The organism is Streptomyces sp. NPDC031132, assembly GCF_055570595.1.
The window spans coordinates 251,642-363,274 of the sequence record NZ_JBVIGX010000004.1; the positions used below are offsets into that span (position 1 = coordinate 251,642).

Below are 111,633 nucleotides of genomic sequence, written 5' to 3' on the forward strand. Positions count from 1 at the left end.
CGTACCCCCCCCCCCCCCCCCCCCCCCCCCCCCCCCCCCCCCCCCCCCCCCCCCTCTCCTCCCCCCCCCCCCCCCCCCCCCCCCCCCCCCCCCCCCCCCCCCAGGGCCAGGTCCCGCAGGGCCTTGGCCACCACGGCCTCGGGCTCCAGCCACACCGCCTCGCGCAGGGCGCTCACGTCCATCCCGGCCCGCGCCTGGAACTCGGTGCGGGTGAATCCCGGGACCACCGCGAGCACCCGGACCCCGTACGGCGCCATGTCCACCCGCAGGGACTCGCTGAACGCGGTGACCCAGGCCTTGGCGGCCCCGTACGTCCCGGTCGGCAGCAGTCCGGCCACCGAGGAGACGTTCACCACCGCGCCCCGGCGGCGCTCGCGCAGCCGCGGCAGCACGGCGTGGGTGAGCCGCAGCGGGACCTTCACCAGCAGGTCGAGCATCCGCTCCTCGTCCTCGACCGGGCTGTACGGGAACGGCGCGGGGAGCCCGAAGCCCGCGTTGTTGACCAGGATGTCCACGGGCCGGTCCCGGTCGGCGAGCCGCTCGGCGACGGCCGTGCAGTCCGCGTCGTCCAGCAGATCGGCGGCCAGCACCTCGCTGTCCGTGCCGAACTCCCGGCCGAGCTCCCGGGCCACGGCTTCGAGACGGTCCTTGTCGCGCGCGACCAGGACGAGGTCGCAGCCCTTGGCCGCGAAGCCGCGGGCGAAGGCGGCGCCGAGTCCGGCACTGGCCCCGGTGATCAGAACGGTGGTCAAGAGAACGTCACTTCCTACGGTTGTTCAGGGTCCAGGTGCTGAGGCCCTCAGGTCCTACACGGCGTTCGGGCGTTCCGGGGTGAAGTCCGTGGTCGCCGGCGAGCCGTAGGCCTGGGCCACGTCGACCAGGAACCGGGCCTCGTCGTCCAGGTCGCCGCCCTCGGCGGAGGTCTGCATCGCGGCCGGCAGCTCCCAGGCCGCGTCCTCCCCCGGCTGTCCGGTCCGTCCGGCGAGCTTCGCCTGCCGCGCCTCCTTCAGTACGCAGGCCAGCGCGGCCGCGGTGCGCCGCTGCTCGGGGATCCCGTGCCCGGTGACATGGCTGCGGGCGAGCTCGGGGACGCCCGGGGCGACGTACTCGCCGAGGATCAGGATCGCGTCGCGGGTCTCGATCACCTTGCGGTACACCAGCAGGTTGCGCGGGACCGGCGGCCACAGCAGCTCCACGACCCGGCCGGCCCGCGGCTTGGTGAGGGCGACGTGCGGGACGGCCTGGACCAGGTCGTGCCACAGCGGCCACAGCCGCCAGGCGGTGGCGATGTCGGCGCCCGTGCGGCGCAGGACGAACAGGGTCGGCACGAGGATCGCGGCGGCGCGCAGCAGCCCGTGCAGGTTCATCATCAGCGGCAGGGCGGGCATCGCCCAGGTGCTGCCGAACAGGGCCTTGAGGAGGTACACGAACCAGAACAGCCCGGCGAGCGCGGTGCCGAGGCCGAACAGCCGCAGCCCGGCGGCGAGGCCCCTGCTCTCGCTGCGGCGGCTGTAGCGCCAGCAGAGGGAGACGCAGGTGATGTTGGCGAGCAGGTGCGCGGAGATCAGGAACAGCCAGTACGCCAGGGAGGGCACCGGATCGCCCTGCGGCGGGATGGTGTGCGTGCCGTGCGCGGGCGCGACGGTGTCCAGCACCACGAGGACGGTCAGCCAGGCCGCCGTGCCCGTCCAGGCGGCGAGTTGGAGGACCCGGCCGCGGGTGGCGGCGGCGACGAAGTAGAGCACGGTGCCCGCGGAGAGCACGCCGATGAGGTTGCGGACGAGGCCGACGGTGTGCGCGTAGTGCGGGTCGCGCATCGCGTACGTGACGACGTCCGGGAGGTTCAGGGTCATCGCCGCGGCGGCGGTGGCGACGGCGAGCCACAGGCCGCGCTGCTGCGGGGAGCGCAGGGCGGCAGGGGCGCGCAGCAGGACCGCGATCCAGAGGCAGACGACGCCGGGTACGGCGAGCCAGTCGCCGACGGCGGTGAGTTCAGCGGCGCCCACGGTCCCCCCGCCCGTAGCCCATGGCGGATTCCAGCCAGGCGAGGGTGCCGCGGGGTGCGGCGGCGGACTGCGGGCAGGGGCCCGTCGTTCGGATGCGGATCATGCTGGCGAGCATTTCCGCCTCCCGCTCCTGGCTGGTGGTGTAGTTGGTGCGGCCGAGGACGACCGGGGCCTGCCCGTCGGTGTCCTCGGCCTCCAGGGAGTGGTGGCCGAACAGGATGTGCCCGAGCTCGTGGAGCACGATGTGCTCGCGGTGGAGCGGGGTGGTCTGGGCCTCGTAGAAGACGTAGTCGACGGTGGCGGTGCCCACCCACAGCCCGCAGACCCCGGATTCCGCCGCTTCCTTGGGAAGCGGGTGCAGGCGGATGGGGCGGCCCCGCTGCTCGGCGATCCGGTTGCACAGCCCTTCGAGGGAGAACGGGTGCGTCAGATCCAGATGGCCGAGAATCTTCTCGCACCGTTTACGGAGGCTGGGTTGCGAGTGGGGCATGTGATCCCTCTTCGGACCCTTTCGCGGGCAGCGTCGGTAGGCGTGCGTGGGCGTGGGCATGGCGTCCTGTGCCTTCAAGGCGGCCTCGGGGAGTGGGGTCCTGAGGGAGAAACCGGAAGCCTGTTCACCAGTCGACGAACGGGCGTTCCACCATGCGTACAGATCTTGTACGGGAGTTCGCAAGGCAGCTCCCCCGATGGGGTGCCTATTCGGCCATCCTGGAACCCGGCGGGCGACGCCGTGCGCGGAGCACCAGGCGGCCGTAGCCCAGGGCCAGCAGGACCGCCGGCACCAGCAGGGCCAGGGGAAGGAGGCTCCACTGCCCGAAGCCCGTGGCGAACAGGGCGACGGCGATGACGCCGAACACGAGCGCCGCGACGGCGGTGACGCCCAGGTTGGACAGGTTCCGCTCGCGCGGACGGGCCAGTTCGGCTTCCACGTGGCGGCGTGCCGCGTCGAGGGCGGCTCGGCGGACGCGCTCGTTCTCCAGCAGCCGACGCCAGTTCTCGGGACCGACGCCCTCCAGGTGCGGGGGCATGGGGTGTTCGTCGGACCACGCGGATGCCGGTGCCGACGCCCGGCCGGGTTCGCCTGGATCGTACGAAGACATCGCAAGCCTCCCTTACTTGAGTGCGTAGGAGGCGGCGAGGATGCGGGCGAGCGATTCCATGAGCGTCACGTGCGGATCGATGAAATCCGCGAAGCGGGGTGCGTCGACCGAGAGTACGCCTATCTCCTGGGTGCCGTGAATGACGGGGACGGCGATGACCGCTTCGTATCCGGTGCCTTCGGGGATGAGGTAGGACCGCGTCACCTGGTCGCCGTCGATCCTGAAGGTCTTGCCGCCGCCGCCGAGGATCTCGTTCTTCATGTGCGCGGCGCCGACCGGGTCGATGACGTTCCTGGGCGGCCGGTAGCCGGGGTAGCTGGCCTCCAGCGTGAAACCGCCCGTGGCGGCGTCGTACAGGTAGAAACTGCACCGCGCGCGGGGGAGGTAGCTCGGCCCCAGCGGCGGAGCCGTGAGGTCGACCGCTCCGGCCAGGACCTCATCGAGGACGTCCTTGCGCAGGGCGTCCAGGTCGGAGACCGTCTGCGAGGGCAGCGCGGCCGGGAGCGGGGCCGCGTCCGCGTACGACTCCGCCAGCGCCTTGATCTTCTCGCTCAACGGGCGCAGCGTCGTCGTGTACAGCTGCGCCATCCCCGCCTCCGCCCGGACGGCCCGGTCCTCGGCCCGCTTCTTGCCCTTCTCCACCAGGCGCTTCTCGAAGTGGGTGATCAGGACGACGCCGAAGGCGGAGACGCCGGCTATGAGGGCCCACTGCCGCTTGTCGGCCCCTTGGGCCCCGTCCGCCCACACGGAGACGACGGCGACGGCCACACCGAGGACGGCGGAGAAGAGCAGGAACAGGTAGTGGACGCCCCGGTCGGCCAGCCATTGCTTCATCCGTCCGTGCCACTCCCTGCTCGCGGAAGGTCTGGGATCGCAGAATCCCATATTTCCCGTGCCGTGGCTCGGAGTTGACGATCTGCTGGAAGTCGACCCCGCGGCTCCCCCGACCACTGCCGGTGGAGCCGCGGATCCGCGCCGGCCTATCGCTTGCGGCGGTCGTCCGGGGCGCCGGTGAGGCCGGCACGGCGGAGGGCGTCCGCCATCGCGCTGTTGGCCGGCGCCGGGGAGCCGCTGCCGCCCTGGCCGCCCTGGCGCTGGCCGCCCTGGCCGCCGCCCTGGCGCTGGCCTCCCTGGCGCTGGCCCCCGCCCTGGCCCCCGCCCTGGCCGCCTCCGCGCTGCTGCGGGGGACGGCCGCCGCCGCGCCGGTCCTGGCGTTCCTGGCGGTCCTCGCGCTGCCGGGGTGCGCCCGCCGAGCGGTCGGCCTCGTCCTCAAGCCGCAGGGTCAGGGAGATCCGCTTGCGCGGGACGTCCACGTCCATGACCTTCACGCGGACGATGTCGCCCGGCTTGACCACGTCCCGCGGGTCCTTGACGAAGTTCTTCGACAGCGCCGAGACGTGCGCCAGCCCGTCCTGGTGGACGCCGATGTCGATGAACGCGCCGAAGGCCGCGACATTGGTGACCACGCCCTCCAGGATCATCCCGGGCGCCAGGTCGCCGATCTTCTCGACGCCCTCCTTGAAGGTGGCCGTCTTGAAGGCGGGCCGCGGGTCGCGGCCCGGCTTCTCCAGCTCGCGCAGGATGTCCGTCACGGTCGGCAGGCCGAAGGATTCGGTGACGAACTGCTCCGGCCGCAGCGAGCGCAGTACGCCGGTGTTGCCGATCAGGGCCGCCACCTCGCTGCCGGCCGTCTTGGCCATGCCCCGGACCAGCGGGTACGACTCGGGGTGCACGCTGGAGAAGTCCAGCGGGTCGTCCCCGCCGCGGATCCGCAGGAAGCCCGCGCACTGCTCGTACGCCTTCGGGCCGAGCCGGGCCACGTCCTTGAGCGCCTTGCGGCTGCGGAACGGGCCGTTGGCGTCGCGGTGGGCCACGATGTTCTCGGCGAGTCCGCCGCTGATGCCCGACACCCGCGAGAGCAGGGGCGCGGAGGCGGTGTTGACGTCCACGCCGACGCCGTTCACACAGTCCTCCACCACCGCGTCGAGCGAGCGCGAGAGCTTCGTCTCGGAGAGGTCGTGCTGGTACTGGCCGACTCCGATCGACTTGGGGTCGATCTTGACGAGCTCGGCGAGCGGGTCCTGGAGGCGGCGGGCGATGGAGACCGCGCCGCGCAGCGACACGTCCATGTCCGGGAGTTCCTGCGAGGCGAAGGCGGAGGCCGAGTACACGGAGGCGCCGGCCTCGGACACCATCACCTTGGTGAGCTTCAGCTCGGGGTGGCGCGTGATCAGGTCCCCGGCGAGCTTGTCGGTCTCGCGCGAGGCGGTGCCGTTGCCGATGGCGACCAGCTCGACCGCGTGCTCCTTCGCGAGGCGGGCCAGCTTGGCGAGGGACTCGTCCCACTTGTTGGCGGGGACGTGCGGGTAGATCACGTCCGTGGCCACGACCTTGCCGGTGGCGTCCACGACGGCGACCTTCACGCCGGTGCGGAAGCCCGGGTCGAGACCGAGGGTCGCCCGGGTGCCGGCCGGGGCGGCGAGCAGCAGGTCGCGCAGGTTGGCGGCGAAGACCCGTACGGCCTCGTCCTCGGCGGCCTGGCGCAGCCGCATCCGCAGGTCGATGCCGAGGTGCACCTGGATCTTCGTACGCCAGGCCCAGCGGACGGTGTCGCCGAGCCACTTGTCGCCGGGCCGGCCGCGGTCGTTCACCCCGAAGCGGCGGGCGATCATGCCCTCGTACGTGGAGGGCCCAGGAGCCTCCGAAGGCTCCTCGGGCTCCAGGTTGAGGTCGAGGACGTCCTCCTTCTCGCCGCGCAGCATGGCGAGGACGCGGTGCGAGGGCAGCGCGGTGAAGGGTTCGGCGAAGTCGAAGTAGTCGGCGAACTTGGCGCCCGCCTCCTCCTTGCCCTCGCGGACCTTCGCGGCGAGCCGGCCGCGGCCCCACATGCGCTCGCGCAGCTCGCCGATCAGGTCGGCGTCCTCGGCGAACCGCTCGGTGAGGATGGCGCGGGCGCCCTCCAGGGCGGCGGCCGGGTCCGCGACGCCCTTGTCGGCGTCCACGAACGCGGCCGCGGCGGCGACCGGATCCACCGACGGGTCGGCCAGCAGGCTCTCGGCGAGCGGCTCCAGGCCGGCTTCGCGGGCGATCTGCGCCTTGGTGCGCCGCTTGGGCTTGAACGGGAGGTAGATGTCCTCCAGCCGCGCCTTGGTGTCGGCCGCGTTGATCCGGGCCTCCAGCTCGGCGTCGAGCTTGCCCTGCTCCCGTACGGAGTCCAGGATCGCCGCGCGCCGGTCCTCGAGCTCGCGCAGATACCGCAGCCGCTCCTCGAGGGTGCGCAGCTGGGCGTCGTCGAGCATCTCGGTCGCTTCCTTGCGGTAGCGCGCGATGAACGGCACGGTGGAGCCGCCGTCGAGCAGCTCGACGGCGGCCTTGACCTGCCGCTCCCGTACGCCGAGCTCCTCGGCGATCCTGCCTTCGATGGACATCGTCACGATCGGGTCCCGCCTGCCTTCGTTTGCACTGGAAGGCTGCCAATTGTGGCAGGTGGCGGTGACGGGGGCCGGGAGACCCGCGCCCGGGCCTTGGCCCCGCTTCCTCAGGCCTTGCCGAAGGCGTCGGCGGGGAAGGCGCCGGCGGCGAAGGCCTTCATGACGAATCCGCCGCCGAGTTCGGCGAGCCGGGCCAGGCCGTCGGCGCCGAGGTGCTCGTACGGGGCTGCGTCGAGGCGGTCGGTGTCGGTCTCGAGGCGCTCGCGCACGGCCTTGCCCTCCTCGGTGAGCTCGCCGTCGGCGTCGAGGATCCCGCGCTCGCGCAGCCGGTCGGCGGCGGCGTCGAGGTCGGACTGCTCCCAGCCGCGGATCGCCTTGATCCACTTCGGGGTCATGCCGCGGCCGGTGGCGGTGTGGCTGACCAGGGCCTCCAGCGGGTCCAGCCCGGCGAGGAGCAGGGCGGCGAGGTGGCCGTCGCCGCGGTGCTCGCGCAGCAGGGTGGTGGCGTGCCACAGGCGCAGGTGCGGCTCCTCGGGTACGGGGAGGTCGGCGTGGGCCGCGTAGAGGGTCCGGGCGTGCCGGCTGCAGCCCTCGGTGGCGCGCAGGGCGAGGTCGGCGGCCTCGGCGAGCTCCGGGGACTCGACGGTCTCGTCGCCGAGCAGCCGGCGCAGGGTGCCGTCGGCGGCGCGCAGCCGGGCGTCGAGGGCCTGCGCGGGGGTGATCGTGTCCCAGACGGCGGGCAGGTGCCGGGCGACGAAGTCGTGGCGGTAGTTGTAGAAGGTGGCGGTGACCGTCCCGGCGCCGACGGCGCCCATGGCGGCGGACCGCGAGGCGAGGTTCACGGCGGACCGCTCGGTGACACCGAGGGCGGCGAACTCCTTGCCCAGGTCGGGCGAGAAGTAGATGGTCGCGTGCAGCGGGTTGATCGCTGCATGCCAACAGTTGCGGGCGGCGCGCGCAGGAATCGTCATGCCGCTCAGGTTACCGACCGCTCAGTATGCCGGGTAGTCCGGGTCGCTCGCCGGACCGTGAAGGAAACGTGTGCTTGGCGCCGGCCCCTTGGCCGGTATGCGGTTGCCCTGCTTAAGATCGAGCCGGTGCCAACGGGGAGGCGTGGACATGCCAGGAGATAACGGTCAAGTGTCGGACCTGCAGGTCGGCATGCGGTTGAACCACGTGCCGGCCGATCCGAGCGGGCCGACGGGGCCGACCGGCCCGATGGGGCCCTTCGCCCCGGGCGGGTCCCCGGACTTCGCTTCGACGCCGGCCCAGAAGAAGGCCGCCGCGAACACGATCGAGAACGAGCTGGAGCCGAACACCAAGAGCGCCGCGGAGCACGCGGACGCCGACACCGGCAGCGCCCAGAAGGGCTTCGAGGGCTGGGAGACGGCCGCCGGCCTGAAGAAGGTGGCGGAGACCTGGGACCAGCAGGTGAAGAACCTGATGGGCCGTCTGTCAGCGGAGAAGACCGCACTGCGCGGCGCGTCGGGGTACTTCGCGAGCAACGACACCGGCATCGGCAACCAGTTCCTGTCGACGCAGTCGAAGCTGAACGGCATCTCGCCGAACGGCAACTAGGCCGTCCAGCCGAACGCCATCGGACGGCTCGTGACGGCACGTGACGGCCCGCAGGGAAGCTGCCCTGCGGGCCGTCGGCGGTTCCGGGCAAGGGCGCGGGCCGGCCGGCGCGACCGCGGCCGCACTCACTTTCTGGCCTTTCTTCGGCACTTCGCCACCCCGGGAGTTGGCGGTCCGCGCACCCGGATCGGGCTCTTCGGGGACGGTGGGCCCCGGCTGCGCCGCAGCCCGGGCCCGGTGCGGCCGCCGGACCGTGACGGCCGAATGGCGATCGTGTGACAGCAGGGGCCATGGACATGACGTGGGGGGTCAGGCGTGAATACGGTCGAACGACAAGGCCTTGATCGGAACTGACTCCCTACCCATTGGAGCTCTTCGTGCACCGCAAAGTCATCGCCCCGAGCGTGCTCGCCGCTTCCCTCCTGCTGGTGATCCCGGCGTCGGCGGCGAGTTCGGTCCAAGGGGCCCCGGGTATCGGTGATCCCTACTACCCGGCCAGCGGCAACAGCGGATACGACGTGTCCCACTACGACCTGCGCCTGCAGTACCAGCCGAAGACGGACCTGTTGGAGGGCACGGCCACCCTGCTGACCACCGCCCGGCAGGACCTCTCCCGCTTCAACCTGGACTTCGGCCTGAAGGTCAGCGAGATCCGGGTCAACGGCGCCAAGGCGAAGTTCGCCACGTCCGGGGACCACGAGCTGGAGGTGACCCCCGCCCAGCCGCTGCAGAAGGACAAGCCGGCGAGCGTCGTCGTCAAGTACGCCGGAAAGCCCTCGGAGTTCAAGATCGACGGCTGGTCGGCCTGGGCGCGCACCCCGGACGGCGGCGTCGCGGCGCAGGAGCCCGACTCGGCCGTCTGGTGGTTCCCGAGCAACGACCACCCGCTCGACAAGGCCACCTTCGACATCTCGGTCAACGTCCCCGACGGCACCCAGGCCATCAGCAACGGCGTGCTCCAGTCGCAGAGTTCCCGGCTCGGCTGGACCCGGTACAACTGGCGCTCGAACAAGCCGCAGGCCACGTACCTCGCCACCCTCGCCATCGGCAAGTTCGACGTCACCACCGACAAGACGGCGAGCGGGCTGCCCATCCTCAACGCGTACAGCAAGGACCTCGGCGACAACGCGGGCGCGGCCCGCGCGAGCGTGGAGCGGACCGGCGAGGTCGCCGAGTGGCTGGAGGGGGTCTTCGGGCCGTACCCCTTCAACGCGCTCGGCGGCTACGTGCCCAACGTGCCGTCGAGCTTCGCCCTGGAGACGCAGACCCGGCCGTTCTACAGCCCGAAGCAGTTCTCGAACGGCGCCAACGTCTCGGTGGTCGTGCACGAGCTGGCCCACCAGTGGTACGGCGACAGCGTGTCCGTCGACGGCTGGAAGGACATCTGGATCAACGAGGGCTTCGCCCGCTACAGCCAGTGGCTGTGGTCGGAGAAGGAGGGCGAGGGCACCGCGCAGGAGCTCGCCGACTGGGCGTACGGGCTGCGCGCGGCGGACGACCCGTTCTGGCAGGTCAAGCCGGGCGACCCGGGCCCGGACAACCAGTTCCACGGGGCCGTCTACGACCGCGGCGCGATCGCCCTGCAGGCGCTGCGCAACGAGATCGGCGACGAGAAGTTCTTCCGGATCCTCAAGGGCTGGCCGACCGAGCGGGCCTACGGCAACGCCAAGGTCGGGGACTTCGTCCGGTACGCGGAGAAGGTGTCGGACAAGCCGCTGGCCCAGCTGTTCGAGACCTGGCTGTACACCCCGGGCAAGCCGGCGTTCGCCCCGCCGGCCGCCGCGGCCCCGGGTGCGGCCTCGCCGGGCGCCCGGTCGCTCAAGGCCCCCGCCGCGAAGCCGGTGGAGCCGAAGTCGTGGAAGAAGATCGCCGAGACGAACACGATCCACGAGCACTGAGCGCGGCAGCACGTACGAGGACCCGCGCGCCGGCGCCCGTCAGGGGGTGCCGGCGCGCCACCGCTCCCGCGCCGCCCGCGCGATCGGCAGGTACCGCAGCCGTTCCGGCAGCAGCGGTACGAGGAGCCGTACGGCCGTGCTGAACCGCCGGAGCCTGCGCTCCTGGGCCGGGCTCCACTCCAGCCCGATGGCGGCGCGGGCGTCGGGCGGCATGTACCCGACGGTGACGAAGGCCCGGAAGTGCAGGAACGCCTTCCGGAGCACCGGCCAGGTGAGCCGCAGCAGCAGCCGCACCGGCAGGGAGCCGCCCGCGGGCCGGGGCAGCGGTACGTCCGTGGCGACCAGCTCGCGGGCGACCTTGGTCGGCTCGATCTCCTCCGCCAGCATCCGGCGGTAGTAGACCCAGTACTCCTCGATGCTCTGCGGCATGTCCCGGTCACGTACGCCGAGGATCCGGCCCACCTGGAGCCACTCCCGGTACAGCTGCCGCTCCTGGGCGGGGGTGAAGCGGCGCAGCAGGTGGCGCCCCGCGTAGAGGTAGATCGGGAAGCCTGTGGCGTGCACCCAGGAGTAGCAGGCGGGGTCGAGGGAGTGGTAGCGCCGGCCCCGGGTGTCGATGCCCTGGATCTCCTTGTGCAGGCGGCGCACCCGGCGGCCCTCTTCTGCGGCCTCCTCCCCGCCGTACACCCACAGCTGGACGGAGCGCAGCGAGCGCTCGCCGCGCCCCCAGGGGTCGGTGCGGAAGACCGAGTGCTCGTCGACGCCGGCCCCGATCGCGGGGTGGGCGACCTGCATCGTGAAGGCGGCGGGCAGCATCAGCAGGGCCCGGATGTCGCCGGAGATGGTCCAGAGCACCCCGCCGGGCGCCGGCGGCTCGGGATCGGGGCGGCGCGCGGTCGTCGGTCCGGCAGATCCCGCCGGTCCCGTCGGTCCGGGTGCGGGAAGCCCTGTTTCTCTCATGGTTCCAGTATGCGAGTGCCAGACGTCGGCTCCCGGACAGAAAGTCTTGTCACGGGTGTTACCCAGAGGTAACCGCGGCTGCTTGGATGACGGAGTCGATCTCCCCCTGCAGGAATGATGGAGACCTCATGCTGCACACCAAGCTCGGTCGCAACCGTGCCGCCGCCACGGCCGTTGCGGCGATCGCCGCCGGCGCGCTGGCCGCCACCAGCGCGCCGGCCGCCTCGGCCGCGGAGAGCGCCGCGGCCCCGCGGCTCAGCGTCCTGACGTACAACGTGTTCCTGATGAGCAAGAACCTCTACCCCAACTGGGGTCAGGACCACCGCGCTTCGGAGATCCCCAAGGCGTCCTTCTTCCAGGGCCACGACGTGGTCGTCCTCCAGGAGGCCTTCGACAACGGCGCCTCGGACGCCCTGAAGTCCAACGCCTCGGCGCAGTACCCCTACCAGACCCCGGTCGTCGGCCGCAGCAAGAGCGGCTGGGACGCCACGGGCGGCGCCTACTCCTCCACCACTCCCGAGGACGGCGGCGTCACGGTCCTGAGCAAGTGGCCGATCGTCCGCAAGGAGCAGGTCGTCTACAAGGACGCCTGCGGCGCCGACTGGTGGTCCAACAAGGGCTTCGCCTACGTCGTGCTGAACGTCAACGGCACCAAGGTCCACGTGGTCGGCACCCACGCGCAGTCCACCGACCCGGGCTGCGGCGCGGGCGAGGCGGCGGACATGCGCGCCCGCCAGTTCAAGGTGATGGACGCCTTCCTGGACGGCAAGAACATCCCGGCGAACGAGCAGGTCATCGTCGCGGGCGACATGAACGTCGACTCCCGCACCCCCGAGTTCGCGTCGATGCTCGCCCATGCCGACCTGGCGGACTCCGACTCGCGCACGGGTCACCCGTACTCCTTCGACACCGCGCTGAACTCCATCGCGAACTACCGCTACCCGACCGACCCGCGCGAGGACCTGGACTACGTCCTCTACCGCAAGGGCAACGCCCGCCCGGCGGGCTGGGAGAACAACGTGGTCAAGGAGCAGTCGGCGCCCTGGACCGTCTCCAGCTGGGGCACCTCGTACACCTACACCAACCTCTCCGACCACTACCCGCTGATCGGCCGCTAGTCAGCGCTCCCGCGGATGCCCCCGCGCGACGGGCATCCGCGGGGGCGCCCCCGTACGCAGCTCAGCCGCCGTCCGCCCCGTCCTTCATGCGCTGCCATTGCGCCGCGTACTCCTGGAAGATCGCCCGCAGGTGGTGGCCGATCTTGAGGTAGTCCAGGTCGTCGAGGTTGGCCAGCGAGACGCGGACCGACCACTGCGGTCCGTCGAAGCCGCCGCCGTTCAGGAGCACCACCGAGGTCTGTTCCGCGAGGCGGAACAGCGGGTCGACCGGCTCGTAGTTCTTCTCCAGGAAGTCCGCGAAGTCCTTGCCGTGGACGCGTTCCGCCTCGGCCAGCAGGTCGAGTTCGACGTAGTAGCCGGCCCGCCTGTCGTCGTCGGAGATCTTCATCTGCGCGCCCTCCAGCAGGAGGCCGAGGCGCCGCTGGACGATCCCGCGGATGCGTTCCTTGTACGCCTGGCCCTCGTCCAGCAGGTCGAACAGCGAGAAGAGCACCATCAGCGCCTGCTGCGGCGGGGAGAGTCCCGCCGTGTGGTTGAGGGCCACCGAGCGGGAGTCCGCGACCATCCGGTCGATGAAGCGGATCCGCTCCGGCTCCAGGCTGAGGGAGCCGTACCGCCGGGCGAGCCGGTCCTTCTGCTCCTGCGGGAGCTCCGCGATCATCTCGTCGATGACGTTGTCGTCGTGCAGGCCGATGACGCCGAGCCGCCAGCCGGTCGCCCCGTAGTGCTTGGAGTACGAGTACACCAGCAGTGTGTTGCGCGGGAGTTCGGCGGCGAGCGAGCGGAACCCGGGCACGAAGGTGCCGTACACATCGTCTGTGACGATCAGCAGGCGCGGGTTGGCGGTGGCCACGATCTCCTTGATCTGCTGCGCCACCCGGTCGCTCAGCGCCAGGGACGGCGGGTTGCTCGGGTTGACCAGGCAGACGAGCTTGACGTCCGGGTCGGCGAGCTTGGCGACCTCCTCCGGTGGATAGCGCCACTGGCGCACGCCCGTCTCTGCGAACAGGTTCGCGCTGACGTCGACCAGCTCGAACTCGAAGGTGTCGAGCCCGGGGATCTCGATGTACGGGGTGAACACCGGGGTCATCAGGGCGATCTTGTCGCCCTTGTGGAGGATCCCGTTCTGCACGAGCGAGTCGAAGATGTAGCACACGGCGGCCGTGCCGCCCTCGGTCGCGAACAGCGACAGGCGGTCCACGGCCGGCCGGTCACCGAAGATCTCGAAGTCGAGGTAGCCGCGGACGACCTGCTCGGCGTGGACCAGCATCCGGTCCGGCACCGGGTAGTTGTCGCCGGTCACGGCGTCGGTCAGCTCGTGCACGAAGGCGTCCCGGTCGAACCCCCACCGCGACAGGGCGTACGCCACGCACGCGGCCAGCAGTTCGGTGCCGGGCAGGTCCGGGTGGCGGCGGATCCAGGCGTCGAAGCGCTTGCCGATCCCCTGCCGCTCGGGCATCCCGCCGAGGTCGTCCGCGGTCCACACGCGCCGGGACTCTTCCAGGGCGAAGTGGCCGAGGGCGTGGAAGGCCTCGCGGGGGCCGGTGGCGATCCAGTTCGGATTGCCGCGGCCCGCGTTGAGCATGGCGCGGGCCGCGGTGCCCTTCTGGCCTGGCTCGTCGGCCTGGGCCGCCTGGGCGAGCTGGATGAACCTGTCCTTCAGCTCGAACGGGCTGAGCTGCGCGAGGGCCTGGATCTCCTCGCGGCTGAAACGGGGCTCCGGCATCCTCCCACCCTCGTCCGGTGGGCGGTCGTGCGCCCACCGGACAGGGCCATCCGGGCTAGGCCGTCCAGACCGCCCCGGGTGAGCCCTCGTACGGGCCCTCGTGCGCGTCCGCGTACGGCTCCTCGTACAGCCCGTCGATCAGGGCGCCGTACTTCTCCCGCACCACCCGGCGGCGCAGCTTCAGCGACGGGGTGAGCTCCCCGGAGTCGGGGCCCCACTCCTCGGTCAGCAGCCGGTAGCGCTTGATCTGCTCCGTCCGGTTGAGCCGGGCGTTGGCCGCCGCGACCGCCCGGGCGATCTCCTCCCGGACGGCCGGGTGCGCCGCGAGATCGGCGAGCGAACCGGCCTCGATGCCGCGGGCCGCCGCCCACGCCGGGGCCAGCTCCCCGTCCAGCACCAGCAGGGCGACGAGGTAGGAGCGGCCGTCGCCGTGCACCAGGGCCTGGCCGATCAGCGGATGCTCCTTGACGGTGTTCTCCACCAGGGCCGGCGAGACGTTCTTGCCGTTCGAGGTGATGATGAGTTCCTTCTTGCGGTCGGTCAGCCAGAGGAACCCCTCCTCGTCGAGGCGGCCGATGTCCCCGGTCGGGAACCAGCCCTCGGCGTCGTGCGCGCTCTCGACCGACCCGTCGGGCCGCAGGTAGCCGCCGAAGACGGTCCCGCCCCGCGTGTGGATCTCCCCGTCCTCGGCGAGCCGCAGCTCGAGCCCCTCGATCGGGCGTCCCACCGAGCCCAGCCGGAATCCGTCCGGGCTGTTGACCGTGCACACGCCCGAGGTCTCGGTGAGCCCCCAGGCGTCCATGATGGTGATCCCCCAGCCCGCCCAGAACCGCACCACGTCGATCGGCATCGGCGCGGTGGCGCTGGCCGTCCACTGGAGCCGGTCCAGCCCGGCCAGGCCCAGCAGGGGGTCCAGCACCTGCTCCTTGGCCCGGGCGTACGAGGCCTCGAGCGCGGCCGGGACCGCCTCGCCGCGCTCCCGGTGGCCGGCCCGGGCGCGGGCCAGGTCGTTCGCGGCCTCGATGGCGTCCCGCTGCACGGCCGGAAGCTGCGCGAGCACGGCCCGTACGGACGCGGCGAGCTTCTCCCACACCCGGGGCACGCCGAAGAACTGCACCGGGTGCAGCTCGCGGACCGCGCTCCCCACGGCGGCGGGGTCGGCGACGAGCCGGACGTGGGCCGCCCGCAGCAGCGGCAGGTAGATGCCGAGGATCCGCTCGGCGATGTGCGCGAACGGCAGGTAGCAGATGTGCTCGGCGTGCTCGGGCAGATCCACGCGCCGGTCGAGGCGGACGGACTGGAGCATGATGTTGCGGTGGGTCAGCCGGACGCCCTTGGGGTCGCCGGTGGTGCCGGAGGTGTAGACGACGGTCAGCGGGTCCTCGGGGCGGGCCTCCTGCCAGGCCTTCTCGAAGGCGTCGGGGCGGTGCGTACGGGCGCCGCTCGCGTGCAGGGAGCCGTACGTACGGTGCGTACCCGCATCGGCGGCCTCGGCCACGACCAGCCGCTCCAGGGGCACCTGCCCGTCGGCGAGCAGCGGTTCCCACCGGGCCAGCTCGCGGGCGCCCTCGATGACGGCGACCCGGGCCCGGCTGTGGCGGGCGATGTGGGCGATCTGCTCGGGCGCGGAGGTCCCGTACACGGTGACGGGGACGGCGCCGAGGTGGACGAGGGCGAGATCGCTGAGCCAGTGCTCGGGGCGGTTGCCCATCATGATCAGGACGTGTTCGCCCCGTTCGATGCCGAGGGCGGCGTATCCGGAGGCGAGGACGGCGACCTTGCGGCGGACCTCGGTCCAGCTGAGGGTCGTCCAGCCGTCGCCCTCGCGCCACGAGAGGGCGGGGAGGTCCCCGAACTCGGCGGCGTTGCGCGCCAGCAGCGCGGGGAGGGTGAGCTCTTCGGGTCGTCCGGGCAGTCGCAGTTTCGTGGTCATGGGCAGCTCCTGGCCGTTTCACATCGTTGGTGCGACAGCAATACTGTTGAACCCAAGCTGTGGAGCAGAGAGCGAGGCGCAGACGATGGCCGACCAGGCACCCGAGCCGATGCTCACAGTCGACGAGCTGGCGGCCAGGGCGGGCGTCACCGTGCGCACCGTTCGTTTCTACAGCACGCGCGGGCTTTTGCCTCCTCCCGTGATCGGCCCTCGTCGGGTGGGGCACTACGGGCCGGAGCACCTGTCGCGGCTGGCGCTCATCGAGGAACTGCAGCACCAGGGCATGACCTTGTCCGCCATCGAGCGCTATCTGGACGCGCTGCCCGACGACCTGAGCGCGCACGACCTGGCCATCCACCGCGCGATGGTGTCCAGTTGGGCGCCGGACGCGCCCCAGGAGGTCTCGCGGGAGGAGCTGGAGAAGCGGGCCGGGCGCACCCTGACGGACACGGAGATCCGGCGGCTGACGGCGATGAACGTGCTGGCGCCGGCCCCGGAGGGCTTCCGGGTCGATGTGGGGCTGCTGCGGCTGGGGGTCGCGCTGCTCGACGTGCCCATCGCGCACGAGACGATCCTGGTGGCGCGCAAGGTGCTGCTGGAGCACGCGCGGACGGCGGCGCACCAGCTGACGGCGCTGTTCCGGGACGAGGTGTGGGGGCCGTTCACGGAGGGCGAGAGCGATCCGGAGCGGGTGGAGTCGATGAAGGCGTTGTCGGCGCACATGCAGCCGATGGTGGTGCAGGCGCTGGTGACCGCGTTCCAGCGGTCGCTGAAGGAGGAACTGCGGGCGGCCTTCGACTCCGGCGAGCAGCCCCGCGCGTAGTGCGCCCGGACGGGACCGGGCCACGCCGAGCGGGGCCGGTCCGTTCTGGGTACGGTGAAAGGGACGTTCCGTGCCGGGCCGGTCCACCCGTGGGCAGTTCACGATCACCTTCGTGAGGGAGCTCGATTCCCATGGACCTGAACACCATCACCGAAGTCGTCCGGCGGCCGGCCGACCAGCCGGGTTCCGACTGGCGCCCCGGGGATGCCTGGCTCGCGGGCGGTACCTGGCTGTACTCCGCGGAGCAGCCCGACCTGCGCCGCCTGATCGACCTGACGTCGCTGCCCTGGGACCCCCTGGTGCCGAGCGACGCGGGCCTGGAGATCGGTGCCACGTGCACCATCCGCGACCTGTACGGCTTCGCACCGCCGGACGAATGGACCGCGGGCACCCTCATACCGACGGCCTGCGAGGCGTTCCTGTCCTCGTTCAAGGTCTGGAACGCGGCGACCGTCGGCGGAAACATCTGCATGTCACTGCCGGCCGGCCCGATGATCACGCTCACGGTCGCACTGGAGGCCCGGTACGAGTTGTGGGCCCCCGACGGGTCCGTGCGCACCGTCGACGCCCTCGACTTCGTGACCGGGAACAACCGCAACGTCCTCGCGCCCGGGGAGGTGCTGCGCCGGATCGACGTTCCGGCACACGCCCTGAGCAAACGGCCCGCGCACCGCCGCTTCACCCTGACGCACCTCGGTCGTTCGACCGTGTTCCTCATCGGCACGCACACGCCCGGCAGGAGCGATCTGCTGCTCACCGTCACCGCGGGCACCACGCGGCCGGTGCGGTTCGCCTTCGACACCATGCCCGATGCCCTCACCCTGCGGCAGAGCATCGACGCCATCCCCGCCGACGTGTGGTTCGCCGACCCCAACGGGACACCCGACCACCGTCGCCACCTGACACGGCACTTCGCCGAAGAGATCCGCGGCGAACTTCTCGCGGGGGGCCCGGCATGACGTACCTCGTGAACGGACGGAGCTTCGACTCCGAACCGGAACCCGGCCAGTGCCTGCGCACCTTCCTGCGCGCGCTCGGCCACTTCGGCGTCAAGAAGGGGTGCGACGCGGGCGACTGCGGTGCGTGCACCGTATGGCTGGACGGCACTCCGGTGCACAGCTGCATCACCCCGGCCTTCCGCGCGGACGGCCACGAGGTGACCACGATCGAGGGCCTCGGATCGCCCGGCGACCTGCATCCCGTACAACGCCGGTTCCGGGACGCCCCCGGCTTCCAGTGCGGTTTCTGCACCGCAGGGATGATCATGACGTCGGCGACCTTCACGGAGGAGCAGAAGGCGGACCTGCCCCGGGCGCTGAAGGGCAACCTCTGCCGCTGCACCGGCTATCGGGGGATCGAGGACGCGGTCAAGGGCGTCGCCCACGTGCAGACGGCCGCTCCGGGCAAGGCCGTCGGGACGAGCGTCGGCGCGCCCGCGGCCGAGGACGTGGTGACCGGTCGCGCCGAGTTCACGATGGACACCCGCATGGAGGGAATGCTGCACCTCAAGGTGCTGCACTCGCCCCACGCCCACGCCCGGATCGTCTCGATCGACAAGACCGCCGCGCTCGCGGTCCCCGGCGTGCAACGCGTCTACACCTGGCAGGACGTACCGCGCAAACGGTTCACCACGGCGATCCACACCGACCACCTCGTCGATCCGGACGACACCTACATCCTCGACGACACCGTCCGCTTCGTCGGACAGCGCGTCGCCGTCGTCCTCGCCGACACGGTCGGGGCGGCGGAGGAGGGCTGCCGCAAGCTGGACGTCGCGTACGAGGTGCTGCCCGCGGTCTTCGACCCCGAGGAGGCCATGGCCGACGGGGCGCCCCAACTGCACGACTCGGTGGACCCGTTCGTCCGGGACTCCGTCCACAACCTCCTGGTCGAGCTCCACTCGCACATCGGGGACGTCGATGCGGGGTTCGCGGCGGCCGACGTGATCCACGAGGGCACCTACTTCTCACCGCGCGTGCAGCACGCGCACCTGGAGACCCACGGCTCGATCGCCTGGATGGAGGACGGCCGGCTGAACGTGCGCACCAGTTCGCAGTCGCCGTCGATCGCGAAGGTCAAGCTGGCCTACCTGTTCGCGCTGCGCCCGGACCAGCTCCGCGTGTTCTGCAAGCGCGTCGGCGGCGGTTTCGGCGGCAAGCAGGAGGTCATCTCCGAGGACCTGGTCGCCCTCGCCACCCTGGACACCGGGCGGCCCTCCTGTTTCGAGTTCACGCGCGAGGAGGAGTTCACCACGGCCTCGCCCCGGCACCCGATGAAGCTGACGGTCAAGCTCGGGGCGAAGAACGACGGCACGCTCACGGCGTTCCAGGTCCGCAACGTGTCCGACACGGGCGCCTACGGCAACCACGGCGGGGAGACCCTGTACGCGGGCGGCTCCGCCGTCATGCTCTACCGCTGCCCCAACAAGAAGTACGACGCCTTCTCCGTCTACACGAACACCGTGCCGAGCGGAGCCCTGCGCGGGTACGGCATGACCCAGCCGGCCTTCGCCGTGGAATGCGCGATGGACGAACTGGCCATCGCCCTGCACATGGATCCGCTCGAGCTGCGCCGCCGCAACATCGTGCGCCCCGGCGATCCGCTCGTCGGGATGCACGACGGCCCCGACGACGTGATGTTCAACGAGGACGGGCTCGCCAAGTGCATCGACCTCGTGGCCGGCGAGCTCGCCCGGACGGCCGACCAGCCCTCCCCCGGCCCCGGGTGGCTCGTGGGGACCGGCGTGGCGAGTTCCATGCACGAGACCGCGCCCCCGACCGAGCACATCTCCGAGGCCTGGCTCACGCTCGGCGACGACCTCGTCTACGAACTCGCCGTCGGCACGGTCGAGTTCGGCGAGGGCACGTCGACCGCGCACGTCCAGATCGCAGCCGCCCAGCTGGGTACCACACCGTCGCGGATCCGCCTGGTGCAGTCGGACACGGACCGTACGGGATTCGACACCGGCGCCTTCGCGAGCGCGGGACTCTTCGTGGCGGGCAACGCCGTCCTGCGGGCGGCCAACGCCGTGCGCGACCGCATCCTGGAGTTCGCCGCCGCGGAAACAGGCGTCCACGTCGTGATGTGCTCGATGGACGACGAGTACGTCATGTGCGGGGACGACCGCGTGCCCCTGGCCGATCTCGTCGCCGTGGCCCGGGAACGCGGCATCCGGTTCACCGCCGCCCGCAAGGCCTACGGTTCGCCGCGCAGCGTCACCTCCAACACCCACGGGTTCCGCATCGCCGTCCACCGGGTGACGGGTGAGATCCGCATCCTCTACAGCGTCCACGCGGCCGACGCCGGCGTGCTGATCAACCCCGAGCAGGTCCGCGGCCAGGTGGAAGGGGGTGTCGCCCAGGGCATCGGATTCGCCCTGACGGAGAACCTCCGCATCGACGCGGACGGGGTCGTGGTCAACCCGAACCTGCGCAACTACCGGATCCCCGCGTACGCCGACGTCCCGCGCACCGACCTGCTCCTGGTGAGCTCCGCCGACTCCGTCGGGGCCATGCACTCGAAGGGGATGGCGGAGTGCTGCATCAACCCGGTGGCGCCCGCGCTGGCGAACGCGCTCCGCGATGCCACGGGCGTCCGCTACCGCGAGCTGCCCCTCACTCCGGAGCGGATCTACAGCCGGCTGGGTGAGAGCCAGTCGGCCCGGTCGGGCCCGAGACGATGACCACCGGACAGCAGGCGGAGGCCTCGGCCACGGTCATCATCGGCCACAGGGTCCGGCCCGGCATGGAGGAGGAGTACGAGAAGTGGCAGGAAGGCGTCAACACCGCCGCATCCCGGTACGCCGGGCACCTGGGCGCCGAGGTGAACCCGCCGACGGACCTGCAGCCCGACTGGGTCGTCGTCTACCAGTTCGACTCGGTGGCCAATCTGCAGGCGTGGATCAACGGCGCGACCCGCCAGCGGCTCCTCGAGGTCGGCGAGAAGTTCTTCGACGGCCCCGGGACCCAGCAGGTGATCAGCGGCGGCACCCAGCCCACGGACCCGCTCGTCACGGTGGTGGTGACCCACCGGGTCCACCCGCACCACGTCGACGACTTCCTCCGGTGGCAGCGCGCCATCGGCGAGGAGGAGACCAAGTTCCCGGGCTTCCGCGGCACGGAGATCTTCCGCCCGATCGAAGGTCTTCAGGACGAATGGACCACGCTCTACCGGTACGACAGCGCCGAACACCTCGATGCCTGGCTGACGTCGGAGGAGCGGCGGCGGATGCTCGCGGAGGGGGAGAAGTTCAGCGACTTCAAACTGACCACGATCGAGAACTCGTTCGGCAGCTGGTTCGCGTTCGAGGAGAACGGCAGGGAGGTGCCGCCGCCATCGGAAACGAAGACCGCCATTGCGGTCTGGGTGGGCCTCTACCCGACCGTCGTGCTGCTGGCGCTCGCCCTGTCCCCGCTGAATTTGCCGATCTGGCTCGGGCTGCTCGTGGGCAACCTGCTGTCGAGCGTGGCCATGAGCTTCTTGACGATGCCCTACTACGTGAACCGGCTGCTGAAGCGGTGGCTGTGGCCCGCACCGGACGCACCGCCGCTGCGGACCAACCTCGTCGGCCTCGGCATCGTCGCGGCGGCGCTCGGTTTCTGGGCCGTCGTCTTCTACCTCGTGACGCGGGTGTTCTGGACCCTGCCGTGAACCGCTGCCGCGGCGGGTCCTGCCGCGGCGGGCAAGCCCGGCCGGGAAGGCGGGCCGGGAAGGAACCGGCCCGCCTTCCGCGTCACCGCGCTAGTCGGTGTACGTCTCTGCGCGCTCGGCCTTCGCGACGAGCGAGGCCGGCGGGGTGAAGCGCTCGCCGTACTGGGCGGCCAGCTCGCGGGAGCGGGCCACGAAGCCCGGCAGGCCGCCCTCGTAGCCGTTGATGTACTGGATCACGCCGCCCGTCCAGGCCGGGAAGCCGATGCCCATGATGGAGCCGATGTTGGCGTCGGCGATCGAGGTGAGCACGCCCTCGTCGAGGCAGCGGACGGTGTCCAGGGCCTCGGAGAAGAGCATCCGCTCCTTCATGTCGATGAACGGGATGTCCGCGTCCGGCTTGGCGAAGTGCTCACGCAGGCCCGGCCAGATGCCGGCGCGCTTGCCGCTCTCGTCGTAGTCGTAGAAGCCGGCCCCGCCGCTGCGGCCGGGGCGGCCGAACTCGTCGACCATGCGGTCGATGACCGTGTCCGCGGGGTGCGCGGTCCACGTGCGGCCGTCGGCCTCGAAGGCCTTGCGGGTCTCGTTGCGGATCTTGCGCGGGAGGGTGAGCGTGAGCTCGTCCATCAGGGAGAGCACCTTGGCCGGGTACCCGGCCTGGGCGGCGGCCTGCTCGACGGAGGCGGGCTCCACGCCCTCGCCGACCATCGCGACGCCCTCGTTGATGAACTGGCCGATGACGCGCGAGGTGAAGAAGCCGCGCGAGTCGTTGACCACGATCGGGGTCTTGTTGATCTGCCGTACGAGGTCGAAGGCGCGGGCGATCGCCTCGTCGCCGGTGCGCTCGCCCTTGATGATCTCCACGAGCGGCATCTTGTCGACGGGCGAGAAGAAGTGCAGTCCGATGAAGTCGACGGGGCGCGAAACCCCTTCCGCGAGACCCGTGATGGGCAGCGTCGAGGTGTTGGAGCAGAGCAGCGCGTCGGGGGCGATGACGTCCTGGATCTCCTGGAACACCTTGTGCTTGAGGGAGGTGTCCTCGAAGACCGCCTCGATGACGGCGTCGCAGCCCGCCAGGTCGGCCGCCTCGGCGGTCGGGGTGATCCGGGCGAGCAGCTCGGCGCGCTGGGCCTCGGTGCTGCGGCCGCGGGAGACTGCCTTGTCGAGCAGCTTCTCGGAGTACGCCTTGCCCTTCGCGGCGGCCTCGGCGGTGACGTCCTTCAGCACCACGTCGATGCCCGCGCGGGCACAGGAGTACGCGATGCCCGCGCCCATCATGCCGGCGCCGAGGACGGCGACCTTGCTGACCTTGCGGGGCGCGATGCCCTGCGGGCGGCTGCGGCCGGCGTTGACGGCCTGGAGGTCGAAGAAGAACGCCTGGATCATGTTCTTGGCGGTCTGTCCGGTGACCAGCTCGGTGAAGTAGCGGGCCTCGATGGTCAGCGCGGTCTCGAAGTCCACCTGGGCGCCCTCGACGGCGCAGGCCAGGATGTTGCGCGGGGCCGGGTACGGGGCCCCGTTCAGCTGCTTCTTGAGGTTCGCGGGGAACGCCGGGAGGTTGGCGGCGAAGCGCGGGTTGGACGGCGTACCGCCCGGGATCTTGTAGCCGGGCACGTCCCACGGCTGCTTCGACTCGGGGTTCGCGTCGATGAAGGCGCGGGCCTTGGCCAGCATCTCCTCGGGGGTGGCGGCCAGTTCGTGCACGAGGCCGTTGTCCAGGGCGCGCTGCGGGTTGTACTGGGTGCCCTGGAGCAGGACCTTGAGCAGCGCGTCGGCGATGCCCATGAGGCGCACCGTACGGGTGACGCCGCCGCCGGCCGGGAGCAGGCCGAGGGTCACCTCGGGCAGGCCGATCTTGGAGCCGGGGACGTCGAGGGCCACGCGGTGGTGGGAGGCGAGGCAGATCTCGTATCCGCCGCCGAGGGCCGCGCCGTTGATGGCGGCGACGACGGGCTTGCCGAGGGTCTCGATGCGGCGCAGCGAGCGCTTGATCTCGGTGCCGGTGTCGAAGGCGAGCTGCGCGTGCTCGGGGCGCAGCCCGATCATGTCCTTGAGGTCGCCGCCGGCGAAGAAGGTCTTCTTGGCGGAGGTGTAGATGATGCCGCGGATGGAGTCCTTCTCGGCCTCGGCGCGGTCGGCGATCGCCGCGATGGAGTCCTTGAAGGCCTGGTTCATCGTGTTGGCGGACTGGTTCGGGTCGTCGAGGGTCAGGGTGACGACGCCGGTCTCGTCCTGTTCCCAGCGGATCGTGGTGGATGCGCTCATTTTCTCGCTACTTCCGTGTCAGAGAGGAGGTCTGGGGGTTACAGGACGGTGTTCAGAGCCGCTCGACGACGGTCGCGACACCCATGCCGCCGCCGACGCAGAGGGTGACGAGTCCGTAGCGCTTGTCCTGGCGCTCCAGTTCGTCGATGACGGTGCCGAGCAGCATGGCGCCGGTGGCGCCGAGCGGGTGGCCGAGCGCGATGGCGCCGCCGTTGACGTTGACCTTGTCGAGGGAGACGCCCATGTCCTTGACGAAACGCAGCACGACGCCGGCGAAGGCCTCGTTCATCTCGATCAGGTCGATGTCGTCGATGGTCAGGCCGGCCTTGGCGAGGGCCTTGCGGGTGGCCGGGGCGGGGCCGGTGAGCATGATGGTGGGCTCGGAGCCGGAGACGGCCGCCGAGACGATCCGGGCGCGGGGCGCCAGGCCGTTGCGTTCGCCCGCCTCGCGGGTGCCGATGGCCACGAGCGAGGCGCCGTCGACGATGCCGGAGGAGTTGCCCGCGTGGTGGACGTGGTCGATCTTCTCGACCCAGTGGTACTTCTGCAGGGCGACGGCGTCGAAGCCGCCGAGGTCGCCGATGTCCGCGAAGGACGGCTTGAGCTTGGCGAGGGTGTCGGCCGTGGTGCCCGGGCGGACGAACTCCTCGTGCTCCAGGACGACCAGGCCGTTGCGGTCGGTCACCGGGACGACGGACTTCGCGAAGCGGCCCTCCTTGATGGCGGTGGTCGCGCGCTCCTGGGAGAGGGCGGCGTACTCGTCCACGTCGCGCCGCGAGAAGCCCTCGATGGTGGCGATGAGGTCGGCGCCGATGCCCTGCGGGACGAAGCCGGTGTCCCAGTTGGTCATCGGGTCGTTGAACCAGGCTCCGCCGTCGGAGGCCATCGGTACGCGGGACATGGACTCCACGCCGCCGGCGAGGACCAGGTCCTCCCAGCCGGAGCGGACCTTGGCGGCGGCCATGTTCACGGCCTCCAGGCCGGAGGCGCAGAAGCGGTTCTCCTGTACGCCGGCCACCGTGTCCGGGAGTCCCGCGGCGATGGCCGCGATCCGGGCGATGTCGGAGCCCTGGTCGCCGACCGGGCCGACGACGCCGAGGACGATGTCGTCGATGGTGGCGGGGTCCAGGCCGGGGTTGCGCTCGCGCAGGGCGTGGATGAGGCCGACGACCAGGTCGATCGGCTTGGTGCCGTGCAGGGCGCCGTTGGCCTTGCCGCGGCCGCGCGGAGTGCGGATCGCGTCGTATACGTACGCTTCGGTGCTCACTGGTCAAGCCTTTCGAAGGATTACGGGGGGGGAGGTCGGTGGAGAAGGAGGTCAGCCGAGGAGGGAGCGGCCGATGATCTCTTTCATGATCTCGGTCGTGCCGCCGTAGATGGTCTGGATGCGGCCGTCGATGAAGGCCCGTGCGACCCGGTATTCGCTCATGTAGCCGTATCCGCCGTGCAGTTGCAGGCAGCGGTCGGCAACCCGCTTCTGGAGCTCGGTCGCCCACCACTTGGCCATCGAGGCGTGGACGTGGTCCAGCTCGCCGTTGGAGTGGTCGACTATGCAGCGGTCCAGGAAGGTGCGGGTGACGGCGCACTCGGTGGCCATCTCCGCGATCTCGAAGCGGATGTGCTGGAGCTTGGAGAGCGGCCGCCCGAAGGCCTCGCGCTCCTTCACGTACGCGGTGGTGATCTCCAGCAGGTACTCGGCGGCGGCGATGCCGGCCATCGCGATGCCCATCCGCTCCTGCGCGAGGTTGGTCATCAGGTGGACGAACGCGCCGTTCAGCTCGCCGAGCAGGTTCTCCTTGGGGACGCGTACGTCGTGGAAGAACAGCTCGGCGGTGTCCTGCGCCTTCTGGCCGATCTTGTCGAGGTTGCGGCCGCGCTCGAAGCCCTCCGTGCCGCGCTCGACCACCAGCAGCGAGAGCCCGTGCGCCCCGCCCTCGGGGGTCGTCTTGGCGACCACGACCACCAGGTCGGCCAGGATGCCGTTGGAGATGAAGGTCTTCGAGCCGTTGAGCACCCAGTGGTCGCCGCGGTCCTCGGCGGTGGTCCGGATCCCCTGGAGGTCGGAGCCCGCGCCCGGTTCGGTCATCGCGATCGCCGTGATCGTCTCGCCGGAGCAGAAACCGGGCAGCCAGCGCCGCTTCTGCTCCTCGGTGGCGAGCGAGGTCAGGTACGGGCCGATGATGTCGTTGTGCAGGCCGATCGCGAGCCCGGCCGCCCCGGCCCGGGTGAACTCCTCGGCGATCACGGCGGCGTAGCGGAAGTCGGTGTTCCCGCCGCCCCCGTACTCCTCCGGGACGGCCAGGCCCAGCAGGCCCTGCCGGCCGGCGGCGCGCCAGGCCTCACGGCTGACGATGCCGTCCTTCTCCCACTGCTCGTAGTGCGGCAGCACCTCCTTGGTGAGGAAGGTGCGGACCGTTTCGCGGAACGCCTCGTGGTCGGCGTCGAAGATGCGGCGTTGCATCGGGGCCCCCTAGAGCCAGCTCTTGACGGTTTCGATCAGCCGGGCCGGCTCGGCACCGACGGGTGTGACGTTGAGCATGGTGACGCCCGCCTCCCGGAAGGCCTCGACCCGCTCGCGCACGTAACTCTCCGGCCCGCACAACGTCATGAGCTCGCAGAACTCGTCCGGGACGGCGGCCGCCGCATCGCGCTTGCGGCCGGAGAGGTACAGCTCCTGGATCGTGCGGGCCTCCTCCTCGTAGCCGTAGGCGACGGCGAGGTCGTTGTAGAAGTTCTTGCCGACCGCGCCCATCCCGCCGACGTACAGCGCGATCTGCGGGCGCGCCAGGTCCCGTACGGCGGCCGCGTCCTCGCCGATCGCGAGCAGCCCGCCCGCCACGGTCTGCAGCGGGCCGAGCTCCGGGGCGCGCAGGGCCGCGCCCTCGGCGAGGGCGCTCCCCCACACCGCGCGGGCCTTCTCCGGGATGAACAGGGTGGGCAGCCAGCCGTCGGCGATCTCGGCGGTCATCCGTACGTTCGCGGGACCGAGCGAGGCGATGTACACGGGGATCGCGTCGCGGACCGGCCGGGTGAGGATCTTCAGCGGCTTGCCGTGCCGTCCGCCCTTCTCGGGCGGCAGCGGCATGTCGGTGATGCCGTGGTGGTCGATCGTCTCGCGGCGCCAGATCCGCCGGCACAGCTCGACGGTCTCGCGGGTCCGGCCGAGCGGCTTGTCGTACGGCTTCCCGTGCCAGCCCTCGACGACCTGCGGCCCGGAGGCGCCGAGGCCCAGCAGCGCCCGGCCGCCCGACATGGCGTCGAGCCCGGCCGCCGTCTGGGCGACGAGGGCGGGGGTGCGGGAGTAGACGTTGAGGATGGCCGAGCCGATCTTCATCCGCTCGGTGCGGGCCGCCAGATAGCCCATGATCGTCGGGGAGTCGAAGCCCCAGGCCTCGGCGACCCACACGGCGTCGAGCCCGGCCGCCTCCAGCGCCGCCGCCTCGTCGGCGGCCCGGCGCGGGTCCCCGGAGTAGTCGAGCATCATGGAGAGTTCCATCAGACGCCCTCGCCCTTCGCGGTCAGGCCCGGCACGTCCCAGTCGCGGGCCACGGATTCGGTGTCGGCCCCCGGCTGCGCCGGGCCCGAGGCCACCGCGACCGGCGTGGCCGAGAACCGGGGCGCGGGTGCGGGCTGGGTGATCCCGCCGAAGTCGGTGAAGGTGGCGCGGGCGGCGAGGTGCGGGTGCTGCGGCGCCTCGCGCAGGGACAGTACGGGCGCGACGCAGGCGTCGGAGCCCTCGAAGACCGCCGTCCACTCGTCCCGCGTGCGGGACTTGAAGCGGGCTGCGACGGTCTCGCGGAGCTCGCCCCAGCGGGCCATGTCCTTGCGGGCCGGAGCCCCGTCCTCGATGCCGAGCAGTTCCACGAAGGTGTCGTAGAACTGCTGCTCCAGCGCGCCGACCGCCATGTACTGGCCGTCGGAGGTCTCGTACGTGCCGTAGAAGGGGCAGCCGCCGTCGAGGAGGTTCGCCCCGCGCCGGTCCTGCCAGCCGCCGGCCGCCATCATCCCGTGGATCATGGCGGTGAGGTGGGCGGTGCCGTCGACGATGGCCGCGTCCACGACCTGGCCCGTGCCGCCCGGGGTGCGGGCGTGCTGCAGGGCCGCGAGGACCCCGATGACGAGGTAGAGCGAGCCGCCCGCGTAGTCCCCGACGAGGTTGGCGGGGACGGCCGGGGGCTCGCCCGGATTCCCGATCATGCCGAGGGCGCCGGTGACGGCGATGTACGCGATGTCGTGCCCGGCGGTGTGCGCGAGCGGGCCGTCCTGGCCCCAGCCGGTCATCCGGCCGTAGACGAGCGCCGGATTGCGGGCGTGGCAGTCGGCGGGTCCGACGCCGAGCCGCTCGGCGACCCCGGGGCGGAATCCCTCGATGAGCACGTCGGCCCGCTCGACCAGGTCCAGCACGCGGGCGGGGCCGTCGGCCGACTTCAGGTCGACCAGGACGGACCGCTTGCCGCGGTTGGTGATGTCGTACGCGGGATCGACCGCGAGCCCGCCGCCGCCGGGACGGTCCACCCGTACGACGTCCGCGCCGAGATCGGCGAGGAGCATGGCGGCGAACGGGCCCGGGCCGATGCCCGCCAGTTCCACGACGCGCACGCCCGCGAGCGGGCCGTTGCCGGGCACGTTCCCTGTCACTGCCATCGAGCCCCCAGCATCCTCGGCACCACTGCCGCCACTGCCGCCACTGTGTGACACAACTGATGTAACACCAGCGATGCTAGGAACGTGTTCCACTCAGCACAAGAGCAAGCGCTTAGCCGGTTGACTCGTTTCGCGCGTCGAGCTCCTTCAGGTGCCGCTTCAGGGCGACCGTCCGGTAGCTCTCCTCCACCCATTCGCACAGCACCTCGAGCGACGGCGCCCCCTTCTCCCCCAGCGGCAGCGAGACCCAGCCGGCCTTCCCCAGCCCGTACCCGGTCGGCTCCGCCCCCGGCGCGGTCATGGCGTGGCCGTGCAGCGCCTCGTCCTTGAGCTTCACGGAGAGCCCCGGCGACTGCGGGCCGTCGGCGTTGCCCAGGAAGACGAAGATCTTCTTGTTGACCTTCACGACGCAGTCCTCCGGACCCCACGGAAACTCCACCACGGCCTCCGGCAGCCCGCGGGCAAACTCCCGCACCGCCTCCCACTTGCGCACCGCAGCCTTCATGGACGCCTCCACTCAGCACAGGTCACACCTGCTCGCACGGACAGTCGGTCCTCACGCTAGCCCCGGCCACCGACACCGTCCGGGCAACCGGACCGCAGACCTCCCGCAAGGGCGCGATCGAGCCGCGCAAACCCCCGCGATCGAACGCCACGGGCGACATGACCTGGTCGTGGACCCCTTCGGCGCGGACCACGACGACCGACCCGCCGTTCGTGCGCCCGACGCGCGCCCCGGGAAATGCCGTCCAGGCCGCCGCCGGGGCACTGTTCTTCGTACCGTGGTCGCGCGCTAGCCTCGGCCACCGACAGGAGCGGGGAGCGGAGAGGAGCCGTGATGAACGAAGAGGTTCGGCAGACCGACGAGGCTGCGGGGCGTGAGCGCCATCGTGACCGGGCCTACGACGTGGTGCTCTTCGGCGCGACCGGGTTCGTCGGAGCCCTGACCGCCGAGTACCTCGCCGCGCACGCCCCCGCCGACTGCCGGTGGGCGCTCGCGGGCCGCGACCTCGGCAAGCTGGAGCGGCTGCGCGAGCGGCTGACCGCGCTCGATCCCGGGTGCGCGTCGCTGCCGCTGCTCCGAGCGGACGCAGGGGACGCGCAGGCCGTACGGGAACTGGCCGCCTCCACGCGGGTCCTGGCCACGACGGTGGGACCGTACGTCCTGTACGGGGCGGAGCTGGTCGCCGCCTGCGCCGCAGCGGGCACGGACTACGTGGACCTCACCGGTGAGCCGGAGTTCGTGGACCGGACGTACGTCGAGCACGACGCCCGGGCCCGGGAGACCGGCGCGCGGCTGGTGCACGCCTGCGGCTTCGACTCGATCCCGGCCGACCTCGGCGCGTACTTCACGGTGGGACAGCTGCCGGAGGGCGTGCCGCTGCGGGTGGACGGGTTCATGCGGTCCAACGCGGTCTTCTCCGGCGGGACCCTGGCCTCCGCCCTCACCATCATGGGCCGAGGGCCGCAGAGCCTGGCCGCCGCCCACGAGCGCCGGCTGCACGAGCCCCGGCTGCTGGAACGGCGCGTACGGGGGCCGCTCGGCGCGCCGCGGTTCAGCCGGGAGACCGGGGCGTGGGCGCTCCCGCTGCCGACCCTGGACCCCCGGATCGTGACCCGCTCGGCGGCCGCGCTGGAGCGGTACGGGCCGGACTTCCGCTACCGGCAGTACGCCTCGGTGAAGCACCTCCCGGTCGCCTTGGGCGGTACGGCGGCGATCGGCGCGACGGTGGCCCTGGCACAGCTCCCGGCGGCGCGGCGGTGGCTGATGAGCCGCTGGGAGCCGGGCCGCGGCCCGGACGCGGAGCGCCGGGCGCGCAGCTGGTTCACGGTCCGCTTCGTGGGCGAGGGCGGCGGCCGCCGCGTGTTCACCGAGGTCTCGGGCGGCGACCCGGGCTACGGCGAGACCGCCAAGATGCTGGCGGAGTCGGCGCTGTGCCTCGCGTACGACGCCCTGCCGGAACGGGCCGGCCAGCTCACCACGGCGGTGGCGATGGGCGACGCCCTGCTGGACCGGCTGCAGAAGGCGGGGATCCGGTTCCGGGTGGCCTCGCAGCAGTAGCGGGCGGCGGCAGGAGCGGGCGGCAGCGGTGGCGGGCGGTGGTCAGGAGGCTTCGTGCAGGGCCCGTCGGCAGAGGGAGTCGGCGCGGCGGGTGGACTCGGGGATCCGGAAGCGGGGGCTCAGTGCGAGGGCGTGGGCGCAGGCGTTGTCGAGCGAGAGCCGGTGGCCGACGGAGACGTACACCGGCTTGATCCGGTCCTGCGTACGCAGCGCCCGCCCGACGACGGCGCCGTCGGCCGCGAGCAGCGGGGCGGCGTCGCCCCGCAGCGCGCCGGGCTCCTCGTAGGTGAACGTGAACGGGTTCTTCGCGACGCCCATGCTCGGCAGTCCCGTGACCACCCCGAGGTGGCAGGCGAGTCCGAAGCCGCGGGGGTGGGCGAGCCCGTAGCCGTCGCAGACGACGAGGTCGGGGGCGACGGTGAGGTCGTCCAGTGCGGCCAGCACGGTGGGCAGCTCCCGGAAGGCGAGGAGCCCGGGCACGTACGGGAAGCTGACGTGCCCGACGGCCGTCGCCTCCTCGACGACCTCGAGGGTGGCGGCATCGAGGACGACGGCCGCGGCGGCGACCAGGTCGCGCTCGTCGTCGTAGGCGACGTCCACGCCTGCGACGAGCCCCCGCCGGGGCGGCGGGCCGGGCTCGTCGAGCACGACGTGCTGGCGGAGTTCGTCTTGTATCGCCCGGGCCTCGGCCTCGTCGGCGGGGGTCTTTACGCTCGTCATGATGGTGCGAGAGTAGCCTGACGATCATGTTCGTCATGGAGCTCACCTACACCGCACCCGTGGAATCCGTCGAAGAGGAGATGGACGCGCACATCGCCTGGCTGGACGGCTACTACGCCTCGGGCGTCTTCCTCGCCTCGGGCCGCAAGGTCCCGCGCGAGGGCGGCATCATCCTGGCCGCCGGGGTCTCCCGCGCGGAGATCGAGCGCATCTCGACAGAGGACCCGTTCACACTGGCCGGCGTCTGCGAGTACCGCATCACGGAGTTCATCGCGACGAAGACGTCGGGGGACCTGGCGGCGGTGCGGGAGAGTCCGGTGGGGTAGGGGGCGGGGGCGGTTGGTCGGTGTGGGGAGGGGCGGGGCGGGGGCCAGGGGCGGGGTCTGTGCGAGCGGCGTCGGGAGGATGGATCGGGACGTACGGGCGGCGGGGTCCGCGTACTCGGCGTCGGCGTGTGTCCGGGGGCGTCCCGTCAGTCCACTGTCCTTCCGTGTCGTGCCGGTCCCTCAAGGGCGCTCCTCCTTCGTCGTCGCGTCGCTACGCGATGGCCTGCGGCCACCCTTGACCGACCGACCCGCCCCGGAATGCCATAAGACTGCCGGGAAGCCCCCGAAGGATGGCCGGGGGGTTCATGTTCCGATAAGCGCCGATCAGAGATGCCGAGCAGGGGCCCCCTGGTCATCCGCACCCAGCCCACCAGGACCACCGAGGCGGAGCAGGATGGGGCCCCGGGGAGGGAACGGCTCCCTGAAGGGCCCATAGGAAGCCCTTTCCGGACCCGGGCAGGGTCAACCTGCACCAGACAGCGACCAGATGCCCATGCCGGTAGGGGTGGGCCCGCAGGCGCCCCAAATCGCTACGCGCTTCTCATCTCTCGGCGTCCGACGACCGCCTGGGGCTGGTCACAAGCCGCCCACGACCGGCAGAGGTCAGCCTGGGATGCGACTGTGGGCTGTTTATTCCGTTTTGGTGGCTGGATGGGGGGTGAATTGACGCCTACCGGAGTGGGAGGTTGAGAATTCCGGCAACAGACTCCATCTGACCCTTTTCGGCTCCCAGTGCCCTCAAGTAGTCGCTTCGGCGCGCGTCGAAAGGGGGTCAGTCGCGGATGAGGAGGACGATGAACCCCACTACGGCTCCCAGCAACAGTCCGAGGACGGAGTACCGGGGCCGCGACTCACGTAGGCCGGGGAGGAAGTGGTCGACGGAGAAACGTCCCGGCCCGGTGAGGGTCAGGGCGATGACTCCGGCGAAGAGCACCGACTCGAGTTCCACACCCTTGGGGGCGAAGTAGGTGCTCAAGCCCCGGACGGCGAGGACGTTGATGAAAATACCGGTCAGAGCCGCCCCCGCGAGCGGAGTGAGCAGGCCGAGGGCGAGACCGAGGCCACCCAGGGTCTCGGAGAGTCCGGCGATGACGGCCATGGCATCCCCTGCGGGATAGCCGCTCATCGAGAAGCCCTTGCCGGTCGCGGTGAGGCCCGGGCCCTTGAACCAGCCGAAGAGCTTCTGTGTGCCGTGGCCGGCCATGGTGAAGCCGACAACGAGCCGAAGCACGAGCAGGCCGATGTCGTGGGTGGCGGTGGTGTCAGGAGTCGAGGTGGCACGAAAGATCGCGCGGTCCCGCAGTTCGTACGCCATGAACGTCCGTTCTTCCGTCCCCTGTCAACGACGGCCACCCTATGGCGCTCGTCCGAAATGCCCAGGCCGCAACGGCGTCCAACCACGTCGTCGACCCGTTCGGCGCAGACCGACCGCGCCCTCGCAGAGTTGCCCGCCCAACCCCAGACGGTCGTCGGACGCCGAGAGATGAGGAGCGCGTAGCGATCTGGGGCGTCCACGGTCCAGGCGGCACCGCATGGTCATCTCATCGCTGTCTGGTGCAGGTTGACCCTGCCCGGGTCCGGAAAGGGCTTCCTATGGGCCCTTCAGGGAGCCGTTCCCTCCCCGGGCCCCATCCTGCTCCGCCTGGGTGGTCCTGGGGACTGACTCCGGATGACCAGGGGCCCCTGCTCGGCATCTCTGATCTGGGCTGGACCGGATCCGAACCCCCCGGCCATCCTTCGGGGGCTTCCCGGCAGTCTGTTGTCTTTCCGGGGCGGGTCGGTCGGTCAAGGGTGGCCGAAGGCCATCGCGAAGCGACGCGACGACGAAGGAGGAGCGCCCTTGAGGGACCGGCACGACACGGAAGGACAGTGGACTGACGGGACGCCCCCGTACCCACTCGGACGCCGCTCGCACAGACCCCGCCCCTGGCCCCCCGACCGACCCTTCCGACGCCGCTCACACAGACCCCGCCCTCGACATCCCGCTCGAGCCTTCCGTCGCCGACCACGCAGACCCCGCCCCCGGCTCCGACCGACCCTCCCGACGCCGCTCACACAGACCCCGCCCGCCGAGACCCCGCCCCCCTCCCCACCCCGACACACGCACCCCGACACCCCTGGAGCCACCATGCACCCCGCACCCCGCCCCGCCGTCCCCGACGACATACCCGAGCTGGTCCGGCTTCGGGCCGTGGCTCTCGCCGCCCTCGGGGTTGACCCCGGGCCCCTCGATGCCGCTTGGCGGGATGTCGCCCGCGGGTGGTTCCTCGAGCGGATCAGCGAACGCCCCGACGTGCACTGCCTGGTCGTCGGCGGAGCACCCGGCGAGCCCCTGCTGGCCACCGGCATGGCCTGGGTCACGTACCACCTGCCCAGCCCCCGGTGGACCGACGGGCGGCGCGGCTACCTCGACGGCATCGTCACCGACGAAGGAGCCCGCGGTCAGGGCCACGGCCGGCGGATCGTCGACGGGCTCACCGCCTGGCTGAACGGCAACGGGATCCACTACATCCAGCTGCACGCCAGCTCCGACGGCGAACCCGTGTACAAGGCAGCGGGCTTCGTCACCGGCCAGTACCCGGGAATGGACCTGTTCACCATTCCCCGGGCCACCCCACAGACCACCTGTCAGGCCGCCCCACAAGCCACCCCACAGGCCACCCCACGAGCCACCCCACAGGCCACCCCACAAGCCACCCCACCCTCCTGATCAACCATCAGGACCCCGACGAGCGGCCTTCCAGCCTCCCCACCCGCCCCTTCTCCCCCGCCGCCCAGCAGCCCCCGTCGCCCGCGCAGTCGACGGTGTCGAACGAGCCGGCCGCAAGCGGGCGCCAACTGCTGCCGCCGTCCGTCGTGACGTCCGTGCCCGTCGGGCCCACCGCGAGGGCCGCGTCGCGCAGGTGCGGGAGCCAGGCCGCGCCCGAGCGGTACGCGGGCGGCGGGGTGTGGGACGGGCGCCAGGTGCGGCCCGCGTCCGCCGAGACGGCCGCGGCCTGCGGGGAGGCCTCGCCGGTGCGGTAGTCACCGCCGACCGCGAGGCCCCTCGTACGGTCGCGGAAGGCCAGGGCGAAGACCCCCTTGGCCGGATCGCCCGCCGGGATGCCCGATTCGGCGACCCGCCAGGTGCGGCCGCGGTCCGCCGAGTGCAGGATCCGGGCGGCCGCGCCGCCGCCCGTGGCCAGCCAGACGTCGCGCGCCCCGGCGCTCACCAGGCACTGGCCGCTCGCCGCGAAGCCCGCCTCGCCCGGCAGGGCGTCCGGCATGCCCGCACTCGGCAGCACCGACCAGTTCCGGCCGCCGTCCTGCGTCGACAGGATCCGGAACCTGCCGTCCACCGGGTCGCTCATGGCCAGCCCGTGCCGGGAGTCGAAGAAGGTGAGGCAGTCGTAGAAGGCCCGCGGGTCGGGGTTGCGGAAGGTCTCGGTCCAGGTGGCGCCGCCGTCCTCGGTGCGCAGCACCCGTGACGCCTCGCCCTCCCCGATGGACAGGGCCACCGCGCGCCGTGCGTCGAAGGCCTCGATGTCGCGCAGCTCCAGGCCCTCCGCGACCGCGCCCGGCGGCGAGACGTCGCGCCAGCTGCGGCCGCCGTCCACGGTGCGCAGCACCGTGCCCTTCGAACCGGCCACCCAGGCCGTGGAGCGGCTGACCGCCGCCAGCCCGCGGAAGCGGGAGTCCTTGCCGGTCTCCTTCAGCGCCCAGTCCGCGCCCCGTAACCCCTGCACGTCGTACCCCTGCGTGTCGTGAACGTCCTCCGCGTACGCGGGGGCGGCCAACAGCCCCACCGCCAGAGCTGCTGCGCACATGCCAACTCCCAGAAGTCTCATGGCGCCGGAAGCTAATGCACCCCGGATCCGGCGTCCAGGGTGCATCCGGGCCGCCGCGTTCCTAGGCTGAGGCCATGCCATCCAAGGAACCCAAGGCCTACGACGGCAAGCGCATCACCGTCACCTACGACACCGGCCGGTGTCTGCACGCCGCCGAGTGCGTGGGCGGACTGCCCGAGGTGTTCGACTCGGGGAAGCGTCCGTGGGTGCAGCCCGACGGGGCCGGGCCTGAGCGGGTGGCCGAGGTGATCCGCCGCTGCCCCTCGGGCGCGCTGCAGTACCGGCTCGCGGACGAAGGGCCGGCCGAGGAGCCGGACCGGCCGACCACCGTCGTACGGTCGCCCGCCGGCCAGCTCGTGATGCGCGGCGATCTGCGCGTGACGACCCCGGAGGGGACCGTCCGCAGGGAGACCAGGGCGATGCTTTGCGCCTGTGGAGTGAGCGGGAACCAGCCGTTCTGCGACCACTCCGGAGCGTGCGGCAGCGACTGAGGCCCCTTCGCGCGCACCCTTCCCACCCCCTCACGCCGTCACTCTGTGCGATCAAACGGACGCGTTCCAGCCAATCGGTGACACAGCTCACGTCGGTTCGCGTGCACGGATTTGCCGATTCCGGCGTCTATCCGGTTGCCGGGTTCCACCCCACGCCCGGCAGCAGATCCGCCGCAAGGGAGCGAGCCTTGATCACTGTTATCGAGCAGGCCGTGCAGGCCCGTCTGGTCGCCACCGCCCCGAAGGTCGAGACCGTACCCGTCACGCTCTGCTACGACCGCGCGGATCCGTTCGCCGTGCGCATGGCCTTCCCCGCCCCCGCCACCCTCGAGGGCATCGAGGTCTCGTGGACCTTCGCGCGCGAGCTCCTCGAATCGGGGCTGGACCGCCCGACGGGGTGCGGCGACGTCCGGGTGCGGCCCTACGACATCGACCGGACCACGATCGAGTTCCACGCGCCCGAGGGCGTGGCGATCGTGCTGATGGTGACGGCCGAACTGCACCGGTTCCTGGAACGGGCCGCGACGGTCGTCCCGCCGGGGCTGGAGCACCTGTACCTCGACATGGACCACAGCCTGGCCGAGCTGATGCGCGACCCGCACTGAAGCCGGACGGCCTCCTTCCCTCCCGCGGTTAATTCGTTTGCGGGCGGCTCCCGGCCGCCCGTAGCTTCGTAGACGCCCCACTGCCGTCGAAACGGAGCAGGACGTTGCTCTTCTGAGGTTCGAGACACCGACCGATCCCATCGATCCGCCATCGGATCCCACCGTCGGCTGTCTCCCCGCGTTGCACGCACCATTCACGCAACCTGGAGGCCTCCATGAGTCATGCCCCTGCTTTCATCACCTGTTCCGCCCTGTCCTTCGACTGGCCCGACGGCACACCCGTCTTCGAGGACTTCGACCTGGCCGTGGGCCCCGGCCGTACCGGCCTCATCGGGCTCAACGGCTGCGGGAAGTCCACCCTGCTGAAGCTCGTCGCGGGCGTGCTTGCCCCGTCCGAGGGCCAGTTGTCCGTGGCCGGCACCATCGGCCACCTCCCGCAGACCGTCACCCTCGACACCGCCCTGCGCGTGGACGAGGCGCTCGGCATCCGTGCCACGCGCGACGCCCTGCACGCCATCGAGGCGGGCGAGGCCACCGAGGCGAACTTCGCCACGGTCGGCGACGACTGGGACGTCGAGGAGCGGGCCGTGGCCACCCTCGACCAGCTCGGGCTCGCACGGATCGGCCTGGACCGTACGGTCGGCGAACTGTCCGGCGGCGAATGCGTGTTGCTGCGCCTCGCAGCCCTGCTGCTCGCCCGCCCCGACGTCCTCCTGCTGGACGAGCCGACGAACAACCTCGACCTGCGCGCCCGGCACCGCCTGTACGCGGCGGTCGAGTCCTGGTCCGGGGTGATGCTCCTGGTCAGCCACGACCGGGAGCTGCTCGAGCGGGTCGACCAGATCGCCGATCTGCACGACGGCGAAGTCCGCTGGTACGGAGGGAACTTCACGGCGTACGAGCAGCAGCTCGCCGCCGAGCAGGACGCTGCCGAGCGGATGGTCCGGGTCGCGGAGGCCGACGTACAGCGGCAGAAGCGGGAACTCTCCGACGCGCACATGAAGTTGGCGCGGCGCAAGCGGTACGGCCAGAAGATGTACGACTCGAAGCGCGAGCCGAAGATCGTCATGGGTGCCCGCAAGCGCGCCGCCCAGGAGTCGGCCGGCAAGCACCGCATCATGCACACCGAGAAGCTGGCGCAGGCGAAGGAGCGGCTGGACCAGGCGGTGGAGGCCGTCCGGGACGACGACGAGATCCGGATCAAGCTGCCCGCCACGCAGGTCCCGCCGGGACGCCGGGTCCTGACCCTGAGCGATGTGCACCTGGTGCACGGGGCCAGGGCAGCGGGCGAGTGGGAGCTGCGCGGTCCGGAGCGGATCGCGCTCGTGGGCCGCAACGGTTCGGGCAAGACGACCCTGCTGCGCACGATCGCGGGGCTGCTCGCGCCGGCGTCCGGCGAGGCGGTGACCCATGTGCCGACGCGGTTCCTGCCGCAGCGGCTGGACGTGCTCGACGAGAGCCTTTCGGTGGTGGAGAACGTGGCGCGGTTCGCCCCGCAGGCCTCGAACAACATGATCCGGGCGCGGCTCGCACACTTCCTGCTCCGCGGCGCCCGGGCGGACCGGCCGGCGGGCACCCTGTCGGGCGGCGAGCGGTTCCGGGCGGCGCTGGCGGCGCTGCTGCTGGCGGAGCCGGCTCCGCAGCTGCTGATGCTGGACGAGCCGACGAACAACCTGGACCTGGCGAGCGTGCGCCAGCTGACGGGCGCGCTGGAGTCGTACGAGGGCGCACTGCTGGTGGCGAGCCACGACGTGCCGTTCCTGGAGTCGATCGGGATCACGCGGTGGCTGCTGCTCGACGGCGAAATGCGGCCGACCACGGCCGAGGAGGTGCGGGAGGCGCTCTGGCACGAGTGACAGGTGCGCCGTCCCCGCCGTCAAGGAAGGCGGCGGGGACCACCTGTCGGCGTGACTTTCGCTTTCGGGTGCCCCTCCAGCACGCCTACAAACTGCATAGATAACCGGATGTAACCGGGCATATGAACGCCTGGGGCTTGGCGGCACCTCACGCTCCGCTTAACCTACGGGTTCGTAGGCTACGGAACCGTAGGTAATTCGCTTTGTCCCCAGGAGCACCCGTGACGATCACCTCTCCCCACCTCGGCAGCTCGGAGGCGTGGACCGACGCCAAGCTGCTGTACGCGCTGGAAGAGGTGGTCGAGCAGGAACTCAACCGCCATCTGAAGGTCACCAAGGACTGGATGCCCCACGAGTACGTCCCGTGGAGCGACGGCCGGAACTTCCCGGGCTTCTTCGAGGACGGCGAGGCCTGGGACCCGCAGCAGTCCAAGGTCACCGACATCGGCAAGATCGCGCTGGTCGTGAACCTGCTGACCGAGGACAACCTCCCCAGCTACCACCACGAGATCGCCACGCTCTTCGGGCGCAACGGCGCCTGGGGCACCTGGGTCCACCGCTGGACGGCCGAGGAGGGGCGCCACGGCATCGTGATGCGCGACTACCTGCTGGCCTCGCGCGCCGTGGACCCGGACAAGCTGGAAGCGTTCCGCATGCAGCACATGTCGGAGGGCTTCGAGTCCGACAACCGCCACTCGATGCTGCACTCCGTGGCGTACGTGGCCTTCCAGGAGCTCGCGACCCGCATCTCGCACCGCAACACCGGCCACCAGTCCGGTGACCCGGTCTGCGACCGGATGCTGGCCCGCATCGCGCAGGACGAGAACCTGCACATGATCTTCTACCGGAACCTGCTGGGCGCCGCCTTCGAGATCGCCCCGGACCTGACGATGCAGGCCGTGCGGGACGTCGTGGTCAACTTCCGGATGCCCGGACACGGCATGCCCGGCTTCGAGCGCATGGCCGCCCAGATGGCGATCGGCGAGGTCTACAACCTGCGGATCCACCACGACGACGTGCTGAGCCCCGTGATCCGCTTCCTGAAGATCATGGACATCGACGGTCTCGGCCCCGAGGGCCAGAAGGCCCAGGAGGAGCTGGGGCTGTTCATGAACGGTCTGGACTCCGAGGCCCGCAAGTTCGACGAGCGCCTGGCCGCCCGCGCGGCCCGTATCGCGGCCCGCAAGGCCTGACGGCTCGGATCCGTCACCGAAACCCTGGCAGAGCCGTACTCTGCCGGGGTTTCGCGTTGCTCAGCCGTGGTGCTTGATCAGCCGTGGGGCGTGTTCAGCCTCGGGTCCGGTCAGCTGCGCGGGCGCAGGGCGAGGCGCTCCGACTCCGAGAGGCCGCCCCAGACGCCGAAGCGCTCGTCGTTGGCCAGGGCGTACTCCAGGCATGCCGCGCGGCCCTCGCACGCCCCGCACAGCCGCTTCGCGTCCCGCAGGGACGAGCCGGGCTCCGGGAAGAAGAAGCCCGGGCCCGTCTGGGCGCAGAGGGCGAGGTCGTACCAGGCGGGCGCGGTGGCGGCGGTGGTGGCGGCAGCGGTGTTCATCGACATGCCGGAGATACTCACGGCCGCCGATGGACGTCCGATCAACGCCTGATCAACACCGGCCCACTCCCCGAACCGCCGCAGGGCCTCAGGCTCCCGCCGCAGGAGCGCTGGCTATGACCGCGAACCGCGCACCGTAGGGGTCCGCCAGCTTCGCGAAGCGGCCGACGCCCTCCATGAACACCGGGGACAGCCGGACCTTGCCGCCCGACTCCTCGGCCTTGGCCGCCGTCACGTCGCAGTCCGCGACCTCGAAGTACGGGGTCCAGTAGGGGCGTTCGGCGTCCTCCACCGGGTCCGAGCCGATCGGGACCAGGCCGCCGAAGGCCGCGTCGTCGGGCGTACCCGCCGCCTTGACCATCGTGTACGAGCCGCCCTCGAAGGGCATCTCGCTGATCTCCCAGCCGAAGACCGAGCCGTAGAAGTCCGCGGCCGCCCGCACGTCGCCCGTGTACAGCTCGGCCCAGCACAGGGTGCCGACGTCGGTCACCGCGCCGAGGCCTTCGATCCTGCCCGGCTGCCAGATCGAGAACGTGACGCCCGCCGGGTCGGCGAAGATCGCCATCCGCCCGAGGCCCATGACGTCCCTGGGTTCGACGGCGACCGTACCGCCCGCCCTGACCACGGCGGCCGCAGTGGCGTCCGCGTCGGAGCTCTGGAAGTACAGCGTCCAGGCCGACCGGACCTCCTCCGGCGCGACGGCCATGCCGCCCGCCACCGTCTTGCCGCCGAGGTGGAACATCGCGTATCCGCCGGCTTCCTCGCCGCCCGGCCGGAAGTCCCAGCCGAACAGTCCCGTGTAGAACCCGGCGGCGCCGTCGAGGTGGGGCGTGCCGAGGTCGACCCAGTTCGGGGAGCCGTCTTTGTAGTCCGTCGTGAGCATGACCCGTACTCCTTCCGTCCTCGCTACGAGCATGGCACCCGCCACTGACAGCGGGCTCAGTCCTCGCGCTTCGCGTCCCCGTCCTTCGCGTCCCCGTCCTTCGCGTCCTCGTCCTTCGCGTCCTCGTGCTTGGCCCGGCTCGGCTGGACGCGCTTCGGTTCGCCCGGCATCTTCGGGTAGTCCGGCGGGTACGGCATGTCGCCCAGGCCGTGGTCGTGTTCGTGGCGTTCGGCCAGTTCCAGGGCCGCGTCGAGGGTGAAGGCGTGGTCGTCCATGTCCGCGTGCAGGTCGCCGAGTTCGGCGTAGCGCGCGGGCATGGTGGTGATGTCGAAGTCGCGGGGCTCGGCGGAGTCGATCTCGTCCCAGCGCAGCGGCGCCGAGACCGGGGCGTGCGGGCGCGGGCGTACGGAGTAGGCGGAGGCGATCGTGCGGTCGCGGGCGGTCTGGTTGTAGTCGACGAAGATCCGCTCGCCGCGCTCCTCCTTCCACCACGCCGTGGTCACCTTTCCCGGCATCCGCTGTTCCAGCTCCCGGCCGATCGCGATCGCGCAGCGCCGGACCTCGGTGAAGGTCCAGCGCGGCTCGAGCGGGACGAAGACGTGCAGGCCGCGCCCGCCCGAGGTCTTGGGCCAGCCGCGCAGACCCAGGTCCTCCAGTACGTCGCGCAGCTCGTGGGCGCAGATCACCGCGTGGTGGTAGTCGGTGCCCGGCTGCGGGTCCAGGTCGATGCGCAGCTCGTCGGGGCGGTCGGTGTCCTCGCGGCGCACCGGCCAGGGGTGGAAGGTCAGGCAGCCCAGGTTGGCCGCCCACAGCACGGCGGCCGGCTCGGTCGGGCAGATCTCGTCGGCCGTCCGCCCGGAGGGGAACTCGATGTGGGCGGTCGGGATCCAGTCGGGCAGGTTCTTCGGGGCGCGCTTCTGGAAGAAGGACTCGCCCTCCACCCCCTCGGGGTAGCGCTCCAGGGTGGTGGGCCGGTTGCGCAGGGCGCGCGTGATCCCGTCGCCCACGGCCAGGTAGTACTGCGCCACGTCCAGCTTCGTCAGGCCCCGTTCGGGGAAGTACACCTTGTCCGGGCTGGACAGCCGCACCGTCCGCCCGCCCGCGTCCAGCTCGATCGCATTACCGGATGCACCCATGTGCGCCACGGTAGGCGGGCCCGGCCAGGTGCGCATACCGGGCGGGCCTGGGCGTACCACCGCAGAATCTAAGACATGGATCTGCCCGTGATGCCGCCCGTGAAGCCGATGCTCGCCAAGTCGGTGTCCAAGATCCCGTCGGGCATGCAGTACGAAGCCAAGTGGGACGGGTTCCGGGCCATCGTGCACCGTGACGGCGACGAGGTGGAGATCGGCAGCCGCACCGGCAAGACCCTGACCCGGTACTTTCCCGAGCTGGTGACCGCGCTGAAGGACAATCTGCCACCCCGCTGCGTGGTGGACGGCGAGATCGTCATCGTTCAAGGCGGGCGCCTCGACTTCGACCGGCTGACCGAGCGGATCCATCCCGCGCAGTCCCGTGTCGACATGCTGGCGCGGACGACCCCCGCCAGCTTCGTGGCCTTCGACCTGCTCGCGCTCGGCGACGAGGCGCTCCTCGACGCCCCGCTCGCCGACCGCCGCACCGCCCTCACCGACGCCCTGTCCACCGCTCGGCCCCCCGTTCATCTCGCGCCCGCGACCACCGACCCCGCGCTCGCGCAGGAGTGGTTCGAGCGGTTCGAGGGCGCCGGGCTCGACGGGGTGATCGCCAAACCGCTCGATCTCCCCTACCGGCCCGACGCCCGTCTCATGTTCAAGATCAAGCACGAGCGTACGGCCGACGTCGTCATCGCGGGTTTGCGTTTCCACAAGAGCGGTCCGATTGTCGGATCGCTGCTCCTGGGCCTCCACGACGCCCACGGCGCCCTCCAGCACGTGGGGGTCTGCGCCGCCTTCCCCATGAAGCGCCGCGCCGAGCTGGTGGACGAGCTCGCACCGCTGCGGATGGACGACACCACCGGGCACCCGTGGGCCGCCTGGGCCGAGGAGTCCGCCCACGAGAGCGCCCGGCTGCCCGGCGCGCAGAGCCGCTGGACCGGCAAGAAGGACCTCTCCTGGGTGCCGCTGCGCCCCGAACGCGTCTGCGAGGTCGCGTACGACCACATGGAGGGCGACCGCTTCCGGCACACCGCCCAGTTCCGCCGCTGGCGGCCCGACCGGGCGCCGGAGAGCTGTACGTACGCCCAGCTCGAGGAGGTCGTCGGCTACGACCTGGCCGAGGTCCTCGGCCCGACCGCCGGCGCCTAGGCTGCCGCCCGGCCCTCCCTCAGGACCCCGCCGTCAGCTTCTCCCACTCCTCCCGGTCCGGGCCCGCCACGTGCGGTGCGTAGTCCGGCCGCGCCGCCAGCCAGCGCGCCACCCGGGCCCGGACCTCCGAGTCCGCGTACGCCCGCTCCGGCGGATCGGCCAGGTGCCGGACCCGTGCCCGGGCCCGCATCACCTCGGGATCCTCCAGGGCGCACTCGAACAGCGCGGCCACCTCGCGGGCCGCCCCCGTCCGCCCGGCCCGGGTCGCGAACCGCTCGCCGATGGCCGCGTCGGCCACCACCTGGAAGTCGAACCACGGCTTCAGGGTGCGCACGGCCCACGCGTGGTATTCGGCGGCGTACCGCGCCGATCCCGGGTCCTGGTGCGCCGTACGGGCCACCCTGCGCGCAGCCCACAGCGCCAGCGAGGTGCCCTGCGCGAGCGTCGGGTTGGTGTGCGTGATCGCGTCCCCGACCGGCACGAGGCCCGTCGCCACCGGCCCCTGCTCGTCGACCAGCGCGCTCCACCGGTTGTCCAGGCTCGCCGTGGCCAGTACGCCGGACAGCGGTTCGGCGCCCAGGTCCAGCCAGGCCGCACCGGGCGGGAAGGCCCGGGCGGCGGCCTCGAAGACGGCCGGATCGCGCAGCGCCGAGCGGGTGGTGTCCCGCGTGTGGACGAACAGGGTCACGGCGAACACCCGGTTGTCGGCCGGGAAGACCGCGCACCCCGCGAAGGTGCCGCCGGTCACCGCCCAGGGCCGGCGCGGCCCCTCCTCGAGCCCCTCGGGCAGCCGGTACCAGCGGCAGAAGTACGCCAGCCCCGTACGGTGGCGTTCCACGACCGCCGGGCGGCAGCCCGCCGCGGCCAGCAGCCGCTCGACGCCGCCGCGCCGCCCGCCGGCGTCCACGACGAGGTCCGCCGCGTAGGCACCGGTCTGCGTGGTCACACCCGTCACCCGCACCCCGGAGGCTCCGGGCCCGGCCGTCGCGGACCCGCTCGTCGTCGACCCGGCCGTCGCCGACCCGGTCGTCGTCAGTCCGGTCACGGGCTCCCCGTGGTGCATGACGGCCCCCGGTTCGGCGCGCAGGGCGGCGGCCAGCGCGCTCTCCAGCACGATGCGCCGGGCCTGCAGCATCACGAGGTCGTCGTCGCCGGGCCGCTCGGGCGGGCGTACCTCGAACCAGTCCAGCTCGTGCCGTTCGCGGGCGCCGAGCCGCAGCATCTCCGCGTGGACGTCGGGCAGTTCGTCCCGGAGCACGGTGCGGGCCGCGCCGAGCAGGGCGTGCGGCTGGGTGGCCTGCGGGACGCCCGGCCGGTGCCAGCCGAAGAAGTCCCGGTCGAGTGCGGCGCCGGGGGCGCGCGTGTCGCGTTCGAACAGCTCGGTGGTGTGTCCGTGCCGCGCCGCGAGCAGCGCCGTCGCCAGCCCTCCGACACCTCCGCCGATGACCAGCACATGTGCCATTGCGTGCCCCCCGAGCCTCTGAGCCGATGAACGGTACGAAGATCAGACCGCTCAGAGCTTGCACGGACGGGCCCTGGCCGAAACCCGCACACCTGTCCGATGCGCTACGCCTCGCCCCCGTTCTTGCCCGCGCGGTGGGCCTCGAGGGCCCGCCGGGTCTCCTCCTCGATCAGGTCGGTGTTGATCGCCACGGCCGCACGCACCCCGGCCGCGGCCGCGCCCGCCAGCTGCTCCATCGGGCCGGCCACGTTCCCGGCCGCCCAGACGCCGCGCAGCGCGGTGGCCCCGGTCGCCGGATCCGCTTCCAGGCAGGTGCCGATCGCCACCCCGGCCCGCTCCACGGTGGCGACGGGCAGCCCGAGGCTCGCCGCCACCCCGGCGCGGGCGGTGAACCGCGGCCCCACCACGAGGGCCGTGCACGCCACGGTCCCTCCGTCGGCCAGGGCCACCCCGGCCAGCCGGCCGTCGGCGATGTCGAGGCCGGTCACCTCGCCTTCCGCCACCGCGATGCCGAGGGCGGCCAGCAGCTCCCGGTCCTCGTCGGTGAGCGGCCAGGTGTGGGACAGCAAGGTGACCTGGTCGCTCCAGTTCCGCCACATCTGCGCCTGGTGCACGGCGACCGGCCCGGTGGCCAGCACCGCGACCGGCTCGTCGCGCACCTCCCAGCCGTGGCAGTACGGGCAGTGCAGCACGTCCCGCCCCCAGCGCTCCCGGAGCCCCGCGATCTCCGGCAGCTCGTCCACCAGGCCGGTGGCGATCAGCAGCCGGCCGGCCCGGACCGCCGACCCGTCGGCGCACCGGACCAGGAAGCCGCCCCCGGGCAGCCGGTCGGCGGCGAGTGCGGTGCCGGCCGCCTCGGACCGGATCCGGCCCCCGTACCCGGCGACCTCCGACCGCCCCACCGCCAGCAGCTCCGCCGGGCTCGCCCCGTCCCGGCCCAGGTATCCGTGCAGGTGGGCGGCGGGGGCGTTGCGGGGGCTGCCGGAGTCGAGGACCAGTACCGACCGGCGGGCCCGGGCCAGGGTCAGCGCCCCGGCGAGTCCGGCGGTCCCGCCGCCCACGACCACCACGTCGAAGAAGCGCGATTGCATGTCTCTGTCGGTTGCTCTTTCCATACCGGTGAGGGTGTGGCCGGACCCGGCCGCTTGACAAATACTCTTGCCGAACCGGCAAATGGAGCCATGGCCACCGAGAAGCAGCCGCACCGGCAGCGCGACGACCAGCGGCAGCAGGACGACGAGGAACTCGCGGACGTGCTGACCGCCGTCGGGCCGCGGCTGCGCGCCCTGCGCCTGCAGCGCGGGAGCACGCTCGCCCAGCTCGCCGAGGCCACCGGAATCTCGCTCTCCACCCTCTCCCGGCTGGAGTCCGGGCAGCGCCGGCCGACTCTGGAGCTGCTGCTTCCGCTCGCCAAGGCGCACCGCGTCGCTTTGGACGAGCTGGTCGGCGCGCCGGAGACGGGCGACCCGCGGATCCGCCCGCGCCCCTTCGTCCGGCACGGCTGTACGTACGTGCCGCTCAGCCGCAATTTCGGCGGCGTCCACGCGTTCAAGCACATCCTGCCGCCCCTCGACGGGCCGCTGGTCGACCCGGAGCTGCAGGTCCACGAGGGCTACGAGTGGCTGTACGTGCTCTCGGGGCAGCTCCGGCTGCTGCTCGGCGAGCACGATCTCGTGCTCGCCGCCGGGGAGGCCGCCGAGTTCGACACCCGCACCCCGCACGCCTTCTTCAACGCGGGTCCGCAGCCCGCCGAGTTCCTCAGCCTCTTCGGACCGCAGGGCGAGCGGATCCACGTACGCGCCAGACCCACCACCCCACCGAAGCAGGAAAGCGGAGCAGAGTGATGACGACGCCGAACGACCGGCCCGAACGCCCCGCCCGGGCCGTCCCGCAGCCCAACGCCGTCGTCGGAGTCGGGCTGGTCGTGGCCGACGCCGAAGGCCGGGTGCTCCTCGGGCAGGCGCACGACGGCCGCTGGGAGCTGCCCGGCGGGAAAGTCGACCCCGGGGAGAGCTTCGAGCAGGCCGCGGCCCGGGAACTGGCCGAGGAGACGGATCTGCGGGTGGCTCCCGAGGACGTCCGGATCATGACCGTCCAGCTCTCCCCGAAGGCCCGGGGGACCCGCCTGACCGCCGGGGCCTTCACCACCGCCGCCGAGGGCACCCCCGCGGTCACGGAGCCGCACAAGATCCTGCGCTGGCAGTGGTTCGCCCCGGACGAGATCCCGGATGCCCTGTACGCCCCCTCGACGGCGGTCCTGCGCGCGTGGCGCCCCGAGCTCGGGCCGACCCTGCCGCCCGTCCCGTCGTACGACTACCCGACGGCTCAGGGCCCGACGGCGTAAGGCCCGCCGGCGAGGACCTGCCCGCACGGGTCGCCGAGCTGCTGTGACATCTCCCACCCCCTCTTGCCACAGGAAAGAAGGCATACCTAAGTTCAGACGTATGGCCCCACACCACCCCACACCCCCCACCGGCCCGGGCACCCCGGCGCTGGTCGACTTCACCGTCGACCTCACCGCGCAGGAGGTGCTCCGCCGGGCCCAGGTCATGGAAGCCCTCGGCTCCGACTGGGATCCGATCGAGGTACTGCGCGGCGAGGAGGCGGCGTACCACCTGCTGTACTCCGGCCTCGACGAGGAGCAGCAGCGCGTGTACGACGACCTGGTCGCGGCCGGCGTGCTGCCCGCGCGCGGGGGCGGCCATGCTGCCGCTTGACCCGCAGGCGGACATCGGGCGCCGCGCGTGGGTGACCTGTCCGGGCTGCAACGACAGTCGCGGGTGCGACCCGTGCGAGCAGCAGCGCACGTGCTCCGAGCACTGGCGCTACCTGCTGTCCAACACCGGCAGCCTGCTGCACCTGCAGTGCCCGTCCTGCACCCACGTCTGGGTGCACGAGAGCGGTTTCGGCGCGACCCGTTCCCTGTGGAACCGCATCATCAGCGGCCGTACCGGGCTCTGACCGGCGCATTCACCCCGCCGTCGGCTCGAGTCGGCGGATCACACCCCCGCCGGGGCCTTCTGCGCGAAGTGGCCCTCGCGCAGGTCCTCCGCCAGCAGCCGCTTCGCGATCGCGTCGGCCGCCGCCCGGAGTTCCTCGCTCCGCGGCCGGCCGCGGTCCTTCTCCAGCTGGTCGCCGAGCCAGTCGCCCCATGCCTTCGAGATGGTCGCCGCCTCCCGCTCCCCCGCCGCCGTGAGCATGAAGAAGGTGCCCTCGCGGGTCAGGTACCCCTCCTCCATCATCCGGTCGAAGACGGGCAGCAGAACCTCCGGCGGCAGCGAGCGGCGCGAGGCGACGAGCCCGAGGCTGGCGTGGCCGACGGTGCGGGTCATGAGCTCGACCTGCATCACCGCCCAGGCGCCCGCCATGTCCAGCCGGGTGTCCGAGGCGTTCACGATCGCCCGCGCCGTCTCCGGCCCCATGTTCCGGACGAGTTTGCCGACCGCCAGCTCCAGCAGTTTGGCCGAGTCCCCGGAGGCCGTGGCCGGTGACGCGAAGCCGTCGCCCATGTCCGTGGACGCCGCGCGGGCGGTGTCGCGCAGCCGGACCTGTTTGAGGAAGAGCGCGACGACGAAGCCGATCCCGGCCACCGGCACGGTCCACAGGAACACCGTGTACAGCGTCTGCGCGTACGCCTCGACGATCGGGCCGGCCGCCGCCGGATCGAGCCCCTGGACGCCCTTGGGGCTCTGGGCCGCCTCGGCCAGCTGCGCCGGATCGCCCCCGGTGGCCCGGGCGGCCTCCGCCACGGCCTGCTCCAGCTCGGGGCCCAGGGTGTTGGCGTAGATCGTGCCGAAGACGGCGGTGCCGAAGGAGCTGCCGAGCGTACGGAAGAACGTGACACCTGACGTGGCGGTGCCGAGGTCGGCGTAGTCCACGGTGTTCTGCACGGCGATCGTGAGGACCTGCATGCACAGGCCGATCCCGGTACCGAGCACGAACATGTACAGCGATTCCAGCCAGGCGCCGGTCTGCGGGCCCATCCGGGACAGCAGGTAGAGCCCGATCCCCATCACCAGGCAGCCCACGATGGGGAAGATCCGGTACCGCCCGGTCTTGCTGGTGACGTTGCCGCTGAAGACGGACGCGATCAGCAGGCCGATCACCAGCGGCAGGGTCCGTACGCCCGAGACCGTGGCCGAATCCCCGTCCACGAACTGCAGGTACGTCGGCAAGAACGTCATCGCGCCGAGCATGGCGAAGCCGACCACGAAGCTGAGCACCGAGCACACCGTGAAGACCGGGTTCCGGAACAGCCGCATCGGCAGCATCGGTTCCGCCGCCCGCGTCTCGACCAGGCAGAACAGGGCCAGGGCCAGCACGCCGAGCACGAAGAGCCCGATGATCGTCGCGGAGCCCCAGGCGTACTCGTTCCCGCCCCAGCTGGTGGCCAGGATCAGGGCGCTGGAGCCCACCGCGACCAGGGCGATGCCCAGGTAGTCGATGCGCGTCCCCCCGGCGGCACGGACCGAGGGGACCGTCCGGGCCGCCGCGATCACGACCAGGATCGCGATCGGGACGTTCACGTAGAACGCCCACCGCCAGGTCAGGTGGTCGGTGAACAGGCCGCCGAGCAGGGGCCCGATGACGGTCGCGACCCCGAAGACGGCGCCGATCGCGCCCTGGTACTTGCCGCGCTCGCGCAAGGGGACCACGTCGGCGATCAGGGCCATGGAGGTGACCATGAGGCCGCCGGCGCCGACGCCCTGGACGCCCCGCCACAGGATGAGCAGGGACATGTTGCTCGCCAGGCCGCACAGGAACGAGCCGGTGATGAAGATGATCGCCGAGATCTGGAAGATCAGTTTCCGGCCGAAGAGGTCGCCGAACTTGCCCACCAGCACCGTCGCGACGGTCTCCGCGAGCAGGTAGGAGGTCACCACCCACGACATGTGGTCCCCGCCGCCCAGATCCGCCACGATCGTGGGCAGCGCGGTGCCGACGATCGTCTGGTCGAGGGCCGCGAGCAGCACGCCCAGCATGATCGTGCCGAAGACGACATTGCGCCGCCGCCGGTCGAGCTCAGGAGGCGCCGCGGCTGCGGCGGCGGCTGCGGCGGGGGCTGTGGTCACATCTCGCACTCTCACAGCGCCCCCACCCCACCGCATGCGCACTGAGCCGGACGGGGGACCGCCGCCGGGCTCCCGGGCGTGGGATCAGCGCAGGTAGGCGAGCCCGGGGTGCGCGGCCGCGTAGCCGTCCAGGAGCCGCCGGGCCACCCCGACCGAGTCCACCAGCGGGTGCAGTGCGAAGGCCTTGACGGCGTCGGCCCGGGAGCCGCTCGCGGCGGCCGCGAGGATCTCCCGCTCGACCGCCTTGACCGAGGTCACGAGGCCCACCGCGTGCAGCGGCAGCGGGTCCACGGCCACCGGGTGGGCGCCGTTCGCGTCGACCAGGCAGGGGACCTCGATGACCGCCTGCGCGTCGAGCACGGACAGGGTCGAGCGGTTGCGGACGTTGAGGATCAGCGTGGCCCGCTCGTCCCGGGCGATGGCCCGCATCAGCGCGAGCGCGACCTTTTCGTACCCGCCGGACTCGAGATCGCTCTCGTCGCGCTCGCCCGTGCCCGCCGCCTCGCGGTTCTCGGCCATGTACGTGGCCTCCCGCTCGGCCCTGGTCCGGTCCCAGGCGGCCAGCGCCGCCCCGGCCGGCCGGTCCGCCCGGCCCGCCTCGGCGTAGAAGCCGCGCTGCTGGTCGCGCAGGAACGCGCCGCGGGTCTGCTTGGCGTCCGTGTACGCCCGTACGGTGTCACGGTTGAAGTAGTAGTAGTGCAGGTACTCGTTGGGGATCGCACCGAGCGAGCGCAGCCACTCGGCCCCGAACAGCCGGCCCTCCTCGAAGGACTCCAGCGCGCCGGTGTCCGCCAGCAGTCGGGGCAGTTCGTCACGGCCGCCGATGCGCAGCCCGCGGAGCCAGCCCAGGTGGTTGAGGCCGACGTAGTCGATCCACGCCTCCTCGGGGCGCGCGCCGAGCAGCCGGGTGACGCGCCGGCCGAGCCCCACCGGGGAGTCGCAGATCCCGATCACCCGGTCGCCGAGCTCCTCGGCCATGGCCTCGGTGACCAGCCCCGCGGGGTTGGTGAAGTTGATGACCCAGGCCTCGGGGGCGGTACGGGCGATCCTGCGGGCGATCTCCCGGGCGACCGGCACCGTCCGCAGGCCGTACGCGATCCCGCCCGCGCCGACCGTCTCCTGGCCCAGCACGCCCTCGGCCAGGGCGACCCGCTCGTCCGCGGCGCGCCCCTCGAGGCCGCCGACACGGATGGCGGAGAAGACGAAGTCGGCCCCCCGCAGGGCTGCGTCGAGGTCCCCGGTGGCGGTGACGGCCGGGGCGTCGGTCACTCCGGAGGCGGCCGCCTGGTCGGCGAGCACCCGGGCCATGGCGCCGAGCCGGGCGGGGTCCTCGTCGTACAGCGTCACCTGGGAGACCCGGCCCTCGGCATGGTCGCCGAGCAGTGCACCGTAGACGAGCGGTACCCGGAATCCGCCCCCGCCGAGGATGGTCAGCCGCACGCCCTACCGCCCTTCGCCCGCGCCACGATCGGTGCCACGATCCGTGGCATCCGGGCCCGCGACACGGGATCGACCCGTGATGGAGGCTCCAGTGTCCCCCGCCGGCCTAGGTGTGTTGTCCGGAGACGTTGGTGACACGCGTGCTGGGCTCAACCGGCATGATCCGAAAGACAGGCCCTAATCCTCCAGCGACGGCACGGCGCGCAGCCGGGGCCCCTGGTGGAGCGGGGCGGCGGTGCCCGGGACGACCGGACCCGTCGCCGCGCCCTGCGGCACGGACAGGATCATGGTGATCCGGGTGAGGCCCATCCCGTCGAGCATCCGGCTGGATTCGGCCACGAGCCGGCAGCGTACGTGCCCCCAGCTCGGATCCCAGTGGCGGACGGTCCGCACGGCCCCGTCGCGCTCGGCGGCGTCGGCCCCGTGGGTGCTCAGCCAGTGCGGCACTCCGTAGCGGTAGGCCGCTTCCATGAACGGGTCGCGGGCCACCTCCTGGCGGATGCTGCGCAGCCCCTCGTCCTCCGGGGCGGCGGCGAGCGCGTTCGCGAACTGGGCCAGCATCGGGACGCACCAGGCCGGTTCGTGGTCCTCCAGCACGGCCGCGGCGTCCGGGTGGAACAGCACGAAGCGCAGGAAGTTGTCGTCAGGCAGGGCCGTCGGGTGGGGGCGCACGGACTGGAAGAGCTTGTCGAACGCCGAGTTGGTGAGCGCCACGTCCCAGCGGTGGTCCACCAGGAAGCTCGGGTAGGGCACGGCCTCCATGAGGGCCGCGTAGTCGCACAGGTAGTCGCGCTGGGCGGGGTCCTGGGGCAGCCGGCTCTCCTCGGCCGCCCGCCAGGTCGGCGGCGGGTCCCGGTCGACCATGACGCGGAAGAGCCAGAAGCACTGCCGCTCGCTCATCTCCAAGGCCTCGGCCAGGGCGAGCAGTTTGCGGTCCGTCCACTCCTTGACCAGGCCGCGCTCCCAGTTCCCGTAGGCGCGGACGCTGATGCGGAGCCGGGCGGCGAGGTCTTCCTGGCTCAGGCCGAGCTCCTCGCGCCGCTGGCGCAAAATCTCCTTGCGTCGCTCCGACCGCACTGCGCCGCGTGCGGACTCCTCGCCCGCCAGGCGCTCCTCACCGGCTCGGGCGAGGCCATCGGACGGGCCCACCGCTGCGAGATGTGGCACCGAGAGCTCCCCCTCTTCACGGTCTGGATCTTCAATTGCCTGTGGCGATCCTGCTACCGACTTCATTCGAGTGTCAACTATCGTGGCAATTCCAGCCTCTTGACAGCTCATTCCCGCCACAGCTGTGGCAAGTTCTGGCCCTGTGGCGGCTCCTCGGCTAGATTCCAAAAGCCGACCTTGTGCCCGTACCGACCCCGCCGCGATCTAGGAGAACCACTGGTGACAGACGGCTTCCCGGCTCCCGTCGCGGTGGCCAACGCGCCCCTGGCAGCCACCGTCACGCGCGTCGCCGAACTCGCGGGCAAGATGGGCCGCGACCTCAACAAGGTCTTCGACCTGCGCCGCCTCTCGGAGGCCTCCGGCGTCCCCGCCGACGTGGTCAGGTCCCTGCTGGACGGCCGGCCCGCCGTCGAGCCCTGTCTGCAGACGCGCTTCCTCCAGCGTCTCGACCTGCTCCGGCGCACCCGGCTGAAGCCCAACGGACGCCGCTACACGCAGCAGGAGATCGCGGACGGCGCCGGCATGTCGCGGCAGCAGGCCGGCGCCCTGATCAACGGCGACCGCAGGCCCACCATGGAGCACTGCGACGCGATCCAGCGCTTCTTCGGCGTCCACGCCGGGTTCCTCACCGCGCACGACGCGGAAGCCCTCACCGACGCGCTCCAGCGGACCGAGCAGCAGCTGCTCCAGGACTTCGCGGGCCGCACGCGCGAAACCGTACCCGCCCCGGCGGCTTCGACCGGCGATCCGCTGGCAAGACTCCTCCAGAACCACGGTGTCCGGGGCATCGCCTGGCGCGCCGCACAACTGCCCAGCGACAAGCACCGGGACAAGGTGACCGAATGGCTGGACATGCTCCTCGAAAGCGTCAAACCGAATGAATGATGACCCAGTCGAGAGTCTGGGTCTGATCCTTGAGTCCTGATCCGGATCCGCGCCGACGGGGAGAACGGTGAGCATAGGCAGAGAGCAGCGCCGGTTGTGCAGCGAACTGGTGGCCGGGCTCCGGCTGACCGCGCCCGTGGAACCCGTGGACCTCTACGCCGCCCTCTGCGAGGGCATGAGCAGGCACCGCGGCCGCCGGGTGGACTTCCGGATGGCCTCGTTCCCGCCGGGGACGGCCAGCGGCCTGTGGCTCGACATGGCGGACCGCGATCTGGTGGTCATCGAGGAACGCACCGCACCGGACCACCAGCTGGTCATCCTGGGCCACGAGCTGTGGCACATGAAGGCCGGCCACTGCAGCCACCACGTCGACGGAGCCGCCGTCGCCGCCCGGCTGCTGAGCGACGAGGCCGATCTCGGGGAGACCGTCCGGCGCGTCGCCGCGCGCACGCGCGCCGACGTCTCGGAGGAGACCGAGGCGGAGACGTTCGGTTTACTGCTGGGCAGCCGCTGCCGGACCTGGCTCGCCGGTTCCGCGAGCCATCGGGCGCCCGCACAGCGTGACCAGTTGGCGGGCCGCATCGAGGCCTCGCTCGGATACCGGGGGCACAGGAACGACCGTTGAACGGCCAGGACTACTACATACCGGCAGCCGCCCTGGCGGTCTCACTCGCCTTCAAGCTGCCGGCGCTACGGAACAACTGGCGCGACCCGCTCCTGCGGTCGGTCTGCGCCCTGCTGATCCTGGCCGGATCGGTGTTCACCTTCGCCGCTCCGCCCACCATCGAGGCGGTCAACGGCTGGACCGGCGTCACCAACTTCTCCGCACCGCTCGTCTACTGCCTGATCACCCTGTTCAGCGCCGCCTGCCTGGTGCTGATCGTGAACTGGCGCGGCGGCCCGCCCGAAGTGACCCGGCGCATCTCGCGCCGCTGGATGCTCGGCTACGCCGCGGTCGTCGTGGTGCTGGTGGTGCTCTTCCTGCTCGGTGAGACCCCCGTCGAGCGGCTGCGCGACTTCGACACCTACTACGCCAACACCCCGTACATCCAGCAGATGATCGCCCTCTACCTGACGGCGCACCTGGTGGCGGCCGTCGTGATGGTGGCCATGTGCTGGCGCTGGTCCCTCCAGGTGCACGGCTGGCTGCGGATCGGCCTGATGATCATCGTCTCGGGCTACATCTTCAACCTCAGCTACGACGCCACCAAGATCTCCGCGGTCGTCGCCCGCTGGGCCGGCCACGACCTCGACGGCCTGAGCACCTTCATCGCCCCGCCGCTCGCCTCCATCGGCGCGCTGATCAGCGCGATCGGCTTCGTACTGCCCCTGCTGTGCCAGCGGCTGTCCGACAGCTGGCAGACCTGGACGACGTACCGGCGGCTCGGCGCGCTCTGGCACGAGGTGCAGATCGGCGCCCCCAGCGGCACGCCCTGCGTGCAGATGTCCTGGTGGGCCCCGGCCGAACTGCGGGTGATCCAGCGCGAGTCGGACATCCACGACGGATTCCTGCACCTGGGCCCGTACTTCGACCTGAGCCGCCGCGAGGAGGCGTACGTGCGGGCCCTCGCGGACGGGGTGGACGAGGAGACGGCGCGCGCCGTCGCCGATGCGGCGATGGTCGCGGCCGCCGTCCGGGCCCGCTCGGCCGACCCGGAGGGCGCGGTCATCGGGGCCAGCGAGCAGAGCGTCCTCGACACCCTCGGCAGCGCGCGCGACCTCGTACGGATCTCCCACGCGCTGCGGCATTCGCCCGTGGTGGCGGCCGTACGCCGGCAGGTCGCCCTGACGGGGGGCGGGCCGGCCTGAGCCGGCCCGCTCGCGCCGCGTCGGCGGCCTCGGGGCGTCAGGGCCTCAGCGCTCGGCCGCGGCCAGCGCCACCTTCGGGAACAGGTCCTGGAACGGGCCCGCGGAATCGATTCCCTCCCGGCCGTACGGTGCGTCGAAGCTCCACACCATGAACAGCAGGAACACGATCAGCGCGCTGAACAGCCCGGCCAGCAGCAGCTCCCGCCCGGACCGGCGGATCTGCAGGGTGAAGATCAGCCCCACCGTCACCAGCCCGCCGACCAGCAGCCCGAACCACACCACGCTCGGCAGGGTCGACTCGTCGGCCTGCACGCGCGAGTGGCGGGCGTCGTCGGCGGCCGCGATGTGGTCCAGCAGCGGCTGGTAGGCCTGCGCCTGCAGCTCGTTCGCCGGGCTCTGGTGCGTGACGTCGGTGCGCAGCTTGCCGAGCAGCTCGGCGCCCTGCGGCGAGGCGCCCTCGCCCGAGGTCAGCAGCGGCCAGTCGACGGCGACGGTGTGGGAGACGTACGCGTCCACCTCGCCGCGGATCCGGTCGCGGACGGAGGCCGGGTAGACGTCGGCGCGCTGGGTGACCTCGTACAGCGACTGGGCCTCGCGGCGCACGCTGTCCTCGGCGGCGCCGCGCGCCTCCCAGACGCCGGCGATGGCCAGGCCGAGCACGATCGCGTAGACCACGCCCACCATCATCGTCATGTACTCGATGACGTCGGGGGTTTCGCTGGTGTCCTCGTCCTCCGCGACCCGGCGGTGCCGGAGCGCGGTACAGGCGAGGACGAGGGCGCAGACGAGCGCCATGGCGACGGCCAGGACCAGCCATTCGGACACGAGGGTTCTCCCGTTGGTGGATCGGTGGGTGGGTGCAGGGCGGCGGGGTCAGCCGCGGCTCTTGGAACGCGGCCGCAGTGCGGCGGCGGCGAGCACGGCCGGGGTGGTGACGACGACCATGAGCATCACGGTGGACATACCGCCCGGGCCGCGCCGCTCCAGGGCGATCGAGTGGTACGGACGCACGTGGAAGGCGCGCACGGGCGCGGCCACGGCTGCGGGCCGGGGCAGGGCAGGTGCTTCGGCCGGCGCCGGCTCCGCCACCTCCCCGGGACCCGGCGCGGGCGGCGGGGGCTCCGGCTCCGCGGCCCTTGCCTTCGCCGTCGGCGGGGGCGGCTCCGCCGGCGCGGGGGCGGCGACCGCCGGCGCGGGGCCCCGCCCGGGGTGGTGCACGGTCGGCCGCACGGCGCCGGGCAGCACGGCTCGTACGGGAGGCCGGACCGCGGGGGGCGTGGCGGCGGGGGGCGTGGCGGCGGGGGGCCGCGGCTGCCCGGTCGGAACACAGGCGTCGCGCGGCACCCCGTGGCCGGTACCGGTGCCGGGGCCGGTGCCGATACCAGTGCCGGGGCCGGTGCCGTCGGCCTGGCCGATACCGGTGCCGTCGACCTGGGCGAGGCCGGTGCCGTCATCGGCCACCGCCACCTGGCCCTGCAGCGGGCAGAGGGCCGCCACCAGGCCTGCTCCGGCGAAGTACTGCCAAGCGGTCACCGCGCGTCCTCCCGTTGTGAGGGTCTCGGCTGAAGAAACGATCACAACGGTGCTTCGATACGCCGTAGACGCGACAAGATCGCCGACGCAAGGGCGATTTCCAGCCATCGAGAGGGCGTCGGGCGGGCCTGCTAGCTGATCGACAGCGCCGGGCCGGTGACCATGAGCCCGAGGTCGTGGCCGGCGTAGGCGAAGAACGCGAACATGACGAGGGCCGCGCCGCCCAGCGCCACGTCCTTGAAGAAGTGGACCTGTTCCGCCATCTTGGCCTGCGGGTCCTTCTCGGCCCAGAAGCGGTGCATCAGAACGGCCGTCGGGAAGCAGAACGCGGCGAGCAGGAGCATCCCGATGTCGGCCCACAGACCGACGCCCACGCTCACCGAGCCGACCAGCAGGACCAGCCCGCTGACGGCGACGGAGAGAGCGGGGAACGGCACTCCGCGCGATGCCGTGTATCCGGCCATCGCCTTCGTGTTGGTCAGGTGGTTCACCGCGGAAGAGGCGAAGAGGCCGACGAACAGCAGACGGCCGATGAGCACCAGCACATCCATGATGACCTCCGTAGAGCATCAGGTTGTCCTTTATGCGGCCCGTGCTCTCATAAAGACCAATAACCCGCCCGGCCTATTCCGTCACTGCACCCGCTCGCCCCCCGGCCCCGTGATCGGCAAGACACCCAGGGGGTGTCCGCGAAGTCGTGCCGGGCGCCCGAGTACCGGACGTACTCGGGCGCCCCGACAACGCGGCGAGGTGCGGCACCCGACGCCGCGGGCCGGACAGGACCTTGCGGACACCCCTGGAGCCGCCCCGACCGCACGCACCGTCCCGCACCACCACAACTCCAGGAGACGCCCGTGGCCCGGCGCCCACTCCCCCGCATCCTCAGCAGCGGCACCACGTCGCTGGCCCGGGGCCGCGACCTTGCTCGCACGGCCGCCGACAGCGCCACGGACGTCCTCCATCCGCTCCTCGTCATCGGGCGCGGCCTGCGCGTCCTGGCCGCGGCCGGGCGGCGCAAGTGGGCGCAGACCCCCAAGGACAAGCGTGGTCCCGCGCTGTTCCTGGGAGCCGCCTGCGTCCTCGTGGTCGCGCTCGTCCCGTACGGGCCCCTCCTCGCCCTGATCACCCTGATGGCGGCGGCGGCCTGGCACGGACGCGACCGGACCCCGGTGAAGACCGGGCCCAGCGATGCCGAGAGCGAACGGCTCGGGTCCCTCTACGAGGCCCTCGTGCCCTACTTCTCCACCCCCGAGGACCCCAGCCCGCTCTTCTCCCACGGCGGGCAGTGGGACAAGGCGTTCAGCGACTACGCCTTCGACGAGGCGGGCCGACTCACCCGGCTCCGGATCCGCTACCCCGCCTACTTCACCGACGGCGAGGCCGGCTCACGGGCCCGGATCGAGGCGCTGCTGCACGCCAAGTCCGGGCGCGGCCGGGAGTACCTGTTCGACTGGGACGAGGAGGGCAACCAGCTCGACCTGACGGTGCTCACGGCGCTGCCGACGGGCATCGCCGCCCAGCCGTTCGTCACCTCGCCCGGCGAGACCGTGCTCGGCTTCACCGACGCCGGCGGTGTGCAGCGCACCCTGCCGGTCCTGGAGGACGACGAGCCGCGCGACGCGCCGCCGGTGATCTGGCGCACCGGCCCCCGCTCCACCGAGCCGCACCTGCTGGCCGTCGGCCAGCCCGGCAGCGGCGCCTCGACCCTGCTGCGCTTGATCGCCCTGCAGGCCCTGCAGCACGGGGGCGAGGTACTGGTCGTCGAGGGCGGCGGCAGCGGGGAGTTCTCCTGCCTGTCCGGGCGTACGGGCGTGCTGGCCGTGGAGTGCGGACCGGCCGGGGCGCTGGCCACCCTGGAGTGGGCGGCGCGCGAGACCGAGCGGCGGCTGATCGCCACGCACCGGGCCCGCGAGGCCGGCCGCCCCGCGCCCGAGGACACCCGGCGGCCGCTGTGGATCCTGCTGGACCGGCCCAGCGTGCTCGCGCACCTCGCGGCCGCCGAAGGGAGCCCCGACCCCCTCGCCCAGCTCCAGGTGCCGCTGCGGCACGGGCGCACCGCGCACATCACCGTCGTGGTGGCCGAGCAGTTCGACCACCTGGAGCTGTTGAACGACGCCGTCTGGCAGCACACCCGGGCCCGGGTCGTGCTCGGGCCCGCCGCGATCCAGCAGATCACCGACGTGTTGGGGCTGCCGCCGCACACCACCCCGACGGCCCAGGTGCCGCCGGGGCGCGGGTACGCCCGGCTCGGCGCGGGTCCCGTGCACCGCTTGCAGGTGCCCGCCACCCCGGACCCGTACGACGACGCCACGCACCCGGCGCACCGGCAGGCGGTGCAGGAGCTGCTGCCCGGGCGGCAGCTGCCGTCCCCGGGCGGGCCGGGCCGCGTGACGCTGTCGAAGCCGCTGCACATCGTGCAGCCGCCGGCCCGGGCGCAGGAGCCGTCGATCGAACCCGAGGAGATCGAAGAGGTCCCGGCCGAGTCCCCGCCGGCCCGCGGCCCCTGGCCGGTCGGCCCCTGAGCTCCTGAACCGCTGAGCCCGCCCGTCCCCTGCGCCCTACGCGACGAACGTGCGCGGGGGTTCCGCGCCGCTGCCGCCCGCACCCGTGCCGACCAGGCGGGCGGCCGCCGCGAGGCGGACCGCGGCCTCCTCGGCCACCGGGCCGCCGACGGTGAACGGCAGCCGGACGTAGCCCTCGAAGGCCCCGTCGACGCCGAACCGCGGCCCCGAGGGGACCCGTACGCCGACCCGCTCCCCCACCTCGGCCAGCCGGGAGCCGGACAGCCCGCCCGCGCGGGCCCACAGGGTCAGCCCGCCCTGCGGCACCGCGAACTCCCAGTCGGGCAGCTCCCGGCGCACCGCGGCGACCAGCGCGTCCCGGTTCTCCCGGGCCTGGTCGCGGCGGATCTCCACGGCCTGCGCCCAGCCGCCGGTCCGCATCAGCCAGTTGACCGCGAGCTGCTCCAGCACCGGGGTGCCGAGGTCGGCGTACGCGCGCGCCGCGACCAGGCTCCGGATGACGTCGGGCGCCGCGCGGACCCAGCCGATCCGCATGCCGGCCCAGAAGGCCTTGCTGGCGGAGCCGACGGTGATTACGGTGGAGCCGGCCGGGTCGAACGAGCAGACCGCGCGCGGCATCTCCAGCGCCGGGTCCAGCTGGAGTTCGGCCATCGTCTCGTCGACGACGAGTACGGTGCCGGCCGAGCGGGCCGCCTCCACCATGGCGCGGCGCTGCTCGTCCGAGGCCAGGGCGCCGGTGGGGTTGTGGAAGTCGGCGACGACGTAGGCGAGGCGGGGCGCGGCGTCGCGCAGTACCTGCCGCCACACGGTCATGTCCCAGCCGGTCAGGCCGTCGGCCATCGCGACGGGCACGAGCCGGACGCCCGCGGCGCGCATGAGCTGGAGGATGTTGGCGTAGGACGGGGATTCGACGGCGATCCGCTCCCCACGGCCGGCGAAGAGGCTGCAGATGGCGTCGATGGCGCCCATCGCCCCGGTGGTGACCATGATCTGCTCGGGCATGGTGGGGATGCCGCGCTCGGTGTAGCGGTCGGCGAGCATCCGCCGCAGGGCGGGGAGCCCCGCGGGGTAGTCCCCGTGGGTGTGCGCGTACGGGGGGAGCTCTTCGAGGGCGCCCTGTACGGCCTTGGTGAGCCAGGGCTCGGGGGCCGGGAGCGCGGCGCAGCCGAGGTCGATCATCGAGCCGAGGGACTCGGGCGGCAGCGGTTCCAGCCCCCGGGCGGGCAGCGGGTTCCCGGCCGGTACGGAGGTCCAGCTGCCGGCGCCGCGCCGGGACTCCAGGAAGCCCTCCCCGCGCAGGGACTCGTACGCGGCGGCGACGGTGGTGCGGGAGAGGGAGAGGGAGACGGCGAGCTCCCGCTCGGCGGGCAGCCGGGCGGCGACGGGGACGCGTCCTTCGAGGACGAGCAGCCGGATGCCGTCGGCGAGGGTCCGGTAGGCGGGCAGCTTCCGCGCCCCCGGGACGCCGGGCCGATCCTGCTGGGAGGTGATGAGACGGGCGAGCTGTGCGGCACCCACCGCCGAGGTCCACTCTGCCATGCTGTCCGGTCCACCTTCATCGAATTGGCCTCGCCCGAACGGGGGCGCGGCCGCTATTGGATTGCTTCCGCCCCCACAGCCTGTCACGCCGCGGTCCACCCGGACCAGGGGCGGTGCGGCGTTCACCACGCAGCCGTCCGGCCGCTCCCTCCCCACCGGTGTCACCGTGCATACTGCGGCGGGTGACGCACGTACGCCTTCGCCATCCGTATCTGGACCACCCGGCTCCGATTCCCTTCGCCCATCGCGGAGGTGCCGCGGACGGGCTGGAGAACACCGCTGCGGCCTTCCGGCGGGCCGCCGATGCGGGCTACCGGTACTTCGAGACCGATGTGCACGCCACCGCCGACGGGAAGCTCGTCGCCTTCCACGACTCCACGCTCGACCGGGTCACCGACGGGCAGGGCCGGATCGCCGAGCTGACCTGGAGCAAGGTCCGCGAGGCCCGCGTGGCGGGCACCGAGCCGCTGCCGCTGTTCGAGGAGCTCCTCGAGGAGTTCCCCGACGCCCGCTGGAACATCGACGTCAAGTCCGAGTCGGCCCTGCACCCGCTGGTCAATCTGATCGCCCGGGCGGGCGTCTGGGACCGGGTGTGCGTGGGCTCGTTCTCGGAGAGCCGGGTGGCCCGCGCCCAGAAGATCGCCGGACCCCGCCTGGCGACCTCGTACGGGGTGCGCGGGGTGCTGGGGCTGCGGCTGCGCTCGTACGCGATCCCGGCGGCGCTGCGGGTCGGTGCGGTGGCGGCGCAGGTTCCGGAGACGCAGGCGGGCATCCGCGTGGTCGACCGGCGGTTCGTGCGCACGGCGCACGAGCGGGGGCTCCAGGTGCACGTCTGGACCGTGAACGAACCGGAACGTATGGAGGCTCTCCTGGACCTGGGAGTCGATGGCATCATGACCGACCGGATCGACATCTTGCGCACGGTGCTGGACCGGCGCGGGGCCTGGGCCTGACGAGCCCGTACGGCCGCCGTGCCCGGTGGGGCGGCCGCAGCGGTACGGGGACCAGCGAAGGGGCACTCATGAGTGCGCAGACCACAGAGGAAGCGGAACCGGGCGCGGAGGACGGCAGAGCGTCCGCCGCGGCCCGCAAGCGCGAGCAGCACGGCTGGTACTTCTACGACTTCGCCTGCTCGGTCTATTCGACCAGCGTGCTCACCGTGTTCCTCGGGCCCTACCTGACGGCGGTGGCCAAGGCCGCCGCGGACGCCGAGGGCTATGTGCACCCGCTGGGCATACCGGTCCGGGCCGGGTCCTTCTTCGCGTACGCGGTCTCGGCCTCGGTGATCGTGGCCGTACTGGTCATGCCGCTGGTCGGCGCGGTCGCGGACCGCACGGGACGCAAGAAGCCGCTGCTCGCCGCGGCGGCGTACACGGGCGCGACGGCGACGGCCGGGATGTTCTTCCTGGGCGGCGAGCGCTATCTGCTGGGCGGGCTGCTGCTGATCGTGGCGAACGCCTCGCTGTCCGTCTCGATGGTGCTCTACAACGCCTATCTGCCGCAGATCTCCACCCCGGACGAGCGCGACACCGTCTCCTCGCGGGGCTGGGCCTTCGGCTACACCTCGGGGGCGTTCGTCCTCGTGCTGAACCTGGTGCTCTTCCAGGGCCATGACTCCTTCGGCCTTTCCGAGGGCGCGGCGGTACGGATCTGCCTGGCCTCGGCGGGCCTGTGGTGGGGGGCCTTCGCGATCATCCCGCTGCGCCGGCTGCGGGACCGGGCCGTGGTCCGGGAGCCCGGCGCGGGACCGGCCGTCAGCGGCTGGAAGCAGCTCGTCGCGACCCTGAAGGACATGCGGCGCTATCCGCTGACGCTGTCGTTCCTGCTGGCGTACCTGATCTACAACGACGGTGTGCAGACGGTGATCTCGCAGGCCTCGATCTACGGCTCGGAGGAGCTGGAGCTGGAGCAGTCCACGCTGATCGTGGCGGTGCTGCTGGTGCAGGTCCTGGCCGTGGCGGGCGCCCTGGGCATGGGCCGGCTCGCCGTGATGTACGGCGCGAAGCGGACGATCCTCGGCTCGCTGGCGGCGTGGGGGCTGACGCTGGCGGCGGGATACTTCCTGCCGGCCAGGACGCCGGTGTGGTTCTTCGCCCTCGCCTCGATGATCGGACTGGTGCTGGGCGGCAGCCAGGCGCTGTCGCGCTCGCTGTTCTCGCACCTGGTGCCGGCGGGCAAGGAGGCCGAATACTTCTCCGCGTACGAGATGAGCGACCGCGGGCTGAGCTGGATCGGACCGCTGGTGTTCGGGCTGACGTACCAGGTCACGGGCAGCTACCGGGACGCGATCATCTCGTTGGTGGTGTTCTTCGCACTGGGTTTCGTGCTGCTGGCACGGGTGCCGGTGCGGCGCGCGGTGGAGGCGGCGGGGAATCCTGTTCCCGAGCGGATCTGAGCGGGTCCGGCAGGCGCTCCGGCAGCGGATCCGGCCCGGATCTTCATACGAATTCCGAACGGATTTCGACGTTGAAGCGAAGGGCCGGTAGTGTACGCCTTTGGCCTGCCAGCCGGACCGTTACTGCGCGCTAAAGAACTGAAGACGTTGGGTGACATCTGCTGCCAGATGTGACAAAACGGGCACTGGTGGGTACAACAAGGGGCGGCACGACGGGCGACGCATCACCCGGAGCGGGAATCTATACCGCCGACCGGACGTTGACCGGATGACGACGACAGCGACACCTGTCCTGTGGGCGAAAAGCCCGGGAGGCACGATTCATGAGTGAGCGAGCTCTCCGCGGTACGCGGCTCGTGGTTACCAGCTACGAGACGGACCGCGGCATCGATCTGGCCCCGCGCCAGGCGGTGGAGTACGCATGCCAGAACGGACATCGATTTGAGATGCCGTTCTCGGTTGAGGCAGAGATTCCGCCGGAGTGGGAGTGCAAGGCGTGCGGCGCCATGGCACTCCTGGTGGACGGGGACGGGCCCGAAGAGAAGAAGGGCAAGCCTGCGCGAACGCACTGGGACATGCTCATGGAGCGGCGCACCCGCGAGGAACTGGAGGAAGTGCTGGCCGAGAGGCTGGCGGTCCTGCGTTCCGGCGCCATGAACATTGCCGTGCATCCGCGGGACAGCCGCAAGTCCGCCTGACAGCCGGACGTAAAGAACAAAGCCGAGGGCCCCTGCCACGAACTGTGGCAGGGGCCCTCGGCTTGTTCCGGCTGCGGCCCGTCTGCGGTGGGCGCCGGTACGGCGCGCACCGTACGGGGCTCAGGGCGCCAGCGGCGGCCGGTACCCGGCGTCCGGGCCCGGCTGCTGCGGCCCGTCCTCGCGAATGACCTCGCCCTGGACGACCTTGCCGTCGGGGTGGTGGATGCGGGCCTGCTGGAAGGCGTCGCCGAAGCTCCCGGCCGGAGCCGTGGCCATCTTGCGCTCCAGGGAGCCGGCGACCCGGCGGCCGATCCACGCCCGGACGGGCGGGAGCAGGCAGAGCAGGCCGGCCACGTCGGAGACCAGGCCCGGCAGGATCAGGAGCAGGCCGGCCAGCATGGTGAGGCCGTTGCCGCTGCCCGACTGCTGTTTCGTCGCCTGGGGCGGGGGCTGCTGCCCCTGCTGAGCCTGCTGGAAGGTGGTCGTCAGGTTCTTGAAGGCACGCCGCCCGGCCCGCTTGATGACCACGACGCCGAGCACGATTCCGCCCGCGAGCAGCGCGGCGACGGTCAGCCCGCCGGCCGCGTCGGCGACCAGGCTGAGCAGCCAGATCTCCAGGATCAGCCAGGCGGCGACCGCCAGGGGGAGGAACGTGCGGGCGCGCGAGCGCCGTCGGGGGGCCGTCGAAAGGGGAACGCCGGTCGTCATGACACCCAGTGTGCCTGGGGCGGCGTAAAAGCGACCTCAGCCCCCTAGGGGTGTCCGGTACCCGTCAGGCGCGGTTCCCGCCCCTGTCCGAGCCCCTGTCCGCCCCCTTGGGCTTGCCCTGGCCGGTCAGCTTCGCCGCGTGGGCCTTGAGCCCCCACTGGGTGACCCGCCAGAGGGCCTCCACGACGATGTCCCTGCTCATCTTGCTGTCGCCGAACTCGCGCTCGACGAAAGTGATCGGCACCTCGACGACGCGGAAACCCTGGCGCACGGCCCGGCGGGCCAGGTCGACCTGGAAGCAGTAGCCCGCCGAGGCCACCTCGTCGAGGCCCAGCCCCTCCAGGGTCTCGCGGCGGAAGGCGCGGTAGCCGCCCGTCACGTCGCGGATCGGGACGTCCAGCATCAGCCGCGAGTACGTCGAGCCGCCGCGGGAGAGGAACTCCCGGCTCTTGGGCCAGTTGACCACCCGGCCGCCCGGCACCCAGCGCGAGCCCAGGACCAGGTCGGCCCCGGCCAGTGCGGTGAGCAGCCGCGGCAGCTCCTCCGGCTGGTGGGAGCCGTCGGCGTCCATCTCGACGAGCACGCCGTAGTCGCGCTCCAGGCCCCAGGCGAAGCCGGCCAGATAGGCGGCGCCGAGGCCCTCCTTGCCCCTGCGGTGCAGGACGTGCACGTGGTCGTCGCCGGCCGCCAGCTCGTCGGCGAGCTTGCCGGTGCCGTCGGGGCTGTTGTCGTCCGCGACCAGGACGTGCGCCTCGGGCACCGCCGCGCGCACGCGGGCGACGATCGGCCGGATGTTCTCCGCCTCGTTGAAGGTCGGAATGATCACCAAGGCCGTGCCGAGCGGTCCGTGGCTTCGCTGTCCGCCGTCACTCACCGGGTCCGCCTTCGTGTTCTCGTACGTCCTGTCACAGAGGACGACTCTAGAACAGTGGTCGGGGCCCGCGGTCCTTCGGGCCGGTCAGGCTCCCGCTGGCTGCGGGTCGCCGTGACCGTTGTCTACTGGGCCGCAGGGCCCCGACGCGGGGCCACCCTCCCCCGAGCTCCTTCGGAGCAGGGGGGACTCCCATCCCGGCGAAACCTTCCCTCGCCCCCGAGGCGCGGGCGCGCTGAGCAGACGGAGCCGCCCGGTACGGACGTCCGGTGGTGGACCCGGCCGAACCTATCCGGGTCCGAGCGCCCGTACCGAACCGAGGCCGACCGGATCACCCCTGTGGCCGTACGAATACCTCCCGCCCGCCGACGACCGTGGCGAGGCACACCGGCAGTTCGCGGCCGGGGGTCAGGTCGGGCAGTCCGGGGGTCCCGGAACGGGGGTCCGTGGACCAGCGGGCGACCCGGTCGTCGGGGGCCTGGACGACCAGTTCGGCGGTCTCCCAGAGCGCGTAGTCGGCGGGGGCGCCGGGCACCAGCACGCCCGCGCCGTCGCGGCCCAGGGCCCGCCAGCCGCCCCGGGTGTGGGCCGTGAAGGCGGCCCGTACGGAGATCCGGTGCTCGGGTGTGCGGTGGAAGGCGGCCGCCCGGACGGCGCCCCAGGGGTCGAACGGGGTGACCGGGGCGTCGGAGCCGAAGGCGAGGGGCACACCGGCCTTGAGCAGGGCGGCGAAGGGGTTGAGGGTACGGGCGCGCTCCGCGCCGAGCCGGTCGGCGTACATGCCGTCCTCGCCGCCCCAGGCGGCGTCGAAGGCGGGCTGTACGGAGGCGGTGAGGCCGAGGTCCGCGAAGGCGGCGATGGTGGCGGGGGTCATCATCTCGGCGTGCTCGACGCGGTGCCGGGCGGCGCGGACGCGGGCGAGGCCGACCTTCTCGGCGGCGGCGCGCACGCCCTCGACGACGGCGGTGAGGGCGGCGTCGCCGATGGCGTGGAAACCCGCCTGGAGGCCCGCCTCGGTGCATGCGGCGACGTGCTCGGCGACCTCGGCGGCGTCGAGGTAGCCGGTGCCGGTGTGGCCCGCGTCGGCGTACGGGGCGTGCAGGCAGGCGGTGTGGGAGCCGAGGGCGCCGTCCACGAAGAGGTCGCCTGCGGCGCCGATGGCGCCGAGCGCCTTGGCCTGTTCGAGGTCCCGGTCCGCCCAGTAGCCGAAGACGCGCGGTCCGGGCCGTTCGCGGGCGAGGCCCAGGAGGCCCGCGAAGTCCTCGGCGGAGGAGATGTCGGGGCCGCCGCACTCGTGGACGGAGCCGATGCCGAGGGAGGCGGCCCGGTCGAGGGCGGCCTGCTGGGCCTCGGCGCGCTGGGCGGAGGTGACGGCGGCGAGCGCGGCCCTGCGGACGGCGTGGTGGTCGTCGCGGGTCAGCGGCTCGTCGCCGCGGACGGAGACGGCCGGGACGAGGTCCAGCAAGGCGGTGGTGACCACGGCGGAATGCACGTCGATGCGGCTGAGGTAGAGCGGCCGGCCGCCTGCGGCCTCGTCGAGCTCCTCGCGGCGGGGCGCGCGGCGCTCGGGCCAGCGGGAGGCGTCCCAGCCGTGGCCGAGGAGCACCCGGTCGGCGGGGCGGCGCGCGGCGTACGCCCGGACGAGGCCGAGGGCGTCGGAGAGGGAGGCGGCGCCGGTGAGGTCGAGCCCGGTGAGGGCGAGGCCGGCGGAGGTGGTGTGGACGTGTGCGTCGGTGAAGGCGGGGGTGACGAGCGCCCCGCCGAGGTCGACGACCTCGTCGACGCCCTGCGCGAAGGCGTCGGCGGCGCCTTCGGAGCCGACCCAGGCGATGTGTCCCCGCTCGACGACCATCGCGGTGGCGAAGGGGTCGGCGGGGCTGTGTACTTCGCCCCCGCGGAGGAGGACGGTCCGTTCGGATGCGGGGGCGCCGGCGGCGTCGACGGAGCTGGCGGTGCGGTCAGTCATGCAGTTAGTTTCGCGGGTCCGCGGCCCCGCCTCGACCGCGCCCTGCGAGGGGCCCGTCGGAAAGGCGTCACACGCGGGGCGGGCGGGCCTCGTACGGGGTGGAGAGGACGACCGTGGTGCGGGTGGAGACGTGCGCCAGGGCGCGCAGGCGGCCCAGGAGGTCCTCCAGCTCCAGCGGGGTCGCGACCCGGACCTTCAGGATGTAGTTCTCGTCGCCCGCGACGCTGTGGCAGGCCTCGATCTCCGGTACGCCGGCCAGCCGGTCCGCGATGTCGTCCGGCGCGCTCGGGTCGAAGGGCTTCACCGAGATGAAGGCCGTCAGGGGCAGGCCGACGGCCTCGGGGTCGACGACGGCCGCGTACCCGCGGATCACCCCGCGCTGTTCCAGACGGCGTACTCGCTGGTGGACTGCCGACGTGGACAGTCCCGTGGCCTTGCCCAGGTCCGTGTAGCTCATCCGCCCGTCCCGCACGAGCAGATCCACGATCTGGCGGTCCAGCTCCTCCATTGCGCTCATAGCCGCTCAACCTAAGGCCCAAGGGCGCTCCAGGCACAGTGCTGTCCGCGTACAAGTGGCACCTGCGGCGGGCATGTGACCAAGGCCACAAGGGTATGGAGGCGTACGCCGGGATGTTGTGGTTACTCGTGCCGCGCGGCGGGAAGTGCTCCGTGTGGCCGAGGCCGTAGAACCTGCCCGCCCGGCCCACCCAAGGGGGAGTACAACCATGCTGAACACCAAGCGCGCCGGTCGCACCGAACCGGAGCCCGTGGAATTCAAGGAAACCGAGTACGCGGACGACGGGGAGTACCTCGAAGACGCCGACGGGTTCGAGATCCACCACGCGATCTGCCCCGACTGCGGCCAGTCGATCGCCCTCGTCGCGGACGAGGAGTTCCTGCCGGAGCACGCGCTCTGCCTGACCCCGTGGAACCCCTTCGGGCTCACGGTGTGCGCGGGCACCGGCCGGCCCGCATCGGAGGCGCTGCCGACCGTGGGCACGGGCCTCGAGGAGCCCCAGGAGCTCGAGGTCGTGCTGCTGGACCTGCCGCAGGGTCTGGACTGGCGGACGCAGCCCTTCTCGCACGTCGGCGGTCCCGGTTCGCGGCCCGTGCGGATGCCGGCGCCGGCGCTGCTGCCGCAGATGCGGCAGCACGCGCAGGCGGCCTGAGGACCTTCCCGGCCGGATCCCCGCGGATCCGGATCTGCCGCATCCGCCGGATCTACCAGTACGTGCCCTGCACCATCGCCGCGAGGCTGGCGTGGTGCAGGATCAGGCCGTCCGGGTCCGCGGGGATCTCGACCTCCCCGAAGTACGCCTGCCGGTAGGCGATCCGCAGCATCACGATCCCGTGCCGCAGGGCGGCGTACAGGGTGTGGAACTCCATGTCCCGCGGGGTGTGCCCGGTGAGTTCGGCGTACCGGCGCTCCAGGTCGGCGCGGCGCAGGAAGTCCGGCAGGCCGCTCTGGCCGAAGCCGACGGTCAGGTCCTGGAAGAAGCGGTGCAGGTAGACGGTCCAGCCCAGGTCGACCTCGCGCGGGGCGTAGGCGGCCATCTCCCAGTCCAGGACGGCCACCGGCCGGAACCCGTCGGCCTCGTAGACGACGTTGCCGATGCGGGCGTCGCCCCAGTTGAGGACGGCGGGGCCCTCGTCGGCGGGCCAGAGCTCCTCCAGCCGGTCGAAGGCCCGCTCCAGCAGCGGGGACGGGGCGAGTCCGTCGACCACCCAGGCGTAGTAGGCGCGTTGGGCGTCGACGTGGCGGCGCAGCGGGCTGCCCGTGCCCTCGGGGAGGAGGAACTCGGCCTCCTTGGCGGGGAACTGGTCGTGCAGCCGGGCCAGCAGCGAGATGCTCGCCTCCTGGAGTACGGCGCGTTCGGAGTCGCTCGCGGTGTACAGCCAGTTTCCCTCGTACGTGTAGGGCATGACGTCGGGCGGGACCCGGCCCTCGGCGCGGGCCATCACGAAGAACGGCGCTCCGAGCGGCCCGGGGTCCTGCTCCAGCCACAGCACGCGCGGGACGGGCAGGTCGGTGTGGGCGGCGACCAGGCTCATCACCCGGTGCTGGCGGGGCATGTCGTACGTGGGGAAGACGCTGTAGGCGGCCGGGTCGGCGGCGAGGCGCAGGGCGCAGGCGCGGACCGGGGTGTCGGGGTGCTCTATGTCGAAGAGCAGGGTCTCGCTGGACATGCCGTTGGATCCGGGGACGGAGATGCCTGCGATCTTCGCGCCGGGGAGCTCGGCGTCGAGCCAGGCGGCGAGGCGCCGGGCGAGTTCCTCGGGTTCGCGGGTGGAGGTGCGCGGGCGTGGTGCCGGTGCTGCCATGACTTCCCCTTTCTTCTGCTGGCTCTTGTACGGGGGCGTTGCTACGGGGCCACCGAGCCGTAGTCGGTGAAGCCGCTCGGGTCGTGGCGGCCGAAGCTGCCGTGCTCGAAGATGCCGAAGCCGGTGCGGCCGTCGAGGGTGAAGCGGGCGGAGTGGTCGGTGACGCCGAAGGCGGCCATGGGGTGGGCGGCAGGGTCGGAGAGGTCGTAGACGCGGCGGTCGGTCCAGCCGCGGCCCTGCCAGGTGCCGTGCTGCCAGTCGGCGGCGGGGGGGTAGCCGGCGCCGACGGCGAGCGGGGAGGAGTTGAGGATCTCGACGCCGAGTTCGAGGGGTTTGCGGGCCGGGTCGGCGAGGTGGACGACGGCGCTCTCGGGGTGGCGGGTGCCGGAGCGGTAGCGGATCTCGGTCTGGGGCCAGCCGAGCTGCACGTCGTGGCGGCCGCTGTCCTCGGGGAAGACCTGGACGGCCTCGTTGAGGGTGCGGTGCCCGTCGGCGTCCTCCTGGGCGATGACCATGACGAAGCGGTCCTCGAAGCGGACCGGGATCCAGAGCCAGTGGAAGCCCTCGGGCCGGTACTCCTCGGCGGCCCGGCCGCCGTCCTCGCCGGGTAGGGGACGCACGCCCCAGCTGCGGTCGCGGGTGCCGGTCCACTCGGCGGCGTCGAGGGTGTGCTCCTCGCCCTTGGCGCGCAGGGTGCCGGTGACGTTTCCGGCTTGGACGAAGCGGCGGCCTTCGAGCATGAGGCGGTCGCCGCGCCGCTGTACGTGGTGGGGTTCCCAGACGGCGGGGAACTCGGCGGTCCAGGTGATGTCGTACGAGAGCCCTGCGGGGTCGGCGGGGTCGGCGTCGCACTGGAGGGTGATCCGCTTCAGGGGTTCGTCGACGATGATCCGCAGGGGGCCGACGGAGAGGGTCATGCGGTCGTCGGTGAGGGCGTCGGAGGCGCGGACGGCGAGGAGTTCGTCGCCGGTGCGGAGGGTGGCGTAGGCGTCGATGACCCCGGCGTTGGGGTACACGCCGAGGCCGAGGATGAGGACGGCCCGGCCGGCGTGGTCGAAGACGTGGAAGATGCAGCGGTCGTAGGCGTTCCGGTCGCCGCTGACGAGGTGCTTCATCGACAGCGGGGCCTGGTGGACGGGGTATTCGTCGAGGGGTACGGGTCGGTCCGCGGGCATGGCAAACCTCCTGGGCGGGGCGGTGGCGCGGGGGTGCGGGGCCGCGGGGCGCGGCGTCGGCTCGAGCGGATATGACGGTACGTCAGAAACTGGGCTCGGGGCCAGACTTCTGTCACTCCCTGACAGCCCGGCACGTCTGGCCACTTCGGGAAGGGCGCGGCGGGGACACCTCGAACGGATACCCGGAGGGCACGGGCGATTACCCGTGGGTCGGCTGGCGCGTTGGCGCTGTATGACCACGCTCGAAACCCCTGGGGCAAGAACGGGACGGCGGCGGCGGCCGACGCCGCCCCGCTACGAAGAATCGGTTCCGCAGCGGCAGCCCGATCCGCCGATCTACCGTGCGCTGCTGGCCCGTTGGGCCGACGACGGCCGCACCCTGCCGGGCCGGCGCGATCCGGAGTGGTCCCGGGTCGTCTCCTCCCCGATCTGGCCGGGAGGCCGGCACTTCGGCGGCGGCGGTACGTAGGTCGGGGTGACCCGGCGCACCCCGGGTGCGCTCCCCGTGCGCCTCGCCGGGCCGCGGGCCGCGCGGCACGCTGGGGCCATGACCGACCCGACGCAGCTCCTGGCCGGATACCGCCGCGACGGCTTTGTCGTCGTACCTCCCCTGACCCCGCACGAGATATGGGCCCCGCTGACCGGGGAACTGCCCGCCGTCCTCGCCGAGGCGGGACCGCAGCGGTTCTTCGAGGAGGACGGCACGACCGTGCGCGCCGTCTACGGACTCCACCGCAAGGGCGGCCCCTGGCGGGCCCTGGCCGAGGCGTCACCGCTGACGGCCCTGGCCCGGCTGCTCATCGGCGAGGACATGTACGTGTACCAGTGGAAGGTCAACCCGAAGGCGGCCCGGCTCGGCGACCGCTGGCAGTGGCACCGGGACTTCGACTTCTGGCAGGCCGCCGACGGCATGCGGCGCCCGGCGGCCCTCACCGCCGCGGTCTTCCTCGACGAGGTGACCGAGGAGAACGGTCCGCTGCGCCTGATCCCGGGCACGCACACCGACCGGCCGGCCGCGGCCGGACCACCCGGGACCGGCGACGAGGAGGGTGACTGGGCCTGGATCACCTCGAGTCGGCTCGCCTACGCCCTCCCGGACCCCTCGACGGAGGAGCTCGCCCGTACCCGGGGCGCGTACGAGGCCACCGGGCCGGCCGGAACGGTGGTCCTCTTCCACGGCAATCTGGTGCACAGCTCGGGCCCGAACCGGTCCGCGCGCGCCCGCACCCTCGCCCTGATCAGCTACAACGCGGTGTCCAACGCCCCGCCCGCCGGCCATCCCGGTGCGCGCCCGGACTACTTCGTCAACCACGACGCGAAGCCGCTGCCCGTCGGGGAGGACTAGGGGGTGTCCGCAAAGTCGTGCCGCGGGTCAGGCAGGACTTCGCGGACGCCCCTGGAGCGGAAGCAGCCCCGCCTTGGTCGGGCGGAAGCCGCACCGTGCGTGGAAGGGCTCCAGGTGCGGCTCGTAGTCCACGTGCAGCCGCTGCGCGCCGGATGCCCGGGCGGCCTCGGCGGCGGCCCGGACCAGCCGGACCCCGAGGCCTCGGCGGCGTTCGTCCGGATGGACGGTGGTGTCCAGGACGAAGGCGTGAGCGCCGCCGTCGCCCGCGACGTTGACGTAGCCGACCAGGCGGCCGTCCCGCCGAGCCGTGATCCAGGCGGTGCTGCGCTCCGGTACCGGACCGAAGGAGGCCGCCCGGTGCCCCGGCCAGGGGCCGCACCGAACAGCTCGTTCAGTTCGGCATCGGCCAGGATCGGGCGCAACTCCAGGACCGGGTCGGTCATCAGCGCGACTCGGGGCCCGCCAGGTGGCGGGCGATGACCATGCGCTGGATCTGGTTCGTGCCCTCGACGATCTGGAGGACCTTCGCCTCGCGCATCAGCCGCTCCACCGGGAAGTCCGCGGTGTAGCCGTAGCCGCCGAGGACCTGGACCGCGTCCGTGGTGACGGCCATGGCGGCGTCCGTGCAGAACAGCTTGGCCATTGCCGCCTGGCGGGAGAACGGCTTGCCCGCGTCGCGCAGACGCGCCGCCGCCAGGTACAGCGCCCGGCCTGCCTCGATCTTGGTCGCCATGTCGGCGAGCATGAAGCGCAGGCCCTGGAAGTCCGCGATGGGGTGCCCGAACTGCTTGCGGTCCAGGGCGTACGTCAGGGCCTCGTCCAGGGCGGCCTGCGCGACGCCGATGGCGCAGGCGGCGATGCCCAGGCGGCCCGCGTCCAGGGCGGCCAGCGCGATGGTGAAGCCCTGGCCCTCCTCGCCGATGCGGCGCGTGTCCGGGACGCGGACCCCGTCGAAGTGCAGCTGGGCGGTGGGCGAGCCCTTCATGCCCATCTTCTTCTCGGGGACGGCGGCCGTCAGGCCCTCCGCGTCGCCCGGCACCAGGAAGGCGGTGATGCCCTTGGGGCCCTCGCCGCCGGTGCGCGCGAGGACGGTGTAGAAGTCGGCGACCCCGCCGTGGGTGATCCAGGCCTTGGTGCCGGTGATGATCCAGTCGTCGCCGTCGCGTACGGCCTTGGTCGTCAGCGAGGCGGCGTCGGAGCCCGAGGCGGGCTCCGAGAGGCAGTACGCGCCGAGGAGGCCGCCACCGAGCATGGCCGGCAGGTGGGCCTTCTGCTGCTCCTCGGAGCCGTATCCGGCGAGGCCGTGGCAGGACAGGGAGTGCACGCTGACGCCGAGCCCGACGGTCAGGCGGGCCGCCGCGAGCTCCTCCAGGACCTGGAGGTAGACCTCGTACGGCTGCTCGCCGCCGCCGTACTCGCCCGCGTACGGGAGACCGAGCAGGCCGGCCTCGGACAGCAGGGTGAAGATCGCACGCGGGAACTGCCCGGCGTCCTCCTCCTCGGCGGCCACGGGGCGGATCTCTCGCTGGGCGATCTCTCGTACAAGCGCGAGGAGGTCCCGGGACTCCTCGGTGGGCAGCTGTCGGTCCACCGGCTGCGGGGCGCGGTCAGTCATGGCGGCGCTCTCCTCCCTCGTCGGGCACGGCGGCGACGCGTGAGGTGTGGGACGCGCCGCCGGGTCTCGGTGCTCTCACAGCCGATACTGCCCTCCCGGATCACGGAAGGGGCAGTTCAGTGGCTGCGGCGGCTTGAGTATGCCCGATCAGGAGCGTCCCGTCACCGGGGCAAGATCACCGGCCCTCTCGAACGCCTCTTCGGGAAGGGGCGGCGGCGGACACTCCGGGACGAATTCCCCGATCACCGTCAGCGTCGCGCGCAGCTGGCGTACGAGCAGGGCGCCGAGCCGGGCCCGGTCGGGCTGCCGCGACGCGGCCTCGGCGGCGGGCTCCGCGGGGGCCACGGCCTCGGGCTCGGCGTCGGTCTCCGCCGCATGAGCCTCGGCGTTCGCATCCGCATCGGCATCCGCATCCGCATCGACTGCGGCATCGGCGACGACAGCGTTGTCATCGGCTTCCGCAGCGGCGGCCAGGGCGCCGATCCACTCCAGGGTGGTCCCCTCGACCGCGGACAGCCAGCCCACGAGCGCGAGCCGGGCGATCGGCGGGACGGTGCGGCGCCCGTACGCCCCTTCGGCGATGGTGGTCACCAGCTCCTCGCGGACCGCGTCGCGGATCGCCAGCACCTCGGCGTCGGAGCCGACTCCCCCGGTGACGATGGTCCGGTACGCGGCCTGGTGGTGCTCGGCGTAGGACAGATAGCCGTCGATGGTGCGGCGCACCCGCTCGACGTTCGGCAGGTCCGGTTCCCCGGCGGCGCGGGCGACGAGCTCGGCGACCGAGTCCTCGACGATGGCGAGGTAGTAGCCGCGCTTGCTCTTGAAGTAGTAGTAGATCAATCCCTTGGCGACGCCCGCCTGTTTGGCGATGTCGTCCATGGAGAGCGCGTCGTACGACGTGTCGGCGAACAACTTGCGGCCGATGGCTATGAGTTCGGCCCTGCGGACCTGCGAACGCCCGGTCGCACCACGCTGTTGACTATTATTCAAATTCGGCCCTAGCCTCGAACTGCCACAGGATGCCCGCAGTATGGCAGACCTGTCTCATGCAGTTCCCTGCGTACCGGACGGCGCACGGGGGCACGTCCACGAGCACGAACAGGGGCACACGGGGGGGGCGTCGGGCCGGACGGCGAGAAGCGCTTCCGCGCACCCGACTCCGGCCGGGATCGGCGCCGCGCCGACCGCGGCGGGCCCGCTCCCGTGGCTCCTCGGGTCAGAGCCAGCCGACCTGGGTGACGAACATGGCGACGACGACCACCAGCGTCCAGCCGAGCACGTGCTCCAGCCATGTGGGGTGGTCCTTGGGGCCGCCGGTGCGGACGAGGTTCCGGGCGCGGGAGGCGAGGGCGGAGCTGTATGCGGTCATGCCGTCCAATGTGACAGCGTTTGCGGCTTTCGCGGTAGAGACGCCCGTCACTCGTGGCGCGTCTCACGTCCCGGGACGCCACCGGGCCCCGGCCGGCTTGCGGTCGGGGCCCGGTGCGTACGGATGTCAGCCGGAGACGGCTCGGTTTCGGCCCGCCATGCCCGCCATGGCAAGGGCGAGGCACAGGGCGACGGCGCCGGTGATCACGTTGCTGAGCACGGTACGCGTCGTGCTGACATCGCCGGCGATGACCCACGGAGCCACGATCGTCCAGGCTCCGATGGCGACCGCCGTCCAGGCCATCGCGTGGGTGCGTTCATAGGCGGAGCCGAGTCCGCTCATGCACAGGCAGTACGCCAGGCCGGCGATCAGGTTGTTGATCGCCAGCGAGCTGAGGCCGCTGAACCCGGCGATCCACGGCGAGGCCGCCAGGTACAGGCCCGTGACGAGGGCGAGCGCCTCCACGGCCTGCGCGGCGGGGGTGCTGGTGACCCGCTCGAACCGCGAGCGCATCTCGGCGAGGTCGGGGTGGTGTTCGATGCTGTGGGTGGTCATGGGGGGCCGCCTCCTGTAGAAGCCTTTATGTGCCCTTTACGACTTTATGTTCCGCTTATCAGCGCCCCGGGTCAACGGGAAGTTCCGACGCTCGGATCACAGCACTCCCACCGCCCGCAGGGCCGCGATCTGGGCGAGGCTCGGGCGGGCCGGGGCGTACAGGTAGCAGATGCCTCCGGAGCCGGAGGCGACCTTTCCGGCGGAATCGTGCCGCTTCGTCCGCAACCACACGTTTTCCCACTCTCGCCGCTTGTACACGCGGCGGACGGCGGTGTTGTCGCGCGAGTTCGGGTCGTTGGCGATCACGTCCCCGGCCGCGGTGAAGCCGATGACGGTCATCAGGTGGCCGGCGGTGCCGTAGCCCGCGCCCGTGAGCTCCTCGGTGCGGAAGGACTGCGAGGTGATCGCCGGGATGCCGGACCGGACCACTGCCTCCAGGTCGGCGAGGGAGCGCAGCCGGGTGACGACCCCGGCGAGCCCGCTGTAGGTGGCGGCGTACGCGGCGTTGAAGGGCCAGTTGCCGCAGCCCTTGTAGGCGCTGTCGTAGGTGGAGCGGGCCGCGTGGCAGACCTGCGGGTCGGCGTAGCGGGAATCGACCCAGGCCAGGTCCTCGGCCGCGGGCTCGCGGCCCCAGTACTCGATGGTCATCTGGGAGGAGGTGGGGCTGCACCAGGCCTCGCCGCCGTTGTCGTACTGGGGGTACTGGCCGGTGTGGATCTCCTGCGAGTAGCGCGGGACCTTCAGCTCGTGGGCCGTGCCCGAGGGGGCGGAGGCGGGAACGGTGTACCGGTCCGGGACGCCGGAGACCATGGCCCCGGCCAGCCACACGGTCGGGCCCTGGGCGGATCCCGGCTTGCGGTGGAGGGTCAGGCGCAGCTGCCAGTGGGTGATCCGTACGCCGTTCGCCCGCGCGGGGGCGTCGACGGCCAGGGTGTCGGTCCACACGGTGGAGGTGCCGTCGGTCTGGCCGTCCACGGAGGTGCGCCGGATGTCGCCGTCGCCGGAGGCCCAGCGGCCCAGTACGTACCAGGGGGTGGTCGCGCCGCTGCCGTAGGTGGCGCGCAGTTCGACCTGGATCCAGGTGCCGGCCGGGGTGTGGGCGTTCCAGGAGGCGATGGTCTCGGTGCCGGGCACGGCGGAGCCGTGGACGGGGGAGGTCCAGGCGGCGTACTCCCAGGTGCTCTTCTTCCCGGTGTGCGGGTCGGTGTACTCGGTGCGGCCGGCCGGGGTCTCGATCACGAGGCCGGGGCGGTCGCCGGCGAGGGCGGCGGTGCCCCGGTGGGTGCCGGCCAGCCAGTGGGCGTACGAGTACCAGAACCGGTTGTCGACCGTCCCGCCGGCGGCGGCTTCGGCGGGCACCGCTTCGGCCGGCGGGTCTTGCGCGGCTTCCGCTCCGGTCTGCGGGCCGGCTCCGTGCGCTCCGGCCGCCGAAGCCCTGCCGCCGGGGAGGGTGGCCGCGGTGGCCGCTGCGAGGGCGAGGGCCAGCAGGGCCCTGCGTGGGGTGGGTGCGGTCATCGGTGTGGCCCCCAGGGGTCGGTGCGGTGGATCGGCTCCTCCACCCTTCCAGTTCCCGCCCACCCGGCGGCGAAGCCGGGCCCCGTGTCGGGGGTGACGCGGGGCGGGGGGCCGGGGGCCCTACGCTGGCCGGGTGGAGCCTCAGCAGTCACTTCCGTCCCTCGCGCGCGAACTCGCCGCCCTGCCGCCCTCCCTCGGCCCGGTCCGGCTGATCGGGATCGACGGGCATGCCGGGTCCGGGAAGAGCACGTTCGCCGGTCTGCTCGCCGAGGCGCTGGGCGGGGTGCCGGTGCTGCACCTGGACGACGTGGCCACCCACGAGGAGCTGTTCGGCTGGCCGGAGCGGCTGCGCGCGCAGGTGCTGGAGCCCCTGGCCGCCGGGCGCGCGGCCCACTGGGCCCCGTACGACTGGGTGGAGCGCCGCTTCGGCCCGGAGCAGGTGCTGGAGCCGGTGCCGGTGCTGCTGATCGAGGGGGTCGGCGCCGGCCGGCGGGCCCTGCGCCCGCATCTGGCGCGGCTGCTGTGGATGGAGACAGCGCGCGCGCAGTCGTGGGGGCGCGGGCGAAATCGGGACGGGCGTGAACTGTCCGACTTCTGGGACGGATGGGAGCGCGCGGAGCTCGCGCACTTCTCGGATGATCCTTCGCGCCCCTTCGCCGACACTTTGGTACGCCAGAGCGGTACGGGATACGAGTGGTCTTCCGGGACGGGTGCGACTGCCGGAAGGGCCACTTCTGTCACCGAAGGTGACGGACTCCCCCGGGCCTGAGCCGCTCCGGAAATCCGCTCGCGCGGGCCTGCACCGACCTGCTTGACCTGGCCCCCGGACCGGCCTTACGTTCTGAATGCGCGGTCTTTCCAGGCCGCAGCGGACACGAAGCCCCCGGTTGTTCCCCCGTGATCGGGGGCTTCGTTCTGTCCCCGCCCGGATGCGCACCGGCGCCGCAGGGGCCCGATCTCCCCGAAATCTTCACCCTGAGTCACCTTGCACGCCCGCGGAGCCCGGCGGACCGGTGCCCGCCGCACCCTACGTATGGTGCGTAGCCGCAGGTACGATGCATCCCTGATTTCATCGGCGCAGTGGACAACTCGCGGGCGCGACGCGGGGGTTGCTGTGCACCACGGGGGCAGGCTTGTGGGGGATGTGATGGATTTCGGCACGCCGGGCACGCACGCCCCGGCCGAACTCGCCTGGCTGCGCGGAGTGGACGCCTGCACGATGGGCGCCTATCCGCAGGCCGAGGAGGAGTTCCGGGCGGCCGTACGACTGGATCCCTCGATGGCCGACGCATGGCTGGGCCTGCACGCGCTCCGGGTGGACACCACGAACGCCTTATTGCGCATGTACGCCCACCGCGACCGCTTCGGCGAGCAGCGGGCCCGCCACCGGCGGACGCTGAACTCCTGGTACTGGCTGGGCTGGTGGGTGCAGCCCGTCCTGGAGAGCCGGCGCGACCTCCTGCTGGCGCACGCCTCGCACTGGCTGGACGGCCGGCACGTCCCCGAGCTGGACCAGGCGCTGGCCGCGCTGCCGCCGGTGGACACCGATGCGCAGGTGCGGTTCCTGCACGCCTGCCGGGCCTACCTGGTCAAGGACTGGGATCAGCTGGTGCGGCACACCGAGCCGCTGGTGGACGATCCGCTGCTGGGGATCGAGGCGGGTCTGTTCGGCGGTATGGCCCGGGTCCGCCTCGAGATGTATGGGCAGGCCGAGCCGATGCTGTCGGCGGCGCTGATGCGGTGCCGCAGCGAGCAGCCGCAGCGCAAGGAGCTGCGGTACTGGCTGGCGCGGGCGCACGAGGGGACCGGGCGCAGCGCGGCGGCGCTTCCGCTGTACCGGGCGGTGCACCGGGTGGACCCGGCGTTCATGGACACGGCGGCCCGGCTGACGGCGATCGAGGACGGCGACTACGTCGACGGGGCCGACGGATACGCCGGGTACGCCGCGTCCGGTTACGAGGGCTACGCCGGGCACGATCTTTCGCCGGTCGGCGGGGATTTCGCGGCGGTGGCCCTCGGCGGCGGCCCCGTCCAGGACATCGCGGCGGACGGGCAGGTGGAGCAGGACCCGTTGATCGTGCCGGAGCCGGATCCGCGGTTCGGAGCTCCGGGTACGGGCGCGGGCACGGGCCGGGCGGAAGGCGTACGCCGCAAGGTGGCGGTCCCGCCGCAGTCCGCGCCCGGGGGGCTGCCGGCCGGGCCGGCCGATCCGGCGCTGCTCGCCGAGGCGCTCGCGGAGCTGGAGCGGATGGTGGGCCTGGAGCCGGTGAAGCGTCAGGTGAAGGCGCTCTCGGCGCAGCTGCACATGGCGCGGCTGCGGGCCGGGCAGGGCCTGCCGGTGCAGCCGCCGAAGCGGCACTTCGTGTTCTCCGGGCCCTCGGGCACCGGCAAGACGACGGTGGCGCGGATCCTGGGCCGGGTCTTCTACGCGCTGGGGCTGCTGGGCGGGGACCATCTGGTGGAGGCCCAACGGGCCGATCTCGTGGGCGAGTTCCTCGGGCAGACCGCCGTGAAGGCCAATGAGCTGATCGATTCCGCGATCGGCGGGGTCCTGTTCGTGGACGAGGCGTACAGCCTCTCCAACACCGGCTACAGCAAGGGCGACGCGTACGGCGACGAGGCCCTGCAGGTGCTGCTGAAGCGGGCCGAGGACAACCGGGACCACCTGGTGGTGATCCTGGCCGGCTATCCGGCGGGGATGGACCGGCTGCTGGCCGCCAATCCGGGGCTGTCCTCTCGGTTCACCACCCGGGTGGACTTCCCCAGCTACCGGCCGCTGGAACTGACCGCGATCGGCGGGGTGCTGGCGGACGCGAACGGGGACTGCTGGGACGAGGAGGCCCTGGAGGAGCTGCGCAGCATCAGCGGTCACGTGGTGGAGCAGGGCTGGATCGACGAGCTGGGCAACGGCCGCTTCCTGCGCACCCTGTACGAGAAGAGCTGCGCGTACCGGGATCTGCGGCTGGCGGGGTTCCCCGGCGAGCCCTCCCGGGACGACCTGTCGACGCTGCGGCTGCCCGACCTGATGCAGGCGTACGGGGAGGTCCTGTCGGGCCGGGGCCCGCAGGACCGGGACCGCCCGGAGCCGCCGCTGTAGCGGGGTGCCGGGGCGGCAGCCCCGGCACCCCTGACGCCTCAGACGCCCGCGGGGCTGGTTGCGCGGGGGCCGGTCCGGCGGCCCGGGATGCGGTGCGCGGGGTCGCGTACCTCGCCCACGAGCATCTCCAGTACGTCCTCCAGGGCGACCAGGCCCAGCACCCGCCCGGCCGGGTCGACGACCTGGGCCAGATGGGTGGCGTCCCGGCGCATGACGCTGAGCGCGTCGTCCAGCGGGAGGGTGGCGGACAGGGTGGGCATGCGGCGCCAGACCCGCTGGGGTACGGCCCGCTCCCGGTCCTCGACGTCCAGCACGTCCTTGACGTGCAGGTAGCCCATGAAGGCGCCGTTCTCGGAGCGGACGGGGAAGCGGGAGTATCCGGTGCGGACCGTCAGCTGCTCGATCTGGCGCGGGGTCGCCGAGGGGCCGACCGTGACGAGCCGCTCCCGGGGGAGCAGGACGTCGGTGACCGGGCGGCTGCCCAGCTCCAGGGCGTCCTCCAGTCGCTCCTGCTCGCCCGGCTCCAGGAGCCCGGCCTGGCGGGAGTCCTCGACGAGGCGGCCGAGCTGGGCGCTGGTGTAGACGGCCTCGACCTCGTCCTTGGGCTCCACCTTGAAGAGGCGGAGCACCAGGTGCGCGCAGGAGCCCAGCGCGCTGGTGACGGGGCCGCACAGCCGGGCGAAGGCCACCAGGCCCGGGCTGAACCAGAGGGCGGTCTTCTCGGGCGCGGCCATCGCGAGGTTCTTCGGCACCATCTCGCCGATGACCAGGTGCAGGAACACGACGGCGGCGAGCGCCACCGCGTAGCCCAGCGGGTGGATCACGCCCTGCGGGACGTGCGCCGCGTGGAAGAGCGGCTCCAGCAGGCGGGCCATCGTCGGCTCGGCGACCGCGCCGAGGGTCAGGGAGCAGACGGTGATGCCGAACTGGGCCGCGGCCATCATCCGCGGCAGGTTCTCCAGGCCGTACAGCACTTGGCGGGCCCGCTTGGACTCCTTGGCCAGCGGCTCGATCTGGCTGCGCCGTACGGAGACGAGCGCGAACTCGGCGCCGACGAAGAAACCATTGGCCAGGACCAGGAGCAGGGCGAGGAGCAGTTGGAGGGCGTTCATCGGCCGGCGCCTTCCAGCTGGGCCGGCTGCGGCGACCGCGCGTCCGGGGAGGCCTGCCGGCCGGGCCCGGTGCGTACGGAGCCTGCCGCGTCGATCCGGACGGTGGCGCGGGCGGCCTCGGGACCGGTCGCGTGGGCGGAGGCGGGGACGGTACCCAGCCGGACCAGCCGGACGCGTTCGGCGCGGTTGCGGCCGACCTGGCGGACGGACAGCCTCCAGCCGGGCAGTTCGGCCCGGTCCCCGGGGGCGGGGATCCGCCCGAGCAGGTCGGCGACGAGACCGGCGACGGTCTCGTACGGGCCTTCGGGCACCTCCAGGCCTATCCGGCGCAGGGTCTGCACCCGGCAACTGCCGTCGGCCTCCCAGGAGGGACGGCCGTCCTCGGCGGGCACGGAGGCCAGTTCGGGGCCCTCGTCCTCGGCGAGGTCGTGCTCGTCGCGGACCTCGCCGACGAGCTCCTCCACGATGTCCTCGAGGGTGACGACCCCGGCGGTGCCGCCGTACTCGTCGACGACCACGGCCATCGGCTGCTCGCTGCGCAGCCGCTCCAGCAGCGGCTGCACCGGCAGCGAGCCGGGCACCAGCAGCGGGGCGACGCAGATCCGGCTCACGGTGGTGCGGGCGCGCTCGGACTCGGGCACGGCGAGGGCGTCCTTGAGGTGGACGACACCGGTGACCTCGTCGATGCGCTCCCGGTAGACCGGGAACCGGGACAGCCCGGTGGCGCGGGTCAGGTTGAGCACGTCGGCCGCGGTGGCCGTGTGCTGGAGGGCGCTGACCTTCACCCGGGGGGTCATGACGTGCTGGGCCGTGAGCTCGCCCAGCGAGAGGGTCCGTACGAAGAGGTCGGCGGTGTCCTGTTCGAGGGCGCCGGCCTGGGCCGAATGGCGGACCAGGGAGACCAGTTCGCCGGGGGTCCGGGCGGAGGCCATCTCGTCGGCCGGTTCCACGCCGAGCGCCCGCACGAGGCGGTTGGCGACGGCGTTCAGGCCCGCGATGACCGGCCGGAAGGCCCGCGAGAAGGCCTGCTGGGGGCCGGCCACGAACCGGGCCACCTGGAGCGGCCGGGAGACCGCCCAGTTCTTCGGGACGAGCTCGCCGACGACCATCTGGACGGCGGAGGCGAGCAGCATGCCTGTGAAGACGGCGACGCCGGAGACGGCTCCCGCGGGCAGGCCGGTGGCCGCGAGCGGCCCGGCCAGCAGTCCGGCGAGGGCCGGTTCGGCGAGCATGCCGACCACGAGGGAGGTGATGGTGATGCCGAGCTGGGTGCCGGAGAGCTGGAAGGACAGCTCCCTCAGGGCCTCGACCACCGTGCGGGCACGGCGGTCGCCCTCGGCTGCGGCGCGTTCGGCCTCGGGCCGTTCCACGGTGACGAGGCCGAACTCGGCCGCCACGAAGAAGCCGTTGGCGAGGATCAGGGCGAATGCCGCCACGAGCAGAAGTAGCGGGGTGGTCATGCCGCCGCCTCCGTGGGGAGGGCGGCGCGGGTACTACCGGACGATCCGTCCATTGCTGGAGGGAGTCACTCCTCAAGTCGCAGTTGCCCCCGGACCTCGGGGTCCCGGGGCCGGTGGGAGAGCGCACGGGTGCGCCCCGCCACCAGGGTAGTCACTGAGATCGCCGCCGCAATGGGACGCAGCGGTCGGCTGCGGCTCCGGTGCTTCGTACGGAAGCCGCTCAAGGCCCGTTCAGGGGCCGTTCGATGGATGTTCGACATCCGTTCCAGGTCCGCGCGACGGCGGCTCAGTGGTCGTGTGGCCCGGTGCCCCGGGCCTCGGCGAGCGCGCGCAGGGCGCGGGCGTCGCCGATCGCCTGCTGCTTGGCCACGCCGGGCTGGATGCCGAGGGCGGGCAGGCTCGTGCCGTCGCTGAGGTCCAGGAACACCCACGGGTCGCCCGGGCGGAGGTTCACGCGCAGGATCTGCGCCCACTCCAGGCGGCGGGTGCTGGTCAGGTTGACGACGGTGACGCCCGCCTCGTCCGCGACCACCTTGGGGCGGCTGAGCAGGACGAGTACGGAGGTCAGCAGGACGGCGGTGAAGATGAAGCTCATCCGCTCCCCCGGCCCGAGGTTCTCCAGCAGGAGGGCGATCGCCGTGATGGTGGCGAACATGGCGAGCCCGACGCCCAGCAGGACGGCCCGGGTGCGGGTCGGCCGGAAGGTGACCGGCAGGGCGGGCGGTGCGGGCTGGGCGGCGGACTCGGCCATGATGCGGGTGATGCCTTCTGGAGGGGGCGTACGGAGCGGAAGGACGTACCGGTCAGGTCAGAGACGGCAGGCGTGGATCGAGGTGGTGAGGATGGCACGCGCACCGAGCTCGTACAGGTCGTCCATGATCCGCTGCGCCTCCTTGGCCGGGACCATCGCGCGGACGGCGACCCAGCCCTCGTTGTGCAGCGGGGAGATGGTCGGCGACTCCAGGCCCGGGGTGAGGGCGACGGCGCGCTCGAGGTGCTCGGCGCGGCAGTCGTAGTCCATCATCACGTAGCTGCGGGCCACCAGGACGCCCTGGAGGCGGCGCAGGAACTGCTGGGCCTGTGCGTTGTCGGCGTCGGCGCCGTTGCCGCGGATGACGACGGCTTCCGAGGTGAGGATCGGCTCGCCGATGACCTCGAGGCCGGCGTTGCGCAGGCTGGTGCCCGTCTCGACGACGTCCGCGATGACCTGGGCGACGCCGAGCTGGATGGCGGTCTCGACCGCGCCGTCGAGGTGCACGACGGACGCGTCGATGCCGTGATCGGCGAGGTGCTTGGCGACGATTCCCTCGTACGAGGTCGCGATCGTCATCCCGTGGAAGTCCTCGGGGCCCTTCGCGGTGCCGGGCTTGGTGGCGTAGCGGAAGGTGGAGCGGCCGAAGTTCAGCGGGAGGATCTCCTCCGCGCTGGCGCCGGAGTCGAGCAGCAGGTCACGGCCGGTGATGCCGATGTCGAGCTTGCCCGAGGCGACGTAGATCGCGATGTCCTTGGGGCGGAGGTAGAAGAACTCCACCCCGTTCTCGGGGTCGAGGACCACGAGCTCCTTGGACTCCTTGCGCTGGCGGTAGCCGGCCTCATGGAGCATCGCCGACGCCGCTCCGGAGAGTGAACCCTTGTTGGGGACGGCGATGCGCAGCATGGGGCTTCCTTCAGTGCGTGGATTGCGAACGGTGTGGGCTAGCGGCGGGCGGGGGGCCCGCGGGAGGGGCTCCGGCCTAGAGGTGCGCGTAGACGTCGTCGAGGGAGATCCCGCGCGCGACCATCATCACCTGGACGTGGTACAGCAGCTGGGAGATCTCCTCGGCGGCGGCTTCCTTGCTCTCGTACTCGGCGGCCATCCAGACCTCGGCGGCCTCCTCGACGACCTTCTTGCCGATGGCATGGACGCCCTTGCCGACGAGCTCGGCGGTACGGGAGGTGCTGGGGTCGCCGTCGGCGGCCTTGAGCTGGAGCTCGGTGAAGAGCTCTTCGAAGCTCTTGGAGGGTGTGTTCGCCATGATGGTCCTCAGAATACGGGCTCCCCCGCCGCCACTCAGCGCCAGGGTTCGCTGACGGACCGCAGGGTCGCAGCGGTGGAGACGGCGGCGATGACCGCTTCGTGCCCCTTGTCCTCGTTCGACCCCTCGAGCCCGGCGCGGTCCAGCGCCTGCTCGTCGTTGTCGCACGTCAGAACACCGAAGCCGATGGGGACTCCGGTGTCGATCGACACCTGCACCAGGCCTTGGGTGACGCCCTGGCAGACGTAGTCGAAGTGCGGGGTGCCGCCGCGGATGACGACTCCGAGGGCGACGATGGCATCGTAACCGCGACCGGCGAGTACCTTCGCCACGACCGGGAGCTCGAAGCTGCCGGGGACGCGGAGCACGGTGGGCTCGTCGATGCCCAGCTCGTGCAGGGCCCGCAGGGCGCCGTCGACGAGCCCGTCCATGACCTTCTCGTGCCACTGGGCCGCGATGACCGCGACCCGGAGGTCTCCGCAGTTCCTGACACTCAGTTCGGGTGCGCCCTTGCCGCTCACAGCTGTGCTCCTCGGTGCTTCGTGGTTCGTGGTGCTTGACGGGTGGTGGTTCGTACTTACTGGTTGCCGCAGGCGGAGGTGGTCGCGGCCTGCTCCAGCCAGGGCAGGTCGTGCCCCATCCGGTCCCGCTTGGTGCGCAGGTACCGCAGATTGTGCTCGCCCGCCTCCATGGGCATGGCCACGCGGTCGTTGACCGCGATGCCGTGCCGTACGAGGGCGGCGGACTTGTCGGGGTTGTTGGTCAGCAGCCGGACGCTCTTGACGCCGAGGTCGGCGAGGATCTGCGCGCCGGCGGCGTAGTCGCGGGCGTCGGCCGGCAGGCCGAGCTCCAGGTTGGCGTCCAGGGTGTCGCGGCCGCGCTCCTGGAGCTCGTACGCGCGCAGCTTGGACACCAGTCCGATGCCGCGGCCCTCGTGGCCGCGCAGGTAGACGACCACGCCGCGGCCCGCCTCCTTGATGCGGGCCATGGAGGCGTGCAGCTGGGGGCCGCAGTCGCAGCGCAGCGAGTGGAAGATGTCGCCGGTCAGGCACTCGGAGTGGACCCGGACCACGACGTCCTTGCCGTCGCCGATCTCGCCGTGGACGAGGGCGACGTGCTCGACGCCGTCGGCGGTGGAGCGGTAGCCGTACGCCGTGAAGTCGCCGTGGGCGGTCGGCAGGGTGACCTCGGCCTCGCGGCGCACGGTCGGCTCGGCGGAGCGGCGGTAGGCGATCAGGTCCTCGATGGAGATGATCGTCAGGCCGTGCTTGCGGGCGAACGGGATCAGCTCGGGCAGGCGCAGCATGACGCCGTCCTCGCCTGCGATCTCCACGATCGCGCCGACGGGGCGCAGGCCCGCCAGGCGGGCGAGGTCGACGGCGGCCTCGGTGTGGCCGTTGCGGACCAGGACGCCGCCAGGCTTGGCGCGCAGCGGGAAGACGTGGCCGGGGCGCACGAAGTCGGAGGGCTCGGAGACGCCGTCGGCGAGCATCCGCAGGGTGGTGGAGCGGTCGGCGGCCGAGATGCCGGTGGTGACGCCGTGTGCGGCACTCGCGTCGACCGAGACGGTGAAGGCGGTCTTCATCGACTCGGTGTTGTGCTGGACCATCTGGGGCAGCTCGAGCCGCTCCAGCTCGGGGCCCTCCATGGGGGCGCAGATCAGGCCGCGGCACTCGCTCATCATGAACGCGACGATCTCGGGGGTGGCCTTCTCGGCGGCGACGACGAGGTCGCCCTCGTTCTCGCGGTCCTCGTCGTCGACGACGACGACCGGGCGGCCGGCCGCGATGTCGCGGATGGCCTGCTCGACGGGGTCGAGCCGGAAGGCGGTCTCGAGGACGGCGTCGATGTCGGGCACGGGCTTGAGGGTGGTCATGCCGTTGCTCCTTCCAGGGCCGGGGCGGGGGTGGTGCGCGAGCGCTGGTACCAGTCGTGGGCGCCCCACAGGACGAGCGCGAAGTAGACGACGTAGACGAGGCCGGAGAAGGCCAGTCCGTTGGTGAAGGCGAGCGGGACGCCGACCAGGTCGACGAGGAGCCAGGCGAACCAGAACTCGACGAGGCCGCGGGCCTGGGCGACCATCGCGACGATCGTGCCGACGAAGATGTAGGCGTCGGCCCACGGGCTCCAGGACAGGTCCGGGTAGAGCATGAACAGGCCGCCGACCGCGAGGGTGCCGAGGGCCGCCCCGGCGAGGAGCAGTCCGCGCTCCTTCCAGGTCGCGGTGCGCACGGCGAGGGTGCCGTCCTGGGCCTGCTTCTTCCCGAGCTGCCAGGCGCGCCAGCCCCATGCGGCCACCCCGATGACCAGGAGCTGCTTGCCGACGCCGCCGGCGAGGTGGGCGGAGGCGTAGGCGGCTATGAGGATCAGGCCGGACAGGAGCTGGGCGGGCCAGGTCCACAGGGAGCGGCGCCAGCCGAGGGCGAGGGCGGCCAGGCCCATCAGGTTGCCGATCATGTCGGACCAGATGACCTTCTGGTCGAAGACCGTGAAGGCCTCCGCGTTGAGCCAGGTCAGGGCGGTCACTGCTGATCCTCCTTGGCGGTCAGCGGGTTCACGCCGGCGGCCAGCAGGCGTTCGACGTACTTCGCGAGGACGTCGACCTCGAGGTTGACCGGGTCGCCGGGCTGCTTGATGCCGAGCGTGGTCAGCGCGAGGGTGGTGGGGATGAGGCTGATGGTGAAGTGGTCGGCGGCGGCTTCGACCACGGTGAGGCTGACGCCGTCGACCGTGATGGAGCCCTTCTCGACGACGTACCGGGACAGGTGCGCGGGGAGCGCGATCTTGACGAGCTCCCAGTGCTCGGAGGGCGTCCGGGACAGGATCTCGCCGGTGCCGTCCACGTGCCCCTGGACCAGGTGTCCGCCGAGCCGTCCGCCGAGGGCCATCGGGCGCTCCAGGTTGACCCGGGAGCCCTGGGTCAGGGCGCCGAGGCTGGAGCGGTTGAGGGTCTCCTGCATGACGTCGGCGGTGAACTCGCCGTCGGCGGTCTCCACGACGGTCAGGCAGACGCCGTTGACGGCGATGGAGTCGCCGTGCTTGGCGCCGTCGGTGACGACGGGGCCGCGCAGGCGGAAGCGGGAGGCTTCGGCGAGCTGCTCGACGGCGGTGACCTCGCCCAGTTCTTCGACGATTCCGGTGAACACTCAGTGCTCCTTGGGGGCGGTGGTGGGGGCGGCTTCGGGTACTGCGGTGATTTCGGGTACTGCGGTGATGCGGAGATCGGTGCCGACGCGGACGGCCTCGGTGATGTCGAGGCGTACCGCGCGGGCGATGTTCGTGATGCCGGCGTCGGCGAGGGCGGCGGGGCCGGAGCCGAGGAGCGCCGGGGCGAGGTAGCCGATGACGCGGTCGACGGCTCCGGCCTCCAGGAAGGCTCCGGCCAGGGTGGGGCCGCCTTCGAGGAGTACGGAGCGCACGCCGCGGTCGTGCAGCTGCGCGAGCAGGTCGTGGACGGCGATGCGGCCGTCGTGCAGGGGGAGGCGGAGGATCTCGACGCCCGGCAGGTGCCGCGTGTCGGCGTCCTCGCCGGTGACGAGCAGCGTGGGTGCGGCGTCGTCGAGGATGCGGGCGGTCGGCAGGAGGCCGGCGCGGGTGTCGAGGGCGACGCGCAGCGGCTGGGTGGCCCCTTCGACGCCGCGTACGGCCAGGTGGGGGTCGTCCTCGCGCAGGGTGCCGCCGCCGACGAGGACGGCGTCGGCCTCGGCGCGCAGCCGGTGGACGTCGGCGCGGGACTCCGGGCCGGTGATCCAGCGGCTGCTGCCGTCCGCGGCGGCGCTGCGGCCGTCGAGGGTGGCCGCGTACTTCCAGGTCACGTGCGGGCGGCCGAGGCGTACGGAGGTGAGCCAGGCGGCGTTGCCGGCTGCGGCCTCGGCTTCCAGGAGGCCGCCCTCGGCCTTGATCCCGGCGGCGCGCAAGGTGTCGGAACCGCCACTGGCCTGCGGGTTCGGGTCTGCGACGGCGTAGACCACGCGGGTGACGCCGGCCTCGACGAGCGCCTGCGCGCAGGGCCCGGTACGACCGGTGTGGTTGCAGGGTTCGAGGGTGACGTAGGCGGTGCCGCCGCGGGCCGCCCCGCCTGCCGCGCGCAGGGCGTGGACCTCGGCGTGCGGGCCGCCGGCCCGCTCGTGCCAGCCCTCGCCGACGACGGTGCCGGCGGCGTCCGTGATGACGCAGCCGACGACCGGGTTGGGGCTGGTGGAGCCGAGGCCGCGGGCGGCGAGCTCGACGGCTCGGCGCATGGCCTGCGCATCGGCATGGCCGCCGCCGACGGCGTCGTGCGGTGCGTTCGCGGCGTGGTTCGCCACCGGGTCCTCCTGCCTCGTCGGGCACGGACTCCGGGGCCTGTCGGGATACGACAGATGAAGCGGTTCAGCACACGCGGGGACGCCGAGGCCGAAAAAACGGTCCGCCCGGACGCATCCACAGGGGATACGCCGATGAACCGCCGACGGCGGCGTACCGGTGACTGGCCCGCCGCGCACTGCCTCCCATCCGGACTTTCACCGTCGGTCCAGGAATTTCACCTGGTCAACCGGCCGCTGGCTGCGGACGGGTCGCGGACTATACCGCCGGTTCGGAATTACACCGACCCCGGAGTGCGCTGCTTACTGGTACTGCTGCCAGTTTGCCACGGGTGATCGGCGGCCATGCGAGTGAGGAGCTGTGGCCTGGGTCACAGAGAGGGTGTTCCGCGGGAGTCTGTCAAGTACGCCTGCGATTGGTACAGACCTATTGACGAGGTGGTCTAGTCCTCTTAACGTTCCCTTCATCCTCCTCGGGAGACAGCCCGTCAGATGTGCGCACGTCACGGGCCAACACGCACCACTTTTCCGCCTGTTGTGCCCTTTCGTGTCCTGCCATCCTCCCCTCCCCAGGAGGCACCATGCCGTCCCCCACACGTACGAGAGCGATGCTCCTGGCATCCGGCGCCGCAATCGCCGGACTGCTGGTGGGCGGGCTCTCCACCGGCGTCTCCCACGCCGCCGACAACGAGAGCTGTCGCCCGGACGGGCTGTACAAGACGGCCGGTGTCGACGTCCCGTACTGCTCGGTCTACGACTCCGAGGGCCGCGAGAAGATGGGCGCCGACCACCAGCGCCGCGTCATCGGATACTTCACCGGGTGGCGGACCGGCAAGGACGGCGCCCCCGCCTACCTCGCCAACGACGTCCCGTGGTCCAAGGTCACCCATCTGAATTACGCCTTCGCCCACGTGGGCGCCGACAACAAGATCTCGGTCGGCGCGGACAACGCGAACAACGCCGCCACCGGGATGACCTGGCCGGGCGTCGCGGGCGCCGAGATGGATCCGGCCCTCCCGTACAAGGGCCACTTCAACCTGCTGAACAAATTCAAGAAGCAGTACCCGAACGTGAAGACGCTGATCTCGGTCGGCGGCTGGGCCGAGACCGGGGGCTACTTCGGCGACGACGGCAACCGCGTCGCGTCCGGCGGCTTCTACTCGATGGCCACCAACGCCGACGGCTCGGTCAACCAGGCCGGCATCGACACCTTCGCGGACTCTTCGGTCGAGTTCATCCGAAAGTACGGCTTCAACGGCGTCGACATCGACTACGAGTACCCGACCACCATGAAGGACGCGGGCAACCCGCTGGACTGGCAGCTCTCCAACGCCCGCCGGGCCGGTCTCGTCCAGGGCTACGCCGCCCTGATGAAGTCGCTGCGCGAGAAGCTCGACCGCGCGGGCGCCGCCGACGGCAAGCACTACCTGCTGTCCGTCGCCGCCCCCTCCTCCGGCTACCTGCTGCGGGGCATGGAGACGTTCCAGATGCAGAAGTACCTGGACTACGTCAACATCATGTCCTACGACCTGCACGGCGCCTGGAACGAGTACGTCGGCCCGAACGCCTCGCTCTTCGACGACGGCAAGGACGGCGAACTGGCCGCCGCCGGCGTCTACTCCACCTCCCAGTACGGCGGCATCGGCTACCTGAACTCCGACTGGGCCTACCACTACTTCCGCGGCTCCATGCCGGCCGGCCGCATCAACATGGGCCTGCCGTACTACACCCGCGGTTTCAAGAACGTGCAGGGCGGCACGGACGGCCTGTGGGGCAAGGCCCCCGCGACCACCTGCCCGGTCGGCGCGGGGCTGACCAAGTGCGGTGACGGCGCGGTCGGCATCGACAACCTGTGGCACGACAAGGACACCAACGGGGCCGAGTCCCCGGCGGGCTCCAACCCGATGTGGCACGCCAAGAACCTGGAGAAGGGCGTCGTCGGCGACTACGTCACCAAGTACGGCTTCCCTGCGAACACCACGCTGACCGGCACCTACGCCCGCAAGTACGACTCCACCCTGGTCGCGCCGTGGCTGTGGAACGCCCAGAAGAAGGTCTTCCTGTCGACGGAGGACGAGCAGTCCGTCGCCGCCAAGGCCGACTACGTGGTGAACAAGGGCATCGGCGGCACGATGGTCTGGGAGCTGGCGGGGGACTACGCCTACAACTCCGCCAAGGGCCAGTACGAGATGGGCGACACGCTCACCTCCCTGATGTACGACAAGTTCAAGGCGGCCTCCCCGTACGGCGCGAAGACGGCGGGCAGCGCGCTGCCGGCCCAGGCCGTGGACATCAAGACGGAGTTCACCGCGTTCAAGCTGGGCGACTCCAACTACCCGCTCACCCCGAAGCTCAAGATCACCAACAACACGAAGACCACGCTGCCCGGCGGCACAGAGTTCCAGTTCGACTACGGGACCTCGGCCCCGGCCAACGCCTCCGACCAGTCCGGTTTCGGCACCAAGGTGATCAGCACCGGCCACAGCGGCACCAACGTCGGCGGCCTGAAGGGCGACTTCCAGCGGGTCTCGCTCAAGCTCCCGGCGTGGCAGACGCTGGCCCCCGGCGCCTCGGTGGACCTGGCGTTCAACTACTACCTGCCGGTGTCCACGCCCTCCAACTGGACGGTGAACATCTCCGGCACCACCTACGCCCTCGCCGGTGACCTGGCGCGCGGCGCGGCGCTCGTCGAGCCGGGGGGCTCGACGATCCCGCCGACCACCCCGCCCACGACCCCGCCGACCACTCCCCCGACGACGCCTCCCACCACTCCCCCGACCACGCCTCCGGGCGGGACCTGCACGAACCCGGCGTACGTCGCGGGCACCGTCTACAACAGCGGGAACGTCGTCTCGCACAAGGGCCACAACTGGAAGGCCCAGTGGTGGACGCAGAACGAGGAGCCCGGCACCACCGGCGAGTGGGGCGTCTGGAAGGACCAGGGCGCCTGCTGACACACCGCGTCGGCGCCCGTAGGTGAACGAACGCGAGGACCCGGTGGCCCGGCGGCCACCGGGTCCTCGCACGTGCCGCCATGGCCCCTCGTAGGCTGCTGCGGTGATCACACAGGACGCCGCACCCGTCGCGGACTTCGAAGAGCACCGGCCCCGGATGTTCGGCATCGCCTACCGCATGCTCGGCTCCGCCGCCGAGGCCGAGGACACCGTCCAGGACGCGTGGCTGCGCTGGAGCTCCGCCGACCGCGAGGACATCGAGCACCCCGGGGCCTGGCTCGCCAAGGTCGTCACCCGCCTGTGCCTGAACCGCCTCACCTCGGCACGGGCCCGGCGCGAGGAGTACGTCGGCCCCTGGCTCCCGGAGCCGGTCCTCACCGGGGACGGGGCGCTCGGCCCTTTGGAGTCGGCGGAGCAGCGGGACAGCGTGTCCATGGCCCTGCTGGTGCTGCTGGAGCAGCTGACGCCCGTGGAGCGGGCGGTGTACGTGCTGCGCGAGGCGTTCGCGTACGGCCACCGGGAGATCGCCGGGCTCCTGGACCTGACCGAGGCCAACTGCCGGCAGCTCTACCGGCGGGCCGCGGGCCGGGTGGCTGCGGGCCGGGCGGCCGGGCCGCGCCCCCGCTTCGCACCGGATCCGGCACAGTGGCAGAGCCTGGTGGAGACCTTCCTGACGGCGGCGCGCGACGGCGACCTGTCCCGGCTGGAGGGCATGCTGACCGCCGACGTGCGGTACGTGGGGGACGGCGGCGGGATCGTCGGCGCGGCCCGGCGTCCAATCCTGGGGCCGGACAAGGTGGCGCGCTTCCTGGTGGGCGCGCTGCGCAAGTTCGCGGCCGGTATGCCGATCTCCTTCGCGGAGGTCAACGGGGAGCCCGCGCTGATCGTGGGCGGGACGGTGCTTCAGGTGGAGATCGAGGACGGGCTGGTGCGCGAGGTGCGGAGCGTGGTGAACCCGGAGAAGCTGGAATTTCTTCAGCGGCAGCTGTCACATTCCTGAGGGCTGTCCGGTCTCGGCTGGTGAACGCAACCCCTTCAGGGAAGGAACGGACACCATGGGCACGATCCTCGTCACCGGAGGCACCGGAAACCTCGGCGCGCTGGTCGTCACGCGGCTGCGGGCGGCGGGCCACGACGTACGGGTCCTGAGCCGGCACGCGAAGGACCACCCGGTCGATCTGCGGGACGGCAGCGGGCTGGATGCGGCGATGGCGGGCGCGGAGGTGGTCGTGCACTGCGCGAGCACCCCGCGGGGCGGCGACGACGTGGCCGCCGGGCACCTGATCGAGGCGGCCCGGCGGGCCGGGACGGTCACGAACATCGTCTACATCTCGATCGTCGGGGTCGATGTGGTCCCGTTCGGCTACTACGAGGTGAAGTACGAGGTCGAGCGGATGCTGGAGGCGTCGGGGCTGGGCGTGACGATCCTGCGGACCACCCAGTTCCACGACCTGGTGGCGATGGCGGTGGACGCGCTGGCGAAGGTGCCGGTGGTGCCGCTGCCGCTGCCGAGGGGGGTCAGGGTGCAGCCCGTCGCCGTGGAGGAGGTGGCCGACCGGATGGCGGAACTCGCCGTCCCGACCCCGGCGGGCCGGGTCACGGACATGGGCGGCCCGGAGATCCACACACTGGTGGAACTGGGCCGGTCGTACCTGGCGGCGACGGGGCGGCGGCGCACGGTGTTCCCGCTGCCCCTGGCGGGGAAGGCGTACGCGGCCTTCTGCCGCGGCGGCAACCTGGCCCCGTCCCACGCGTCCGGCAAGGGCACCTTCGCCGAGTTCCTGGCGGCCCGGGCCGCGACGGCAGCAGAGGCCGGGGCCGGCCGGGCGGGAGGCTGAGACCGCCGGGCGGGAGTCGTCGTTGCGCTTGCGCGTGCCCCCGTGAGCGACAGTATGGAGACACCGTCATGCATGATCCACGGCGTGAACCACGGTGAGGGTCGATGATCGTATCGGTGGTGTCCATGCCGGAAGGCGTCGTGACGCGCACCCGCGTGTCGGAGGCGCGTGAGCGCCTTGCGGCATCCCCTTTCCTGTTCGTGGACATGGAGCTGCCCGAGGAGGCCCCGCCCGGCGAACAGCAGGTCGCCGGGCTGCTCGGCCTGGAGGCGGAGGACGTGGCCTGGCTCGGCCGGGAGGGGGAATCCGCCCGGGCCGAGTTCCTCGGGGACAGCGCCGCGTTCGTCGTGCCCGCGATCGAGGCCGGCCGGGTCGTTCACGTCCATGCCCTGGTCACCGAGCGCCACCTCGTCACGGTGCACCGGGGGCCGGCCGGGCTGGTGGAGAGCCTCACCGGCCGCCTCCCGCACGAAAGACCGCCGGACACGGTGGCCATGCTGTTCCTGCTGCTGGACGAAGCCCTGGAGACCTACCGCCGGACCGCGCTCCAGGCCCTTCTGGAGGTGGAGGACCTGGAAGACGAAATGTTCCGGAAGCGGGAGCCCGAGCAGCTCTACCGGCTGGCGCAGCTGCGACGGACCGCGGCCCTCCTGCACCACACGCTCCTCCCCTACCACCAAGCGGCGGAGGAGGCCGTGACGCGCAGGGTGCTGAACCGGAACTTCCCGGAGGAGCGCCAGCGGCTCGCCCGTGAGTACCAGCGCACTTCCAGGCTGGTGCTCACCGACATCGAGTCCCTCCAGGACGCCGCCCGCCGGACGTTCGCCACCTACTCCTCCCTGGTGTCCGGCGATCAGAACAGCGTGATCAACCGTCTCGCGATCGTGTCGACGATCTTTCTGCCGCTGACCTTCCTCACGGGGTTCTTCGGCATGAACTTCGCCTACCTGACAGATGAGTTGGAGAGCGGGGCCGTCTTCTGGCTGCTCGCCGTGGGACTGCAGGTGGGCTTCCTGCTCATGTCGCTCTACGTGCTGCACCGCACCCGCATCTGGCGGAGACTGCACGACGACGAAGGTCTCGACGACCGCTAGGCGGTGTCGGGTGACGGACGCCGCCTTCCGGACCTGCGCAGGTCAGCCGCCGAACAGATCCGCCTGCGCGGCTTCGCGGGCGGCCAGCCGCGCGCCCGTGAGGACCGCCGGGTCGCCGAGGGCGGTGGCCCGGACTTCCATCGGCACCGGCGTCAGCGTGGTCAGCCGCCGGGCGACCGCGGCCGCCAGGCCGGCGCCGCCCGCGTGGCCCAACCCACCCGCCAGAACGACACACCCCGGATCCAGCACCGCCGCGACGGCCGCCGCGCCCAGGGCGAGCCGTTCCGCCAGGACCTCGACGAAGGCCCCGCCCGCGGCGCCCGCCACCGCCTCCTCCACCGGCCCGGCCCAGCCGTGCTCCGCCGCGAGCGCGGCCACCGCCGCCCGGCCGACCAGCGCGTGGAACCCGCCCTCGCAGTCCGTGGCGGCGGGCAGCCGGCCCATGCCCGGCACCGGCAGGAAGCCGATCTCGCCCGCCCCGCCCGACGCGCCCCGCCGCAGCCGCCCGTCCAGGACCACCGCCGCGCCGACGCCCGCGCCGAGCCACAGCAGCACGAAGGAGTCCAGGTCCTGCGCGGCCCCGACCCGCTGTTCCGCGAGGGCCGCGAGGTTGGTCTCGTTCTCCACGACCACCGTGGCCGGCAGCCGCCGCCGGAGGGCCGCCACCAGGTCCCGATGCCAGGACGGCAGGCCGACGGTGCTGCGCAGCACCCCGTCGGACGGGGCCACCAGGCCCGGGGCGCCGACCACGACGGTGTGCAGCCCGTCCGTGCCGGCTTCCCGCGCGAGCGCCTCGAGCACGTCCACGGCCTCCTCGACGGCGTCCACCGGGAGGGCGGACCGGGCCAGCGGGCGGCCGAGCAGGTCCGCGACCACCGCGGTCGCGCTGTCCGTCCGTACGTCCAGGGCCGCCAGGTACGCGCGGTGGGCGACGATCCCGTACAGCCGGGCATTGGGGCCGCGGCGCTGTTCGCCCGACTCCCCCACGACCTCGATCAACCCGGCACCGGTCAGCCGCTCGACGAGGTCGGCGATCGAAGGGCGGGAGAGGCCGGTCATCGTCTTGAGCTGAGTGGCGGTCAGCGGCCCCTCCTCCTGGAGGAGTCGCAGGGCGAGCCGGTCGTTGATGGCCCGGGCCGTGCTCGGCGACGCAGGCGAGGGAACGGCGGGGGCCAGGGCTTTGGCAGGAGTCACGGCGCCCATCCTAGGTAGCTCCGGGCCGCTGACTATCAGGTAGGTTCCCTGATAGTTTAATGCCATGACAGGGGAAACAGACCTCGGCCCGGCGCGCCTGCGCCGGGCCCGCTTCGCCATCGCCGCCGTGTTCTGCGCCCACGGGGCCGTCACCGGCTCCTTCGCGACCCGCATCCCCTGGATCCAGGACCACGCCCAGCTCAGCGCGGGCACCCTGGGCCTCGCCCTCGCCTTCCCCGCCCTGGGCGCGGCGCTCGCGATGCCGCTGGCCGGCCGGATCAACCACCACTTCGGGGCCCGCACCGCCCTGCGCGCGCTGCTGGCCCTGTGGACCCTGTCCCTGATCCTGCCGAGCCTCGCGCCGAACCTGGCCACGCTGTGCTGCGCCCTCTTCGTCTACGGCGCCACCTCCGGGATGTCGGACGTGGCGATGAACGCGCTGGGCGTGGAGACCGAGAACCGGCTCGGGCGCTCGATCATGTCCTCGCTGCACGGCATGTGGAGCGTGGGCGCGCTGCTGGGTTCGGCGGCGGGCGCGGTCGCCGCGCACGCCGGGGCCGACGCCCGGCTGCACCACCTCGTCGCCGCGCTCGCCCTGACCGCGGCCGCGCTGGTCGCCGTACGGGGGGTGCTGGATCTGCACAGCGACGCGGAGGCCGAGGCTCCGCCGCATTTCGCGCTGCCCCCGAAGTCCGCACTGCTGATCGGCCTGATCGGCTTCTGCGCGGTCTTCGCGGAGGGTGCGAGCCTGGACTGGTCCGCGGTCTACCTGCGGGACGTCCTGGACACGGACGCCGGCCTCGCGGCCGCCTCCACCACGGCGTTCGCGCTGACCATGGCCGTCGCCCGGCTCGCCGGGGACCGGGTGGTGGACCGGTTCGGGCCGGTGCGCACGGTCCGGGCGGGCGGGGTCCTGGCCACCGCGGGCGGGGTGCTCGTGGTGACGGTCCGCCACCCGGCCGCGGCGCTGGCGGGCTTCGGCCTGATCGGACTCGGCATCGCGGTGGTGGTCCCGCTGGCCTTCGCGGCGGCAGCGCGCAGCGGGCCGGCCCCGGCGCAGGCGATCGCGGGCGTCGCGACGATCACGTACACGTCGGGGCTGATCGCGCCGTCGGCGATCGGTGCGGTGGCGGACGCGACCTCGCTCGTGGTGTCCTTCGGGCTGGTCACGCTGCTGGCGTTCGCGCTGGTCGCGGGGGCCGCCGTACTGCGGCAGAGGCCGGTGGCGGCCGTACCCGCAACCGCAGACCGGGACGAACCAGCGGGTATCCGGCCTTAATATGGCGCGGGCCGACAGGCCCAGGGCCGACGGCCCGGATGCTTGATCGAATCGGTTCGACGGAAGTGGTGGAACATGGGCCTCGGCGTGCGCTGGACCCTGCACGGAGACGGGCGGACCCCCGCCCCCGGCGCGGTGGTGCGGCCGGACGAGCGGCTGTCGTGGCCGCGCACCGCCGGGCTCGGTGCCCAGCACGTCGTGGCGATGTTCGGGGCGAGCTTCGTCGCCCCGGTCCTGATGGGCCTGGACCCGAACCTGGCGATCATGATGTCGGGTGTCGCGACGGCGATCTTCCTGCTCGCCACCCGCGGGCGGGTCCCCTCGTACCTGGGCTGCTCGCTCTCCTTCGTGGGCGTTGCGGCGGCGATCCGGGCGGGCGGCGGGGACAGCGCGGTCGTCACGGGTGCGGTGTTCGTGGTCGGCGGGGCGCTGTTCCTGGCCGGGCTCGCCGTGCAGCGCTTCGGGGCGCGGATCATCCACGCGGCGATGCCACCGGTGGTGACGGGCGCGGTGGTGATGCTGATCGGCTTCAACCTGGCGCCGGTGACGGCTTCGACGTACTGGCCGCAGGACCAGTGGACGGCGCTGCTGACCATGCTGTTCACGGGGATGGCCGTGGTCTGCCTGCGCGGTTTCTGGTCCCGGATCGCGATCTTCCTCGGGCTGCTCTTCGGCTACGGCATCTCCTGGGTCTTCGACCTGCTCTTCGGCAAGATCCACTCGACGGTGGGCGGGGCCGAGGCCGTCGACCACTGGCGGCTCGACCTCTCCGGGGTCGGCAAGGCCGACTGGATCGGGCTGCCGTCCTTCCACGCGCCGCAGTTCGAGTGGTGGGCGATCCTGATCGCACTGCCGGTGGTGATCGCCCTGATCGCGGAGAACGCCGGGCACATCAAGGCGGTCGGCGAGATGACCGGCGATCCGCTCGACGACGAGCTCGGCACCGCGATCGCCGCCGACGGCGCCGCGTCCATGCTGTCCACGGGGGTCGGCGGCCCGCCGAACACCACGTACTCCGAGAACATCGGCGTCATGGCGGCCACCCGCGTCTATTCGACGGCGGCCTACTGGGCGGCGGCGGGCTTCGCTCTGCTCTTCGGCCTGTGCCCGAAGTTCGGGGCGGTCGTGGCCGCGATCCCCGGCGGGGTGCTGGGCGGCATCACCGTGATCCTGTACGGGATGATCGGCCTGCTCGGCGCCCAGATCTGGATCAACGGCGGGGTGGACCTGCGCAATCCGCTGAACCTGGTGCCGGCCGCGGCGGGCATCATCATCGGCATCGGCGGGGTGAAGCTGCAGCTGACGGACAACTTCGAGCTGGGCGGTATCGCGCTCGGCACGATCGTGGTGATCACCGGGTACCACGTACTGCGGTACTTCGCGCCCGCGCACCTGAAGACGCAGGAGCCGCTGCTCGACGCGGGCACGTCGGCGTACGACGCGGGTGATGCGGGCGACGCGGGCGAGGGCGGTGCGGGCGGGGATCCGGCCGCGCGGGACACGCGTTCCTGAAGCGGGTTCGCCCGAACCGGGGAAGCACACGGCCAAGTTCCCCGGATCCGCGCCGCCGGCTGGGACCCTGCCTCCCATGGAAGCGGTGCTCGCGCGGATGCGCGCCCTGGACGAGCGGCTCCCCGAGCAGGACGGTGTCGCCGTCTTCAACCGGGTGTACCTGACGGTGACGGAGACGCTGCACGCGCGCATCTCCCACGGGGAGTTCCCGGCGCCGCGGCGGGCGGAGGCGCTCAGCGTACGGTTCGCGGAGCGCTACCTGACGGCGGTGGAGGCGGACCGGGCCCCGGCGTGCTGGCGGCCGCTGCTGCAGTACCGCCGCCACCCGGGGATCCGCCCGCTGCAGCACGCGCTGGCCGGGATCAACGCGCACATCGGGCACGACCTCGCGCTGGCGGTGGTCGCCACCTGCCGGGCGCTGGACTGCGAACCGCGGGCCCTGGAGGCGGACTTCGACCGGGTCGGCGACACCCTGGTCTCCCTGGAGGAGCACATCCGGGAGGACCTGATGCCGGGCCCGGACCTGCTGGAGGTCGCCGACCCGCTGACGCACCTGCTCGGTTCGTGGAGCCTGGACCGGGCCCGGGGCGCCGCCTGGTCGGCGGCCCGCCTGCTGTGGACCCTGCGCCGCTCCCCCGATCTGGCGGAGGAGTTCACGGATTCGCTGGACGCGGGCGTGGGGCTGGTGGGCCGCTGCCTGCTCACCCCCACCTCCTGAGCCGGGCATGAAAACGGGCCGCCGCCGCGCTCGTGGCGCGGGGGCGGCCCGTGGTCACGGGGCCGGAGGGGCCGGGTGGGTCAGTCCTCCGGGAGTTCGACCGGGGCGATCTCGTCGTAGACGTCGCCCGGGCCGGGGTTGGTGGCGTCCGTGGAGCCGCCGAGGTGGTGCATGACGCCCCAGACCGCGTTCAGCGCCGTCTGGACCGCGCCCTCGGCCCAGCCCGCCGTCCAGGAGATGTCGTCGCCCGCGAGGAAGATGCCGCGCTTGTCCTCGGGGAGGCGGTCCTGCATGAAGTGGGTGAACAGGCGCCGCTGGTAGCGGTAGTGGCCCGGCAGGTTGGCCTTGAACGCGCCCATGAAGTAGGGCTCGTTCTCCCACGACACGGTCACCGGGTTGCCGATGACGTGGCGGCGGATGTCGACCTTCGGGTAGATCTCGCCGAGGGACTTCAGCATGACCTCCATCCGCTCGTTCGCCGACAGCGGCAGCCACTTCAGGCTGTCGTCGCACCACGTGTAGGAGAGGCAGATGACGGCCGGCTGGTCCGGGCCGTTGTCCAGGAGGTACGTACCGCGGGTCATGCGGTCCGTGAGGGTCATCGACATGACGTCGCGGCCGGTCTCCTCGTCCTTGTCCAGCCAGAACGGCCGGTCAACGGGGATGAAGAGCTTGGACGACTCCATGTAGTGGGTGCGCTCGATCGCCGTCCAGTGGTCGATCGGGAACAGCGTGTCGTCGCACGCGATCTTCGACAGCAGCATCCAGGACTGGGCCGTGAAGATCGCGGCGCGGTACGTGCGGATGTCGCCGTCCGCGTCGGTGACCGTGATGCGGTTGCCGGCCGTGCGGTGCAGGCGGGTCACCGCCGGGCGCGGGGCGCCCTCGTGCAGGGAGGACAGCGAGGTGCCCTGCGCCCAGTGGACGATCTTCTCGGGCTCGCGCTCCCACAGGCGCATCGGCAGCTGCTGCGAGCCGCCGACGATGCCGCGGTGGTGGTCGTCCGCCTCGGTGTAGACGACGCGCAGGATCTCCAGGATGGAGTTCGGGAAGTCGGTGTCCCAGCCGCCGGTGCCGAAGCCGACCTGGCCGAAGATCTCGCGCTTGCGGAAGGACTGGAAGGCCTCGGACTTGCAGAGGAAGCCGTAGAAGGTCTCGTCGTCGAGCTTCTCGACGAGCTTCGCCCAGATCTCGCGGATGCGCGGGACGTCCCGCTCGCGCATCGCCTGGTTCATGTCGGAGAAGTCGGCGCCCTCGTCGAGGCAGGCGTTCCACGCGGCCGACACGTCGCGGTAGACCTGCGGGAGGTCGGCGATCGTCTCGGCGTAGTGCGTCTCGCCCTTGAGGTCCACGACCGTCGAGGGGGTGGCCTCGGCGAGCGGGTTCGGGAAGGGCTCGGTGACCAGGCCGACGAGGTCGATGTAGTGCTGGAGCGCCGTGGAGGACGGCGGGAAGCGCATGGCGCCCATCTCCGCGGTCAGGCCCTCGGTGCCGGCGCCCTCGAAGCCGACGGTGCGCAGCCGGCCGCCGATCTGGTCCGCCTCGTACACGACGGGCTTGAGGCCCATCTTCATCAGCTCGTACGCCGAGATGATCCCGGACAGGCCGCCGCCGATGACCGCGACCTCGGTGCCGTGCTCCGTCGCCGGTATCTGTCCCAGGCCCGCCGGGTGGGCCAGGAAGTCGTCGTACGCGTACGGGAAGTCCGGACCGAACATGGTGATCGGCGGCTGTCCGTCGCTGTGCGGGACGGCGGTGGTGGGCACCGTGGACGTCATGGGGTACGGCTCCTTGCGGGGGTGGGGCAGGGGGGAGGGCGCTGGCGGGACTCAGACGAGGGAGGCGTAGAGCCCGGGGCGGCGGTCGCGCAGGTAGGGGTTGTTCTCGCGCGAGGCGGCCAGCAGCTCGGGGTCGGCCTCGCCGATCACCAGCTCCTCGCCGCGTCCGGCCCTGGTCCGGGTGACCCCGTCGGGGCTCGCCAGGCAGCTGAGTCCGACGAACTCGAACTCGCCTTCCGGACCGGTGCGGTTGACGTACGCGATGTACATCTGGTTCTCGAAGGCCCGTACGGGGACGAGCTGTTCGGCGACGAACTGGAACGGGTGCATCTGCGCGGTCGGCACCAGGAGGAGGTCGGTGCCGGCCAGTGCGTGGGAGCGGACGTTCTCCGGGAACTCCACGTCGTAGCAGATCATGATGCCGATGCGGAGGCCGTTCAGCTCCGCCTGGACGACGGGGGTGTCGCCGGGGGTGAAGGCGTCCTGCTCGAAGCAGCCGAACAGGTGGGTCTTGCGGTAGTTCGCCAGCCGGACCCCGTCCGGGCCGACGAGCTGTGCCGCGTTGTAGACGGTGTCGCCGTCGCGCTCCGGGTAGCCGTACAGGACGGCGACACCGTGGCGGCGGGCGATCTCGCCGATGGCGCGGGCCGACATGCCGTCGGCCGCCTCGGCGAGGGCGGCGATGTCCTGGACCTCCAGCGCGTAGCCGGTCAGGAACATCTCCGAGGTCACGAGGAGTCCGGCACCCGCCTGTGCGGCGCGCTCCACAGCCTCGTCGAGCGCCTTCAGGTTCTCGGCGGTGTCGCCGAGCCGTCCGGAGCTCTGGAGGAGGGCGGTGCGCAGCGGGGGCATGGGCGTACCTCTGTGGCAGGAGGGGAGGGGGTCCTATTGAAGGTACGTTCACCCGTTCGACCCCGACAAGCCATGACCGTTGCGCTCAGCGCATCGATTCGTTGCGTGTTTCGCGGCGCAGACGGAGATTCGTTGCGCGGAGGCCGTCGGCCCCACTGTGGGGCAGTCGGGCATAAACCCGCCCGCGGCGGGCGCTGACCCTCATGACCGTCGTCACCAGCAGTCTCGTGGCGGTGCGCGGGGCCGTCAAGGAGCAGGTGGACGGGCCCGCGGCCGCTGCCGAGGGAAGGAGCCCGCCACACCATGTCGCCCGACACCGACACGGCCGCGCCCGTCCACGTACTCGACAATCCGGTCTGGGCCGCACTGAGCGGCCCGAGCCGTGCCTTCGCCGAGACCGGGCCCGCCGGCCTCGCGGCCCGGTACGTCGCGGAGGCCTCGCCGTTCGCCGCGCTCGCGGATCCGGACGACCCGCGGGCCTGGGCCGATCTGGCCGCACTGGCGGGGCCGGGCGCCCCGGTCTGGGTCACCGGGCTGCCGACCCCGCCCGCGGGGTGGACGACGGTGGCCTCGATACCGGGCGTACAGCTGGACGGCGGGGCGGTACGGGCCGAGGCCGCGCCCGAAGCGGTCCTGCTGGGGCCCGCCGACGTACCGCAGATGCGGGAGCTGGTCGACCTGACGAAGCCGGGGCCGTTCCTGTCGCGCACCGTCGAGCTGGGCACGTACCTCGGGATCCGGCACGAGGGCCGGCTCGTCGCGATGGCGGGGGAACGGATGCGGCCGCCGGGCTGGTCGGAGATCAGCGCGGTGTGCACGCACCCCGATCACCGGGGCAAGGGGCTCGCGGGCCGGCTGATCCGGGCGGTGGCCGCCGGGATCCGGGAGCGCGGCGATCGCCCGTTCCTGCACGCGGCGGCGGACAACACCGGGGCGATCGCGCTCTACGAGTCGATGGGGTTCACGCTGCGGCGCCGGCCGCTCTTCATCGGGCTGCGCACCCCGGACGCCGGCGCCTGACGGAGGGCGGCGCCGTGCGGCAGGGACGAAGCGGGAGGTTTCACGGGGCGCGGAGCGGTCACACGGGAGGACATGCCGAGGACAGCGAAAGGAACTGCCATGACCGACGTCTCCCGCCTGCCCGGAGCAGCGCACCATCACTGGCAGTGGCAGCTACGGGCCGCCTGCCGGAACCTGGGCCCCGGCCGGTTCTACCATCCGGCCGGCGAGCGGGGCGAGGAGCGGGAGGACCGCGACGAGGCCGCGAAGCGGGTGTGCGCCGTATGCCCCGTGCGCGCCGCGTGCCTGGAGCACGCGCTGCAGACCCGCGAGCCGTTCGGGGTGTGGGGCGGGCTGACCGAAGAGGAACGCCGGGCCCTTCTGGGCCCGGCGCACACCGCTGGGGCCGGCACGAGGGCGTAGGCCGTGCGCACCGTGCCGGGTCTTATGCCGGCGCGCCCGAGGTGAAGCGGCGCAGCAGCGGGGAGAGGACGAGCACCGACTTGGTGCGCTCCACGAAGGGCTCGCCCGCGATGCGCTCGAGCACCCGCTCGAAGTGCCTCATGTCGGAGGCGAAGATCTGGACGAGGGCGTCCGCGTCGCCGGTGACGGTCGACGCGGACACCACCTCGGGGTACCGCTCCAACCCCCGCCGGATGTCGTCCGGCGAGGTGTTGTGGCGACAGTAGATCTCGATGAAGCCCTCGGTCTCCCAGCCCATGGCGGCGGGGTCGACGCGGACGGTGAAGCCCGTGATGGCTCCCTCGGCCCGCAGCCGGTCCACGCGTCGCTTCACGGCGGGGGCCGAGAGCCCGACCTCGGAGCCGATGTCCGCGAAGGAGCGGCGGGCGTCCTCGGCGAGGGCGTGCACGATGCGTTCGTCGAGATCGTTCAGTCGCACTGCGGGTGGGTCACTTCTCTGCTGTGGCCACTTCTTCCGTGGCCAGTCGGGAGCGGCGGATGCCGTACAGGAAGTAGAACACGAGGCCCGCGACCATCCAGCCACCGAAGACCATCCACGTGGCCGTATCGAGGCTGAACATCATGAAGCCGCAGGCGAGGAAGCCCAGGATCGGGGTGACGGGGAAGAGCGCCACCTTGAAGGTGCGCGGCATGTCCGGGCGCTTCACGCGCAGGATGATGACGGCGATGTTGACCAGGCCGAAGGCGAAGAGGGTGCCGATGCTGGTGGCGTCGGCGAGCTTGCCCAGCGGGATGAAGGCCGCGAGGACGCCGCAGAACAGCGAGACGATCACCACGTTGGCGCGGGGGGCGCCGGACTTCTCGTCGACCTTCGCGAAGACCTTGGGGACCAGGCCGTCGCGGGACATCGCGAAGAGGATGCGGGTCTGGCCGTAGAGGACGGCGAAGACGACGGAGAAGATCGCGACGACGGCGCCGGCGGCGAGGACGACGCCCCAGACGCTGGTGCCGGTGACGTCGGTCATGATCTGGGCGAGGGCGGCCTCGGTGCCCTCGAAGTCCTGCCACGGCATGGCGCCGACGGCGACGAAGGCGACGAGCACGTAGAGGACGGTGACGATGGCCAGCGAGAGCATGATCGCGCGCGGCAGGTCCTTCTTCGGGTCCTTGGCCTCCTCACCGGCGGTGGAGGCGGCATCGAAGCCGATGTAGGAGAAGAAGAGCGTGGAGGCGCCGGCGGCGATGCCGCTCATGCCCAGCGGGGCGAGCGGGGTGTAGTTGCCGGCCTTGATGCCCAGGACACCGATGCCGATGAAGAGCAGCAGGGTGACGATCTTCACCGCGACCATGATCGAGTTGACCGTGGCGCTCTCCTTGGCGCCGCGCATCAGGAAGACCATCGAGAGCAGGACCACGACCAGTGCCGGCAGGTTGATGAACCCGTTTTCGCCCAGCGGCGCGGAGACCGACTCGGGGATGGTGACGCCTATGGTCCCGTCGAGGAACTCGTTGAGGTACTGGCCCCAGCCGACGGCGACGGCCGCGACGGAGACGGCGTACTCCAGGACCAGGCACCAGCCACAGATCCAGGCGATGAGCTCGCCCATGGTGGCGTACGCGTAGGAGTACGAGGAGCCGGAGACCGGCACCGATCCGGCCAGCTCCGCGTAGGAGAGGGCGGAGAACAGGGCGGTCAGGCCCGCGATCACGAAGGAGATCGTCACGGCGGGGCCGGCCTTGGGGGCGGCGGTACCGAGGACGACGAAGATGCCGGTGCCCAGGGTGGCGCCGATGCTGATCATGGTCAGCTGCCACATGGTGAGCGAGCGGCGCAGCATGCCGCCCTCGCCCTGGCCGCCCTCGGAGACGAGCCGCTCGACGGGCTTGCGCCGGAGCAGCGGGTTCACGGGCTTGCGCTTCTCCGAGGAGAGCGGGGGTGCCTGGCCCTGATCGAGCACGAGGGGACTCCTTAGACACTGCGGATGGGGATTGAGGCATCGACCGCAGCGGTCCGGAGCAGGACACAGACAAGAGCCTGGGCATGGGGAGGACCGCCGAGCAGGCGGTCCACGCCACTCCACGTACAGCGAGTGAGCCTACGAGCTATTGATACCGCCCGTAATGCACCATCCTTGCACATTGCCGCACGATCGTTGCGCGGATCTGTCCTGGATGGTCCTTTGTTGCGCACGGATGATCGATCAATGCGCACAGCACCTTCACCCCTGTTATTGACACCTCGTCAGATCTGCCGGAGCATGCCGCCGGGGTCGGCCCGATCGCACGGGCGTGCTCCGCGGCGGTGAACCGGGTCCGTGCGGGGTACGGGTGAACCCGGTGGCACCGGGGGGCTGCGGATCCCCTCCGGTTCCGACACCCACCGACGACCGGAGGCGCGCAGTGAACGCCGAGAGCACCGCCACGCACTGGCTGGACCCGGGGCCGTTCCTGCGCGGAGTGGCCTGGCTGGACAAGGGGCGCCCGGTACGGGCCGACCCGGCGGACAGCATGCGGCTGCCCTGGGACACCGGCGAGCGGGCCACCCTGCCGATAGGGGTGCGTCTGGAGTTCACGGCGCAGGCGGCGCACGCGGTGGAGATCCGCTACCGGGCGACCGTGCCCGGCCCCACCGACGCACTGCGCGACCTCGCACACGGCTTCGCCCTGTGGGACCGCCACGGGGTCGTCCGGGAGGTGTGGACCGAACCGGCCGTGGAGGCCGTCGTACGCATCGAACTGCCGGGCGGGACCGGCCCGTTCACCCTGTACCCGCCCGAGGGGCAGTCCCCGCTGATCCTCGGCCTGCGCGGGATCGGCGGTTCCGTGGCCCCGGCGCCACCCGCACCGCGCTGGGTGGTGCACGGCGACTCCATCACCGAGGGCTGGTGGTCCACCCGGCCCGCCCACGGCTGGCCCGCGGTCGCCGGCCGGGCGCTCGGGTGGGACACCGTCAACCTCGGGTACGCGGGCGCCGCCCGCGGGGAGCTCGCCACCGCCGAGCAGCTCGCAGGCCTCCCCGCCGATGCCCTCACCCTCGCCTTCGGCACCAACTGCTGGTCCCGCGTGCCGTTTTCGGCGCCACTGCTGTACGAGACCACCCGCGCCTTCCTCGACCTGGTCCGCCAGGGGCACCCGCGGACCCCGCTGCTGCTGGTCTCCCCCGTGCTGCGGCCCGACGCCGAGCGCACCCCGAACCGGCTCGGCGCCACCCTGGGCGCCCTGCGCGATGCGATGGAGCGGGCCGCCCGCGACCGGATCGCCGCCGGGGACGACCGCCTGGCCCTCCTGCCGGGCCGTGACCTGCTCGGTCCGGAGCACCTGGCGGACGGGCTGCACCCCAATGACAGCGGACACCAGGTCCTCGGCCTCGCTGTGGTCACGGCTCTGCGGCGGGCCGGGTTCGATGCCGGGTGAGTGAAACAGCCCACAGGAATCCGCTTGAACAGATCGACCCCGACAGGGCGTGTCCTTCGCAGAGTTGCCGACGCACCGGAAACGGGCGGCGGACACGGAGACACCACACGTGGGAGAGATCAAGATGGGCATCAAGCGCGGAACCACCCTCGCCGCCGTGGCAGTTGTCGTCGCCCTCACGGCGACCGCCTGCGGCGGGGACGACACCAAGGCCGGCGACGCGAAGCCGGCCGGGGCCGCGGCCCAGGCTCCCGCCTCCGGAGCCGGCGACTACGGCTCCGACTACGGCGCGGGATCCGCCGCAGGCGCGGCAGACACCGGCACCAAGGCCGCCGGCCAGCTGGCGATCGCCCAGAACGAGCAGCTCGGCGCGGTCCTCGCCGACAGCGCGGGCATGACCTTGTACCGCTTCGACAAGGACACCGCCAAGCCGCCGAAGTCCAACTGCGAAGGGGACTGCGCGAAGACCTGGCCGGTGGTCGCGGCCGGCGACGCCACCGCCGCCGCCGGCATGGACCCGTCGGTGCTCGGCGAGGTCGTCCGCGCCGACGGCAGCAAGCAGCTGACGGTGGGCGGCTGGCCGGTGTACCGCTACAGCAAGGACGCCAAGGCGGGCGAGACCAACGGGCAGGGCGTCGGCGGTACCTGGTTCGCCCTCGCCCCCGACGGCAAGAAGGCCGCGAAGGCCGCCGCCGCGCCCGTCGCCGACCCGGCCGCCGCCCCGCCCGCCGGTGCGGGCCAGGCCTCGGGCGCGCTGACCGTGGCCAAGGACCCCAAGCTCGGTGACCACATCGTCGACGGCAACGGCATGACGGTCTACCGCTTCAAGAAGGACACCGCCTGGCCGATGGCCTCCAACTGCACCGGCGACTGCGTGGCCAAGTGGCCGGTGGTGCCCCCGGTGGACAAGGCCAACGCCAAGGGCATCGTGGAGAAGGGCTACTCCGTCCTGGACCGCCCCGACGGCATGAAGCAGCAGGCGATCGACTGCTGGCCCGTCTACACCTTCTCGGGCGACAAGAAGGCCGGCGACATCAACGGCCAGGGCGTCGGCGGCACCTGGTACGCGGTCTCGCCCGACGGCAAGCTGATCACCACCTCCTGATCACCGCCTCCTGATCACCGCCTCTCTCCCCCCCACTCCCGAACCGCGCGGCCCCCTGCCCCCTCCCCCCGGCAGGCGGGCCGCGCACCGTTCCGCCCCGGCGCACTCGTCCATAGACTCCACCGCATGCTGCGCGCACTGGCCGTCGACGACGAGAAACCCCTCCTCGAGGAACTGCTCTACCTGCTGCGCTCCGACCCCCGGGTGCTCAGCGCCGAGGGCGCCTCGGACGCCACCGAGGCCCTGCGGCGGATCACCCGGGCCCTGGAGACCGGCCCGGACGGGCCCGACGGCATCGACGTGGTCTTCCTCGACATCCACATGGCGGGGCTGACCGGCCTCGACATCGCCCGGTTGCTGGCCGGGTTCGCGCGGCCGCCGCTGATCGTGTTCGTCACCGCCCACGAGGGGTTCGCCGTACAGGCCTTCGATCTCAAGGCCGTGGACTACGTCCTCAAGCCCGTCCGCCCGGAGCGGCTCGCCGAAGCCGTCCGGCGGGCCTGCGCCCAGCTCGGCCGGGCCGCCGCGCAGCCGCCCGAACCCGCGGAACCGGCCGCCGGTCCGGTCGTCCCGGTGCAGCGCCGCCCCGCCCCCGAGGTCACCGTCGCCGACCGCACCGCGGACCAGATCGCCGTCGAACTGGGCGGCGTCACCCGGTTCGTGGCGATCGCCGACATCGCGTACGTCGAGGCCCAGGGCGACTACGCCCGCCTGCACACCGACGAGGGCAGCCACCTGGTCCGCATCCCGCTCTCCACGCTGGAGGAACGCTGGGCGGCCCGCGGTTTCGTCCGCATCCACCGCCGCCACCTGGTGGCGCTGGGCCGGATCGACGAGCTCCGGCTCGACGCCGGCACCACCAGCGTCCGCGTCGGATCGGCCGAGCTCCAGGTCAGCCGCCGCCACGCCCGGCAGCTGCGGGACCTGCTGATGCGCCAGGCGACCGGATAGCCGCGCGGACGGTCGGCAGCCGCCCGGCCGACCGTCCGGCGTGCCATGGCGCCGTTCGTCGCACCGCAAGGGGCGTACGGCGCCCCGCTGCCGCCGTCGGTCGCAGGGCGGGTTCCGGCGCCCGCAGCCGGCCCTGCCCGCACCTATCGTGGAGCCGCCGGTCCGGAAGGAACAGGCCGGAACGAGCGGGGGGTGCGGATGGCCGAGATCCAGGCGCTGCTCGACGCGCTGGCCGTACTGCCGCGGACCCCGCCCGCCGGTCCCGCCGAGGCCGAGGTGCTGCTCGCCCGGCTGCGCAGCGCCGCCGCGCGCTGGGCCGACGTACTGTACGAGGCCAACGAGGGGGTCCGGCAGCAGCTGCCGCCCCGCGCGGAGGCGGCACTGACCCTCGCCTTCCGGCGCGCCGAGGACTCGTACGTGGAGCTGGAGATCGCCCTGCGGGACTGCGCGGAGCACCGCGACCCCGCGCGCTGACGCCGGCGCCCCTTTTCGGCCGGTGGGAGCCTTCGGGATCGGCCGGGATCACGCCTGTTGCCGGTCCGAGGGCGTGCGTAGACTCCGGTACCCCCCTGCTCCCCGCGGCGAAGGACCGACCGGTGAACCAGACGTACGCGCTGACCGCGGTCACCGTCGTCGTCCTGGTCACGGTGCTGGTCGGCGCGCTGGGCCTGCGGATATCGCGGACCACCTCCGACTTCTACGTCGCCTCGCGGACGGTGGGGCCCCGGCTCAACGCGGCCGCGATCAGCGGGGAGTACCTCTCCGCGGCCTCCTTCCTGGGGGTGGCCGGGCTGGTGCTGCTCCAAGGGCCCGAGATGCTCTGGTACCCGGTCGGCTACACCGCCGGGTACCTGGTGCTGCTGGCCCTGGTGGCGGCCCCGCTGCGGCGCTCGGGGGCGTACACGCTGCCCGACTTCGCCGAGGCCCGGCTGGAGTCGCAGGCGGTGCGCCGCGTCGCGGTGCTGTTCGTGGTCGGGGTGGGCTGGCTGTACCTGCTGCCGCAGCTGCAGGGCGCCGGGCTGACCCTGGAGATCCTGACCGGGGCCCCGCACTGGGTGGGCGGGGTGGTCGTCGCGTTCGTCGTGACCGCGGCCGTCGCGGCCGGCGGGATGCGGAGCATCACCTTCGTGCAGGCCTTCCAGTACTGGCTCAAACTCACCGCGCTGCTGGTGCCCGCCTTCTTCCTGCTCGCCGCCTGGGCCGGGGACGGCGCGCCGCGCGCCTCGTTCGACGCCCCGGCGGTCTTCCGCGAGCACACCGCCGTCACGCTCGCCGAGGACGTCCGGCTGTCCCTGGACGCGCCGCTGACGCTGAAGGTCACCGGGCAGGTGGACGGGCGGACCTACGCGGCGTCCCCGCTGACGCTGGAGCCCGGGGAGCACTCCGTACGGGCCCGCGCGCGGCTCGAGTTCGCCCCGGACACCCGGGTCCCGCAGACCCGGGCGACGTCCGGGCCGGACGCCTCCCGGTGGTCCGAGCCACTGGACGGGGACCGGCCGGCGCTCGGCCTGTACGCGACGTACGGGCTGGTGCTGGCCACCTTCCTCGGCACCATGGGCCTGCCCCACGTCGCCGTGCGCTTCTACACGAGCCCCAACGGCCGCGACGCGCGGCGCACCACGCTGGTGGTGCTCGGGCTGCTCGGCTGCTTCTACCTGCTGCCGCCGGTGTACGGGGTGCTCGGCCGCACCTACGCCCCGGAGCTCGCCCTCACCGGGGACGCGGACGCGGCGGTGCTGGTGCTGCCGGAGCGGATGCTGGGCGGGGTGCTCGGCGACCTGCTGGGGGCGCTGCTGGCCGGGGGCGCGTTCGCGGCGTTCCTGTCGACGGCTTCGGGGCTGACCATGGCGGTGGCCGGGGTGCTGCACCAGGACGTGCTGCCGACGCGCGGGGTGCGGACGTTCCGGTTCGCGGTGCTGGTGGCGATGCTGGTGCCGCTGGCCGGGAGCATGGCGCTGACCGACGTGCCGGTGGCGGACGCGGTGGGGCTGGCCTTCGCGGTGTCGGCCTCGTCGTTCTGCCCGCTGCTGGTGCTGGGCATCTGGTGGCGGGGGCTGACCCCGCCGGGTGCGGTGGCGGGGTTGGTGACCGGCGGTGGGGCGGCGCTGGGCGCGGTGCTGGCGACGCGGGCGGGGCTGCCCCCGGCGGGCTGGGTGCACACACTGCTGGCCTGGCCCGCGGCGTGGTCGGTGCCCCTGGGGTTCCTGACCATGGTGCTCGTGTCGCTGGCCACCCGCTCGCGGGTCCCGGCGGGGACGGCGGCGACCCTGGCCCGGCTGCACCTGCCGGAGAGCGTGACCGGGGCCGGGGCGGGGTCCGCGACCGGGGCAGAGGCCGGGGCCGGCACCCGCGCGGCCGGTGCCCCATGACCGGAGCGGTGCTCGCGCTTCTGGCGGCGGCGGGCGCGGCCCTGCTGCTCGGCGCGGGCTGGGCCGCCGGCCGGTGGCACGCCCGGCGCGGCGAACGGGCGACCGGCCTGGACCTCGGCACCCCGGTGGAGCGGGCCACCTTCCACACCCTGCACACCGCCTCGCTCGCCGCTCCCCCGCTGCGCGCCGGCCTCACCGAGGACGCCGCCCGCAAGGCCGCCAAGCGGCTACGCTCCCTGCTGGGCACCGAGGCCCTGTGCCTGACCGACCGGGACTCGGTCCTGGCCTGGGACGGCCCGGGCGCCGACCACCACCAGCGGCGGGCGATGGCCCGGGTCACCGTGATGCTGAACTCCGGCCGCAGCCAGAGCGTACGGACCGAGTGCACCCGCCCCGACTGCCCGCTGAAGTGGGCGGTGGTCGCCCCCCTCACCGGCGAGGACGGGATGCTCGGCGCGCTCGTGGC

Annotated in this window: 103 protein-coding genes, 1 pseudogene and 1 riboswitch (2 of these 105 only partly in view); of the genes and pseudogenes, 46 read left to right on the forward strand and 58 right to left on the reverse strand. The window is 72.2% G+C overall.

Going from position 1 to position 111,633, the window contains the following annotated elements; translation table 11 throughout:
• The 7 genes from ACZ49B_RS08780 to ACZ49B_RS08810 all read right to left on the reverse strand — a co-directional run.
• Positions 1-752: the 5' portion of an SDR family NAD(P)-dependent oxidoreductase gene (locus ACZ49B_RS08780; protein ID WP_468302118.1), read on the reverse strand. Its footprint begins 25 nt before the window's first position; 752 of the gene's 777 nt are visible here — the first part of the coding sequence; its start codon is at positions 750-752; the stop codon falls past the left edge of the window.
• A 54-nt stretch (positions 753-806) separates the two neighbouring features.
• A complete protein-coding gene (locus ACZ49B_RS08785) occupies positions 807-2,006 on the reverse strand; it encodes an MAB_1171c family putative transporter (RefSeq protein WP_468302121.1) in 1,200 nt (399 codons plus the stop codon).
• A complete protein-coding gene (locus tag ACZ49B_RS08790; RefSeq protein WP_468302124.1) occupies positions 1,993-2,496 on the reverse strand; it encodes a hypothetical protein in 504 nt (167 codons plus the stop codon). The genes ACZ49B_RS08785 and ACZ49B_RS08790 overlap by 14 nt, the downstream gene beginning before the upstream one ends.
• A 205-nt stretch (positions 2,497-2,701) precedes the next feature.
• On the reverse strand, positions 2,702-3,034 hold the full coding sequence (locus ACZ49B_RS08795; protein ID WP_468302127.1) for a hypothetical protein: 333 nt from the start codon (positions 3,032-3,034) through the stop codon (positions 2,702-2,704).
• Between the two features lie 84 nt (positions 3,035-3,118).
• Positions 3,119-3,940 carry a hypothetical protein gene (locus ACZ49B_RS08800; protein ID WP_468302130.1) on the reverse strand — a complete coding sequence of 274 codons (822 nt, stop codon included), beginning with the start codon at positions 3,938-3,940 and terminating at the stop codon, positions 3,119-3,121.
• A 146-nt stretch (positions 3,941-4,086) separates the two neighbouring features.
• Positions 4,087-6,540 (reverse strand): Tex family protein, encoded by a 2,454-nt coding sequence (locus ACZ49B_RS08805; protein ID WP_468302133.1) that lies wholly within the window; start codon positions 6,538-6,540, stop codon positions 4,087-4,089.
• A gap of 104 nt (positions 6,541-6,644) precedes the next feature.
• Positions 6,645-7,508, reverse strand: coding sequence for an SCO6745 family protein (locus ACZ49B_RS08810; RefSeq protein ID WP_468302136.1), 864 nt, complete (start codon positions 7,506-7,508; stop codon positions 6,645-6,647).
• Between the two features lie 169 nt (positions 7,509-7,677).
• On the opposite strand from ACZ49B_RS08810, the gene ACZ49B_RS08815 reads away from it, so the two are divergent.
• Both ACZ49B_RS08815 and ACZ49B_RS08820 read left to right on the forward strand, forming a co-directional pair.
• Positions 7,678-8,115 (forward strand): hypothetical protein, encoded by a 438-nt coding sequence (locus tag ACZ49B_RS08815; protein ID WP_468302139.1) that lies wholly within the window; start codon positions 7,678-7,680, stop codon positions 8,113-8,115.
• Positions 8,116-8,492: 377 nt separating this feature from the next.
• A complete protein-coding gene (locus ACZ49B_RS08820; RefSeq protein WP_468302142.1) occupies positions 8,493-10,013 on the forward strand; it encodes a M1 family metallopeptidase in 1,521 nt (506 codons plus the stop codon).
• Positions 10,014-10,052: 39 nt separating this feature from the next.
• On the opposite strand, the gene ACZ49B_RS08825 is transcribed toward ACZ49B_RS08820, so the two are convergent.
• Positions 10,053-10,973 (reverse strand): oxygenase MpaB family protein, encoded by a 921-nt coding sequence (locus ACZ49B_RS08825; RefSeq protein ID WP_468302145.1) that lies wholly within the window; start codon positions 10,971-10,973, stop codon positions 10,053-10,055.
• Positions 10,974-11,101: 128 nt separating this feature from the next.
• Here ACZ49B_RS08825 and sph point away from each other — a divergent pair, with 128 nt between their 5' ends.
• Positions 11,102-12,091 (forward strand): sphingomyelin phosphodiesterase, encoded by a 990-nt coding sequence (gene sph, locus ACZ49B_RS08830; protein ID WP_468302148.1) that lies wholly within the window; start codon positions 11,102-11,104, stop codon positions 12,089-12,091.
• A 61-nt stretch (positions 12,092-12,152) separates the two neighbouring features.
• Here the strand turns inward: sph and ACZ49B_RS08835 are convergent, their stop codons facing one another.
• Together ACZ49B_RS08835 and ACZ49B_RS08840 are read right to left on the reverse strand one after the other, a co-directional pair.
• The gene (locus ACZ49B_RS08835) at positions 12,153-13,817 is read right to left on the reverse strand and encodes a bifunctional aspartate transaminase/aspartate 4-decarboxylase (protein ID WP_468302151.1); all 1,665 of its coding nucleotides are present in this window, start codon (positions 13,815-13,817) and stop codon (positions 12,153-12,155) included.
• A 55-nt stretch (positions 13,818-13,872) separates the two neighbouring features.
• The gene (locus tag ACZ49B_RS08840; protein WP_468302153.1) at positions 13,873-15,750 is read right to left on the reverse strand and encodes an AMP-dependent synthetase/ligase; all 1,878 of its coding nucleotides are present in this window, start codon (positions 15,748-15,750) and stop codon (positions 13,873-13,875) included.
• A gap of 85 nt (positions 15,751-15,835) precedes the next feature.
• Here ACZ49B_RS08840 and ACZ49B_RS08845 point away from each other — a divergent pair, with 85 nt between their 5' ends.
• From ACZ49B_RS08845 to ACZ49B_RS08860, 4 genes are all read left to right on the forward strand, one after another.
• The gene (locus ACZ49B_RS08845) at positions 15,836-16,573 is read left to right on the forward strand and encodes a MerR family transcriptional regulator (RefSeq protein ID WP_468302156.1); all 738 of its coding nucleotides are present in this window, start codon (positions 15,836-15,838) and stop codon (positions 16,571-16,573) included.
• Positions 16,574-16,704: 131 nt separating this feature from the next.
• Positions 16,705-17,532: an FAD binding domain-containing protein gene (locus tag ACZ49B_RS08850; protein ID WP_468302159.1), complete on the forward strand. Its 828-nt coding sequence runs from the start codon at positions 16,705-16,707 to the stop codon at positions 17,530-17,532.
• Positions 17,529-20,255 (forward strand): molybdopterin-dependent oxidoreductase, encoded by a 2,727-nt coding sequence (locus ACZ49B_RS08855; RefSeq protein ID WP_468302162.1) that lies wholly within the window; start codon positions 17,529-17,531, stop codon positions 20,253-20,255. The genes ACZ49B_RS08850 and ACZ49B_RS08855 overlap by 4 nt, the downstream gene beginning before the upstream one ends.
• On the forward strand, positions 20,252-21,223 hold the full coding sequence (locus tag ACZ49B_RS08860; protein WP_468302165.1) for an antibiotic biosynthesis monooxygenase: 972 nt from the start codon (positions 20,252-20,254) through the stop codon (positions 21,221-21,223). The genes ACZ49B_RS08855 and ACZ49B_RS08860 overlap by 4 nt, the downstream gene beginning before the upstream one ends.
• Positions 21,224-21,313: 90 nt before the next feature.
• On the opposite strand, the gene ACZ49B_RS08865 is transcribed toward ACZ49B_RS08860, so the two are convergent.
• The 6 genes from ACZ49B_RS08865 to ACZ49B_RS08890 all read right to left on the reverse strand — a co-directional run bounded on the left by ACZ49B_RS08865 (position 21,314) and on the right by ACZ49B_RS08890 (position 28,634).
• Positions 21,314-23,485 (reverse strand): 3-hydroxyacyl-CoA dehydrogenase NAD-binding domain-containing protein, encoded by a 2,172-nt coding sequence (locus ACZ49B_RS08865; RefSeq protein ID WP_468302167.1) that lies wholly within the window; start codon positions 23,483-23,485, stop codon positions 21,314-21,316.
• 52 nt (positions 23,486-23,537) lie between these two features.
• The gene (locus ACZ49B_RS08870; protein ID WP_468302170.1) at positions 23,538-24,752 is read right to left on the reverse strand and encodes an acetyl-CoA C-acetyltransferase; all 1,215 of its coding nucleotides are present in this window, start codon (positions 24,750-24,752) and stop codon (positions 23,538-23,540) included.
• Positions 24,753-24,803: 51 nt separating this feature from the next.
• Positions 24,804-25,946, reverse strand: a complete 1,143-nt coding sequence (locus tag ACZ49B_RS08875) for an acyl-CoA dehydrogenase family protein (RefSeq protein ID WP_468302172.1) — start codon at positions 25,944-25,946, stop codon at positions 24,804-24,806.
• Between the two features lie 9 nt (positions 25,947-25,955).
• On the reverse strand, positions 25,956-26,981 hold the full coding sequence (locus ACZ49B_RS08880) for an LLM class F420-dependent oxidoreductase (protein WP_468302175.1): 1,026 nt from the start codon (positions 26,979-26,981) through the stop codon (positions 25,956-25,958).
• Entirely contained in the window at positions 26,981-28,129 is a 1,149-nt protein-coding gene (locus ACZ49B_RS08885) for a CaiB/BaiF CoA transferase family protein (protein WP_468302176.1), read from the reverse strand. The genes ACZ49B_RS08880 and ACZ49B_RS08885 overlap by 1 nt, the downstream gene beginning before the upstream one ends.
• 112 nt (positions 28,130-28,241) lie before the next feature.
• Positions 28,242-28,634: an MmcQ/YjbR family DNA-binding protein gene (locus tag ACZ49B_RS08890; RefSeq protein ID WP_468302178.1), complete on the reverse strand. Its 393-nt coding sequence runs from the start codon at positions 28,632-28,634 to the stop codon at positions 28,242-28,244.
• A 333-nt stretch (positions 28,635-28,967) separates the two neighbouring features.
• Between ACZ49B_RS08890 and ACZ49B_RS08895 the strand changes: the two genes are divergently transcribed.
• Complete coding sequence (locus ACZ49B_RS08895; RefSeq protein WP_468302179.1) at positions 28,968-30,191, forward strand: saccharopine dehydrogenase family protein; 1,224 nt, start codon at positions 28,968-28,970, stop codon at positions 30,189-30,191.
• A 42-nt stretch (positions 30,192-30,233) separates the two neighbouring features.
• Here ACZ49B_RS08895 and ACZ49B_RS08900 read toward each other — a convergent pair whose 3' ends face one another.
• Positions 30,234-30,911, reverse strand: coding sequence for an endonuclease V (locus ACZ49B_RS08900; protein WP_468302181.1), 678 nt, complete (start codon positions 30,909-30,911; stop codon positions 30,234-30,236).
• Between the two features lie 26 nt (positions 30,912-30,937).
• On the opposite strand from ACZ49B_RS08900, the gene ACZ49B_RS08905 reads away from it, so the two are divergent.
• On the forward strand, positions 30,938-31,237 hold the full coding sequence (locus tag ACZ49B_RS08905; protein ID WP_468302183.1) for a YciI family protein: 300 nt from the start codon (positions 30,938-30,940) through the stop codon (positions 31,235-31,237).
• 772 nt (positions 31,238-32,009) lie between these two features.
• Here the strand turns inward: ACZ49B_RS08905 and ACZ49B_RS08910 are convergent.
• Positions 32,010-32,552 carry a DoxX family protein gene (locus tag ACZ49B_RS08910; RefSeq protein WP_468302184.1) on the reverse strand — a complete coding sequence of 181 codons (543 nt, stop codon included), beginning with the start codon at positions 32,550-32,552 and terminating at the stop codon, positions 32,010-32,012.
• A gap of 813 nt (positions 32,553-33,365) precedes the next feature.
• Here ACZ49B_RS08910 and ACZ49B_RS08915 point away from each other — a divergent pair.
• Positions 33,366-33,947: a GNAT family N-acetyltransferase gene (locus ACZ49B_RS08915; RefSeq protein ID WP_468302187.1), complete on the forward strand. Its 582-nt coding sequence runs from the start codon at positions 33,366-33,368 to the stop codon at positions 33,945-33,947.
• A gap of 7 nt (positions 33,948-33,954) precedes the next feature.
• On the opposite strand, the gene ACZ49B_RS08920 is transcribed toward ACZ49B_RS08915, so the two are convergent.
• Positions 33,955-35,043 (reverse strand): WD40/YVTN/BNR-like repeat-containing protein, encoded by a 1,089-nt coding sequence (locus tag ACZ49B_RS08920; RefSeq protein ID WP_468302190.1) that lies wholly within the window; start codon positions 35,041-35,043, stop codon positions 33,955-33,957.
• A gap of 95 nt (positions 35,044-35,138) precedes the next feature.
• On the opposite strand from ACZ49B_RS08920, the gene ACZ49B_RS08925 reads away from it, so the two are divergent.
• From ACZ49B_RS08925 to ACZ49B_RS08940, 4 genes are all read left to right on the forward strand, one after another.
• The gene (locus ACZ49B_RS08925) at positions 35,139-35,555 is read left to right on the forward strand and encodes a (4Fe-4S)-binding protein (protein WP_468302193.1); all 417 of its coding nucleotides are present in this window, start codon (positions 35,139-35,141) and stop codon (positions 35,553-35,555) included.
• A 188-nt stretch (positions 35,556-35,743) separates the two neighbouring features.
• Positions 35,744-36,160 (forward strand): spore wall synthesis regulator SsgD, encoded by a 417-nt coding sequence (gene ssgD, locus ACZ49B_RS08930; protein WP_468302196.1) that lies wholly within the window; start codon positions 35,744-35,746, stop codon positions 36,158-36,160.
• Positions 36,161-36,375: 215 nt separating this feature from the next.
• Positions 36,376-38,016 carry an ABC-F family ATP-binding cassette domain-containing protein gene (locus tag ACZ49B_RS08935; RefSeq protein ID WP_468302199.1) on the forward strand — a complete coding sequence of 547 codons (1,641 nt, stop codon included), beginning with the start codon at positions 36,376-36,378 and terminating at the stop codon, positions 38,014-38,016.
• A 221-nt stretch (positions 38,017-38,237) separates the two neighbouring features.
• Positions 38,238-39,209, forward strand: a complete 972-nt coding sequence (locus ACZ49B_RS08940; RefSeq protein ID WP_468302201.1) for an acyl-ACP desaturase — start codon at positions 38,238-38,240, stop codon at positions 39,207-39,209.
• A 110-nt stretch (positions 39,210-39,319) separates the two neighbouring features.
• Here the strand turns inward: ACZ49B_RS08940 and ACZ49B_RS08945 are convergent, their stop codons facing one another.
• The 3 genes from ACZ49B_RS08945 to ligD all read right to left on the reverse strand — a co-directional run bounded on the left by ACZ49B_RS08945 (position 39,320) and on the right by ligD (position 41,587).
• A complete protein-coding gene (locus ACZ49B_RS08945; protein ID WP_468302204.1) occupies positions 39,320-39,574 on the reverse strand; it encodes a WhiB family transcriptional regulator in 255 nt (84 codons plus the stop codon).
• An 82-nt stretch (positions 39,575-39,656) separates the two neighbouring features.
• Positions 39,657-40,451 (reverse strand): VOC family protein, encoded by a 795-nt coding sequence (locus tag ACZ49B_RS08950; RefSeq protein ID WP_468302206.1) that lies wholly within the window; start codon positions 40,449-40,451, stop codon positions 39,657-39,659.
• A 56-nt stretch (positions 40,452-40,507) separates the two neighbouring features.
• The gene (gene ligD / locus ACZ49B_RS08955; RefSeq protein WP_468302209.1) at positions 40,508-41,587 is read right to left on the reverse strand and encodes a non-homologous end-joining DNA ligase; all 1,080 of its coding nucleotides are present in this window, start codon (positions 41,585-41,587) and stop codon (positions 40,508-40,510) included.
• Between the two features lie 75 nt (positions 41,588-41,662).
• Between ligD and ACZ49B_RS08960 the strand changes: the two genes are divergently transcribed.
• Positions 41,663-42,736, forward strand: a complete 1,074-nt coding sequence (locus tag ACZ49B_RS08960) for an ATP-dependent DNA ligase (protein WP_468302212.1) — start codon at positions 41,663-41,665, stop codon at positions 42,734-42,736.
• A 19-nt stretch (positions 42,737-42,755) separates the two neighbouring features.
• Here the strand turns inward: ACZ49B_RS08960 and ACZ49B_RS08965 are convergent, their stop codons facing one another.
• Positions 42,756-44,198, reverse strand: a complete 1,443-nt coding sequence (locus ACZ49B_RS08965; protein ID WP_468302214.1) for an NAD(P)/FAD-dependent oxidoreductase — start codon at positions 44,196-44,198, stop codon at positions 42,756-42,758.
• Positions 44,199-44,302: 104 nt separating this feature from the next.
• Positions 44,303-45,313: an NAD(P)/FAD-dependent oxidoreductase gene (locus tag ACZ49B_RS08970; RefSeq protein WP_468302216.1), complete on the reverse strand. Its 1,011-nt coding sequence runs from the start codon at positions 45,311-45,313 to the stop codon at positions 44,303-44,305.
• Between the two features lie 66 nt (positions 45,314-45,379).
• Between ACZ49B_RS08970 and ACZ49B_RS08975 the strand changes: the two genes are divergently transcribed.
• The 4 genes from ACZ49B_RS08975 to ACZ49B_RS08990 all read left to right on the forward strand — a co-directional run bounded on the left by ACZ49B_RS08975 (position 45,380) and on the right by ACZ49B_RS08990 (position 47,159).
• Positions 45,380-46,042 (forward strand): helix-turn-helix domain-containing protein, encoded by a 663-nt coding sequence (locus ACZ49B_RS08975; RefSeq protein ID WP_468302219.1) that lies wholly within the window; start codon positions 45,380-45,382, stop codon positions 46,040-46,042.
• Positions 46,042-46,542, forward strand: coding sequence for a nucleotide triphosphate diphosphatase NUDT15 (locus tag ACZ49B_RS08980; protein ID WP_468302222.1), 501 nt, complete (start codon positions 46,042-46,044; stop codon positions 46,540-46,542). Before ACZ49B_RS08975 ends, ACZ49B_RS08980 begins: the two co-directional genes overlap by 1 nt.
• Before the next feature lie 100 nt (positions 46,543-46,642).
• On the forward strand, positions 46,643-46,915 hold the full coding sequence (locus ACZ49B_RS08985; RefSeq protein ID WP_468302225.1) for a DUF6400 family protein: 273 nt from the start codon (positions 46,643-46,645) through the stop codon (positions 46,913-46,915).
• Positions 46,902-47,159: a hypothetical protein gene (locus tag ACZ49B_RS08990; RefSeq protein WP_468302228.1), complete on the forward strand. Its 258-nt coding sequence runs from the start codon at positions 46,902-46,904 to the stop codon at positions 47,157-47,159. The genes ACZ49B_RS08985 and ACZ49B_RS08990 overlap by 14 nt, the downstream gene beginning before the upstream one ends.
• Positions 47,160-47,197: 38 nt before the next feature.
• Here the strand turns inward: ACZ49B_RS08990 and ACZ49B_RS08995 are convergent, their stop codons facing one another.
• From ACZ49B_RS08995 to ACZ49B_RS09005, 3 genes are all read right to left on the reverse strand, one after another.
• Positions 47,198-49,306, reverse strand: coding sequence for an MDR family MFS transporter (locus ACZ49B_RS08995; protein ID WP_468302231.1), 2,109 nt, complete (start codon positions 49,304-49,306; stop codon positions 47,198-47,200).
• A 48-nt stretch (positions 49,307-49,354) separates the two neighbouring features.
• The gene (locus ACZ49B_RS09000) at positions 49,355-50,710 is read right to left on the reverse strand and encodes a 6-phospho-beta-glucosidase (RefSeq protein WP_468302234.1); all 1,356 of its coding nucleotides are present in this window, start codon (positions 50,708-50,710) and stop codon (positions 49,355-49,357) included.
• A gap of 177 nt (positions 50,711-50,887) precedes the next feature.
• The gene (locus tag ACZ49B_RS09005; RefSeq protein WP_468302237.1) at positions 50,888-51,877 is read right to left on the reverse strand and encodes a helix-turn-helix domain-containing protein; all 990 of its coding nucleotides are present in this window, start codon (positions 51,875-51,877) and stop codon (positions 50,888-50,890) included.
• A gap of 219 nt (positions 51,878-52,096) precedes the next feature.
• Between ACZ49B_RS09005 and ACZ49B_RS09010 the strand changes: the two genes are divergently transcribed.
• The 3 genes from ACZ49B_RS09010 to ACZ49B_RS09020 all read left to right on the forward strand — a co-directional run bounded on the left by ACZ49B_RS09010 (position 52,097) and on the right by ACZ49B_RS09020 (position 54,571).
• A complete protein-coding gene (locus ACZ49B_RS09010; protein ID WP_266634886.1) occupies positions 52,097-52,762 on the forward strand; it encodes a helix-turn-helix domain-containing protein in 666 nt (221 codons plus the stop codon).
• 67 nt (positions 52,763-52,829) lie between these two features.
• Complete coding sequence (locus ACZ49B_RS09015; RefSeq protein ID WP_468302240.1) at positions 52,830-53,387, forward strand: toxin-antitoxin system, toxin component; 558 nt, start codon at positions 52,830-52,832, stop codon at positions 53,385-53,387.
• A complete protein-coding gene (locus tag ACZ49B_RS09020) occupies positions 53,384-54,571 on the forward strand; it encodes an MAB_1171c family putative transporter (RefSeq protein WP_468302243.1) in 1,188 nt (395 codons plus the stop codon). The genes ACZ49B_RS09015 and ACZ49B_RS09020 overlap by 4 nt, the downstream gene beginning before the upstream one ends.
• A 45-nt stretch (positions 54,572-54,616) precedes the next feature.
• On the opposite strand, the gene ACZ49B_RS09025 is transcribed toward ACZ49B_RS09020, so the two are convergent.
• From ACZ49B_RS09025 to ACZ49B_RS09035, 3 genes are all read right to left on the reverse strand, one after another.
• On the reverse strand, positions 54,617-55,396 hold the full coding sequence (locus tag ACZ49B_RS09025; protein WP_468302246.1) for a bestrophin-like domain: 780 nt from the start codon (positions 55,394-55,396) through the stop codon (positions 54,617-54,619).
• A 48-nt stretch (positions 55,397-55,444) separates the two neighbouring features.
• Positions 55,445-56,104, reverse strand: a complete 660-nt coding sequence (locus ACZ49B_RS09030) for a hypothetical protein (RefSeq protein ID WP_468302249.1) — start codon at positions 56,102-56,104, stop codon at positions 55,445-55,447.
• A gap of 131 nt (positions 56,105-56,235) precedes the next feature.
• On the reverse strand, positions 56,236-56,655 hold the full coding sequence (locus tag ACZ49B_RS09035) for a DoxX family protein (RefSeq protein WP_468302251.1): 420 nt from the start codon (positions 56,653-56,655) through the stop codon (positions 56,236-56,238).
• 303 nt (positions 56,656-56,958) lie between these two features.
• Between ACZ49B_RS09035 and ACZ49B_RS09040 the strand changes: the two genes are divergently transcribed.
• Positions 56,959-58,626: a P-loop NTPase family protein gene (locus ACZ49B_RS09040; protein WP_468302253.1), complete on the forward strand. Its 1,668-nt coding sequence runs from the start codon at positions 56,959-56,961 to the stop codon at positions 58,624-58,626.
• A 36-nt stretch (positions 58,627-58,662) separates the two neighbouring features.
• Here the strand turns inward: ACZ49B_RS09040 and ACZ49B_RS09045 are convergent, their stop codons facing one another.
• On the reverse strand, positions 58,663-60,165 hold the full coding sequence (locus ACZ49B_RS09045; protein WP_468302256.1) for an SCO1417 family PLP biosynthesis transcription factor: 1,503 nt from the start codon (positions 60,163-60,165) through the stop codon (positions 58,663-58,665).
• Between the two features lie 182 nt (positions 60,166-60,347).
• Here ACZ49B_RS09045 and ACZ49B_RS09050 point away from each other — a divergent pair, with 182 nt between their 5' ends.
• The 3 genes from ACZ49B_RS09050 (at position 60,348) to ACZ49B_RS09060 (ending at position 63,258) form a co-directional block, all read left to right on the forward strand.
• Entirely contained in the window at positions 60,348-61,118 is a 771-nt protein-coding gene (locus ACZ49B_RS09050; RefSeq protein ID WP_468302259.1) for a glycerophosphodiester phosphodiesterase family protein, read from the forward strand.
• 68 nt (positions 61,119-61,186) lie between these two features.
• Complete coding sequence (locus tag ACZ49B_RS09055) at positions 61,187-62,560, forward strand: MFS transporter (RefSeq protein WP_468302261.1); 1,374 nt, start codon at positions 61,187-61,189, stop codon at positions 62,558-62,560.
• Positions 62,561-62,883: 323 nt separating this feature from the next.
• The gene (locus ACZ49B_RS09060; RefSeq protein WP_007262928.1) at positions 62,884-63,258 is read left to right on the forward strand and encodes an RNA polymerase-binding protein RbpA; all 375 of its coding nucleotides are present in this window, start codon (positions 62,884-62,886) and stop codon (positions 63,256-63,258) included.
• A 120-nt stretch (positions 63,259-63,378) separates the two neighbouring features.
• Here ACZ49B_RS09060 and fxsA read toward each other — a convergent pair whose 3' ends face one another.
• From fxsA to ACZ49B_RS09080, 4 genes are all read right to left on the reverse strand, one after another.
• Positions 63,379-63,966 (reverse strand): FxsA family membrane protein, encoded by a 588-nt coding sequence (gene fxsA / locus ACZ49B_RS09065; RefSeq protein WP_468302264.1) that lies wholly within the window; start codon positions 63,964-63,966, stop codon positions 63,379-63,381.
• 64 nt (positions 63,967-64,030) lie between these two features.
• Positions 64,031-64,840, reverse strand: coding sequence for a polyprenol monophosphomannose synthase (locus ACZ49B_RS09070; protein ID WP_468302266.1), 810 nt, complete (start codon positions 64,838-64,840; stop codon positions 64,031-64,033).
• Positions 64,841-65,168: 328 nt separating this feature from the next.
• Positions 65,169-66,803, reverse strand: coding sequence for an amidohydrolase (locus tag ACZ49B_RS09075; protein ID WP_468302269.1), 1,635 nt, complete (start codon positions 66,801-66,803; stop codon positions 65,169-65,171).
• A gap of 67 nt (positions 66,804-66,870) precedes the next feature.
• Positions 66,871-67,311, reverse strand: a complete 441-nt coding sequence (locus ACZ49B_RS09080) for an Lrp/AsnC family transcriptional regulator (RefSeq protein ID WP_030011705.1) — start codon at positions 67,309-67,311, stop codon at positions 66,871-66,873.
• 217 nt (positions 67,312-67,528) lie between these two features.
• Here ACZ49B_RS09080 and ACZ49B_RS09085 point away from each other — a divergent pair, with 217 nt between their 5' ends.
• Entirely contained in the window at positions 67,529-67,972 is a 444-nt protein-coding gene (locus ACZ49B_RS09085; protein ID WP_468302272.1) for a hypothetical protein, read from the forward strand.
• Positions 67,973-68,024: 52 nt separating this feature from the next.
• Here ACZ49B_RS09085 and ACZ49B_RS09090 read toward each other — a convergent pair whose 3' ends face one another.
• Entirely contained in the window at positions 68,025-69,125 is a 1,101-nt protein-coding gene (locus ACZ49B_RS09090) for a phosphotransferase family protein (protein ID WP_468302275.1), read from the reverse strand.
• A 41-nt stretch (positions 69,126-69,166) separates the two neighbouring features.
• Complete coding sequence (locus tag ACZ49B_RS09095) at positions 69,167-70,300, reverse strand: Rv3169 family protein (RefSeq protein ID WP_468302277.1); 1,134 nt, start codon at positions 70,298-70,300, stop codon at positions 69,167-69,169.
• A 232-nt stretch (positions 70,301-70,532) separates the two neighbouring features.
• On the opposite strand from ACZ49B_RS09095, the gene ACZ49B_RS09100 reads away from it, so the two are divergent.
• Both ACZ49B_RS09100 and ACZ49B_RS09105 read left to right on the forward strand, forming a co-directional pair.
• Positions 70,533-70,769, forward strand: a complete 237-nt coding sequence (locus ACZ49B_RS09100; RefSeq protein WP_468302280.1) for a hypothetical protein — start codon at positions 70,533-70,535, stop codon at positions 70,767-70,769.
• 78 nt (positions 70,770-70,847) lie between these two features.
• Positions 70,848-71,645 (forward strand): phytanoyl-CoA dioxygenase family protein, encoded by a 798-nt coding sequence (locus ACZ49B_RS09105; RefSeq protein ID WP_468302283.1) that lies wholly within the window; start codon positions 70,848-70,850, stop codon positions 71,643-71,645.
• Positions 71,646-71,672: 27 nt separating this feature from the next.
• Here the strand turns inward: ACZ49B_RS09105 and ACZ49B_RS09110 are convergent, their stop codons facing one another.
• The 6 genes and pseudogenes from ACZ49B_RS09110 to ACZ49B_RS09135 all read right to left on the reverse strand — a co-directional run bounded on the left by ACZ49B_RS09110 (position 71,673) and on the right by ACZ49B_RS09135 (position 76,699).
• Positions 71,673-71,957, reverse strand: a complete 285-nt coding sequence (locus tag ACZ49B_RS09110) for a GNAT family N-acetyltransferase (protein WP_468302480.1) — start codon at positions 71,955-71,957, stop codon at positions 71,673-71,675.
• A gap of 130 nt (positions 71,958-72,087) precedes the next feature.
• Positions 72,088-73,260 carry an acyl-CoA dehydrogenase family protein gene (locus ACZ49B_RS09115; protein ID WP_030298892.1) on the reverse strand — a complete coding sequence of 391 codons (1,173 nt, stop codon included), beginning with the start codon at positions 73,258-73,260 and terminating at the stop codon, positions 72,088-72,090.
• Between the two features lie 477 nt (positions 73,261-73,737).
• Positions 73,738-74,250: pseudogene (locus tag ACZ49B_RS09120) on the reverse strand (TetR/AcrR family transcriptional regulator); the annotation flags it as partial.
• A 226-nt stretch (positions 74,251-74,476) separates the two neighbouring features.
• Positions 74,477-74,629: an SCO1431 family membrane protein gene (locus tag ACZ49B_RS09125; RefSeq protein ID WP_468302286.1), complete on the reverse strand. Its 153-nt coding sequence runs from the start codon at positions 74,627-74,629 to the stop codon at positions 74,477-74,479.
• 126 nt (positions 74,630-74,755) lie between these two features.
• Entirely contained in the window at positions 74,756-75,184 is a 429-nt protein-coding gene (locus ACZ49B_RS09130; protein WP_468302289.1) for an SPW repeat protein, read from the reverse strand.
• Between the two features lie 96 nt (positions 75,185-75,280).
• A complete protein-coding gene (locus ACZ49B_RS09135) occupies positions 75,281-76,699 on the reverse strand; it encodes a C39 family peptidase (protein WP_468302292.1) in 1,419 nt (472 codons plus the stop codon).
• Between the two features lie 133 nt (positions 76,700-76,832).
• On the opposite strand from ACZ49B_RS09135, the gene ACZ49B_RS09140 reads away from it, so the two are divergent.
• Positions 76,833-77,468: a uridine kinase family protein gene (locus tag ACZ49B_RS09140; protein WP_468302295.1), complete on the forward strand. Its 636-nt coding sequence runs from the start codon at positions 76,833-76,835 to the stop codon at positions 77,466-77,468.
• Positions 77,469-77,846: 378 nt separating this feature from the next.
• On the forward strand, positions 77,847-79,796 hold the full coding sequence (locus ACZ49B_RS09145; RefSeq protein ID WP_468302298.1) for an AAA family ATPase: 1,950 nt from the start codon (positions 77,847-77,849) through the stop codon (positions 79,794-79,796).
• A 38-nt stretch (positions 79,797-79,834) separates the two neighbouring features.
• On the opposite strand, the gene ACZ49B_RS09150 is transcribed toward ACZ49B_RS09145, so the two are convergent.
• From ACZ49B_RS09150 to ribD, 10 genes are all read right to left on the reverse strand, one after another.
• Positions 79,835-80,908: a hemolysin family protein gene (locus ACZ49B_RS09150; RefSeq protein ID WP_468302301.1), complete on the reverse strand. Its 1,074-nt coding sequence runs from the start codon at positions 80,906-80,908 to the stop codon at positions 79,835-79,837.
• Complete coding sequence (locus tag ACZ49B_RS09155; RefSeq protein ID WP_468302304.1) at positions 80,905-82,368, reverse strand: hemolysin family protein; 1,464 nt, start codon at positions 82,366-82,368, stop codon at positions 80,905-80,907. The genes ACZ49B_RS09150 and ACZ49B_RS09155 overlap by 4 nt, the downstream gene beginning before the upstream one ends.
• 286 nt (positions 82,369-82,654) lie before the next feature.
• Positions 82,655-83,119, reverse strand: a complete 465-nt coding sequence (locus ACZ49B_RS09160) for a PH domain-containing protein (protein ID WP_468302307.1) — start codon at positions 83,117-83,119, stop codon at positions 82,655-82,657.
• Positions 83,120-83,176: 57 nt separating this feature from the next.
• Entirely contained in the window at positions 83,177-84,025 is an 849-nt protein-coding gene (gene hisG / locus ACZ49B_RS09165) for an ATP phosphoribosyltransferase (protein WP_468302310.1), read from the reverse strand.
• Positions 84,026-84,101: 76 nt separating this feature from the next.
• A complete protein-coding gene (locus ACZ49B_RS09170; RefSeq protein WP_030298870.1) occupies positions 84,102-84,383 on the reverse strand; it encodes a phosphoribosyl-ATP diphosphatase in 282 nt (93 codons plus the stop codon).
• A 35-nt stretch (positions 84,384-84,418) separates the two neighbouring features.
• A complete protein-coding gene (gene ribH, locus ACZ49B_RS09175; protein WP_328622006.1) occupies positions 84,419-84,904 on the reverse strand; it encodes a 6,7-dimethyl-8-ribityllumazine synthase in 486 nt (161 codons plus the stop codon).
• Positions 84,905-84,960: 56 nt separating this feature from the next.
• Complete coding sequence (locus tag ACZ49B_RS09180) at positions 84,961-86,259, reverse strand: bifunctional 3,4-dihydroxy-2-butanone-4-phosphate synthase/GTP cyclohydrolase II (RefSeq protein WP_468302314.1); 1,299 nt, start codon at positions 86,257-86,259, stop codon at positions 84,961-84,963.
• Positions 86,256-86,909, reverse strand: a complete 654-nt coding sequence (locus ACZ49B_RS09185; RefSeq protein WP_468302317.1) for a nicotinamide mononucleotide transporter family protein — start codon at positions 86,907-86,909, stop codon at positions 86,256-86,258. Before ACZ49B_RS09185 ends, ACZ49B_RS09180 begins: the two co-directional genes overlap by 4 nt.
• Entirely contained in the window at positions 86,906-87,529 is a 624-nt protein-coding gene (locus tag ACZ49B_RS09190) for a riboflavin synthase (RefSeq protein ID WP_468302320.1), read from the reverse strand. Before ACZ49B_RS09190 ends, ACZ49B_RS09185 begins: the two co-directional genes overlap by 4 nt.
• Positions 87,530-88,624, reverse strand: coding sequence for a bifunctional diaminohydroxyphosphoribosylaminopyrimidine deaminase/5-amino-6-(5-phosphoribosylamino)uracil reductase RibD (ribD, locus tag ACZ49B_RS09195; RefSeq protein ID WP_468302483.1), 1,095 nt, complete (start codon positions 88,622-88,624; stop codon positions 87,530-87,532).
• 235 nt (positions 88,625-88,859) lie between these two features.
• A riboswitch (FMN riboswitch) is annotated at positions 88,860-88,989 on the reverse strand.
• 279 nt (positions 88,990-89,268) lie between these two features.
• On the opposite strand from ribD, the gene ACZ49B_RS09200 reads away from it, so the two are divergent.
• From ACZ49B_RS09200 to ACZ49B_RS09215, 4 genes are all read left to right on the forward strand, one after another.
• Complete coding sequence (locus ACZ49B_RS09200) at positions 89,269-91,641, forward strand: chitinase C-terminal domain-containing protein (RefSeq protein ID WP_468302322.1); 2,373 nt, start codon at positions 89,269-89,271, stop codon at positions 91,639-91,641.
• 103 nt (positions 91,642-91,744) lie between these two features.
• The gene (locus ACZ49B_RS09205; protein WP_468302324.1) at positions 91,745-92,641 is read left to right on the forward strand and encodes an RNA polymerase sigma-70 factor; all 897 of its coding nucleotides are present in this window, start codon (positions 91,745-91,747) and stop codon (positions 92,639-92,641) included.
• Between the two features lie 55 nt (positions 92,642-92,696).
• Positions 92,697-93,479, forward strand: coding sequence for an SDR family oxidoreductase (locus tag ACZ49B_RS09210; protein WP_468302326.1), 783 nt, complete (start codon positions 92,697-92,699; stop codon positions 93,477-93,479).
• A gap of 104 nt (positions 93,480-93,583) precedes the next feature.
• A complete protein-coding gene (locus ACZ49B_RS09215) occupies positions 93,584-94,573 on the forward strand; it encodes a magnesium transporter CorA family protein (RefSeq protein WP_468302328.1) in 990 nt (329 codons plus the stop codon).
• A 42-nt stretch (positions 94,574-94,615) separates the two neighbouring features.
• Here the strand turns inward: ACZ49B_RS09215 and ACZ49B_RS09220 are convergent, their stop codons facing one another.
• Positions 94,616-95,776, reverse strand: a complete 1,161-nt coding sequence (locus ACZ49B_RS09220; RefSeq protein WP_468302330.1) for an ROK family transcriptional regulator — start codon at positions 95,774-95,776, stop codon at positions 94,616-94,618.
• Between the two features lie 55 nt (positions 95,777-95,831).
• Between ACZ49B_RS09220 and ACZ49B_RS09225 the strand changes: the two genes are divergently transcribed.
• The 3 genes from ACZ49B_RS09225 (at position 95,832) to ACZ49B_RS09235 (ending at position 99,276) form a co-directional block, all read left to right on the forward strand.
• Complete coding sequence (locus tag ACZ49B_RS09225; protein ID WP_468302332.1) at positions 95,832-97,046, forward strand: MFS transporter; 1,215 nt, start codon at positions 95,832-95,834, stop codon at positions 97,044-97,046.
• Between the two features lie 75 nt (positions 97,047-97,121).
• Positions 97,122-98,558 carry a uracil-xanthine permease family protein gene (locus ACZ49B_RS09230; RefSeq protein WP_468302334.1) on the forward strand — a complete coding sequence of 479 codons (1,437 nt, stop codon included), beginning with the start codon at positions 97,122-97,124 and terminating at the stop codon, positions 98,556-98,558.
• Positions 98,559-98,634: 76 nt separating this feature from the next.
• Positions 98,635-99,276: a DUF5995 family protein gene (locus ACZ49B_RS09235; RefSeq protein ID WP_468302336.1), complete on the forward strand. Its 642-nt coding sequence runs from the start codon at positions 98,635-98,637 to the stop codon at positions 99,274-99,276.
• An 80-nt stretch (positions 99,277-99,356) separates the two neighbouring features.
• On the opposite strand, the gene ACZ49B_RS09240 is transcribed toward ACZ49B_RS09235, so the two are convergent.
• Positions 99,357-101,054 carry a flavin monoamine oxidase family protein gene (locus ACZ49B_RS09240; protein WP_468302338.1) on the reverse strand — a complete coding sequence of 566 codons (1,698 nt, stop codon included), beginning with the start codon at positions 101,052-101,054 and terminating at the stop codon, positions 99,357-99,359.
• Positions 101,055-101,105: 51 nt separating this feature from the next.
• Positions 101,106-101,906, reverse strand: a complete 801-nt coding sequence (locus ACZ49B_RS09245) for a carbon-nitrogen hydrolase family protein (RefSeq protein ID WP_468302340.1) — start codon at positions 101,904-101,906, stop codon at positions 101,106-101,108.
• Positions 101,907-102,209: 303 nt separating this feature from the next.
• Here ACZ49B_RS09245 and ACZ49B_RS09250 point away from each other — a divergent pair, with 303 nt between their 5' ends.
• The gene (locus ACZ49B_RS09250) at positions 102,210-102,926 is read left to right on the forward strand and encodes a GNAT family N-acetyltransferase (protein WP_468302342.1); all 717 of its coding nucleotides are present in this window, start codon (positions 102,210-102,212) and stop codon (positions 102,924-102,926) included.
• 99 nt (positions 102,927-103,025) lie between these two features.
• Entirely contained in the window at positions 103,026-103,328 is a 303-nt protein-coding gene (locus ACZ49B_RS09255) for a WhiB family transcriptional regulator (RefSeq protein WP_468302344.1), read from the forward strand.
• Positions 103,329-103,350: 22 nt separating this feature from the next.
• Here the strand turns inward: ACZ49B_RS09255 and ACZ49B_RS09260 are convergent, their stop codons facing one another.
• A complete protein-coding gene (locus ACZ49B_RS09260) occupies positions 103,351-103,806 on the reverse strand; it encodes an Lrp/AsnC family transcriptional regulator (protein ID WP_468302347.1) in 456 nt (151 codons plus the stop codon).
• Between the two features lie 10 nt (positions 103,807-103,816).
• A complete protein-coding gene (locus ACZ49B_RS09265) occupies positions 103,817-105,286 on the reverse strand; it encodes an amino acid permease (RefSeq protein ID WP_468302348.1) in 1,470 nt (489 codons plus the stop codon).
• Positions 105,287-105,728: 442 nt separating this feature from the next.
• Between ACZ49B_RS09265 and ACZ49B_RS09270 the strand changes: the two genes are divergently transcribed.
• The 6 genes from ACZ49B_RS09270 to ACZ49B_RS09295 all read left to right on the forward strand — a co-directional run.
• On the forward strand, positions 105,729-106,742 hold the full coding sequence (locus tag ACZ49B_RS09270) for a GDSL-type esterase/lipase family protein (protein WP_468302350.1): 1,014 nt from the start codon (positions 105,729-105,731) through the stop codon (positions 106,740-106,742).
• Between the two features lie 124 nt (positions 106,743-106,866).
• A complete protein-coding gene (locus ACZ49B_RS09275; RefSeq protein ID WP_468302485.1) occupies positions 106,867-107,847 on the forward strand; it encodes an SCO0930 family lipoprotein in 981 nt (326 codons plus the stop codon).
• A 126-nt stretch (positions 107,848-107,973) separates the two neighbouring features.
• Positions 107,974-108,798: a LytR/AlgR family response regulator transcription factor gene (locus ACZ49B_RS09280; RefSeq protein ID WP_468302352.1), complete on the forward strand. Its 825-nt coding sequence runs from the start codon at positions 107,974-107,976 to the stop codon at positions 108,796-108,798.
• 198 nt (positions 108,799-108,996) lie between these two features.
• Positions 108,997-109,272 (forward strand): hypothetical protein, encoded by a 276-nt coding sequence (locus tag ACZ49B_RS09285; protein ID WP_266631181.1) that lies wholly within the window; start codon positions 108,997-108,999, stop codon positions 109,270-109,272.
• Positions 109,273-109,394: 122 nt separating this feature from the next.
• Positions 109,395-111,167 carry a sodium/solute symporter gene (locus ACZ49B_RS09290; RefSeq protein WP_468302354.1) on the forward strand — a complete coding sequence of 591 codons (1,773 nt, stop codon included), beginning with the start codon at positions 109,395-109,397 and terminating at the stop codon, positions 111,165-111,167.
• Positions 111,164-111,633: the start of a histidine kinase gene (locus tag ACZ49B_RS09295; protein ID WP_468302356.1), read on the forward strand. 766 nt of this gene lie beyond the right edge of the window; only the first 470 of its 1,236 coding nucleotides appear in the window; the start codon lies at positions 111,164-111,166; its stop codon lies off the right edge, out of view. Before ACZ49B_RS09290 ends, ACZ49B_RS09295 begins: the two co-directional genes overlap by 4 nt.

Coding starts and splice junctions, on each gene's coding strand:
- ACZ49B_RS08790 (WP_468302124.1), bottom strand. CDS start 2,496: ATGCCCCACTCGCAACCCAGCCTCCGTAAACGGTGCGAGAAGATTCTC.
- ACZ49B_RS08795 (WP_468302127.1), bottom strand. CDS start 3,034: ATGCCCCCGCACCTGGAGGGCGTCGGTCCCGAGAACTGGCGTCGGCTG.
- ACZ49B_RS08800 (WP_468302130.1), bottom strand. CDS start 3,940: ATGAAGCAATGGCTGGCCGACCGGGGCGTCCACTACCTGTTCCTGCTC.
- ACZ49B_RS08810 (WP_468302136.1), bottom strand. CDS start 7,508: ATGACGATTCCTGCGCGCGCCGCCCGCAACTGTTGGCATGCAGCGATC.
- ACZ49B_RS08825 (WP_468302145.1), bottom strand. CDS start 10,973: ATGAGAGAAACAGGGCTTCCCGCACCCGGACCGACGGGACCGGCGGGA.
- sph (WP_468302148.1), top strand. CDS start 11,102: ATGCTGCACACCAAGCTCGGTCGCAACCGTGCCGCCGCCACGGCCGTT.
- ACZ49B_RS08835 (WP_468302151.1), bottom strand. CDS start 13,817: ATGCCGGAGCCCCGTTTCAGCCGCGAGGAGATCCAGGCCCTCGCGCAG.
- ACZ49B_RS08840 (WP_468302153.1), bottom strand. CDS start 15,750: ATGACCACGAAACTGCGACTGCCCGGACGACCCGAAGAGCTCACCCTC.
- ACZ49B_RS08845 (WP_468302156.1), top strand. CDS start 15,836: ATGGCCGACCAGGCACCCGAGCCGATGCTCACAGTCGACGAGCTGGCG.
- ACZ49B_RS08850 (WP_468302159.1), top strand. CDS start 16,705: ATGGACCTGAACACCATCACCGAAGTCGTCCGGCGGCCGGCCGACCAG.
- ACZ49B_RS08855 (WP_468302162.1), top strand. CDS start 17,529: ATGACGTACCTCGTGAACGGACGGAGCTTCGACTCCGAACCGGAACCC.
- ACZ49B_RS08860 (WP_468302165.1), top strand. CDS start 20,252: ATGACCACCGGACAGCAGGCGGAGGCCTCGGCCACGGTCATCATCGGC.
- ACZ49B_RS08865 (WP_468302167.1), bottom strand. CDS start 23,485: ATGAGCGCATCCACCACGATCCGCTGGGAACAGGACGAGACCGGCGTC.
- ACZ49B_RS08875 (WP_468302172.1), bottom strand. CDS start 25,946: ATGCAACGCCGCATCTTCGACGCCGACCACGAGGCGTTCCGCGAAACG.
- ACZ49B_RS08880 (WP_468302175.1), bottom strand. CDS start 26,981: ATGGAACTCTCCATGATGCTCGACTACTCCGGGGACCCGCGCCGGGCC.
- ACZ49B_RS08885 (WP_468302176.1), bottom strand. CDS start 28,129: ATGGCAGTGACAGGGAACGTGCCCGGCAACGGCCCGCTCGCGGGCGTG.
- ACZ49B_RS08890 (WP_468302178.1), bottom strand. CDS start 28,634: ATGAAGGCTGCGGTGCGCAAGTGGGAGGCGGTGCGGGAGTTTGCCCGC.
- ACZ49B_RS08895 (WP_468302179.1), top strand. CDS start 28,968: ATGAACGAAGAGGTTCGGCAGACCGACGAGGCTGCGGGGCGTGAGCGC.
- ACZ49B_RS08900 (WP_468302181.1), bottom strand. CDS start 30,911: ATGACGAGCGTAAAGACCCCCGCCGACGAGGCCGAGGCCCGGGCGATA.
- ACZ49B_RS08905 (WP_468302183.1), top strand. CDS start 30,938: ATGTTCGTCATGGAGCTCACCTACACCGCACCCGTGGAATCCGTCGAA.
- ACZ49B_RS08910 (WP_468302184.1), bottom strand. CDS start 32,552: ATGGCGTACGAACTGCGGGACCGCGCGATCTTTCGTGCCACCTCGACT.
- ACZ49B_RS08915 (WP_468302187.1), top strand. CDS start 33,366: ATGCACCCCGCACCCCGCCCCGCCGTCCCCGACGACATACCCGAGCTG.
- ACZ49B_RS08920 (WP_468302190.1), bottom strand. CDS start 35,043: ATGTGCGCAGCAGCTCTGGCGGTGGGGCTGTTGGCCGCCCCCGCGTAC.
- ACZ49B_RS08925 (WP_468302193.1), top strand. CDS start 35,139: ATGCCATCCAAGGAACCCAAGGCCTACGACGGCAAGCGCATCACCGTC.
- ACZ49B_RS08935 (WP_468302199.1), top strand. CDS start 36,376: ATGAGTCATGCCCCTGCTTTCATCACCTGTTCCGCCCTGTCCTTCGAC.
- ACZ49B_RS08945 (WP_468302204.1), bottom strand. CDS start 39,574: ATGTCGATGAACACCGCTGCCGCCACCACCGCCGCCACCGCGCCCGCC.
- ACZ49B_RS08950 (WP_468302206.1), bottom strand. CDS start 40,451: ATGCTCACGACGGACTACAAAGACGGCTCCCCGAACTGGGTCGACCTC.
- ligD (WP_468302209.1), bottom strand. CDS start 41,587: ATGGGTGCATCCGGTAATGCGATCGAGCTGGACGCGGGCGGGCGGACG.
- ACZ49B_RS08960 (WP_468302212.1), top strand. CDS start 41,663: ATGGATCTGCCCGTGATGCCGCCCGTGAAGCCGATGCTCGCCAAGTCG.
- ACZ49B_RS08965 (WP_468302214.1), bottom strand. CDS start 44,198: ATGGCACATGTGCTGGTCATCGGCGGAGGTGTCGGAGGGCTGGCGACG.
- ACZ49B_RS08970 (WP_468302216.1), bottom strand. CDS start 45,313: ATGGAAAGAGCAACCGACAGAGACATGCAATCGCGCTTCTTCGACGTG.
- ACZ49B_RS08975 (WP_468302219.1), top strand. CDS start 45,380: ATGGCCACCGAGAAGCAGCCGCACCGGCAGCGCGACGACCAGCGGCAG.
- ACZ49B_RS08980 (WP_468302222.1), top strand. CDS start 46,042: ATGACGACGCCGAACGACCGGCCCGAACGCCCCGCCCGGGCCGTCCCG.
- ACZ49B_RS08985 (WP_468302225.1), top strand. CDS start 46,643: ATGGCCCCACACCACCCCACACCCCCCACCGGCCCGGGCACCCCGGCG.
- ACZ49B_RS08990 (WP_468302228.1), top strand. CDS start 46,902: ATGCTGCCGCTTGACCCGCAGGCGGACATCGGGCGCCGCGCGTGGGTG.
- ACZ49B_RS08995 (WP_468302231.1), bottom strand. CDS start 49,306: ATGCGGTGGGGTGGGGGCGCTGTGAGAGTGCGAGATGTGACCACAGCC.
- ACZ49B_RS09035 (WP_468302251.1), bottom strand. CDS start 56,655: ATGGATGTGCTGGTGCTCATCGGCCGTCTGCTGTTCGTCGGCCTCTTC.
- ACZ49B_RS09045 (WP_468302256.1), bottom strand. CDS start 60,165: ATGGCAGAGTGGACCTCGGCGGTGGGTGCCGCACAGCTCGCCCGTCTC.
- ACZ49B_RS09055 (WP_468302261.1), top strand. CDS start 61,187: ATGAGTGCGCAGACCACAGAGGAAGCGGAACCGGGCGCGGAGGACGGC.
- ACZ49B_RS09060 (WP_007262928.1), top strand. CDS start 62,884: ATGAGTGAGCGAGCTCTCCGCGGTACGCGGCTCGTGGTTACCAGCTAC.
- fxsA (WP_468302264.1), bottom strand. CDS start 63,966: ATGACGACCGGCGTTCCCCTTTCGACGGCCCCCCGACGGCGCTCGCGC.
- ACZ49B_RS09075 (WP_468302269.1), bottom strand. CDS start 66,803: ATGACTGACCGCACCGCCAGCTCCGTCGACGCCGCCGGCGCCCCCGCA.
- ACZ49B_RS09080 (WP_030011705.1), bottom strand. CDS start 67,311: ATGGAGGAGCTGGACCGCCAGATCGTGGATCTGCTCGTGCGGGACGGG.
- ACZ49B_RS09085 (WP_468302272.1), top strand. CDS start 67,529: ATGCTGAACACCAAGCGCGCCGGTCGCACCGAACCGGAGCCCGTGGAA.
- ACZ49B_RS09090 (WP_468302275.1), bottom strand. CDS start 69,125: ATGGCAGCACCGGCACCACGCCCGCGCACCTCCACCCGCGAACCCGAG.
- ACZ49B_RS09095 (WP_468302277.1), bottom strand. CDS start 70,300: ATGCCCGCGGACCGACCCGTACCCCTCGACGAATACCCCGTCCACCAG.
- ACZ49B_RS09100 (WP_468302280.1), top strand. CDS start 70,533: ATGACCACGCTCGAAACCCCTGGGGCAAGAACGGGACGGCGGCGGCGG.
- ACZ49B_RS09105 (WP_468302283.1), top strand. CDS start 70,848: ATGACCGACCCGACGCAGCTCCTGGCCGGATACCGCCGCGACGGCTTT.
- ACZ49B_RS09115 (WP_030298892.1), bottom strand. CDS start 73,260: ATGACTGACCGCGCCCCGCAGCCGGTGGACCGACAGCTGCCCACCGAG.
- ACZ49B_RS09125 (WP_468302286.1), bottom strand. CDS start 74,629: ATGACCGCATACAGCTCCGCCCTCGCCTCCCGCGCCCGGAACCTCGTC.
- ACZ49B_RS09130 (WP_468302289.1), bottom strand. CDS start 75,184: ATGACCACCCACAGCATCGAACACCACCCCGACCTCGCCGAGATGCGC.
- ACZ49B_RS09135 (WP_468302292.1), bottom strand. CDS start 76,699: ATGACCGCACCCACCCCACGCAGGGCCCTGCTGGCCCTCGCCCTCGCA.
- ACZ49B_RS09145 (WP_468302298.1), top strand. CDS start 77,847: ATGGATTTCGGCACGCCGGGCACGCACGCCCCGGCCGAACTCGCCTGG.
- ACZ49B_RS09150 (WP_468302301.1), bottom strand. CDS start 80,908: ATGAACGCCCTCCAACTGCTCCTCGCCCTGCTCCTGGTCCTGGCCAAT.
- ACZ49B_RS09155 (WP_468302304.1), bottom strand. CDS start 82,368: ATGACCACCCCGCTACTTCTGCTCGTGGCGGCATTCGCCCTGATCCTC.
- ACZ49B_RS09160 (WP_468302307.1), bottom strand. CDS start 83,119: ATGGCCGAGTCCGCCGCCCAGCCCGCACCGCCCGCCCTGCCGGTCACC.
- hisG (WP_468302310.1), bottom strand. CDS start 84,025: ATGCTGCGCATCGCCGTCCCCAACAAGGGTTCACTCTCCGGAGCGGCG.
- ACZ49B_RS09170 (WP_030298870.1), bottom strand. CDS start 84,383: ATGGCGAACACACCCTCCAAGAGCTTCGAAGAGCTCTTCACCGAGCTC.
- ACZ49B_RS09180 (WP_468302314.1), bottom strand. CDS start 86,259: ATGACCACCCTCAAGCCCGTGCCCGACATCGACGCCGTCCTCGAGACC.
- ribD (WP_468302483.1), bottom strand. CDS start 88,624: ATGCGCCGAGCCGTCGAGCTCGCCGCCCGCGGCCTCGGCTCCACCAGC.
- ACZ49B_RS09200 (WP_468302322.1), top strand. CDS start 89,269: ATGCCGTCCCCCACACGTACGAGAGCGATGCTCCTGGCATCCGGCGCC.
- ACZ49B_RS09210 (WP_468302326.1), top strand. CDS start 92,697: ATGGGCACGATCCTCGTCACCGGAGGCACCGGAAACCTCGGCGCGCTG.
- ACZ49B_RS09215 (WP_468302328.1), top strand. CDS start 93,584: ATGATCGTATCGGTGGTGTCCATGCCGGAAGGCGTCGTGACGCGCACC.
- ACZ49B_RS09220 (WP_468302330.1), bottom strand. CDS start 95,776: ATGGGCGCCGTGACTCCTGCCAAAGCCCTGGCCCCCGCCGTTCCCTCG.
- ACZ49B_RS09225 (WP_468302332.1), top strand. CDS start 95,832: ATGACAGGGGAAACAGACCTCGGCCCGGCGCGCCTGCGCCGGGCCCGC.
- ACZ49B_RS09230 (WP_468302334.1), top strand. CDS start 97,122: ATGGGCCTCGGCGTGCGCTGGACCCTGCACGGAGACGGGCGGACCCCC.
- ACZ49B_RS09235 (WP_468302336.1), top strand. CDS start 98,635: ATGGAAGCGGTGCTCGCGCGGATGCGCGCCCTGGACGAGCGGCTCCCC.
- ACZ49B_RS09240 (WP_468302338.1), bottom strand. CDS start 101,054: ATGACGTCCACGGTGCCCACCACCGCCGTCCCGCACAGCGACGGACAG.
- ACZ49B_RS09245 (WP_468302340.1), bottom strand. CDS start 101,906: ATGCCCCCGCTGCGCACCGCCCTCCTCCAGAGCTCCGGACGGCTCGGC.
- ACZ49B_RS09250 (WP_468302342.1), top strand. CDS start 102,210: ATGTCGCCCGACACCGACACGGCCGCGCCCGTCCACGTACTCGACAAT.
- ACZ49B_RS09255 (WP_468302344.1), top strand. CDS start 103,026: ATGACCGACGTCTCCCGCCTGCCCGGAGCAGCGCACCATCACTGGCAG.
- ACZ49B_RS09275 (WP_468302485.1), top strand. CDS start 106,867: ATGGGCATCAAGCGCGGAACCACCCTCGCCGCCGTGGCAGTTGTCGTC.
- ACZ49B_RS09280 (WP_468302352.1), top strand. CDS start 107,974: ATGCTGCGCGCACTGGCCGTCGACGACGAGAAACCCCTCCTCGAGGAA.
- ACZ49B_RS09285 (WP_266631181.1), top strand. CDS start 108,997: ATGGCCGAGATCCAGGCGCTGCTCGACGCGCTGGCCGTACTGCCGCGG.